Source organism: Lentibacillus sp. Marseille-P4043, from assembly GCF_900258515.1.
In the GTDB taxonomy this organism is placed as follows: Bacteria; Bacillota; Bacilli; order Bacillales; family Amphibacillaceae; genus Lentibacillus_C.
Genome location: NZ_LT984884.1, coordinates 115,344 through 230,686, shown reverse-complemented (window position 1 = coordinate 230,686; position 115,343 = coordinate 115,344). Strand labels below are relative to the sequence as shown.

At 38.7% G+C, this 115,343-nt stretch carries 106 protein-coding genes, 1 pseudogene and 6 riboswitches (2 of these 113 cut by a window edge); of the genes and pseudogenes, 79 read left to right on the top strand and 28 right to left on the bottom strand.

Going from position 1 to position 115,343, the window contains the following annotated elements:
* Positions 1-10 carry the 3' portion of a PepSY domain-containing protein gene (locus C8270_RS01100; RefSeq protein ID WP_106494718.1) on the top strand. It extends 377 nt beyond the left edge of the window, so the window shows 10 of its 387 coding nt (coding positions 378-387); its start codon lies beyond the left edge, outside the window; the stop codon is at positions 8-10.
* Positions 11-156: 146 nt separating this feature from the next.
* Here C8270_RS01100 and C8270_RS01095 read toward each other — a convergent pair whose 3' ends face one another.
* The 6 genes from C8270_RS01095 to C8270_RS01070 form a co-directional block, all read right to left on the bottom strand.
* Positions 157-1,461 carry a nucleobase:cation symporter-2 family protein gene (locus C8270_RS01095; RefSeq protein ID WP_106494717.1) on the bottom strand — a complete coding sequence of 435 codons (1,305 nt, stop codon included), beginning with the start codon at positions 1,459-1,461 and terminating at the stop codon, positions 157-159.
* The gene (locus C8270_RS01090; protein WP_106494716.1) at positions 1,461-2,045 is read right to left on the bottom strand and encodes a xanthine phosphoribosyltransferase; all 585 of its coding nucleotides are present in this window, start codon (positions 2,043-2,045) and stop codon (positions 1,461-1,463) included. The genes C8270_RS01095 and C8270_RS01090 overlap by 1 nt, the downstream gene beginning before the upstream one ends.
* A 154-nt stretch (positions 2,046-2,199) precedes the next feature.
* Positions 2,200-2,301: riboswitch (purine riboswitch) on the bottom strand.
* A 47-nt stretch (positions 2,302-2,348) separates the two neighbouring features.
* On the bottom strand, positions 2,349-2,603 hold the full coding sequence (locus C8270_RS01085) for a GRAM domain-containing protein (protein ID WP_158701553.1): 255 nt from the start codon (positions 2,601-2,603) through the stop codon (positions 2,349-2,351).
* A 191-nt stretch (positions 2,604-2,794) separates the two neighbouring features.
* A complete protein-coding gene (locus C8270_RS01080; protein ID WP_106498423.1) occupies positions 2,795-3,253 on the bottom strand; it encodes a hypothetical protein in 459 nt (152 codons plus the stop codon).
* Positions 3,254-3,301: 48 nt separating this feature from the next.
* A complete protein-coding gene (locus tag C8270_RS01075; protein WP_106494714.1) occupies positions 3,302-4,309 on the bottom strand; it encodes a DUF3231 family protein in 1,008 nt (335 codons plus the stop codon).
* A gap of 13 nt (positions 4,310-4,322) precedes the next feature.
* Positions 4,323-5,324 carry a DUF3231 family protein gene (locus tag C8270_RS01070; protein WP_106494713.1) on the bottom strand — a complete coding sequence of 334 codons (1,002 nt, stop codon included), beginning with the start codon at positions 5,322-5,324 and terminating at the stop codon, positions 4,323-4,325.
* 147 nt (positions 5,325-5,471) lie between these two features.
* Here C8270_RS01070 and C8270_RS01065 point away from each other — a divergent pair, with 147 nt between their 5' ends.
* The 7 genes from C8270_RS01065 to C8270_RS01035 all read left to right on the top strand — a co-directional run bounded on the left by C8270_RS01065 (position 5,472) and on the right by C8270_RS01035 (position 14,091).
* A complete protein-coding gene (locus C8270_RS01065; protein ID WP_106494712.1) occupies positions 5,472-7,037 on the top strand; it encodes a spore germination protein in 1,566 nt (521 codons plus the stop codon).
* Positions 7,034-8,140 (top strand): GerAB/ArcD/ProY family transporter, encoded by a 1,107-nt coding sequence (locus C8270_RS01060; protein WP_106494711.1) that lies wholly within the window; start codon positions 7,034-7,036, stop codon positions 8,138-8,140. The genes C8270_RS01065 and C8270_RS01060 overlap by 4 nt, the downstream gene beginning before the upstream one ends.
* Positions 8,133-9,302 (top strand): Ger(x)C family spore germination protein, encoded by a 1,170-nt coding sequence (locus tag C8270_RS01055; protein WP_106494710.1) that lies wholly within the window; start codon positions 8,133-8,135, stop codon positions 9,300-9,302. Before C8270_RS01060 ends, C8270_RS01055 begins: the two co-directional genes overlap by 8 nt.
* 5 nt (positions 9,303-9,307) lie before the next feature.
* Positions 9,308-9,487 carry a hypothetical protein gene (locus tag C8270_RS01050; protein WP_106494709.1) on the top strand — a complete coding sequence of 60 codons (180 nt, stop codon included), beginning with the start codon at positions 9,308-9,310 and terminating at the stop codon, positions 9,485-9,487.
* A 166-nt stretch (positions 9,488-9,653) separates the two neighbouring features.
* On the top strand, positions 9,654-10,613 hold the full coding sequence (locus C8270_RS01045; RefSeq protein WP_106494708.1) for an AAA family ATPase: 960 nt from the start codon (positions 9,654-9,656) through the stop codon (positions 10,611-10,613).
* Positions 10,613-11,878, top strand: a complete 1,266-nt coding sequence (locus C8270_RS01040; protein ID WP_106494707.1) for a DUF58 domain-containing protein — start codon at positions 10,613-10,615, stop codon at positions 11,876-11,878. Before C8270_RS01045 ends, C8270_RS01040 begins: the two co-directional genes overlap by 1 nt.
* Positions 11,875-14,091 (top strand): DUF4129 domain-containing transglutaminase family protein, encoded by a 2,217-nt coding sequence (locus tag C8270_RS01035; RefSeq protein ID WP_106494706.1) that lies wholly within the window; start codon positions 11,875-11,877, stop codon positions 14,089-14,091. Before C8270_RS01040 ends, C8270_RS01035 begins: the two co-directional genes overlap by 4 nt.
* Before the next feature lie 61 nt (positions 14,092-14,152).
* Positions 14,153-14,254: riboswitch (purine riboswitch) on the top strand.
* Here C8270_RS01035 and C8270_RS19630 read toward each other — a convergent pair.
* The gene (locus tag C8270_RS19630) at positions 14,232-14,672 is read right to left on the bottom strand and encodes a hypothetical protein (protein ID WP_158701552.1); all 441 of its coding nucleotides are present in this window, start codon (positions 14,670-14,672) and stop codon (positions 14,232-14,234) included. (Overlaps the previous riboswitch by 23 nt.)
* A gap of 103 nt (positions 14,673-14,775) precedes the next feature.
* On the opposite strand from C8270_RS19630, the gene guaA reads away from it, so the two are divergent.
* Both guaA and C8270_RS20565 read left to right on the top strand, forming a co-directional pair.
* Complete coding sequence (guaA, locus tag C8270_RS01025; protein ID WP_106494705.1) at positions 14,776-16,311, top strand: glutamine-hydrolyzing GMP synthase; 1,536 nt, start codon at positions 14,776-14,778, stop codon at positions 16,309-16,311.
* A gap of 527 nt (positions 16,312-16,838) precedes the next feature.
* Positions 16,839-16,967: a hypothetical protein gene (locus tag C8270_RS20565; RefSeq protein WP_267894823.1), complete on the top strand. Its 129-nt coding sequence runs from the start codon at positions 16,839-16,841 to the stop codon at positions 16,965-16,967.
* Positions 16,968-17,025: 58 nt separating this feature from the next.
* On the opposite strand, the gene C8270_RS01020 is transcribed toward C8270_RS20565, so the two are convergent.
* The 3 genes from C8270_RS01020 to C8270_RS01010 all read right to left on the bottom strand — a co-directional run bounded on the left by C8270_RS01020 (position 17,026) and on the right by C8270_RS01010 (position 21,501).
* Entirely contained in the window at positions 17,026-17,361 is a 336-nt protein-coding gene (locus C8270_RS01020) for a type II toxin-antitoxin system PemK/MazF family toxin (RefSeq protein WP_106494704.1), read from the bottom strand.
* Positions 17,361-17,636 (bottom strand): AbrB/MazE/SpoVT family DNA-binding domain-containing protein, encoded by a 276-nt coding sequence (locus tag C8270_RS01015; protein WP_234028452.1) that lies wholly within the window; start codon positions 17,634-17,636, stop codon positions 17,361-17,363. The genes C8270_RS01020 and C8270_RS01015 overlap by 1 nt, the downstream gene beginning before the upstream one ends.
* Before the next feature lie 805 nt (positions 17,637-18,441).
* Positions 18,442-21,501 carry a type I restriction endonuclease subunit R gene (locus C8270_RS01010; RefSeq protein ID WP_106494703.1) on the bottom strand — a complete coding sequence of 1,020 codons (3,060 nt, stop codon included), beginning with the start codon at positions 21,499-21,501 and terminating at the stop codon, positions 18,442-18,444.
* A gap of 95 nt (positions 21,502-21,596) precedes the next feature.
* On the opposite strand from C8270_RS01010, the pseudogene C8270_RS20560 reads away from it, so the two are divergent.
* Both C8270_RS20560 and C8270_RS01005 read left to right on the top strand, forming a co-directional pair.
* Positions 21,597-22,088, top strand: a pseudogene (locus C8270_RS20560) (restriction endonuclease subunit S); the annotation flags it as partial.
* Positions 22,089-22,133: 45 nt separating this feature from the next.
* Positions 22,134-23,366, top strand: coding sequence for a restriction endonuclease subunit S (locus C8270_RS01005; protein ID WP_325034795.1), 1,233 nt, complete (start codon positions 22,134-22,136; stop codon positions 23,364-23,366).
* A gap of 35 nt (positions 23,367-23,401) precedes the next feature.
* On the opposite strand, the gene C8270_RS01000 is transcribed toward C8270_RS01005, so the two are convergent.
* The 3 genes from C8270_RS01000 to C8270_RS00990 form a co-directional block, all read right to left on the bottom strand.
* A complete protein-coding gene (locus tag C8270_RS01000; RefSeq protein ID WP_106494701.1) occupies positions 23,402-24,331 on the bottom strand; it encodes a site-specific integrase in 930 nt (309 codons plus the stop codon).
* A gap of 85 nt (positions 24,332-24,416) precedes the next feature.
* The gene (locus tag C8270_RS20350; RefSeq protein ID WP_234028451.1) at positions 24,417-25,646 is read right to left on the bottom strand and encodes a restriction endonuclease subunit S; all 1,230 of its coding nucleotides are present in this window, start codon (positions 25,644-25,646) and stop codon (positions 24,417-24,419) included.
* The gene (locus C8270_RS00990; RefSeq protein WP_106494700.1) at positions 25,646-27,232 is read right to left on the bottom strand and encodes a type I restriction-modification system subunit M; all 1,587 of its coding nucleotides are present in this window, start codon (positions 27,230-27,232) and stop codon (positions 25,646-25,648) included. Before C8270_RS00990 ends, C8270_RS20350 begins: the two co-directional genes overlap by 1 nt.
* Before the next feature lie 232 nt (positions 27,233-27,464).
* Here C8270_RS00990 and C8270_RS00985 point away from each other — a divergent pair, with 232 nt between their 5' ends.
* Positions 27,465-27,689: a hypothetical protein gene (locus C8270_RS00985; RefSeq protein ID WP_158701551.1), complete on the top strand. Its 225-nt coding sequence runs from the start codon at positions 27,465-27,467 to the stop codon at positions 27,687-27,689.
* A gap of 354 nt (positions 27,690-28,043) precedes the next feature.
* Positions 28,044-28,144, top strand: a riboswitch (purine riboswitch).
* Positions 28,145-28,281: 137 nt separating this feature from the next.
* Positions 28,282-29,616: an NCS2 family permease gene (locus C8270_RS00980; RefSeq protein ID WP_106494698.1), complete on the top strand. Its 1,335-nt coding sequence runs from the start codon at positions 28,282-28,284 to the stop codon at positions 29,614-29,616.
* A gap of 62 nt (positions 29,617-29,678) precedes the next feature.
* Here the strand turns inward: C8270_RS00980 and C8270_RS20345 are convergent, their stop codons facing one another.
* Both C8270_RS20345 and C8270_RS00970 read right to left on the bottom strand, forming a co-directional pair.
* Positions 29,679-30,101, bottom strand: a complete 423-nt coding sequence (locus C8270_RS20345) for a hypothetical protein (protein WP_234028450.1) — start codon at positions 30,099-30,101, stop codon at positions 29,679-29,681.
* A 187-nt stretch (positions 30,102-30,288) separates the two neighbouring features.
* Positions 30,289-30,498 (bottom strand): hypothetical protein, encoded by a 210-nt coding sequence (locus C8270_RS00970; RefSeq protein WP_106494697.1) that lies wholly within the window; start codon positions 30,496-30,498, stop codon positions 30,289-30,291.
* Between the two features lie 560 nt (positions 30,499-31,058).
* On the opposite strand from C8270_RS00970, the gene C8270_RS00965 reads away from it, so the two are divergent.
* Both C8270_RS00965 and C8270_RS00960 read left to right on the top strand, forming a co-directional pair.
* On the top strand, positions 31,059-31,424 hold the full coding sequence (locus C8270_RS00965; protein WP_158701550.1) for a nucleotidyltransferase family protein: 366 nt from the start codon (positions 31,059-31,061) through the stop codon (positions 31,422-31,424).
* Between the two features lie 40 nt (positions 31,425-31,464).
* The gene (locus C8270_RS00960; RefSeq protein WP_234028449.1) at positions 31,465-31,800 is read left to right on the top strand and encodes a nucleotidyltransferase substrate binding protein; all 336 of its coding nucleotides are present in this window, start codon (positions 31,465-31,467) and stop codon (positions 31,798-31,800) included.
* 95 nt (positions 31,801-31,895) lie between these two features.
* Here C8270_RS00960 and C8270_RS00955 read toward each other — a convergent pair whose 3' ends face one another.
* The gene (locus C8270_RS00955; protein ID WP_106494694.1) at positions 31,896-33,068 is read right to left on the bottom strand and encodes an MFS transporter; all 1,173 of its coding nucleotides are present in this window, start codon (positions 33,066-33,068) and stop codon (positions 31,896-31,898) included.
* Between the two features lie 358 nt (positions 33,069-33,426).
* Complete coding sequence (gene msrA / locus C8270_RS00950) at positions 33,427-33,957, bottom strand: peptide-methionine (S)-S-oxide reductase MsrA (RefSeq protein WP_106494693.1); 531 nt, start codon at positions 33,955-33,957, stop codon at positions 33,427-33,429.
* Between the two features lie 194 nt (positions 33,958-34,151).
* On the opposite strand from msrA, the gene C8270_RS00945 reads away from it, so the two are divergent.
* From C8270_RS00945 to C8270_RS00925, 5 genes are all read left to right on the top strand, one after another.
* Positions 34,152-34,862, top strand: a complete 711-nt coding sequence (locus C8270_RS00945) for an MOSC domain-containing protein (RefSeq protein WP_106494692.1) — start codon at positions 34,152-34,154, stop codon at positions 34,860-34,862.
* Complete coding sequence (locus C8270_RS00940) at positions 34,859-36,556, top strand: hypothetical protein (RefSeq protein WP_158701549.1); 1,698 nt, start codon at positions 34,859-34,861, stop codon at positions 36,554-36,556. Before C8270_RS00945 ends, C8270_RS00940 begins: the two co-directional genes overlap by 4 nt.
* Positions 36,557-36,655: 99 nt before the next feature.
* Positions 36,656-36,880 (top strand): DUF1659 domain-containing protein, encoded by a 225-nt coding sequence (locus C8270_RS00935; protein ID WP_106494690.1) that lies wholly within the window; start codon positions 36,656-36,658, stop codon positions 36,878-36,880.
* A gap of 34 nt (positions 36,881-36,914) precedes the next feature.
* Positions 36,915-37,130 (top strand): DUF2922 domain-containing protein, encoded by a 216-nt coding sequence (locus C8270_RS00930; RefSeq protein ID WP_106494689.1) that lies wholly within the window; start codon positions 36,915-36,917, stop codon positions 37,128-37,130.
* Positions 37,131-37,282: 152 nt separating this feature from the next.
* Positions 37,283-37,417: a YvrJ family protein gene (locus C8270_RS00925; RefSeq protein ID WP_106494688.1), complete on the top strand. Its 135-nt coding sequence runs from the start codon at positions 37,283-37,285 to the stop codon at positions 37,415-37,417.
* A 66-nt stretch (positions 37,418-37,483) separates the two neighbouring features.
* On the opposite strand, the gene C8270_RS00920 is transcribed toward C8270_RS00925, so the two are convergent.
* A complete protein-coding gene (locus C8270_RS00920) occupies positions 37,484-37,921 on the bottom strand; it encodes an Hsp20/alpha crystallin family protein (RefSeq protein ID WP_234028448.1) in 438 nt (145 codons plus the stop codon).
* A gap of 132 nt (positions 37,922-38,053) precedes the next feature.
* On the opposite strand from C8270_RS00920, the gene C8270_RS00915 reads away from it, so the two are divergent.
* The 43 genes from C8270_RS00915 (at position 38,054) to C8270_RS00705 (ending at position 91,332) form a co-directional block, all read left to right on the top strand.
* Positions 38,054-38,668: a DUF2179 domain-containing protein gene (locus C8270_RS00915; RefSeq protein ID WP_106494687.1), complete on the top strand. Its 615-nt coding sequence runs from the start codon at positions 38,054-38,056 to the stop codon at positions 38,666-38,668.
* A 92-nt stretch (positions 38,669-38,760) separates the two neighbouring features.
* A complete protein-coding gene (locus C8270_RS00910; RefSeq protein ID WP_106494686.1) occupies positions 38,761-39,663 on the top strand; it encodes an SDR family oxidoreductase in 903 nt (300 codons plus the stop codon).
* 129 nt (positions 39,664-39,792) lie between these two features.
* Positions 39,793-39,893: riboswitch (purine riboswitch) on the top strand.
* Positions 39,894-40,568: 675 nt separating this feature from the next.
* Positions 40,569-41,060, top strand: a complete 492-nt coding sequence (gene purE, locus C8270_RS00900; protein WP_199794625.1) for a 5-(carboxyamino)imidazole ribonucleotide mutase — start codon at positions 40,569-40,571, stop codon at positions 41,058-41,060.
* Complete coding sequence (purK, locus tag C8270_RS00895) at positions 41,047-42,177, top strand: 5-(carboxyamino)imidazole ribonucleotide synthase (RefSeq protein ID WP_234028446.1); 1,131 nt, start codon at positions 41,047-41,049, stop codon at positions 42,175-42,177. The genes purE and purK overlap by 14 nt, the downstream gene beginning before the upstream one ends.
* Complete coding sequence (gene purB / locus C8270_RS00890; protein WP_106494683.1) at positions 42,177-43,481, top strand: adenylosuccinate lyase; 1,305 nt, start codon at positions 42,177-42,179, stop codon at positions 43,479-43,481. Before purK ends, purB begins: the two co-directional genes overlap by 1 nt.
* Position 43,482: 1 nt before the next feature.
* Positions 43,483-44,196 (top strand): phosphoribosylaminoimidazolesuccinocarboxamide synthase, encoded by a 714-nt coding sequence (purC, locus tag C8270_RS00885; protein ID WP_106494682.1) that lies wholly within the window; start codon positions 43,483-43,485, stop codon positions 44,194-44,196.
* On the top strand, positions 44,193-44,444 hold the full coding sequence (gene purS, locus C8270_RS00880; RefSeq protein ID WP_106494681.1) for a phosphoribosylformylglycinamidine synthase subunit PurS: 252 nt from the start codon (positions 44,193-44,195) through the stop codon (positions 44,442-44,444). The genes purC and purS overlap by 4 nt, the downstream gene beginning before the upstream one ends.
* Complete coding sequence (gene purQ, locus C8270_RS00875) at positions 44,441-45,124, top strand: phosphoribosylformylglycinamidine synthase subunit PurQ (protein ID WP_106494680.1); 684 nt, start codon at positions 44,441-44,443, stop codon at positions 45,122-45,124. The genes purS and purQ overlap by 4 nt, the downstream gene beginning before the upstream one ends.
* Positions 45,108-47,351 (top strand): phosphoribosylformylglycinamidine synthase subunit PurL, encoded by a 2,244-nt coding sequence (gene purL, locus C8270_RS00870; RefSeq protein WP_106494679.1) that lies wholly within the window; start codon positions 45,108-45,110, stop codon positions 47,349-47,351. Before purQ ends, purL begins: the two co-directional genes overlap by 17 nt.
* Positions 47,327-48,739, top strand: a complete 1,413-nt coding sequence (gene purF / locus C8270_RS00865; RefSeq protein WP_106494678.1) for an amidophosphoribosyltransferase — start codon at positions 47,327-47,329, stop codon at positions 48,737-48,739. Before purL ends, purF begins: the two co-directional genes overlap by 25 nt.
* Positions 48,740-48,771: 32 nt before the next feature.
* Positions 48,772-49,791: a phosphoribosylformylglycinamidine cyclo-ligase gene (gene purM / locus C8270_RS00860; protein WP_106494677.1), complete on the top strand. Its 1,020-nt coding sequence runs from the start codon at positions 48,772-48,774 to the stop codon at positions 49,789-49,791.
* On the top strand, positions 49,788-50,369 hold the full coding sequence (gene purN / locus C8270_RS00855; RefSeq protein ID WP_106494676.1) for a phosphoribosylglycinamide formyltransferase: 582 nt from the start codon (positions 49,788-49,790) through the stop codon (positions 50,367-50,369). The genes purM and purN overlap by 4 nt, the downstream gene beginning before the upstream one ends.
* Positions 50,370-51,078: 709 nt before the next feature.
* Positions 51,079-52,602, top strand: a complete 1,524-nt coding sequence (purH, locus tag C8270_RS00850; protein ID WP_106494675.1) for a bifunctional phosphoribosylaminoimidazolecarboxamide formyltransferase/IMP cyclohydrolase — start codon at positions 51,079-51,081, stop codon at positions 52,600-52,602.
* Positions 52,603-52,623: 21 nt separating this feature from the next.
* Complete coding sequence (gene purD, locus C8270_RS00845; RefSeq protein ID WP_106494674.1) at positions 52,624-53,886, top strand: phosphoribosylamine--glycine ligase; 1,263 nt, start codon at positions 52,624-52,626, stop codon at positions 53,884-53,886.
* A 235-nt stretch (positions 53,887-54,121) separates the two neighbouring features.
* Positions 54,122-54,289, top strand: a complete 168-nt coding sequence (locus tag C8270_RS19625; RefSeq protein WP_158701548.1) for a hypothetical protein — start codon at positions 54,122-54,124, stop codon at positions 54,287-54,289.
* Between the two features lie 920 nt (positions 54,290-55,209).
* The gene (locus tag C8270_RS00840) at positions 55,210-56,952 is read left to right on the top strand and encodes an adenine deaminase C-terminal domain-containing protein (protein ID WP_106494673.1); all 1,743 of its coding nucleotides are present in this window, start codon (positions 55,210-55,212) and stop codon (positions 56,950-56,952) included.
* Positions 56,953-57,010: 58 nt separating this feature from the next.
* Entirely contained in the window at positions 57,011-58,063 is a 1,053-nt protein-coding gene (locus C8270_RS00835; protein ID WP_106494672.1) for a DUF3048 domain-containing protein, read from the top strand.
* 20 nt (positions 58,064-58,083) lie between these two features.
* The gene (locus C8270_RS00830; protein ID WP_106494671.1) at positions 58,084-58,398 is read left to right on the top strand and encodes a YerC/YecD family TrpR-related protein; all 315 of its coding nucleotides are present in this window, start codon (positions 58,084-58,086) and stop codon (positions 58,396-58,398) included.
* A 525-nt stretch (positions 58,399-58,923) separates the two neighbouring features.
* Positions 58,924-59,598, top strand: a complete 675-nt coding sequence (locus C8270_RS00825) for a heptaprenylglyceryl phosphate synthase (RefSeq protein WP_106498417.1) — start codon at positions 58,924-58,926, stop codon at positions 59,596-59,598.
* Between the two features lie 14 nt (positions 59,599-59,612).
* Complete coding sequence (gene pcrA / locus C8270_RS00820) at positions 59,613-61,841, top strand: DNA helicase PcrA (protein WP_106494670.1); 2,229 nt, start codon at positions 59,613-59,615, stop codon at positions 61,839-61,841.
* A gap of 15 nt (positions 61,842-61,856) precedes the next feature.
* Complete coding sequence (ligA, locus tag C8270_RS00815; RefSeq protein ID WP_106494669.1) at positions 61,857-63,860, top strand: NAD-dependent DNA ligase LigA; 2,004 nt, start codon at positions 61,857-61,859, stop codon at positions 63,858-63,860.
* An 11-nt stretch (positions 63,861-63,871) separates the two neighbouring features.
* Positions 63,872-65,101, top strand: coding sequence for a CamS family sex pheromone protein (locus C8270_RS00810; protein ID WP_234028444.1), 1,230 nt, complete (start codon positions 63,872-63,874; stop codon positions 65,099-65,101).
* Positions 65,102-65,225: 124 nt separating this feature from the next.
* On the top strand, positions 65,226-66,779 hold the full coding sequence (pruA, locus tag C8270_RS00805) for an L-glutamate gamma-semialdehyde dehydrogenase (RefSeq protein WP_106494668.1): 1,554 nt from the start codon (positions 65,226-65,228) through the stop codon (positions 66,777-66,779).
* A gap of 235 nt (positions 66,780-67,014) precedes the next feature.
* A complete protein-coding gene (locus tag C8270_RS00800) occupies positions 67,015-68,280 on the top strand; it encodes a helix-turn-helix domain-containing protein (RefSeq protein WP_106494667.1) in 1,266 nt (421 codons plus the stop codon).
* Positions 68,281-68,296: 16 nt separating this feature from the next.
* Positions 68,297-68,440, top strand: coding sequence for a hypothetical protein (locus tag C8270_RS19620; RefSeq protein ID WP_158701547.1), 144 nt, complete (start codon positions 68,297-68,299; stop codon positions 68,438-68,440).
* A gap of 571 nt (positions 68,441-69,011) precedes the next feature.
* Positions 69,012-70,532 (top strand): sodium/proline symporter PutP, encoded by a 1,521-nt coding sequence (gene putP / locus C8270_RS00795; protein WP_106494666.1) that lies wholly within the window; start codon positions 69,012-69,014, stop codon positions 70,530-70,532.
* A 295-nt stretch (positions 70,533-70,827) separates the two neighbouring features.
* Positions 70,828-71,118 (top strand): Asp-tRNA(Asn)/Glu-tRNA(Gln) amidotransferase subunit GatC, encoded by a 291-nt coding sequence (gene gatC / locus C8270_RS00790; RefSeq protein WP_106494665.1) that lies wholly within the window; start codon positions 70,828-70,830, stop codon positions 71,116-71,118.
* Positions 71,119-71,130: 12 nt separating this feature from the next.
* Positions 71,131-72,603, top strand: a complete 1,473-nt coding sequence (gene gatA, locus C8270_RS00785) for an Asp-tRNA(Asn)/Glu-tRNA(Gln) amidotransferase subunit GatA (protein ID WP_106494664.1) — start codon at positions 71,131-71,133, stop codon at positions 72,601-72,603.
* Positions 72,603-74,033: an Asp-tRNA(Asn)/Glu-tRNA(Gln) amidotransferase subunit GatB gene (gatB, locus tag C8270_RS00780; protein ID WP_106494663.1), complete on the top strand. Its 1,431-nt coding sequence runs from the start codon at positions 72,603-72,605 to the stop codon at positions 74,031-74,033. Before gatA ends, gatB begins: the two co-directional genes overlap by 1 nt.
* A 255-nt stretch (positions 74,034-74,288) precedes the next feature.
* Positions 74,289-75,197 carry a diacylglycerol kinase gene (locus C8270_RS00775; RefSeq protein ID WP_106494662.1) on the top strand — a complete coding sequence of 303 codons (909 nt, stop codon included), beginning with the start codon at positions 74,289-74,291 and terminating at the stop codon, positions 75,195-75,197.
* A gap of 92 nt (positions 75,198-75,289) precedes the next feature.
* Entirely contained in the window at positions 75,290-75,862 is a 573-nt protein-coding gene (locus C8270_RS00770; RefSeq protein ID WP_234028443.1) for a Uma2 family endonuclease, read from the top strand.
* A 167-nt stretch (positions 75,863-76,029) separates the two neighbouring features.
* Complete coding sequence (gene rlmD, locus C8270_RS00765; RefSeq protein WP_106494660.1) at positions 76,030-77,406, top strand: 23S rRNA (uracil(1939)-C(5))-methyltransferase RlmD; 1,377 nt, start codon at positions 76,030-76,032, stop codon at positions 77,404-77,406.
* 745 nt (positions 77,407-78,151) lie between these two features.
* A complete protein-coding gene (pepV, locus tag C8270_RS00760) occupies positions 78,152-79,564 on the top strand; it encodes a dipeptidase PepV (protein WP_106494659.1) in 1,413 nt (470 codons plus the stop codon).
* Positions 79,565-79,637: 73 nt separating this feature from the next.
* Positions 79,638-81,449, top strand: a complete 1,812-nt coding sequence (locus C8270_RS00755) for a M3 family oligoendopeptidase (protein WP_106494658.1) — start codon at positions 79,638-79,640, stop codon at positions 81,447-81,449.
* A gap of 411 nt (positions 81,450-81,860) precedes the next feature.
* A riboswitch (cyclic di-GMP riboswitch) is annotated at positions 81,861-81,947 on the top strand.
* A 129-nt stretch (positions 81,948-82,076) separates the two neighbouring features.
* The gene (locus C8270_RS00750) at positions 82,077-82,445 is read left to right on the top strand and encodes a hypothetical protein (RefSeq protein WP_106494657.1); all 369 of its coding nucleotides are present in this window, start codon (positions 82,077-82,079) and stop codon (positions 82,443-82,445) included.
* A gap of 48 nt (positions 82,446-82,493) precedes the next feature.
* Positions 82,494-83,204: a hypothetical protein gene (locus tag C8270_RS00745; RefSeq protein WP_106494656.1), complete on the top strand. Its 711-nt coding sequence runs from the start codon at positions 82,494-82,496 to the stop codon at positions 83,202-83,204.
* Between the two features lie 53 nt (positions 83,205-83,257).
* The gene (locus tag C8270_RS00740; protein ID WP_106494655.1) at positions 83,258-84,409 is read left to right on the top strand and encodes a methyl-accepting chemotaxis protein; all 1,152 of its coding nucleotides are present in this window, start codon (positions 83,258-83,260) and stop codon (positions 84,407-84,409) included.
* A gap of 203 nt (positions 84,410-84,612) precedes the next feature.
* Positions 84,613-85,977, top strand: coding sequence for a sodium-dependent transporter (locus C8270_RS00735; protein WP_106494654.1), 1,365 nt, complete (start codon positions 84,613-84,615; stop codon positions 85,975-85,977).
* Positions 85,978-86,013: 36 nt separating this feature from the next.
* Positions 86,014-86,322 (top strand): hypothetical protein, encoded by a 309-nt coding sequence (locus tag C8270_RS00730; protein ID WP_234028442.1) that lies wholly within the window; start codon positions 86,014-86,016, stop codon positions 86,320-86,322.
* Between the two features lie 441 nt (positions 86,323-86,763).
* On the top strand, positions 86,764-87,720 hold the full coding sequence (locus tag C8270_RS00725) for a tRNA dihydrouridine synthase (protein WP_106494653.1): 957 nt from the start codon (positions 86,764-86,766) through the stop codon (positions 87,718-87,720).
* Positions 87,721-88,290: 570 nt separating this feature from the next.
* Entirely contained in the window at positions 88,291-89,091 is an 801-nt protein-coding gene (locus C8270_RS00715; RefSeq protein WP_106494651.1) for an MBL fold metallo-hydrolase, read from the top strand.
* A 206-nt stretch (positions 89,092-89,297) separates the two neighbouring features.
* Positions 89,298-90,563: an Rpn family recombination-promoting nuclease/putative transposase gene (locus C8270_RS00710; protein ID WP_106494650.1), complete on the top strand. Its 1,266-nt coding sequence runs from the start codon at positions 89,298-89,300 to the stop codon at positions 90,561-90,563.
* Between the two features lie 214 nt (positions 90,564-90,777).
* Positions 90,778-91,332 (top strand): DUF3231 family protein, encoded by a 555-nt coding sequence (locus C8270_RS00705; RefSeq protein ID WP_158701546.1) that lies wholly within the window; start codon positions 90,778-90,780, stop codon positions 91,330-91,332.
* Between the two features lie 111 nt (positions 91,333-91,443).
* On the opposite strand, the gene C8270_RS00700 is transcribed toward C8270_RS00705, so the two are convergent.
* Positions 91,444-92,343: a 3-hydroxyacyl-CoA dehydrogenase gene (locus C8270_RS00700; RefSeq protein ID WP_106494648.1), complete on the bottom strand. Its 900-nt coding sequence runs from the start codon at positions 92,341-92,343 to the stop codon at positions 91,444-91,446.
* A gap of 363 nt (positions 92,344-92,706) precedes the next feature.
* Here C8270_RS00700 and C8270_RS00695 point away from each other — a divergent pair, with 363 nt between their 5' ends.
* Both C8270_RS00695 and C8270_RS00690 read left to right on the top strand, forming a co-directional pair.
* The gene (locus tag C8270_RS00695; protein WP_106494647.1) at positions 92,707-93,213 is read left to right on the top strand and encodes a DnaA N-terminal domain-containing protein; all 507 of its coding nucleotides are present in this window, start codon (positions 92,707-92,709) and stop codon (positions 93,211-93,213) included.
* Positions 93,214-93,498: 285 nt separating this feature from the next.
* Positions 93,499-94,599, top strand: a complete 1,101-nt coding sequence (locus C8270_RS00690; RefSeq protein ID WP_106494646.1) for an AbrB family transcriptional regulator — start codon at positions 93,499-93,501, stop codon at positions 94,597-94,599.
* Between the two features lie 349 nt (positions 94,600-94,948).
* Here C8270_RS00690 and C8270_RS00685 read toward each other — a convergent pair whose 3' ends face one another.
* A complete protein-coding gene (locus C8270_RS00685) occupies positions 94,949-96,121 on the bottom strand; it encodes an N-acetylmuramoyl-L-alanine amidase (protein ID WP_106494645.1) in 1,173 nt (390 codons plus the stop codon).
* A 354-nt stretch (positions 96,122-96,475) separates the two neighbouring features.
* On the opposite strand from C8270_RS00685, the gene C8270_RS00680 reads away from it, so the two are divergent.
* Positions 96,476-98,170: a methyl-accepting chemotaxis protein gene (locus C8270_RS00680; RefSeq protein WP_106494644.1), complete on the top strand. Its 1,695-nt coding sequence runs from the start codon at positions 96,476-96,478 to the stop codon at positions 98,168-98,170.
* Positions 98,171-98,289: 119 nt separating this feature from the next.
* Here the strand turns inward: C8270_RS00680 and C8270_RS00675 are convergent, their stop codons facing one another.
* Complete coding sequence (locus C8270_RS00675; protein ID WP_106494643.1) at positions 98,290-98,772, bottom strand: hypothetical protein; 483 nt, start codon at positions 98,770-98,772, stop codon at positions 98,290-98,292.
* A 163-nt stretch (positions 98,773-98,935) separates the two neighbouring features.
* Here C8270_RS00675 and C8270_RS00670 point away from each other — a divergent pair, with 163 nt between their 5' ends.
* Complete coding sequence (locus C8270_RS00670) at positions 98,936-99,133, top strand: DUF4177 domain-containing protein (RefSeq protein WP_106494642.1); 198 nt, start codon at positions 98,936-98,938, stop codon at positions 99,131-99,133.
* Between the two features lie 171 nt (positions 99,134-99,304).
* Entirely contained in the window at positions 99,305-100,234 is a 930-nt protein-coding gene (cyoE, locus tag C8270_RS00665; protein WP_106494641.1) for a heme o synthase, read from the top strand.
* A 54-nt stretch (positions 100,235-100,288) separates the two neighbouring features.
* On the opposite strand, the gene C8270_RS00660 is transcribed toward cyoE, so the two are convergent.
* Positions 100,289-100,489, bottom strand: a complete 201-nt coding sequence (locus C8270_RS00660; protein ID WP_106494640.1) for a hypothetical protein — start codon at positions 100,487-100,489, stop codon at positions 100,289-100,291.
* A gap of 117 nt (positions 100,490-100,606) precedes the next feature.
* On the opposite strand from C8270_RS00660, the gene C8270_RS00655 reads away from it, so the two are divergent.
* The 5 genes from C8270_RS00655 (at position 100,607) to C8270_RS00635 (ending at position 103,737) form a co-directional block, all read left to right on the top strand.
* On the top strand, positions 100,607-100,888 hold the full coding sequence (locus tag C8270_RS00655) for a GNAT family N-acetyltransferase (protein ID WP_106494639.1): 282 nt from the start codon (positions 100,607-100,609) through the stop codon (positions 100,886-100,888).
* Positions 100,889-101,314: 426 nt separating this feature from the next.
* On the top strand, positions 101,315-101,938 hold the full coding sequence (locus C8270_RS00650; RefSeq protein WP_106494638.1) for a transporter: 624 nt from the start codon (positions 101,315-101,317) through the stop codon (positions 101,936-101,938).
* An 86-nt stretch (positions 101,939-102,024) separates the two neighbouring features.
* Positions 102,025-102,255, top strand: coding sequence for an excisionase family DNA-binding protein (locus C8270_RS00645; RefSeq protein ID WP_106494637.1), 231 nt, complete (start codon positions 102,025-102,027; stop codon positions 102,253-102,255).
* 24 nt (positions 102,256-102,279) lie between these two features.
* Entirely contained in the window at positions 102,280-103,188 is a 909-nt protein-coding gene (locus C8270_RS00640; protein ID WP_106494636.1) for an RluA family pseudouridine synthase, read from the top strand.
* A gap of 21 nt (positions 103,189-103,209) precedes the next feature.
* The gene (locus C8270_RS00635; RefSeq protein ID WP_106494635.1) at positions 103,210-103,737 is read left to right on the top strand and encodes a DUF6933 domain-containing protein; all 528 of its coding nucleotides are present in this window, start codon (positions 103,210-103,212) and stop codon (positions 103,735-103,737) included.
* A gap of 181 nt (positions 103,738-103,918) precedes the next feature.
* Here C8270_RS00635 and C8270_RS00630 read toward each other — a convergent pair whose 3' ends face one another.
* From C8270_RS00630 to C8270_RS00605, 6 genes are all read right to left on the bottom strand, one after another.
* Entirely contained in the window at positions 103,919-105,772 is a 1,854-nt protein-coding gene (locus C8270_RS00630) for an FtsX-like permease family protein (protein ID WP_106494634.1), read from the bottom strand.
* Positions 105,772-106,542, bottom strand: a complete 771-nt coding sequence (locus tag C8270_RS00625) for an ABC transporter ATP-binding protein (RefSeq protein WP_106498415.1) — start codon at positions 106,540-106,542, stop codon at positions 105,772-105,774. Before C8270_RS00625 ends, C8270_RS00630 begins: the two co-directional genes overlap by 1 nt.
* A gap of 28 nt (positions 106,543-106,570) precedes the next feature.
* Entirely contained in the window at positions 106,571-106,939 is a 369-nt protein-coding gene (locus tag C8270_RS00620) for a YxeA family protein (protein ID WP_106498414.1), read from the bottom strand.
* A 505-nt stretch (positions 106,940-107,444) separates the two neighbouring features.
* Positions 107,445-108,953 carry a sensor histidine kinase gene (locus C8270_RS00615; RefSeq protein ID WP_158701544.1) on the bottom strand — a complete coding sequence of 503 codons (1,509 nt, stop codon included), beginning with the start codon at positions 108,951-108,953 and terminating at the stop codon, positions 107,445-107,447.
* Entirely contained in the window at positions 108,937-109,638 is a 702-nt protein-coding gene (locus C8270_RS00610) for a response regulator transcription factor (RefSeq protein WP_106494633.1), read from the bottom strand. The genes C8270_RS00615 and C8270_RS00610 overlap by 17 nt, the downstream gene beginning before the upstream one ends.
* Positions 109,639-109,851: 213 nt before the next feature.
* Positions 109,852-110,850, bottom strand: a complete 999-nt coding sequence (locus C8270_RS00605; protein WP_106494632.1) for a DmpA family aminopeptidase — start codon at positions 110,848-110,850, stop codon at positions 109,852-109,854.
* A gap of 160 nt (positions 110,851-111,010) precedes the next feature.
* A riboswitch (FMN riboswitch) is annotated at positions 111,011-111,157 on the top strand.
* Between the two features lie 211 nt (positions 111,158-111,368).
* Between C8270_RS00605 and ribD the strand changes: the two genes are divergently transcribed.
* The 5 genes from ribD to C8270_RS00580 all read left to right on the top strand — a co-directional run.
* Entirely contained in the window at positions 111,369-112,460 is a 1,092-nt protein-coding gene (ribD, locus tag C8270_RS00600) for a bifunctional diaminohydroxyphosphoribosylaminopyrimidine deaminase/5-amino-6-(5-phosphoribosylamino)uracil reductase RibD (protein WP_442785786.1), read from the top strand.
* Entirely contained in the window at positions 112,461-113,075 is a 615-nt protein-coding gene (gene ribE / locus C8270_RS00595) for a riboflavin synthase (RefSeq protein ID WP_106494630.1), read from the top strand. It abuts the gene before it with no gap.
* A 45-nt stretch (positions 113,076-113,120) separates the two neighbouring features.
* Positions 113,121-114,317: a bifunctional 3,4-dihydroxy-2-butanone-4-phosphate synthase/GTP cyclohydrolase II gene (locus tag C8270_RS00590; RefSeq protein ID WP_106494629.1), complete on the top strand. Its 1,197-nt coding sequence runs from the start codon at positions 113,121-113,123 to the stop codon at positions 114,315-114,317.
* A gap of 303 nt (positions 114,318-114,620) precedes the next feature.
* Positions 114,621-115,088, top strand: coding sequence for a 6,7-dimethyl-8-ribityllumazine synthase (gene ribH / locus C8270_RS00585; protein ID WP_106494628.1), 468 nt, complete (start codon positions 114,621-114,623; stop codon positions 115,086-115,088).
* 121 nt (positions 115,089-115,209) lie between these two features.
* On the top strand, positions 115,210-115,343 hold the 5' portion of the coding sequence (locus C8270_RS00580) for a hypothetical protein (protein ID WP_234028441.1). The gene runs 61 nt beyond the window's last position; 134 of the gene's 195 nt are visible here — the first part of the coding sequence; the start codon lies at positions 115,210-115,212; its stop codon lies off the right edge, out of view.

The window sequence follows — 115,343 nt, the reverse complement described above, 5'->3', positions numbered from 1 at the left end:
CCTTGATTAACGTAGACGATAGTTTATACCGAAAAAAGTATGAGTAGCGAGACCAGAAGATGGAACGCTTACCTATTGCTCAGCGATCTAAATTAAATTAAAAGACCGCCGTATGGAACTACCTATATCCATACGACGGTCTTTTATTAGTTAACGCTATGCCCCTTGCTCATACAATACTTCTGCTCGCTTTCTCTTTCGTAAAGGCAACATGTTGAAGATGATATTTAGTGTAATGGCTGTTATGCTTCCAGCCACAATTCCATTACTTGTCAAAATTTGAATGCTTGCTGGTAGGCTGCTAAATAAATCTGGAGCAACTGTCACACCAAGTCCAATCCCTACTGAACAAGCAATAATCATAGAATTTTCCTGTGAATCGCTAATGATTTTGCCGAGCATTTTAATTCCTTGCGATACAACCATGCCGAACATAGCGATCATGGCCCCGCCTAATACGGAAGATGGAATAATTGTTGCCAGCGCCGCGACTTTAGGTAAAAAGCCAAGTGCCACTAACATTAGACCAGTAAGTAAAATGATTTTCCGGGAACGTACACCTGACATTTGCACTAACCCGACGTTCTGGGAAAACGTCGTATATGGGAACGCGTTGAATATGCCGCCTAACACAGCTGCCAGGCCCTCCGCTCGATAACCTTTCGCCAGATCGTCTTCCGTTAAATCTCTTTCACAAATATCACTTAATGCAAAATATACCCCCGTTGACTCCACTAATGAAACCATTGCCACAAGTGTCATCGTTAAAATCGCCGGCCATTCGAACGTTGGTAATCCGAAATGGAATGGCTCTACCATATGGAAGAAGGTTGCCTCACGAACAGGTGTAAAATCAACTTTTCCGATAAAAAATGCAACGACCGTGCCAGCCACAAGGCCAAGCAAGATTGAAATAGATCGGATGAAGCCAGTAGAGAAACGGTAAATAAGAATAATCAACAATAATGTTCCAAATCCGAGCAAAACATTTGCAAGTGATCCAAAGTCGCTTGCATCTGCACCACCACCTAGATTATCTACAGCAACAGGAATGAGTGTAATCCCGATGACTGTAACAACTGAACCTGTAACAACAGGTGGAAAGAACTTGACAAGTTTTCCAAAGAAGCCACTGATCAAACATATGATTAATCCAGATACAATAACCGATCCATATACTCCTGATATACCATACTCTCCACCAATTGCAATAATCGGACCAACAGCCGTAAACGTACAGCCAAGCACGACCGGAAGGCCAATCCCGACAAATCGATTGGTCGTAATTTGCAGGATCGTGGCAATTCCGCACAGTAATATATCGATCGAAACAAGATAGGTTAACTCGTTTGCGTTAAAGCCTAGTGCGCCGCCGATTATTAATGGTACGATCACCGCTCCTGCGTACATTGCCAATAGATGTTGAATGCCCAAGGTTACTTGTTTAGATGCATTTTTCATTACGCATGAACCTCCTTGAAAAATTCGACCTGCCCATTTTCTAATGACGCAATGTTTGCTAGGGATTCAACACGTATACCACGATCGCGAATTTGCTTGCCACCTGGCTGGAACCCCTTCTCAATAACGATTCCAACCCCTGCAAGTGATGCCCCTGCCTGCTTTATAATTTCAATCAATCCAAGTGCTGCTTGTCCATTTGCTAAAAAATCATCTATAACTAGTACAATGTCACTAGGTTGAATAAAATCCTTTGATACAGAAATATCATTTGTTTCATCTTTTGTGTAAGAATAAACACTCGCCGTATAAAGATTATCTGATAATGTTAATGATTTTCGTTTGCGGGCAAATAGGACAGGTACTCCTAACACAAGACCGGTCATTGTTGCGGGTGCAATGCCAGACGATTCAATGGTTAAAATTTTCGTAATACCGGCATCCTGAAAACGTTCAGCAAATTCTTCTCCGATTTCTTTCATCAATTGTGGGTCAATCTGATGATTTAGGAATGAGTCAACCTTTAGAACGTTGTCTGAAAGTACGTTACCCTCTTGGTGAATTTTGTTCTTTAATGTTTGCACAATCTATTTCCCCTCTCGTTATGTTACGGTCTTCGATTCATTAAAAAAGCCCAAAGACCGTGCATCCATTCATGTTATGAGTGGAGCAACGTCCTTCGAGCTGTAATATCGAAAGAAATAGAAAAGCAACCATGTAAGTGTGAACCATGATTTTTTCCCGTCCATTGCCACCCATAGTCAGTTTGTTTACGGCAAACCGGTAGAAACTTGCAGGCCATATTCCCGCGATTATATGAGTGAATGCGATTTTAGAATGATTTAATTATAACATTACATGCATGAATTTCAATGGACAATTTTCATTCATTCTAGTACTTCATTTAATTTTTTAGCCCATTCTTGTCTTTTGTTTACCCTGAATTTAATTTGTTCGTCATTTTTAGTAATAATGATGAGCTTATTCCGTAAAATTAAAAAATCGTTTTTTGTCTCAAAGCGTTTTATTGTTTCAAGTGGGATGTACGTTTCACCTGATTGGATGTTTAATTTATGTGGTATATGGTGTAAAGTTTTGTTGGTTAAGTAAAGCATGCCACCAACACCTTCGAGTTTTTTCATGGCATTTGCCCCACTTTTAAACAAGATTTACCCTTCTATCAAAATAATGCCCTCCCAAAAAAGTTTGTATAACAAACGAAAACACACCCTAAAATTGTGGTGTGCTATTTTGCATTATGTATAACATTGTATCGAACCTAGTGAATTATTCAAACAGGATGGAGAGGGTATTTTGATTTATGACCTATGTTTCACATACCCTCACCAGACTCACCAGCATTGATCTTTCGCAGAATCCATTGAATAATGAAGCCGATGACAATTCCAATTGGTAAAAATAGTATTGGTAGCCACATGGGTCCGATAAGTACGCCGAATATTGTTACAGTTGGGGAGAGAATTAAGCCGACTGTAACAAAATAAGCAGAAAACACAAACGGCATAAAAGAGTAAGGCTTTTTCCCACCGCCTACATCTTTATATGCGTCCCATATTGCAAAAAAATACAAACAAGGATAAAACATCAGCCATTGGTAATTCGTTTGTTCGATCGCTTCTTGAATTCTTCCATGAAAACTTAATACAATAATGGTGTTAAAATTACCCATAACGTTAACTAAAAATTCCAATCCAATTAATACGAGACCTTTTACATATTTTGAATTTAACAGTTGTCCAAACCCCGGAAAGGCAATACTCCATAGCAGCATTTCTAATCGGTAACTTTTATTCTTCTTTCTATTTTGCACGCGGCAGACCTATTTCGCTAAATCTTTTCGATCCGCTGCTATTGGAGGTTGTTCCATCCAGCCATTATCGATCATAAGTTTAGCCCCTTCGTTGGAATACTTGGCTATTTCAGCTATCAATCGAGTATACTGGACGCCTAAATCGTGTCTGGGACTTACGGACATAGAGGAACCATATTGCCCCATACCAGAAGCAATAAGTGTTGTGATCATAACCATCATCAGCTTATCCGAAAATGGAGCAACGGTTGACTTCGTTACTTCAGAAGTCATGACGCGGGAACCATCAGCAATTAAATCTTCTCGTAATATCGATGTAAATACTTCCAGTTGTTTACTGGCTATTTCTTGTCCCTTTTTAAAAAATTTCTTTACTTCCTTTGATTTAGCAACTTGGGCAAAACCGGTAATGATTGCTTCTCCCAGTGCATTACGTTTTGCGTTTAAAACGAGTGCGGTGATTTCCACACCAAGCAGTGGTCTGCGGTCGCCAAACCATCCGGTTAAAAAACTATTTTTCGTGACAAAATCAATTTGTTGTGCCTTGGGGATTTCTGGATAGCTAATTAAAAGCCCTTTATCTTTTGCGATTTCTTTAACCTTTTTATTAACTTCTTGTGATTCCGTTAAAGCCCCGGTGAAATAACTGATTAAATCATCCCGTTCAACCTGTGACAGGGCCAATCCATAAATTGCTAAATGGAAATTGACCATATTGACAATCAATTCAAGGTAAATTCGGTCAGAAAAAAGCCGTGGAGCATCCAAATTAATGTCCTTTTCGGTAAGACCCTGTGGAATTGGATAGTTTTCCTGTGTAAATATGGTTGTTAGTTTCTTTTTGTGTTCTTGGGATATACGCAGGACGTGTTCGAGTACGCTACGAATTTGCTCATCTTCCACATTTGTTAAAAAATGACGCAAACCACATATAGCCATCGTGTCATTTTGATATGATGTCCAAAGACTGGAAATCTCTGCTGCTGTTAGTTCTACATGTTTCTCATTGTTTTCCATTTTATTTCTCCTTTCATTTGTTTGCTAATTCATTGCGATCAACCATACGTGGCGGTTCTTCCAACCAGCCATTGTCGATCATAATGTTGGCACCATCCTCGGAATATAGGGCAATTTCGCCGCTAAGACGTGTATAATGGGTAACTAAGTCCCGTCTAATGTTTGTTGAGATACTCATCCCGTAAAAACTAATCCCGATCGTAATCATGGCGGTAACATGGGTCATCATTAATTTATCTGAGAATGGTGAAACCTGGGAAGTGTCCGTTACCATTGCATCAGATCCTCCTGGTACGGGTACATTACCTTCATTTAAAACGGAACTAAATACGTTGATATGTTTCTTGGCAATTTCTATTCCCCGGGTTATATATTTTGTTACTTCTTTCGACTTGGCAACTTGTTGGAAGCCTGTTAATGTCGCGACCCCTAAGCTGTTCCGTTGGATATTGGAAAATAAGTTGGCAATTTCCATCGCAGTTAATGGTCTCCGTTCCCCAAACCAGCCTGTTAGGAAGCTTTGTTTTTTAACAAAATCCACTTCTGTAGGGGTCGGAATGGTAGGGGGGCGATTGTATAGTCCCTTCGTTAATGAAACCAAGGAAGCTTTTTGATGCAGTGCATTGTATTCTCGAAAACCATCTGAGAAAAATAGATAAATATCTTCTCGTGTTGACATACTTATCGCCTGTGAAAATGCTCCCATGCCAAGCATCCCCATTTGAAAAACATATTGTAAAAAGAAATTGTCCGAATATAGTCTTGGTGCATCTGTATTGACATCTTCGTCTGTGAAACCAACCGGAAGCGGATAATTTTCCTTTTCGAATAGTTGTTTTAGTTTTTCTAAATGGGACTCAACCATAGAAAGGGCATCCTGAATCACGGGTTTTATTTCTTCGTCTTCTACTTTTTCATTGAAGTATTTCATCACACAAGTCATTAGACTAGCATTTTGATAAGCCCCCCATATTTGAGCATGTTCCGCAGATGTTAGGTTTATTTTCTGATCCATTAATTCGTTATCCTCCTTAAATTACCTTAAGTAACTGTTAGTTTCTCGATTATTGGATTACTTATACACGAAACATTGCCTTTGTATAAAGTTACGTAAAGAGGGGAAACAAAAGAGAAACAGCTTATTGTGATGGTGGGGGATTATATGTCATTCGGTTCATTCTTTAAACAAAATAAAAAGAACCAAAAGAAAGAGGAACAGAACAAGCAAGAGAATTTCTCTTCTGAAATCGTAAATCAGTTAGACACCAATATGGATAACATTGAGAAAATGTTAGAGAAGCCAAATGATCTGATAATCCGGAAATTTACGATACGAAACTCTAATCATAAGGGTGCAATTGTTTGTATCGATGGACTAGTGGACTCTAATGAAGTACATAACGATATTCTTCTTCGGATTCAAGGTGTGACGGAACGAAAGGAATTACCTGACAATACGGAGCAACTGCTAGAGATCATCTATCAGGAAATGATTTCGGTAAGCGATATTAAAAAGGGGAACACCCTTGATGATGTAACAAATGCCATTCTTTATGGAAGTACAGTTTTTTATTTAAATGGTATTGATGAAGTACTAATTATGGATACAAAGGGTTGGGAAAGCCGCTCGATAGAAGAACCGGTGACAGAACCGGTTATTCGTGGGCCAAGAGAAGGATTTGTTGAAAATATACGAACAAATATGGTGCTCATTAGGCGTTATATTCGTGATCCTAATTTACGATTTAAAACACATAAAATCGGCCGTCGCTCTAAGAAAAACTTGGTTGTCACGTATATGGATGGAATTACACATCCCGATATATTGAAGGAAGTTGAACGAAGACTGAAGACCATTGATGTGGATGATGCGCCAGAATCAGGGTATATTGAGCAATGGATTGAAGATAGTTTTTTATCCCCTTTTCCGCAAATAATGAATACGGAGAGACCGGATAAAGTGTCACTCGCATTATTAGAAGGGAAAGTGGCAATTTTATTAGATGGAACGCCGCTTGTTTTAATCGTACCCTTTAATATCGGCGATGCATTGCAGACACCTGAGGATTATTATGAACGCTGGTCAGTTGGTACACTACTAAGGTCATTGCGATATCTAGCAGCATTTATTGCAATGTTTGTGCCGGCCTTATATATTGCGCTCACTTCCTTTCACCAAGGAATGATTCCGTCAAAATTAGCTTTCTCAATCGCTGCTACACGAGAGGGGGTACCGTTTCCAGCGTTTGTGGAGGCGATAATAATGGGAGTGACAATGGAGCTGTTACGTGAAGCGGGAGCTAGATTGCCAAAAACGATTGGCCAAACAATCGGGATTGTCGGTGGTCTGGTTATTGGGGATGCGGCGGTACAAGCGGGCGTTGTCAGCCCGATTATGGTTATCGTAGTTGCTTTAACAGCTATCTCTTCTTTTTCTTTGCCGGCGTACAGTGTAGCTATTTCATTTCGGTTTATTCGCTTTGGTTTTATGATAGCTGCTGCAGCGTTTGGGCTCTACGGGATTATTCTTGCGTACATTATGATCAATATCCATATCGTCAATTTAAAAAGTGTTGGTGTACCTTTCTCTGCCCCCTTTGCACCAAGCTTTTTCAAAGATTGGAAGGACCTTGTTTTACGCGCGCCAATCCAAGTGTTAACAAAACGCCCGCAATACCTTGATACAGTGGATCCTGAATCTGCAAATAAAGGGGGAGAAGGATCATGAAATGGTTCGAATATGGCGACGAAAAAATTAGTCATCGGGAAATTTTAATCGCGATTCCTTCCATGGTAATTGGGGTTGGAATTCTTTCGCTGCCGAAGGAGATTGCTACAGCAACAATGGGGGTGGATGGTTGGATTCCACTAGTAGCAGGTGGGATCTTTATTACTTTTATCACCTGGATGATGGCTAAATTGGCAGCAGGGTTCCCTAACCAATCATTTCTTTCTTATACATCGAAAATTGTCACAAAACCGATAGCAATCGTATTCACATTTATTTTTGCAATGATTGGTCTTATGTTGGCAGCTTATGAAGTTAGGGAAATATCGGATATTGCTAAACAATATTTATTTAATCGAACACCAGTTGAAGTCGTTGCTCTTACCTTCTTGCTCGTCGTGGTCTATGCAGTATCGGGTTCAAGGGCAGGTATATTCCGCTTAAACATGATGTTTTTACCAATTATCATATTGATCGGGATTGCCGTACCGATGTTTAATTTGGGGTGGTTTTCATTTGATAATCTGCTACCTGTTTTTCAAACAACGATGGGTGGTTATAAAACTGGTATCACAACTGGCCTAACCTCTTACATGGGGTTTGGTATTATTTTGTTTTATATATCGTTAGTAAGAAAACCTGAGCGAACACCGAAAATGGCGGTCATTGGGATGTGTATTCCAATCGTACTTTATATCTTGCTTTTTATTACGTGTATCGGTGTGTTTGGTAATGCGGTTACATCAAATCTGCTTTTTCCAACCATTGAATTGGCAAAAGAGGTCGACATACCTGGTGGATTCTTTGAACGATTTGAATCCGTATTTTTTGTTATTTGGATCATGGCTATTTTTAATACAACAGTAATGTCCTTTGATATTGCTGTATTTGCATTAGGTTCTATTTTTAAACATACACCAAAACTGAAGGTGATTTTTATTTTGTCACCTATTGTATATGTCATGGCGATGTTGCCGAAAGATTTAGTGGCCGTTTCCACATCTGGAACGGTTTTAAGTTATTTTGCAGTCGGTTTTACGGTTGTAGTTACTGTTTTATTGAGCTTGATCGCCAAACTAAGGGGGTTAAAACAAGTTGATTAAACCAAAAATAATGTTTCTCCTATCGAGTTCATTGGTTTTGTTGCTAACTGGCTGTTGGGATCAGGTCGATATTGAGGAGCGGGGGTTCATTGTTGGTTCAGCTATTGATATGACTGAAGAGAAAGAGAGTGGCGGATACGTTTTATCGTTAACCAATCAATTTGTTGTGCCTGCGGGTTTGGGAGCACCAATGCAAGGTGGTGGTGGACAGAAGGCATTTAACAACATATCAGCATCTGGGGAAAGCATGTTTGAGATTTCGCGGGAAATGGCTGAATTAACAAGTCGGGCGCCATTTTATGAACATGAAAAAATTATTGTTATTTCGAATAAGGTTGCTCGTACACCAGACTTGTTCGGCAGCATTATGGACTTTTTCCTTCGTAACCCGGAAATGCGCCGGAGTATCAAAATCATGATTTCAGATGGAAATGCTAAAAAAATACTGGATACGAAACCGGAAAATGAAAAGCTCCCTGCTATGTATCTTGATTTAGTAATGGAGAACAGCTTTAAAACAGCAGCTGAGGTTGAACCAGTAAGGATTGGCCGAGTGCATGAATATTTATTAGATGAAACAAGTTACGTCATTCCTCGGGTGACTCCGGTTGAAAAGAGCATTAAGTACGATGGAGTTGCGGTTTTTCAAGGTTATGGTAACCGGATGGTTGGCACACTTAGCGGGGAAGAAACAAAGGGACTAAATCTTATCAATGGAGAAGTACAGGAGGGAGCAATAAAAATTCAGTTAGATGAAGAAACGATTACATATGAGATAGAAGACCTGAAAAGTAAGATGGAGCTAGATGCCAAAGATATTAATAATGTGACTGTTTCTGTCTCCATAAATGTAGAAGGCGCTATTTCTGAGACTTTTGGGTCGGAAAATCTTTTGGAAAGAAAAACCTTAGCCGAAATTGAAAAGCAAGTTGCCAAGGAGATTGAAAAGAAAGCCAATCGCACGATTAAGAAGACACAGGAAGATTTAAAGACGGATGTTTTTAGAATTGATGATATGTTAAAACAAAGACATTATGATCAATGGCTAAAGATTAAAGAAGATTGGGACCGTGGAGAAAATTATTTTTCCAATTGTACGTTTCATGTGTCTGCAACAGCTAAAGCTAGAACAATGGGATCCGTCAATGAAACAAAAGATTAGATGAAATGGGTGAAAAAGGGATGTGGAAGGATATTCTAGGGCTTTTAGATGAAACGACGTTAATTGTTTGTGCAGTGTTAGCATTTCTTGTTCCGTTTATAACGTATAAACTTAATCGCAAGCTTCACAATTTTGGTGACCCGCCATGGAAGAAGGAGGAAAAAGGGACGGATGAGAAATCCTAGAGGCCAAAGTATAAAACCTTTCTGAACAGCAAACAATGGATATAGCAATTATTTTAATAATCAAAAACTACCTATAATTGTGCTTTTACTTCATCGTGTATTTTTAGTATAGTTAATGTAGGCAAAATGATAGGAATTTGCTGTTTAGGAAGGGGTTAATAACGAGATGCAAGAGACGATTATGTATAATGAAAAAATAGAAAACGTATTATCGAATATTAATAGAGTGATGATTGGAAAGGATGAAGTAGCTACCCTAAGTTTGGTGGCACTCCTCGCTCAGGGCCATGTGCTACTTGAAGATGTCCCGGGTGTAGGGAAAACGATGCTTGTTCGCACATTGGCAAAATCATTGGATTGTGAGTTTAGCAGGATTCAATTTACCCCTGATTTATTACCATCAGATGTTACCGGAATATCAATCTATAACCCGAAGGAACTAGAATTCGAGTTTCGGGCCGGGCCGATTTTAGGAAATATTGTACTGGCCGATGAAATAAACCGGACATCACCAAAAACGCAATCATCTCTTCTTGAAGGGATGGAGGAAAAGAATATTACGGTTGATGGCAACACGATCCCACTTAAGCAACCCTTCTTTGTTATGGCAACTCAAAACCCAATCGAATATGAAGGAACATATCCACTGCCAGAAGCACAGCTTGATCGCTTTTTATTAAAGCTAAAAATGGGATATCCGACATTGGAAGAAGAAATGGAAATTTTAGAACGAACAGCAACGCGTCATCCGATTGAGACGATTAATGCTGTTATGACAAAAGACCAATTGATTGAAGCGCAGACAGAAGTCCAACATGTTTATATCGACCAAAATGTCCAGCGTTACATTGTAAATCTAGCAACGGCAACAAGGGAACATTCGGCGATTTATCTTGGCGCGAGCCCGAGAGCGTCTATTGCCTTGATGAAGGCGGCAAAGGCATATGCATACATTTACGCACGGGACTATGTTGTACCTGATGATGTGAAATATTTAGCTCCTTATGTTTTAGCACACCGGATTATTTTAACATCAGAGGCAAAATACGACGGGCTGTCCAGTGAACAAGTCATTCAATCCATCATAAGGAATGCACATATCCCGATTCGGAAGGAATTTCGTTAATGAACAGCATGATGCGTTTTATTGGGAAGCTCCTTTTTAACGTTCTTTTGTTACTATTGCTATATGCTTTTGCGATGTTTCAAGGTGGATTTGTTAGCTGGTTTTTATTTTTTGGTTATCTACCAATCTTCCTTTATCATATTGGATTGCTCTTTTATCCGCTCCAGAAGTGGCAGGTTACGCGAACAGTATCCCATCATATTGTTCGGTCTGGTGACACGGTTACAGTAAAGGTTAGGATGGAGCGCTCCATTCCATATCCTTTGTATTATTGTGTTTGTGAAGAAATTTTCCCTGAATCATTAAAAAAGGTAGATAACCGTATGGAGAAATACCATCATTTAGATCAACCGGAACAATTAGATTATAATCGGATTATCAAGAAAGTTTTATTTCCTGGATTCCGCCGTGTCATCGAGTGGAATTATCGAATTGAACAAGTACCACGGGGTGAACATCAATTTCGGGCAATACGGATTAAGACAGGCGATTTGTTTGGTTTTATTAACAAGGAACACGTATTTAAAGCTGAAAATCAATTCATCGCATATCCGAATGAACGACCGGTCAGAATGGCGGAACGGATCAGCAGCTTTGAACAGGGAGCAATCGCTTCGAATACCTTGAATTTAAAAAATACGAACGTTGCAACAGGAATTCGCGAGTACCTTCCTGGTGATAAATTTTCATGGATAGATTGGAAACAAACGGCAAAGAAAAATACAATGATGACAAAGGAATTTGAACAGGAAAAAAGTACGGATACACTGTTGGTTTTGGATAGTTGCTCGTACGATGGAATCAATATTTTGGCATATGAAGCGGCAATTGAAATAGGTCTGTCACTGATGGAAGCAATCAAACAGCAATCGCAAGCAGAGTTTGTAACGATTGGTAGGGAAGCCAAACATTTCCCGTTTCACCAGGATCCAACCCAAAAGGAGTTGTTGATGCGACATTTAACAAAGGTTCAACCTGATGGGATTCATCCATTTGCGGTAAAACTGAAGGAAGAGTCAATGAAAATGGCAAATGGTGTTGTCATGATGGTAATGACGACACATTTAGATGATGCTTTGAAGGAAACGCTGCAACAAATTAGGCAACGTTCTAAGTCTGTCATCGTTATCTACGTGCAGGCAGCAGCACGCATAACCAAGCATGAACATCGTCTGATCCAACAGCTTCAATTTAAAGGGGTTGTAGTCAATGTGGTGACGGAAGAACAATTAGTGCAACGTACAGTGGAGGTGAGTGTGTTATGAGTTTGCTTACAACCAGGAAAGTACCATTTATTTACACCTCCATTCTGTATTGCTGTGGATTTTTCATGTTTTTAGAATGGTTATACCCAGTGGAGCAAATTACGGATACGCGTAATTTGTCTATTTTTATTGTGTATGCGGCTTTTTGCTTTGTTATTTCGATGTTTGAGATGAAATGGTGGCTTTCCTTTTTGATGAAAGGTGCTGCTATGTTACTCATTTTGAATCACCTATTTATGACGTACGCGTTTCTGAGTGGACAGTGGTTTCAAAGCTTTTATATGGAACTTGCTTTTAATCTCCAAGCACTAGTCAACCAAAGTTGGTATAATCTAACTCCGCTGTTTCGTAGTCTATTATTTTTACTGTTGATTTGGCTGATGAGTTACTTGTTATACTATTGGTTTGTTTATATGAAGCGGATTTTCTTGTTCGTGCTGTTGACGATTATTTATATAAGCCTGTTAGATACGTTTACGGCGTATGAGGCAGGCGATTCTATCATACGAACATTTATTATTTCTTTCATTGCGCTTGGATTGGCTAACTTGTTTAAAGTGATGGACCAAGAGTCAATTCGCTTTGCCTGGATTAAGAAAACATCGGTATGGGCACTGCCAATCGTTGCTGTTGTTCTGTTTTCAACATTGATTGGGTATGCTGCACCGAAGTTCGATCCACAATGGCCGGATCCAGTTCCATTTATAAAAAGTGCAGCAGAGGGTGCAGGCGATTCTGGCGAAGGATCCGGTATTCATAAAGTTGGCTATGGGGAGGATGATTCCCGCCTAGGTGGTTCTTTCGTTCAAGATTACACGCCTGTATTTCAAGCAGCAGCAAAAGAAAAACATTATTGGCGAATTGAAACAAAAGACGTTTATACAGGAAAAGGATGGGAGAGGTCTTCAGAGTCAAACTATCAAATGCAACAAAATGGCGCCATACCATTGGAAACATTTGATAAAAGTGTTGAAACTAACAGACGTGAAACGATTATAGAATTTCAGGGCAACACGGATATCGATAAGTTGGTATATCCATATGGCGTACGTCAGGTCGATGACAATATGAATGCCGATTTTTTACTAGATGCAAACACTGGTGAAATTCGTACCCAGGTAGCAGGAAATGATGTAAGTCTGGAAAATTACACCATTACGTATGATTATCCATCATTTGCTATTGATAAATTGCGCAAAGCAAGCATGGATGATCCGAACAGTATAAGTGAACAATATACCCAGTTGCCTGAAGAATTACCGGCACGAGTTGGTGAGCTCGCTCAGGAAATTACATCATCTCAAACTAACCGGTATGATAAAGCCCGTGCTGTTGAGGAATACTTTGGCCGAAATGGTTTTACGTATCAAACGAAAGATGTACCGGTTCCTAAGGGTAATCAGGACTATGTGGATCAATTTTTATTTGATTCGCAAGTAGGCTATTGTGATAATTACTCAACATCAATGGTTGTCCTCTTACGTACGCTTGATATCCCAGCGCGTTGGGCAAAAGGTTTTGCAAGTGGCGAAAAGGTAGCGGAAGATGTAGGGAAAGCGGATGACCCTTATGATGTGTATGAAGTGACAAGCGCGAATGCCCATTCATGGGTAGAAGTATATTTTCCCGGAACAGGCTGGGTCCCATTCGAACCGACACAAGGATTTTCTAATCTAACCGACTTTTATGTAGATGTAGACAATATGGAAGAACAAGAAGAAGCAGTTGATACACCACCAGAACAACAAGATAAAGAAGAGCCAGAGCAGGAAATGAAACAGGAGAAAGAGAAGGAAGAAGATACCACAGCCAGTACGGCATCCGAAAAAGAGGGTACTGGCATAAACGGCTGGTATGTTGCCGGGGCCGTAATTTTCTTAGTAATTCTTGTGGCCATTGTCTACTTCTTGCGTTTCCGGATCAAAACGTTCTTTTTATCAAGAAAAATTAATCAGCAACATAGTGGAGCAAAAACGTATCAAGAGGCTTATCATCATATTTTGAAGGTATTAAAACACAATGGATTAGCAATGGAACCAGGTCAAACGCTGCGTGAATATGCTGCGCGAATTGACGAGCGCTATGGTACCAATGAGATGGGACAACTTACAGCGTACTATGAGCGGATGTTATATAATAATGAAATGAGTCAAGTAGAAATGAAGCAACTGAACGAATTATGGAAAAATTTAATTAAACGGATAATGGCTTGACCATGTTGTCCGATGTTAGTAGAATAAGAGAATATTAAGCAGAAAAATCTAGCTTGAACAAATTGAATATTTTTACGCCGTTCGTATATCCTCGATAATAAGGTTCGAAAGTTTCTACCGGGGCACCGTAAATGTCCTGACTATGAAGGCGGAATATCTATATGGTTTGGATTACTTAACCTGGATTTCTGCCTTTTTGTAGCCTTGGAGGATGCTCTGAGATACAATTTAGGTGGAAATTCAGGTTTTTTTAATAGGCGGACGATAAAGATGGGAAAGTCGCGCGCCCCGGGCCGAAACTCGCGCAACTCGGGCCGAAAGTCGCGCACCTCGGGCCGAAACTCGCGCACCACGGTCGAAAAGTCGCGCACCACGGTCGAAAAGCCGCGCATCCCGGGCGGAAAGTCGCGCACCTCGGTCGGAAAGTCGCGCAACCCGGTCGGAAAGTCGCGCACCATGGTCGAAAAGTCGCGCAACCCGGGCCGAAACTCGCGCACCACGGTCGAAAAGTCGCGCACCCCGGTCGGAAAGTCGCGCACCCCGGGCCGAAACTCGCGCACCACGGTCGAAAAGTCGCGCACCCCGGGCCATAAGTCGCGCACCCCGGGCCGAAAGTCGCGCAACCCGGGCCATAACCCGCGCAACAAGTAGCACGAAGTAGACAGTAATAGTAGGAGTGAAGACATGGATAATAATGAAATGATTTTGGTATTAGACTTTGGTAGTCAATATAATCAGCTGATCACTAGACGCATTCGGGAGTTTGGTGTGTATAGTGAGCTCCATTCACATAAATTAACGGCTAATGAAATTAAACAAATGAATCCTAAAGGTATTATCCTATCAGGTGGTCCACATAGTGTATATGATGAAAATAGCTTCCGCTGTGATGAGAAGATTTTTGATTTAGGTATACCTGTTTTGGGTATATGCTACGGTATGCAATTAATGACATTGCATTATGGTGGCCGAGTGGAGAAAGCAAAAAATCGTGAATATGGCAAAGCACTTATCGAACTTAGCCATGATGCACTACTTTTTAACGATACACCAAAGGAACAAACGGTGTGGATGAGCCATGGCGATAAAGTTATGGAAGCTCCGGCATCATTTAAAATTGATGCAACAAGTCCTTCCACACCTATCGCAGCAATGAGTAATGCCGAACAGAAATTATACGGTGTACAATTTCATCCAGAAGTTCGGCACTCGGAATATGGAAACCACCTATTAAAGCAATTTGTCTTTGATGCATGTGGGTGTGCTGGTGATTGGACAATTGAAAACTTCATCGATATGGAAGTTGCCAAGATTCAAGAAAAGGTTGGCAACCGTAACGTATTGTGTGCCATGAGTGGAGGCGTTGATTCGTCGGTTGTTGCTGCGCTTATTCATAAAGCAATCGGTGACCAGCTAACATGTATATTTGTTGATCATGGATTACTTCGGAAAAATGAAGGCGATGAAGTGATGGAGACATTCGCGGATGGGTTTCACATGAATATTATTAAAATCGATGCCAAGGAACGCTTTTTATCGAAGTTAGCAAACGTGGACGATCCCGAGAAGAAACGTAAAATAATCGGGAATGAATTTATTTATGTTTTTGATGATGAAGCAGCAAAATTAAAAGACATTGATTTTCTTGCCCAAGGGACGTTGTATACAGATGTGATTGAAAGCGGGACAGAGACAGCACAAACAATTAAATCCCATCATAATGTTGGCGGACTTCCGGAAGACATGCAGTTTGAATTAATTGAACCGTTAAATACATTGTTCAAGGATGAGGTACGTGAGCTTGGGATTCAGCTGGGCATTCCTGAACATATTGTTTGGCGCCAACCATTTCCAGGTCCTGGCTTAGCTATCCGAGTTCTTGGTGCAGTGGACGAGGAAAAGCTTGAAATTGTACGTGAGTCTGATGCTATTTTACGAGAAGAAATAGCAGAAGCAGGATTAGATCGAGATATCTGGCAATATTTCACCGTACTTCCGAACATAAGAAGTGTTGGTGTGATGGGCGATGCACGGACATATGATTACACAATCGGGATCCGGGCCGTGACATCGATTGATGGCATGACATCTGATTGGGCGCGAATTCCGTGGGATATACTGGAAAAAATTTCGACACGAATGGTTAATGAAGTAGAGCACATTAATCGAGTCGTGTATGATGTAACGAGCAAGCCACCTGCAACGATTGAGTGGGAATAAGGAAAAGAAGTATAAGCAAGGGATTTTAAGGAATGCGAAAATGGTTTAGTGGTGTTTGATTTAGTTGTTTTTAATCTTACAAATAGGGTATACTGTTTGTAAGACGACATATAATGAAAAGACCGAAGATGCTGCCAGCATCTTCGGTCACAATAAACTGAACCCCATCAAGAGGGGCTAGGTAGCATTAAGGAAAGTAATCCCTCACATACCTGCTAAAGTTCCATGAGGGATTACTTTTTATGGTTTTTATCCGACATGATATACGCTATTAACATCCCGAAGGATATCATTAACGCTAGTACGTTTTCAAAATCCATTGGCAACACCTCCCCACTTGGGAAGTCTCCCGCCATAAACAACCGACAAGACGACAAGTGCCACCTTAACCCCTCATGTGAAACCAGTCTATTGATAAATTGATTATAACATAGGTATATTGAACACCGTGGGAAAAGTCTTAAAGTTTTAGAATCTATCCTACTAAAACTCGAAGTATACAGAAGCACCATCAGTGGGAACTGGGCTTGGTATGGCAATTGTCCATCAAATCATTACTGCTCATTACTGCTTATGATGGAAACATTGAGGTGAAAAGCAAACGAGGACAAGGAACGTCTATCATGCTTCGATTGCCTCATATGCAAAACAATTAAGACAACGGCAGCTATTATTTTATTCCTTTGATATCCTCAAGTTTTAGGGTAGCTCTAATCATTCTAAAGATAAAAAGGTATAAATTCGTTTGATACATTTATGAACAGTGCTTTCCGGTGCTTGCCCGACTACCCTGACATTTCGGGAATGACAATCCATACTCTTTGGTTTGTCGGTTAAAATAACTCCTTCAACTTCTAACCCTTCTGGTAATTCAACCTCAAATGGATAACCCTTCTTTTGTTTGGTGATCGGACAAACAACAGCGAAATGAGTGCGGCTATTAAATATTTCCTTTGATAATACGATTGCAGGGCGATATCCTGCTTGTTCATGACCTGATTGCGGGTCAAATTGCATAAACACAATATCACCCTTTTTCAATGATTCCATTACAGTGATTCCCTTCCCATTGGTCGTTTGAAATATTCTTCGTGCCTGTTTTCTTCGGTGATTCCCTCTAACAATTCCTCAAGTGTCGGGTCTTTCTCCACGATTGGCTTTAAAATAATTCCATTTTTTCCGTCAGCTTCTATTTGAATTTCCGTTCCATCATGTACACCATATTTTTGGGCTATTCTATGAGGAATACGAACACCTACACTATTTCCCCATTTTGCTGCTTTTGTGGTCATTGTCAAATCCCCCTTATTATGATTTGTTTCCATGATATCACTCCTTTTTAATTTTGTATATATGTCAGTATATACGTGATTAACCTTTTTGATACATGATTTTTAAAGTAATGATAGAGAATTATGTGATCTACTTCAAAAAAATTTAGACGTAGTGAACATAGATGACAAGGCATAAGAGTAAGTGAAATATATCAATTGAATGTTGTATTTCGCAACTAATTTTGAGCCACTTGAAATTAGAGGAATTCATAAACTTAGATAATATATTTTATTACTGCGTAGGATTGACATGGAGCCTCTACGGGCATGATTACTTTGCGAAGTCGTGCGGTGGAAAAGGTTTCGCACCCCCAATCAGGGTATCATGCCCGCCTCTCCATATAAATCCTATTAAGTTTTGTGGTAAATAAAATTCACAAACTTATGGTGGCTCAATATTAGTTGTCATGTGGCTCATTTTTCGATTATCATATACAAATGTGCAAGCATTTTTCCCAGGTTTATATATTGGCTGCTCCTATAATGTTTAATTTGTGTATCATCGCTTGTCCATAGATTAATAAAGCTGCTTAATCTATAGATAGAAAAAGATGACCTTTCTTTTAGGTCATCTTTTGCCAATTGAATTTAATATAGTAGTCATCCACTAATCCTTTGCTTGTACTTAACTTATTATCTCTGCCAAGGCATTTCATAAATAAGATAATTAATTAAATGATCAGGGTTTCCTATATAGTCAAAATCAACCAATGCCAAGTTTAGCTTTTCATATTCAGTCGTAAAGCTATCTGAATCTAATTCAATGAAATTAATTTCTTCACCCTCATTTTACATATTATCTTTTTCTCAGTGGCAATATTTCATTTGTTATAAGTTCATCCAAATCATGACGCACAGCTTTCCAATACTTCAATTTACTAACTGGATCATGATTTGCTTGTTTATACTTACCATAATCACTGGTATCCTTCAGCGCTGATTCACCATTTTGGCGTTTGCGACTAGGATTGTAATTGGATACTACGAAATCAAGATTATCTTCGTTCACACACCACTTTTGGGCGAAGTTTCCAATCAGTTCATAGCTTGTTGCTTGAATCATATTTTCTAGCAATACGGAAACATTTTGATCACGATAATATTCTGGATTTTCTTGGATATTATTCCATAATTGCTTCATTAAATCCGCTAATTTTGGATTGTTTTTTCCTAAATCATCAATATACTTATTCACTTCTGCTACGGTTTTCTCGTCCTTATCAGGAATTAACTCATATTCGTCATTCCCAGATGGCACGAAGGATTGAATAAGCATTAAGATATACTCGTAATTGATTTCTTCTGTTTTAATAGATTCTAATTCGTATTCAATATCAATTTCCACGGGTTTAGATGGATCATTATTTTTCTCACTTTTGATTACTTCTAATGCATTATGATATTTTCCTTGGTAGGTTTCTATTTCTTTAAATTGAATGGGAAAAACACTTCCTAAATCGCTCTCATCAAATTCGCTGTATACTTGTACGGCAGAAAATGCCCTATCTAAAGATTGGTAAGCTTTCGCAAACTTTTTCAAAAAAGGAATATGATGAAACTCTACTTCTTCTGGAGAAGCTGCCACTTCACGCAATTCTTGTATAGCTTTTAGGAATACTTGTTTGGTTTCCTCCCATTCCGGTGCTAAAACATCATTTTCTCCGCCATTTGAATACAAAACCAAGGACTTTTTGACCTTTTCCTCAAATGTCTTCGGTGTTTGGAATGTCACGATTTGTCCATATTTCTTTGGTTTATCGAATAAACGATTTGTTCGAGAGAATGCCTGAATCAAATTATGTGGTTTCATTGGTGGTCGGTCAATAAACAATGTAGATAGACATGGTGCATCAAATCCTGTTAATAATCGGTCAACGACAATAACTAAGTCCAATTGCTCAGAACGAGAAAAGTACTTTTCTTTTTTTCGTGCCAAGCGATCATTGACATTACTGTTATATGCTCGAATTGTCTCCAGTGTAAAACTTGTACCAAAATCCGAATTGTAATCATGCAAGGAATCTTTCATCTTGTCTTGATTGAACGATGAAGCTTCTTCATTTTCTGATATGGAATATGTAATTGCTACTTTTGGAAAATCAGGTAGAACGCGTTTTGTTTCCTCGCTAATTTGAATAGTAGTTTCACCTGCTTTTATCCTTTTGATTATATCATAATAGCGTTGCGCCTGTGCGATAGAAGAAGTTGTTAACATGGCTTCATACGTTTGCCCTGAACCTTTTTTGAATCCTAGTTTTTGTCGTGATTTATTTATAATCGAATGCATCACTTGCAGCATATGTTTTTCATCTTCATAAATGTCTATAGGCAAAAAAGCCTCTTTGGCGGACATTTCCATCGTATCGAGATCGATGTTGGTTTCTCCTTGTAATTGAAGGAGTGCCTGATCCAATTCTTCTTCAGAAAAAGTACTCTTATATTCGATTTGAAATCCTAATACAGCTTGATCATGAATCGCTTCTTTAACTGTATATTCGTGCAATCTCTTGCCATACTGTTGTTCCGTTGTTCTTGGTAGATTACCAATTGCTTGTTTGGCATTTTCGGCAAAAATGGGTGTTCCGGTAAAACCGTACCACAATGAACGTACAAAAAATTGTTCAATTTCTTGTTTCTTTTGAGGTGAGATAGCACGATGACATTCATCTACAACAAAAGCAACTTTTAATTGTGTAAGTGTGTGATAACGTTTTGAATGTTCCTTCCCATTAAATCGTTTCATCACATGATTTAGTTTTTGAATGGTCGTTACAATAACATTACGATCATTCGATAATAGTTTTTTAATCAAATCATTCACATTATCCGTTTCATCAATCTCAATCACATCATTTTCTGCATATGAAGTAAACGAAGAAGTGGTTTGTTGATCCAAGTCCACTCGGTCGACAATAAAGATGGTCTTTTGGATCGATGGAATTTGTAAAAGGTTGCGAGCTACCTTATATGAGGTTAGTGTTTTACCTGAGCCGGTAGTGTGCCAAACATAGCCCGATTCTTGTCGTTTAGACGCTTCTTTGACCGCTTCAATTGCATGAATCTGATATGGACGCAGTAGAATTAATGCTTTTTTCTCACTGTCTATAACCGTATATTGTGTCACCATCTTGTGTGCCTGGGGAATCGATAAGACATCACGTGCGAATTCTAAATAATCGCCGACAGGTTTATTATCTTTATCCACCCATTTTGTTATAAATTGTTCATTTAATTTAGTATCTATCGCTGTTGCGATATAGCGAGTATCTGTTCCATTTGTTATCACAAACATTTGTAGACAAGAATAAATACCTTTAAACTTTCCTTCTTTTAAGTACTTCTTAATTTGCCGGAAAGCATCCATATATGGGTGAGTTCGATTCTTCAATTCAATATGTATCATTGGTAATCCGTTAATTAATAGCGTTATATCAAAGCGGCGATTTTGATCTTCCAACGTCCTTTTTGAGCTTTCAAATTGATTAATTACTTCGTAGGATGACGTCCCCCCAGCAATATCTGCACGATTTAGAACACGCAATCGAATAGTGCCTAGAGTTGCGTCTTCCCGTTGTACTTGGACTTTTGCAATCCCATTTTCACCTGACAACCAACGTGCTGCTTCATAGAAGTTCACAAAGTTTAATTGGTTTTGAACTTGGCGAAATTCCTGTTCTGTTAAGGGCACTTCATTCAGAACATCTTTATTATTGTTTTCCAGTTTTTCTCTAAAGTTGTTCCACAAATCTGCTTGCGAACGCAAATCTTTACGATAAGTCCACTGGGATTCGCCACTAACCAACTGTTTAATTAAATTATTTTCTATGACTGCTTCTGGAGTAGTTTCGTATCTCATGCTTACACCTCAATTTTCGTACTGAAATAGGCCTATAGATACTATTAGTGTATCATATGGAACCAGGAATTTAAGGGGAAAATACTTGGGAACAGCGTAAGTTAGGGGATTTATCTAAGATACGTCGTGGGGCTAGTCCAAGACCGATACAAGATCAAAGATGGTTTGACGAAAAAAGTGAAATAGGATGGTTAAGAATTTCAGATGTGACAGAACAAGATGGTCGTATTTATTATGTTGAACAACATATTTCTGAAGAAGGCCAAAAAAAAACCTTGGTGTTGAATGAACCACACCTAATACTAAGCATAGCAGCTACTGTGGGAAAACCTGTGATTAACTATATTAAGACAGGTATTCACGATGGATTTGTTGTGTTTATGAATCCCTATTTCAATAAAGAATTCATGTTTCAGTGGTTAGAAATGTATCGACCAAAATGGCAAAAATACGGTCAGCCAGGATCACAAGTAAATATCAATTCTGAGTTGGTAAAAGATCAAGATATTTTAATTCCTTCTTTAGATGAGCAGGCTAAAATAGCCAAATTTTTCAAACGACTCAACGACACTATCACTCTTCATCAGCGAAGAGTAAGTAGATTAAGACAGTTAAAGAAAGGCTTTTTGCAGATGATGTTTCCTCAAAAGAAGGAAGATGTGCCGAGGATAAGGTTTGCTAATTTTGATTATAGATGGGAACAGCGTAAGTTAGGGGATTTATCTGAGATACGTCGTGGGGCTAGTCCAAGGCCGATACAAGATCAAAGATGGTTTGATGAAAAAAGTGAAATAGGATGGTTAAGAATTTCAGATGTTACAGAACAAGATGGTCGTATTTATTATGTTGAACAACATATTTCTGAAGAGGGCGAAAAAAGAACCTTGGTGTTGAATGAACCACACCTAATACTAAGCATAGCAGCTACTGTGGGAAAACCTGTGATTAACTATATTAAGACAGGTATTCATGATGGATTTGTTGTGTTTATGAATCCCTATTTCAATAAAGAATTCATGTTTCAGTGGTTAGAAATGTATCGACCAAAATGGCAAAAATACGGTCAGCCAGGATCACAAGTAAATATCAATTCTGAGTTGGTAAAAGATCAAGATATTTTAATTCCTTCTTTAGATGAGCAGGCTAAAATAGCCAAATTTTTCAAACGACTCAACGACACTATCACTCTTCATCAGCGAAGAGTAAGTAGATTAAGACAGTTAAAGAAAGGCTTTTTGCAGATGATGTTTCCTCAAAAGAAGGAAGATGTGCCGAGGATAAGGTTTGCTAATTTTGATTATAGATGGGAACAGCGTAAGTTAGGGGATTTATCTGAGATACGTCGTGGGGCTAGTCCAAGGCCGATACAAGATCAAAGATGGTTTGATGAAAAAAGTGAAATAGGATGGTTAAGAATTTCAGATGTTACAGAACAAGATGGTCGTATTTATTATGTTGAACAACATATTTCTGAAGAGGGCGAAAAAAGAACCTTGGTGTTGAATGAACCACACCTAATACTAAGCATAGCAGCTACTGTGGGAAAACCTGTGATTAACTATATTAAGACAGGTATTCATGATGGATTTGTTGTGTTTATGAATCCCTATTTCAATAAAGAATTCATGTTTCAGTGGTTAGAAATGTATCGACCAAAATGGCAAAAATACGGTCAGCCAGGATCACAAGTAAATATCAATTCTGAGTTGGTAAAAGATCAAGATATTTTAATTCCTTCTTTAGATGAGCAGGCTAAAATAGCCAAATTTTTCAAACGACTTAACGACACTATCACTCTTCATCACACTAAGCTTGAAAAACTTCAATCGTTAAAAAAAGCGTATTTACAAAAAATGTTTATTTAAAAAGGCACCAAGTGTGCCTTTTTATAGATAGCAACTTACATCAAAGTGGATAAATATCTCATTATCTTATCATTATCTTGATTCTCCAATTCCTGAATAATGTGTAAATATGTCTCTTGTGTTGTGATCATACTTGAGTGTCCAAGCCTTCTTGCAACACTTGCAATAGATACACCTGCAAAAAGAAGAAATGAAGCGTGAGTATGGCGCAATCCATGTATAGTAATAACTGGAATATTTGCCTTTAAGCATAATACTTTCAATCGATTATTTACTGTAGAATTAAACACTCTTCCCTTTACAAAGATAGGTTTATTAATGTCCATATTTTTGATTAGTTGAGAAAATTGCATAGCTGTTTGCCAGTCTAACTGAATTTTTCTTTTAGAAGATTCATTTTTTGTCGGTTGGAACTCTCCTTTTGTTACCTTATAATTCCACGTTTTTTCAACAATTAACTTTTGTTTTGAAAAATCAAAATCACTTGGTGTAAGTGCTAGGGCCTCTGAAAATCTCAACCCTGTTTTTGCAACTAGAAGTATGAACCAATCCCAATTAATCTCATGCTGAAGATTCAATTGCTTTAACAACGCTTGCACTTCATACTGATTAAGAAATTTAATTTTTTTCTCTTTTGGCGTTTTCCCCTTAATAATGATTTTACGAGTTGGATTTTGTTCAATTAGTCCTTCATCGACTGCATCTAGAATTGCTCCTTTTAGCTGATGATGAAAGTCCATCGTTGTTTGCTTTTCATGAGTATGAGCATAATCATTGAGCAATTTTTGATAACTTTTTCGGTTCAACTCGCTCATTTTTAATTTGGGGACTAACTCTACAATTCGTTGTAGACTCATATAATACTTTTGTAGCGTAACTTCTCGAATCGCCCCCACTTTGTACAATTCAATCCACTCCTCAAAGTATTCATGAAACAATTGCGCTGATTTTTTCTTTCTTGGCATAATAAAAACCTCCTAATTATAGTTAGTGAAACAATCACCAATTCTATTATTAGGAGATTAATTATTTTTGAAAAGATAAATCAGATCAGATGAACATCTTTTGTAAGAAAGCTTTTTTTAATGCTTGTACTTTACCAAACTTTGTTTGATGAAGAGCGATAGTTTTATCTAGTTGTTTTAGGATGCTACCGATTTTCTCTTGCTCTTCTTTTGTTGGAAATTGGCTATAAAATTTTAAAAGATTCGTAGTGCTAATTCCAAATACTTTTATTCCAGTTCCTGTCTTATAACCATACTTTTTAAAAGTAGGGGAATTGAATAAATAGTAGAGAAACATGGAATCATCATTCTTAGGCCTCAAAGCTATTGTATGAAGACCAGAAACTAGCTTATATGTCGTATCAATAGTAACTACAGCAGGAGTAGCTATCCCTTGATAATCCTCTGAAGCATCAGCTAATACTAAATCCCCTTTTTTCACAAATTCATAGTTTCCAATTTTTATATTTGGCAAATCACTGGATTCGTCTATTATATCAGCAACTTTAGTATGGATATCACCATAATGTATATATTTATATCCTGTATAATTGCTCGTTTCAAAATTACGAGATAGGGCATATGATTTAACTCTTTCCACGATTTCCCCTAAATTACGCTGTTCCCATTTAGAATCAAAATTAGCAAATCTCAACTTCGGCACAATCTTCCCTTTTTGAGGAAACATCATCTGCAAAAAGCCTTTCTTTAACTGTCTTAATCTACTTACTCTTCGCTGATGAAGAGCGATAGTATTGTCAAGATGTTTGAGGAATTCCCCTATGCGACTCTGTTCTTCTTTTATTGGAGAAATTCCAACTTCAATTTCAGACAAATCATTTGAATTAATTGCGGGATAACTTGTTCCTGTACATCTATTAAGAACTTTTGATACAAATTTTTCTTCTTGAAGTCTACTGAATAAAAAATAACTAACTATATTGGGTCTTATTTGAGCATATCCTGTAGAAAAAACATAGTTATCATATGGCAAATCAAAAAGGTAATTATTTTTTTGATATGGTCTAACCATCTGATAAAAAATATCACCTCTTTGAGCTAATCTTTGAGCACGAGAGGGGGCTGATTCCTTTCTTTTTGTTTGGTGTGAAGTTAATTCAGTTCCAATAACTGATTCCAAATCAACATATTCAAACTCGGTTGGAAGAATTGACTTGGGGTTAATATCGGCAATGTCTTCCAACTTACGCTGTTCCCAATCTTCCACAAACCCTTTAAACCGGACTTCAGGAGCTCTTTTTTTATTTCTATTCATCATCGAAACACCTCTTTTGTTGCTTCGATGATGTCTTTACTTTCATCAGTTACCTCAAGCTCATCGAGCATCGTTAAAAAAGATTGCTCTGCTTCCTCAATTTCATTATTGAGGGATAATATTTCTTTTCCGAGCCCAACAATATCAATAGGTTCTTCCTCTTCAAAAGTATCGACATAACGCGGGATGTTTAAGTTATAGTCGTTTTCTTTCACTTCAACAAAACTGGCAAGATGTGAATATTTATTTACATCATCCCGTTCGATATATGTTTTGAGTATCTTTTCTATGTGTTCTGCCTTTAATAAGTTTTGATTCTTACCTTTTTCAAATTCCTTGGATGCATTAATAAATAATACATCTTTAGTTGACCGATTCTTTTTTAATACAATAATTGTTGTTGGAATTGATGTATTAAAGAAAATATTGGCTGGCAATCCAATTACGGTGTCAATGGCGCCATTGTCTAATAATATTTTTCGGATTTTTCCTTCTGCATTACCTCTAAAAAGTACGCCATGAGGTAAAACGATTGCCATAACTCCATTATCTTTCAAATGATAGTATCCATGAAGCAAGAATGCGAAATCAGCTTTTGATTTTGGTGCTAATACACCGTACATCGAAAATCTTGGATCATCTAAAAAACCTTTATCAGCAGACCATTTCGCCGAATAGGGCGGGTTCATTAATACCGCATCGAAGTTTGTTGGTTCATCTGTTGGCCAATCCTGATCTAATGTATCAGCATTATGTAAATGTTGGTTTGCCATATCCACACCATGCAATATCATGTTCATACGTGCTAGATTATAAGTGGAAGTGTTTAGTTCTTGTCCAAAATAGGAAATTGTTCCAGTTTCATTTGAATACTTCTTGACGTTTAAGAGTAACGAGCCGGACCCCATTGCAGCATCATAAGCCGTAAAACCTTTTTGATTCTCTTTTCCATTTAATACAATTCGTGTCATTAATTCTGATACGGGCTGAGGGGTATAGAATTCACCAGCCTTTTTTCCAGAAGTCGAGGCAAATTGACCGATGAGATATTCGTAAGCATCCCCGAGCATATCTCCTTCATGAGCAATATCTAGTTGGGCTAACTCTTTCATAACATCAGAAATACTTTGATTTTGTTTTTGTGGGGTTGCTCCTAATTTTTTTGAATACAAATCAACGTCTTCAAATAGGTTCTCGAAAATATCACTAGATTGTTCGATATCACGGAATCCTTGCGCTAAATCTTCTAATTGGAAAACCCCTTTGTGTATCTTTGCTACCAATGCAGTAAATGTTAGCTTTGGTTCAATAATATAGGCTACATCGTCTTTTACAGCTTCTACTAAATCTTCATGCAACTCATCATCTTTGTAGGCTGCTTCATAATTTTCTTGTGCTTGATTGACGTCATCCGTTTCCAATTCTAATAGGTTAGATGCTTTAAGTAACATCTTGTCTGATAAATATTTATAAAATACTAATCCCAATAAGTAACTTTTATATTCATTGGCATCCATCTTTGATCGTAAAATATCTGCGGAATTCCATAATGATTGGTACAATGTTCTTGAAATATTCTCTGACATCACATTTTCTCCTAACAATTCGTTTTAATCATTAAAAAAAAGACTTACGCTTATTATAAGCGAAAATAAAGTAGATTGATATTGCTGATTTACAAGAATCTAACGATATTAAATATTAAATGGGGTAAATTGGGTTAACTAACAGCAGGAATCACTTTTTTCAGCGGATAGTGAATTCGGCGCTTTTATCCAGAGTAAGTTTTTGTCTTAAAGTCTCTGGAAGTTGGGGATATTGTTAACCTTGGTAGCAGCGATAAATCATCCGAATGGTTTTGGCGATGTTCATCTAACAGAAGTGGTTATCTATTTATCCTTAGTACTCAAATCAAGTGCTGTACAAAGCAATTCAGAGAGCAAGGAAGGATGTGAAGGAATCAATAATGAACCGGTTCCTTTGCAAATCAGAAATACATCTACTAAATTAATAAAAGACCTTGATTCTGGAAACTACTGCTAGTGTTCACATGATGAAAAAGATAAATTAACGACGATGAAAACAATGCCGCCTTCTTAGAGGGGCAGGAATAATACTATTTATCAACAGATCAAGGAAATGAGAAAAAGTTTAAAGAGAGATTGAATTATATTAAAGCGTGGCACAGTCATGGCACACTTTTTCATGTTTAGTTTTTGGTATTTCCTAAAAGCCTATCATATCAACGAGTTTGCACTATATTGGCGTAATATTATGGCGTAATAAAAACGAACAATCACCATAAAAAAACGATTAATATTCGGTTTCTATTGACATTAGCTTCCGTAAATAGTAAACTATCATTTGGTAGGGTGTTATTACCCTTTAAAGCGAGACAAAAAATTAAATAAAGCAATGCGTATAATTTGGAGGATAAGGCCCAAAGTTTCTACCAGACCACCGTAAATGGTCTGACTACGCAGGTTTCAGTAATGTTAGCAGTATGTTGAACACACAGGCAAAATTGTTTGTGCTCACATTCTCTTTCTCATTACTCTTGCTTGCTAGTCTAAGTGTGGCACTTTTGGTCAATGATCAAAAGTGCCTTATTTTTTTGATCTGAGGAGGAGTAGTCATGAAAAAGTATTTCCGATTTGAGGAATTAGGCACAAATTATAAAACCGAATTTATGGCAGGATTAACAACTTTTTTGGCAATGGCCTATATCTTATTTGTAAATCCGGCAACGTTAGCGTTAGTGGGGGTTGAGGATCTCCCGGAAGGCGTAACCCGTATTGATCAAGGTGCCGTTTTCACCGCGACAGCCATTTCTGGTGCTATTGGTTCACTATTCATGGGAGTTATTGCGAAGTATCCGATTGCTTTAGCACCTGGGATAGGATTAAGCGCATTTTTTGCTTACACGGTAGTACTTGGCTATGGGATTCCGTGGCAAACAGCATTATCCGGTGTATTGGTTTCAGGACTTATTTTTATTGTATTAACATTAACTGGTTTACGGGAAAAAATTATTAATGCGATACCAGCTAATTTGAAGTTAGCAGTTGGTGTTGGAATCGGCTTTTTTATTGCTTTTATTGGATTTCAGAATGCAGGCATTATTGTTGGCAGTGATTCAACGTTAGTTGCGATCGGTGATTTGACATCACCAACTGTCTTGCTCGCGATATTCGGTATTGTTATTTCGGTTATTTTACTTAGCTTAGATATCAAGGGTGGAATCTTTTATGGGATGATCCTGACAGCTATCGTAGGTATTTTAACTGGATTGATTGATCCGCCATCAGGCCTTGGTGGCATTGTTGGGGAAGTACCAAGTGTAGCGCCTACTTTTGGTGAGGCATTTGCCCATTTTGGTGATATTTTTTCCACGGATATGCTTGTGGTTATTTTGACATTTCTCTTTGTTGATTTCTTTGATACAGCTGGAACACTTGTAGCAGTTGCGACTCAAGCCGGTTTGATGAAAGATAACAAACTCCCACGCGCCGGAAAGGCACTATTCGCTGACTCGACCGCAACAGCAGTTGGTGCTGTTATCGGTACATCAACAACGACATCGTATATTGAATCTTCAGCAGGTGTTGGTGCAGGAGGAAGGTCCGGCTTTACTGCGGTGGTTGTAGCTGGACTGTTTGTTTTATCATTATTTTTCTCGCCATTATTAAGTGTTATTACCTCTGAAGTGACTGCACCTGCTTTAATTATTGTTGGGGTTTTGATGTCATCAGCATTGAAAGATATCGATTGGGATAAATTTGAAATTGCTGTACCAGCGTTTTTAACTATTGCAGCAATGCCGTTAACGTATAGCATTGCAACTGGGATTGCGATTGGGTTCATTTTCTATCCGATTACAATGACCATGAAAGGGCGCATCAAGGAAATTAATCCGATTATGTATTTGTTGTTTGTGATATTTGTGTTGTATTTTATATTTTTGAGTTAGATAAACAAGGCTGGTGCATATTTTTTGCGCCAGCCATGAACGAGTTTCACTTATTTTATTATTTAATCAAAATATTGAACATACAATGCTTGATCTAAAACTGTGTAGTTAGATGTGTGAGTGGTGTAAAATTCTGCTCTTTTATTCGCACCATCAACATAACTACCAATATTACGAAATGCAATATAATAATTAGGATGATTCATTACACCGTTAACAAAATAAGAGGCGACATAATCGTCATCTACAGGATCATCTTCCCATAATTCTATGTTTATTCCTGGTCGAGAACCCATTTTAAGCTCATCCATCTCGTGGGGTGGAATCACTAAAGCATAATCTCCGCCCGTAGAGTAATAGACTCCATCTTTTTGCACATCGTTAATATCTCCATTCATCACCCATATTTCCCCATCTAATACATCCCAATTGCCATTACCCGCAAATGGGACAAGATCTGATATAGGTTCCTTTGCGCTATACACGTCAATTGTTACTCCAGTTTTTTCATCTGTTATCGTTTCTAATAATTCTGCATTTTCAAAGGAAATCTCATGCTGCTCTTTTTAATTAGTTATAGAAAGAGGTTTAGTTTCAGCATATGTTGTTGTTCCAAAAAAAGATAAAGCTATAAATACTGTTAACAATATTCCTACTATACTTTTCATATAATCACTTTTCCCAACCTTCCAGAGTATATACATCAACTTTTACTCCGGTTTTGCCATCGATTTTACTATCAATTAATTTCGCATTCTCAAAAGGAACTTTATCCTGTTTTTGTTGAATAGTTGTAGAGGTGGGTTCTGTTCCAGTATATACATATCTCACCAAGAACAGTAATGCAAAACATGTTAATCCAACAGTAAATAATTTTTTCATAAAATCACATCCCTTCGTATAGATTTCTATTTTAATTTTAACGTAAAATAGAAATCTATACAATGTTGAATAGTTATCGGAATTCAATAGATTAATAATTTTCTAATGGTAGTATGGGTCGGGAAAATGTGAATTTATAAATCTTGTTTATGTTGTTTCATTTTTTATTCACATTTGAACTATTAGCGCCTCTTTAGTTAACGATCCAACTATTCCTGAGATTCCAAAGAAAACTGCAAAAAAACAAGTGGCCTGTTGCTTGATGTAATATAGGAAATAACCCCGAAATAGAATTGGAAAGCTGACAAATAACATATGTCAAATGTTAAACCGTGTAGAAACTGTAATGGAATAATGTAAATAGGGTCATTAATTACCGCGTAAAGAAAAAGTGAATACAATACAAAACTCCAGCTGTGATAATGAATACCAGCATATGAAACTTCCGAAATTGTATTTCAAGTTAGAACATACAGGGCTGATGCATATTTTTGCGTCAGCCTTATTTCGTTGTTGTTTCGTTTTCCTTCATCATTTTTGGTATACTTAAAAACAAAAGATTGATTGGAGGCGATGTCGTTATCATACCCGGGAATTTGGCGGAACTAACTGGAATTTCTCAGCGTTTTATCGATGAATTACTGGCGCATTGTTCATCTAATTCTTTAATTAAAAAAGTAGTCCTATTTGGATCAAGAGCACGAGGGGATTTTCATTTGCGTTCGGACATTGATTTAGCAATTTATACAAATAACGTTACTCATACACAGCAAAACTTAATTGAATTTACCATCCAAGAAATGCTGACACACTTGAAAATTGATATTATTTTCACGGATCGTTTAACAAAAAATGCATTGATAGACAATATTAAACGAGATGGGGTGATTGTATACGAGCAAGGAAAGGCTATACGAGAAGCTTGACGATTTCAAACGTGTTTCCTCCAGACTAAATGAGGCAACAATGTTAGAGGTTGAAAGTGATATCATCTATGATGGAGTGATTCAGCGATTTGAATTCACATTTGAACTAAGTTGGAAATTAATGAAAATGTTTTTAGAATATACCGGTACAACGGAGATTAGAAATCCAAGAGCGACGATACGTGAAGCATTCGCTAACGGTTTGATTGACGATGGAGAAAAATGGATCGACATGATGGTTGATCGAAACAAAACTTCACATCTATATGATGAAGATGAAGCAAGATATATTTATGAAAAGATAAGAAACCGCTACAATACACTTTTCCTAAAATTGAGGGATAGAATGGAGAGGGAGATTAAGCAGATTCACTAACCTACCACTATATTTCGCAGCCAGGCTAGCCAGAAAGGAAAGTAGCCGATAAAAAGAGATCAGTCCATTACAGTTGATGAACTGACCTTGTATGATTAATCTACATTTCGTACAGTAGTTTCCTTTCCATACGGCAAAATATGATAGACTACCAGTAATATAGTTCCAAACAATGCACAGCAACCCATTACAAAATAGAGTGTTCCTCCACCATAGGAGTCGATCAGCGCTCCGCCAGTTAGCGATCCAACTATTCCTGAGATTCCAAAGAAAACTGCATAAAAGACCAAATGGCCAGTTGATTGAAGTAATTTAGGAATTAATCTCGAAATAAATTGGAAAGCTGACAAATAAAATATGCCAAATGTTAAACCGTGCAAAACCTGTAATGGAATAATGTAAATAGGGTCGTCAATTACGGCGTAAAGAAACCAGCGAATACTATACAAAACTCCAGCTATGATAATGAATATCAACGTATGGAACTTCCGAAACCAGAAGAAGGCCAACGCGAATACAGCAGCTTCACTCGCTACACCAACAAACCATGCTAACCCAACCATCCCCTCACTACCGCCAAGCTGGGCAATATAAAGTCCGATATAACTATCATTCGCCCGGTGGGAAATCGATAGAAACATGATCATAAATAAAAAGAGAAAGAACGGTTTATTCCGGATGATTTTCGATATATCTTTTAACCGGATAGGATCTGATTCTACCTTTACATCGGTAAGGCGTAAAGCCACTATAAGTGCACAGGTTCCAAAGAACAGGTATGGCCAGATCATATATTGAACACCGATGGAAGAGAGAACTTTGCCGACGATAAGGGAAGAAATGGCAAACCCAATTGATCCCCACATTCGAATACCACCGAAATTCACATTCAAGTCGTCAGCCCGTCGTTGTGCAAGGCTGTCACCTAACGCTCCGATCGGGGAGGTGAAAAAATAGAAGACCGCACCCATCAGGATAAGCGCAACTAACCCGTTCATTTGGAAGAATAGGATACTGCTAATTAAAAGACCGATGATACAGATTACTAGCATCCATTTCACTGTTTTATATTTATCACTCAAGTATCCCCAAAATGGCTGGGAGAAAATAGCTGCTAAAGGACCAACGGCTAGAACCCAACCAATTTCCGTTCCGTCCAAACCCTTATACCGTAAATATAACGGCAAAAAACTTAAGATAATTGTATTTGTCGCATGAAAACAGAATAATAACATTTTAAGCGGTGTTAATGATTCTTCTTTTGGCAAAACGCACTCTCCTAATCTATGACAAGCTATGTAAAAAACCATTATACTATTATATGATGTAAAACTAAACAAAATTAATGAAACTTTCGTACAGATTGATTCCATTATATAGTACTTGGGGAAATTGTGCTTTCCGATGACAGGAATGGGTATAGTTGTTATAGCCTAACGATTGAATTGACTATAGGGAAGAAGATAATTGATACATTTTCGTTTGATGACGAATGCATGTGGAGAAACGTGATAAGGATGGAAAATCGATTGGATCGAGATTAGGCAGCTAAACAATTTCTAGAGATGAGGACTAGGGATTAAATGAAAAAGAACTTCCAAATAGCTACGGAAGTTCTTATTTTTACTACTTTTCCCATGTTTTGGCAATGAATTCATCCCTGCCTGATTTGGCGCGGTCTTCTTTGTATTCCTGTTCATTTCGTTTATAGAAATCTTGATGATAATCTTCGGCAGGATAAAATGTTGTTGCTGGCAGTATTTTCGTTACGATTGGTTTCTTGAATTTTCCACTATCTTCAAGCGCTGCCTTTGATGCTTCAGCAATGTTTTTTTGTTCTGTGTCATGATAAAAAATAGCCGTCCGATAAGAATCACCGCGATCTTGAAATTGCCCACCATCATCGGTTGGGTCAATCTGCCGCCAATAGATATGGAGAATGTCACGGTAGGAAAAGATGGCAGGGTCATAAGTTATTTCAACAGATTCATAATGACCGGTCTTACCAGTTTTTACATCCTCGTAAGTTGGGTTTTCCACATGACCGCCAGTATAGCCTGAGACAATGCTGTCAATCCCGTCCCATTGATCAAATGGCTTTACCATGCACCAGAAGCAGCCCCCGGCAAATGTTGCTTTTTTTAATGTATTTTCCATGTTGATTCCCCCATGATGGTTCGTATTTTATAAGGTAAGAAAGTTTGGCACTACTTTGTTTTCGAGCAGGACAAGTAACGTCTAGCTCCATCGTTCAACGGTTAGTGTGCTTTTTTTCCAATAAAACTGTTTTTCAAGTAATATAGAGATAGAATTTTCATTAACTATACCATATGAAGTGAGGGTGAAGCACGATGAACGCACCATATGTACATAAATTACTAATCGGAAAGGTAAAGAAAATGGGTCACAGTGATGCAACGGACCGGATGGACAGGCCGTGGGAAAGTGGTATTTTCAAAAATAGTGTTACATCGGGCGTATGGTTAGGAAAAACAGGATTAATGGGAGATCAAGTGGGAGATACAAAAAATCATGGCGGACCGGAAAAGGCACTATTTGCTTATCCAACGATGCATTATGATTATTGGATACAGGAACTTGATTTGGAAACCATAGGCATTGGTGCAATGGGAGAAAATCTAGCGGTTGATTATGCGGAAGAGAATTCTGTTTGTATTGGCGATACGTATGAGCTTGGGGATGCTGTTATTCAAGTTTCCCAGCCGCGTCAGCCTTGTTGGAAACCCGCCCGTCGTTTTCGGATAATGGACTTTGCTTTGCGCATCCAAAAAAGCGGACGAACAGGCTGGTATTTTCGTGTTTTAAAGGAAGGTTACGTGCAGGAAAAGTCGGAACTGCGTTTAGTGGAACGGCCATATCCGCAGTGGACGATTAAAAAGTGTAACGAAGTCATGCATGTGCACAAAAAGGATTTAAAGCTTGCCGAAGAACTTGCGGCATGTACGCATTTAGGTGAAAATTGGAAACGAACATTACATAAACGATTGTCGGGGCACGTTTCCTCGGTTGAAAAACGTGTGTATGGCCCTAATAAAGAATGAGAAAGAGAGTTTTCTGCAATTGCGGAGGACTCTTTTTTAATTTTATATGTAGGGCGTGTGGGCGTGAGAATACGGGATATCGGCAAGAGAGCAGGAACATCGGCGCGAGAGCAGAAACATCGGCGCGAGAGCAGGAACATCGGCGCGAAAGCAGAAATATCGGCGCGAAAGCAGGAACATCGGCGCAAGAGCAGGAACATCTGCGCGAAAGCAGAAACATCGGCGCGAGAGCAGGAACATCGGCGCGAGAGCAGGAACATCGGCACGAAAGCAGAAATATCGGCGCGAAAGCAGAAACATCGGCGCGAGAGCAGAAACATCGGCGCGAGAGCAGGAATATCGGCGCAAGAGCAGGAACATCGGCACGAAAGCAGAAATATCGGCGCGAAAGCAGAAACATGGCACGAGAGCAGAAACATCGGCGCGAGAGCAGGAACATCGGCGCGAAAGCAGAAACATCGGCGCGAGAGCAGAAACATCGGCGCGAGAGCAGAAACATCGACCCGAGAGCAGGAACATCGGCACGAAAGCAGAAATATCGGCGCGAGAGCAGGAACATCGGCGCGAGAGCAGAAACATCGACCCGAGAGCAGGAATATCGGCGCGAGAGCAGGAACATCGGCACGAGAGCAGGAATATCGGCGCGAGAGCAGAAACATCGGCGCGAGAGCAGGAACATCGGCGCGAGAGCAGAAACATCGGCGCGAAAGCAGGAACATCGGCGCGAAAGCAGGAACATCGGCGCAAGAGCAGCAACATCGGCACGAAAGCAGCAACATCGGCGCAAGAGCAGGAACATCGGCGCGAGAGCAGAAACATCGACCCGAGAGCAGGAATATCGGCGCGAGAGCAGGAACATCGGCACGAGAGCAGGAATATCGGCGCGAAAGCAGCAACATCGGCGCGAAAGCAGAAACATCGGCGCGAAAGCAGGAACATCGGCGCGAAAGCAGGAACATCGGCGCGAGAGCAGGAACATCGGCGCGAGAGCAGAAACATCGGCGCGAAAGCAGGAACATCGGCGCGAGAGCAGGAACATCGGCGCGAAAGCAGAAACATCGGCCCGAAAGCAGGAACATCGGCGCGAAAGCAGAAACATCGGCGCGAGAGCAGGAACATCGGCGCGAAAGCAGAAACATCGGCGCGAAAGCAGAAACATCGGCGCGAAAGCAGGAACATCGGCGCGAAAGCAGAAATATCGGCGCGAAAGCAGAAACATCGGCGCGAGAGCAGGAACATCGGCGCGAGAGCAGAAACATCGGCGCGAAAGCAGGAACATCGGCGCGAGAGCAGGAACATCGGCGCGAAAGCAGAAACATCGGCGCGAAAGCAGAAACATCGGCGCGAAAGCAGAAACATCGGCGCGAAAGCAGAAATATCGGCGCGAGAGCAGGAACATCGGCGCGAGAGCAGGAACATCGGCACGAGAGCAGGAATATCGGCGCGAAAGCAGCAACATCGGCGCGAAAGCAGGAACATCGGCACGAAAGCAGGAACATCGGCGCAAGAGCAGGAACATCGGCGCGAGAGCAGAAACATCGGCACGAAAGCAGGAAAATCGGCGCGAAAGCAGAAACATCGGCGCGAGAGCAGAAACATCGGCGCGAGAGCAGGAATATCGGCGCGAGAGCAGAAACATCGGCACGAAAGCAGGAACATCGGCACGAGAGCAGGAATATCGCCCTGAAATCTAAAACTATCAACTAAATTTCCCGAATTCAAAATAAATTCACTATCAGATGCCACTTTTCTCCCTTATGATTCGATAGTAGTGGTGAAAGGAGGGGAAAAACATGGCAGTAGCAGAAACGTATCAATCAACACTGCGATTAGTGCTCGATGATGGGGCGGATGTGTTAACTGGAAAGCCAATCTATAAAACGAAAAGCTTTAACAATGTGAAGACAAGTGCAACAGCTGATCAGTTGTTTGCTATCGCAGAGGCAGTTGCTGGATTGCAGGAACGTCCGCTTTACAACATTGAACGCAGAGATAGCTCGGAAATTAGGCAAGCCTAAATTTTACAAGATAATGGAAAGGAGGAGTTGAACGATGAAAAAGATAGAGCTTAAATTTTTGAACAAGGAAGGTAAAACTGTCACATACTCACTAGAAAAACCGATTGATCCAATTGATCCAGCTGCTGTAAAAAGTGCGATGGATGAAATTATGATACAAAATGCGTTCACATCCACTGGTGGCGATCTTGTTTCTATTAAAGGTGCGCGTGTTGTGGAACAAAATGTAACCGAAATTGAATTAAATTAATTGGTTGAATAAGCCGCGATAATGTAAAGGTGCCGCGTAGATATTTAGCCAGTGTGAAAACTAGATTTTAATTAACGGAATGACCAGTGGCTTGGCAAATGTGCAGCCCTGGTCAGTTTTTTTAGCCAGTAAAATAGAAGGAGGTCACGCTTATGGAAGCATGGATATCATTTATAACAGAGGTAGGCTTTCCGATTGTGGTAACATTTTATTTGTTGCACCGCATCGAGGGTAAACTCAATTTATTAATTGAATCCATTCATGCATTGCCTCAAAAAATGAAATAATTAGTTAGGGTGAGGCTGTCAAGTCACCGATTCGTGATTTATCAGAAGGCAGCCTCGTTTAATCAGTCAATTTTCTTCCAGTAATTTTACAGCAACTCTATGTTTACTGCTGGCATCCGAAAATAACCGATGTAACTGCAGGAATACAAGTCCATCTTTATAACGTGCTTCCATTTTATCTGAACGTACTGGAAATGGTAAGTTAATTGTTCTGTCAAATACGCCTTGTAAAATTTCTTCTTTTATTACAGTCCCCCCGCTTTGGCTGATATCAATAACCCCATTAATATCTAATTTTGTATAATCGACATAGATATCAACTTTGTTTAAATCGGTTAGTCCGGGAATACTGATAATGCACATAATTTCATTTTCCGTTTGATACATGTTAATTTGTGGAATAATAGGTTTTATAATGCCTTCGAATTCGTTCCAAAAGTTCTCACCAAAAAAACTATCCATGTTCTTTTTCCAATCGGTCATTTGACTGAACGGGTCCATCATCATAACACCTCTTTTTAACTGTTTAAAATTTATGTAATATGGTATGCATGTTAGTTTGACTGGGTGAATATCATCATAGTATTTCGTTTTGGGGAAATTTCACAACGTTAATAATCGGGGAGGGTTCTTGTTTTGCTTAGTAATGCTTATGTAATGGTTGCCATTATTCTTGTAATTAATATTGTTTATGTTACGTTTTCAACAATGCGGATGATCTTGACGCTGAAAGGTCGTAGGTATTTAGCCGCGTTTGTCAGTATGTTTGAAATTGTTGTTTACGTGTTAGGTTTAGGTCTAGTGCTCGATAATTTAAATGAAGTCCAAAATATTATTGCTTATGCGGTTGGTTTTGGACTTGGTGTTATTGTTGGAACAAAAATTGAAGAGAAGCTTGCACTGGGATACATAACCGTAAATGTTATTTCATCCAATCCGGATATTGACTTCACCCGTAAATTGCGGGATAAAGGATACGGTGTGACGAGTTGGTTCGCTTATGGTATGGATGGAGATCGTCTGGCAATGCAAATTCTCACACCTCGAAAATACGAGCTAAGGCTGTATGAGTCGATTAAAACGATTGATCCAAAAGCATTTATTATTTCATATGAGCCGAAACAAATTCATGGCGGCTTTTGGGTGAAACAAGTACGGAGGGGACGTCTGGGCAAGAACCGGAATACTGTTGGTAGCATGCCAGGTGCTCCGCAAACACCAAAAGATACACCTGGGGAGACAACAGAATAATTCACTTTTCTAAGAATAGGTTCCAAATCATGCCTATTCTTTTTTTGTTCACGATGAACGCCTACTTACTAAAAGGAATATAGTACGTAAGAATGGATTTTCGTACAGGAGGAATTTATGTGAATAAAAATATATACCAGACACCATTCCCACCACAGCATCAGTCACAACAACCAGGCATAGAGTCCCTTATGGTACCGGAGCCGATTGTGGAAGATCCAAATTACCATGGATCTGGAAAATTGCAGGATAAAGTTGCTGTTATAACAGGAGGTGACAGTGGGATTGGGGCATCAGCTGCAATCGCCTTCGCTAAAGAGGGAGCGGATGTGGTAATAGCTTATTATTATACGTATGAAAATGGGGATGCTTACCGCACGAAGCAACGGATTGAGGAGCTTGGGCGCAATTGCCTATTGATTGTTGGTGATTTGCGTGAGCAGCAACAATGTCAACATGTTATTAAACAAACGATTGATCAATTTGGAAAACTTGATATTTTGGTGAATAATCATGCTGTTCAATTTACACAGGATAGTTTGCTGGATATTTCAGCTGAACAATGGGATGCAACATTCCAAACAAATATTTACGGTCATTTTTATATGACAAAGGCTGCCCTTCCATATCTTAAGCGGGGGAGTTCGATCATTAACACCACTTCAATTGTCGCGTATGAAGGAAATGAAAAATTAATTGATTACAGTGCAACAAAGGGAGCTATAGTCGGTTTTACACGTGCATTATCACAGAATTTGGCAAATCAAGGTATTCGGGTTAATGGTGTAGCACCGGGACCAATCTGGTCACCGCTAATACCATCGAGTTTTTCGGCGGAGTATATTGGAACCAAGTGGGGTACGGATGTCCCGATGAAACGCGCCGGACAGCCATTTGAATTAGCGCCGGCATATGTCTATCTCGCTTCCAGTGATTCTTCGTATGTTACGGGTCAGGTTATCCATGTGAATGGTGGAGAAATGGTTAGTTCTTAACATTTATGATCATGAATAAGGTTAATAGTGACAAAGAAATGTTTGGTAAAAACCGAACATTAATAACAAATTTTATATTATCGTTCGATTATTTATTGACAGATGCGTGTATCATTGCTATGCTTAAGACAACAAACGAATACGGTTCCTCATATATTTCCTGAGAATATGGCTTGGAAGTTTCTACCCAGCACCGTAAATGCTGGACTATGAGGGAGGATGAATTGTTGCTGTTTTATGGATATAATTCATGTTTATTTGCTATGTCTATTCATCTTCTCTCATTACGCGGGAGGAGACGAATAGACTTTTTTAATGAAAGGCCGTTTTATAAAAGATTGTTGTTCCTTACACAATATCTATAAAGTGCGACACAGTGAAAATTCCCTTTTGTAACATTAATGATGGAATGCCTGAATTCCGCTCCGGCAGAATACTTCGCTTTCCGCGGGCACGGCTTCAGCCTCCTCGGAAGGAAACCACTTCCTTGAAAAAGAAAACCACTTTTTCTGCGTGCGATGTAATGCTGCCGAAGCTTTCCTTGTCCTGCGGGGTCTTCAGACTCGTGCTGGGGCTGCGCTAACTCGCCCCATCGAAAACCATTGTTCCCGCAGGAGTCTACGTATTCTGCCTCCGCTGGTAGTGGTGCTCTGATTATCGACGGGAGAGAAGCCATGGATTCTAACGTTACATGGACTTTTTCTCCCTTGAACAGATATTCACTCAAGCAATAGCTGATGGTAATGAGTTTTAAAACACAACACCAGTGTATTTCCAGAACGGCGGGAGAGGAATTTCCTAGTTACATCGCATTTTCTATCAAATACGAAATTAAGTACGAAAAAGCCTAATGAAAAAATAACATGGTTGATGCAATAAAATTCTAAATAGAAAGAGGGATTCAAGTGGCACAAGTTGGCGTAATTATGGGTAGCATATCAGACTGGGAAACGATGAAACATACTTGTGAAGTGTTAGAAGAACTAAATATTTCCTATCAAAAAGAGGTTATTTCCGCCCATCGCACCCCGGATGAAATGTTTACGTATGCGAAATCAGCCAGAAGACGTGGTTTGAAGGTAATAATTGCTGGAGCAGGTGGTGCAGCGCATTTGCCTGGAATGGTAGCAGCACAAACAACTTTGCCGGTTATTGGGGTCCCAGTTCAGAGTAAAGCGTTGAACGGCCTTGATTCGCTTTTATCCATTGTGCAAATGCCCGGCGGTGTACCGACTGCTACGGTTTCGATCGGGAAATCCGGTGCAACAAATGCGGGAATTCTCGCTGCACAAATAATTGGTGCCTCCGATGAAAATATAGCAGCACAACTTGAAACATATCGTGAAAAAATGCAAGCTAAAGTAGCGGAAATGAGGGATGATCTTGCCGGAAAATAATCAAACAATACTGCCAGCACAAACGATTGGGATCATTGGTGGTGGACAGCTTGGCCGGATGATGGCAATTGCCGCACGCTATATGGGATATAAAATTGCTGTTCTTGATCCAACGCCAAATTGTCCGACAGCTCAAGTTGCCGATCATCAAATAACCGCAGCTTATGATGATATGTACGCAATTGAAAAGCTAACAGATATTAGTGATGTTGTTACATATGAGTTTGAAAATGTGGATCTAACCGCGGCTAGATATATTGAAGAGAAGGGAAAACTGCCACAAGGATCTTTTGCATTGGAAGTGACGCAAAATCGCGAAAAGGAAAAATCCCTGATGAGGGAAGCAGGTTTGCCGATTCCGGAATTCACGATTGTGACAAATGGTGAGGAATGCAAGACAGCTTTGCAAAATATGGCCTACCCAGCAGTGATAAAGACATGTAGTGGTGGATATGATGGCAAGGGGCAAATCAAGTTGACGTCAAAAAATGATGAATCTACGGCAATAGAATTTGCTGAGAAGAATAAGCACTGTATTATTGAACAGTGGGTGCCATTTGAAAAGGAGATATCGGTAGTTTTTACACGTACACAAACTGGGGGATTAGAAATTTTCCCGATTGCAGAGAATACACACAAAGACCACATCCTTTATCAGACTGTGGCTCCAGCTATAATAAGTGAACAAGTAAAGATAAAGGCTATCCAGGCTGCTACTGTACTTGCGGAAAAAATGCAAATTGTAGGGACGTTTGCGATTGAAATGTTTGTAAAAGGTGACGAAATTTATCTAAATGAAATGGCTCCTAGACCACACAATTCTGGTCATTATACGATTGAGGCGTGCAACATTTCGCAATTTGGACAGCATATTAGAGCAATTTGTGGATTGCCGCTAATGAAAGTTGAACTACTAAGACCTGTGACAATGGTCAATATACTTGGGGAAGATATGGAGCATGTTTTAAGAATGATGCCAACACTAGAAAATGGCTCGGTTCACTTGTATGGAAAAGACGGTCGAAAGCCGAAACGGAAAATGGGCCATGTAACATTCACTGCAGCAACGTCTGATGAAGTTAGCAAACTCGTTATGAATTATGAGGAGGAAAAGTAATGATTGATCGTTATACCCGAGAAGAAATGGGAACTATCTGGACGGATGAAAATAAATTTAAAGCATGGTTGGAAGTAGAGATTTTGGCATGTGAGGCATGGAGCGAACTTGGTATTATTCCAAAAGAAGATGCTGAAAAAATTCGCGAAAATGCTTCGTTTGATATCAACCGTATTTATGAAATTGAACAAGAGACACGTCATGATGTCGTTGCTTTCACACGGGCGGTTTCAGAAACTTTGGGGGAAGAACGGAAATGGGTGCACTACGGTTTGACGTCAACAGATGTAGTGGATACTGCCTTATCTTATCTTCTAAAGCAGGCAAATGACATTATTCGGAAAGATATCACGAATTTTATTGAAATTATCAAGAACAAAGCGATCGAACATCAGCATACAGTCATGATGGGGAGAACCCACGGTGTCCATGCAGAGCCGACAACATTCGGTTTAAAGCTTGCCTTATGGTATGAGGAAATGAAGCGTAACTTGGAGCGGTTTGAGTTAGCAGCCAACAACATTGAATTTGGCAAGTTATCAGGTGCGGTAGGTACATATGCCAATATCGACCCATTTGTGGAAGAATATGTATGCGGGAAATTAGGTTTAACACCTGCGCCAGTTTCAACACAGACACTACAGCGTGACCGTCATGCTGCATATATTTCAGCATTAGCATTACTCGCTACATCGATTGAAAAGTTTGCAACTGAAATCCGTGGTCTGCAAAAAACAGAAACACGTGAGGTTGAAGAGTTTTTTGCAAAAGGACAAAAAGGTTCATCAGCAATGCCGCATAAACGTAATCCAATTGGTTCGGAAAATATGACAGGGATGGCACGGGTAGTTCGCGGTCATGTAGTAACAGCATATGAAAATGTTTCGCTATGGCATGAACGCGATATTTCACATTCTTCCGCTGAACGAATAATTTTGCCAGATACAACGATTGCCCTGAATTATATGCTGAACCGATTTGGGAATATCGTGAAAAAACTAACTGTATTTCCGGAAAATATGAAGCGAAATATTGATAAAACACACGGCGTTATTTTTTCACAACGCGTATTGCTTGCGTTAATTGACAAGGGTATGACACGTGAAGAAGCATATGATCTTGTGCAGCCAAAAGCGATGCAAGCATGGGAAACAGAAACCCATTTCAAACAATTACTTGAAGAAAATGAACTAGTAACAAGTAAATTATCCCAAGACGAAATTGATGATTGTTTTGATTACACGTACCATTTGAAAAATGTTGATCGAATTTTTGACCGAATCGGCTTAAAACGAGGTGAATGAAGTGAAGGCAGAACTTTTATATGAAGGAAAGGCAAAGCAAGTTTATCAAATGGAAGGAACAATGGATCAGCTCATTTTGTCTTATAAAAATGCTGCGACTGCCTTTAACGGTAAAAAGAAAGCGACCTTCGCAGGGAAGGGCAGATTGAATAATGAAATTTCATCACTCATTTTTTCATATCTCAAAACGAAAGAAATTGAAACGCATTTTATTGAGAAATTGAATGAAACAGAGCAGCTTGTTCAAAAAACAGAGATTATCCCCTTGGAGGTAGTGGTTCGTAATCTGGCAACTGGCAGTATTACGAACCGCCTAGGGATTGAGGAAAAGACATCATTCAACCCGTCAGTTGTGGAGTTGTTTTATAAGAATGATCAATTAGACGACCCATTGATAAATGATGAGCATGCGTTATTTTTGAGCAATGTAACCGAATCGGAATTACAAGAAATCAAAATAAAGGCACGAAAAATTAATGATGCATTAATTGAACTTTTCAAATCTATCAATCTAACATTAGTTGATTTCAAACTCGAATTCGGCCGGCTAGCATGTGGCTCGATTGTGTTAGCTGACGAAATATCGCCGGACACATGCAGGCTGTGGGATCTGGACACACAGGAAAAGATGGATAAAGATGTATTTCGTCAAGGTACAGGTGATTTGCTTACGGTTTACAACGTTATTTTACAACGACTGGAGGGCATACGATGAAAAAAGTTACTGTGTTTATTACGCTAAAGCAAGGTGTGCTAGACCCACAAGGAAAGGCAATTCAAGATTCATTAAACTCACTAGGGTACCAAGAGGTAGAGCAAGCACGGGTTGGGAAATACCTGGAATTGCATGTGGAAGATAATGAAGACACGGAAGAACGTGTGAACGACATGTGTGAAAAGCTGCTCGCCAATCCAGTAATTGAAGATTATCGTTTTGAAGTGGAGGAGGCTGTTCGCTTGTGAAATTCGCGGTGATTGTTTTCCCAGGATCAAATTGTGACCGTGACATGTATCATGCGGTGAAGGATGTTTTGAATGAAGAAGCGGACCTTGTCTGGTATGAAAATAGCAATCTGGAAAACTATGATGCGATTCTATTACCTGGCGGGTTCTCATATGGGGATTACCTTCGCTCAGGTTCTGTTGCGGCAACATCAGAAGTAATGCAGCAAGTGAAAGCACATGCAGCAAAAGGAAAACCTGTGTTAGGTGTTTGTAACGGATTTCAGATCTTGCTTGAAGCAGGTCTCTTACCAGGAGCAATGTTACGAAACAAAAATCTTACATTTATGTGTCACCAAGAAGCATTACGTGTAGAAAACAATGCGACGATATTCACCAGTGCGTATTCAGAAAATGAAATTGTACATTTTCCAATTGCACATGGAGAAGGGAATTATTTCTGTGATGAAACAACACTTCAGCAATTACAGCAAAATAAGCAGATTGTCTTTACCTATGAAAACAATCCGAATGGCTCTGCTGCTAATATTGCTGGGATTACCAATCAAAAAGGTAACGTATTAGGGCTTATGCCACACCCTGAACGTGCAGCGGAAGCGTTACTTGGCAGTGATGACGGGTTAAAAGTTTTTCAGTCAATGGTTAAAAATTGGAGGGAATCCCATGTTGCAAACGTTTGATATAAGTCCAGAGCAAATCGAAATAGAAAAACTCTATCAAGAAATGGGGCTTAGTGAAAAGGAATATAACATGGTGAAAGCCATTTTAAAATGCCGGCCAAATTTCACGGAAACAGGAATATTTTCAGTCATGTGGTCAGAACATTGCAGTTATAAGACATCGAAGCCATTATTGAAAAAGTTCCCTACCAAAGCAATAAATGTTTTGCAGGGACCTGGTGAAGGTGCTGGCGTTATCGATATTGGTGATAACCAAGCCGTTGTATTCAAAATTGAAAGTCACAATCACCCTTCGGCAGTTGAACCGTATCAAGGTGCTGCGACAGGTGTAGGCGGCATTATCCGTGACGTATTTTCGATGGGGGCTCGTCCGATTGCCTTAATGAACTCACTAAGATTCGGTAATTTAACGTCAGAGCGTGTGAAATATTTGTTTCAAGAGGTTGTTCATGGGATTGCCGGATATGGAAATTGCGTTGGTGTGCCAACAGTTGGTGGTGAGGTGCAATTCGATGAAAGCTATGAAGGGAATCCACTTGTCAATGCGATGTGTGTTGGGCTGATCAATCATGATGAAATTCAAAAAGGGATTGCAGCGGGGGTTGGCAATACTGTGCTTTATGCAGGTGCGCCAACAGGCCGGGATGGCATTCACGGTGCAACATTTGCATCAGATGACTTAGCGGAGGATGCTAATAAAGATCGCCCAGCTGTTCAGGTTGGTGATCCGTTCATGGAAAAACTATTAATCGAAGCATGTTTGGAAATCATTCATTCTGATGCGCTTGTTGGCATGCAGGATATGGGGGCAGCTGGTCTTACATCATCAGCAAGTGAGATGGCAAGTAAGGCGGGAACGGGTATGGAAATGAATCTTGACCTAGTACCACAGCGTGAATTGAATATGAGTCCATATGAATTAATGTTGTCTGAATCACAGGAGCGAATGCTGCTTGTGGTAAAGAAAGGACGCGAACAGGAAATTATCGATGTTTTTGAAAAATATGGGTTGCAAGCTGTTGCCGTTGGTGAAGTGATCGAAGAAAAGACATTCCGCCTGCTGCATCATACAGAAGTTGTTGCTGATATCCCTGTTGATGCACTAGCAGAAGAGGCACCGGTCTATCAAATGCCATCGGAAGAGGCAGCGTATTTCCAAGAATATCAGAATATTAAGCCTATTGTGCCGGAAGTAACGGATCATAGCGGAATGCTAAAAAAATTACTTTCACAACCAACCATTGCTAGCAAGGAATGGGTTTACGATCAATACGATTCCATGGTGCAAACCAATACCGTTGTAACACCTGGATCAGATGCAGCGATTGTAAGAGTCAAAGGAACTAATAAAGCGCTAGCCATTACAACAGATTGCAATTCTCGTTATATTTATTTGGATCCGGAAACTGGTGGGAAAATTGCTGTTGCTGAAGCAGCTCGAAATATTGTTTGCTCAGGTGCCAAACCATTAGGACTTACAGACGGCCTGAATTTCGGTAATCCAACGAAGCCTGATATCTTTTGGCAAATGGAAAAAAGTATTGATGGTATGAGTGACGCCTGTCGTGTTTTGAAAACACCGGTCGTCAGTGGAAATGTCTCCTTATATAACGAATCAAAAGGAAAAGCAATTTTTCCAACCCCCGTTGTTGGGATGGTCGGCTTGCTTGAATCGTTGGAACACCTTACACCAAGCTATTTTCAACAAGCGGGTGATGCGATTTTCGTAATTGGTGAAACGAAAGCTGAATTTGGTGGAAGCGAACTACAAAATGTGCTGGCGGATGATACGACAGATGAAATTTATACTGGCCAAGCACCAGCGATTGATTTGCAAGTAGAGGCAAAACGACAATCACAGCTGTTGGAGGCTATTCACCAAGGTGTTGTTCAATCTGCACATGATGTAGCTGAAGGTGGTCTTGCTGTAGCGTTAGCGGAAAGCGTGTTTCATAAAACAGGATTAGGAGTAATTGCTTATTTATCTGGGGACATGACGGTAGAGCTATTTAGTGAAACCCAATCACGTTTCCTTGTCTCAGTGAAACCAGAAGATGAGGAGCAATTTAAAGAACTGGTTGCTGATGCTCGTCAAATCGGTGTTGTAACGGATGATCATACGTATACCGTCGTCGGAAATGGTGAAAAGGTCATTGAGGAAAATGTCGATACACTTTGCAAACGTTGGAAAGGAGCTATTTCATGCTTGCTGAAATCAAAGGCTTAAACGAAGAATGTGGCGTTTTTGGAATTTGGGGTCATGAGAAAGCAGCAGAAATGACGTATTATGGTTTACACGCTCTTCAGCATCGCGGGCAAGACGGGGCTGGAGTTGTAACAAGCGACGGGAGCAACCTTAAAATTCATAAAGACTTGGGACTTGTCAATGATGTGTTTAAACATGCTAACTTCAATGAGTTACAAGGTCATGCTGCGATTGGGCATGTTCGGTATGCGACGCAAGGTGATGGTGGCATTGCGAACATTCAACCGTTATTATTTCGCTCGCAGACAGGGAGTATCGCTTTAGCCCATAACGGAAATATCATGAATGCGTATAAGCTTCGTGGTGAATTGGAGCATGAGGGAAGTATTTTGCAAACAACGTCAGATACAGAGGTTCTAGCCCATTTGATTCGACGTAATGGTTCAGCTAATTTTGAAACTGCCTTAATGGAGGCGCTGCGAAGTTTAGTTGGGGCATATGCATTCTTAATCATGAAGGAAAACAAGTTATATATCGCAACGGATCCAAGAGGTTTACGTCCACTTTCGATTGGCAGGCTTGGGGATGCATATGTTGTGGCATCGGAAACGTGTGCATTTGATTTAATTGGCGCAACGTTTGAACGCGAGGTGATCCCAGGTGAGTTAGTTATGGTTGATCATAATGGCATGTCAGCTAGAAAATTTGCTGAACCAGAGCCGCGGACCATGTGTGCAATGGAGTATGTTTATTTTTCAAGACCGGATAGTGATGTGAATCAGGTGAACGTCCATGCTTCACGCAAAAAAATGGGAATCGAATTAGCGAAGGAAGCACCAGTGCAAGCAGATGTTGTGACGGGTGTACCCGATTCAAGTATTTCCGCAGCAATTGGTTATGCGGAACAGCTCGGCTTACCATATGAAATTGGTTTAATTAAAAATCGTTATGTTGGCCGGACGTTTATTCAACCATCACAAGAACTTCGTGAACAAGGGGTGAAATTGAAACTGTCGCCTGTTCGGGGGATTGTGGAAGGCAAACGCGTCATTATGATCGATGATTCAATTGTTAGAGGGACAACAAGTAAACGAATTGTCCGAATGTTGAAAGAAGCAGGTGCTGCAGAGGTGCATGTGCGCATTGCCTCGCCACCAATTACGAATCCGTGCTATTACGGGATTGATATGTCAACTCGTGATGAGCTGATTGCTGCAAACTATTCATTAGAAGGGATTGCCAAATTGATCAGCGCTGATAGTCTAGCTTATTTGTCAGAAAGTGGATTAGAACGAGCAATTGTACATGAAGAACTACCTAACCAAGGCATTTGCAAAGCCTGTTTTACCGGAAACTATCCAGTCGTTGAAAATCAGGGTCAATCCCCCGTTACACTAACGATAAAGTAGTAGGGTGGATCCCGAAAAAAGGAGGGTGCCAATTGGCCAATCGTTATAAAGATGCTGGTGTTGATGTGGAAAAAGGCTATCAAGCTGTCGAACGAATGAAAAAGCACATTGCGAAGACCAATCGGAAAGAGGTGCTTGGCGGTGTTGGGGCATTTGCAGGGTTGTTTGATTTAAGTGGATTTCACTATAAAGAACCTGTACTTGTTTCTGGAACAGATGGTGTTGGTACGAAACTAAAGCTGGCACATCAACTTAATAAGCATGATTCCATAGGGATTGATCTCGTCGCTATGTGTGTGAATGATATCGTTGCGCAAGGTGCACAACCGTTATTTTTCCTTGATTACATTGCTTGTGGCAAAAATGATCCAGCTATGATGGAACGTATCGTAGAGGGTGTTGCGGAAGGCTGTACACAGGCAGGGGCTGCTTTAATCGGTGGTGAAACCGCTGAAATGCCCGGGATGTACCAAAAAAATGAATATGATTTAGCAGGTTTTGCTGTTGGAATTGCTGAAAAATCAAAGCTTATTACCGGAGAATCCATTAAGGCAGGTGATCGTGTCATCGGTTTGCCTTCAAGTGGGGTTCATTCCAATGGGTATTCTCTTGTTAGAAAACTTGTTGAAGGGCTTGATCTTACTAAACAGTATAGAGGCTTAACTAAATCTCTAGGTGATGTGCTATTGGAACCTACGAAAATATATGCCAACGCGATTCATTCGTTAATGAAAAATGCTGAAATAAAAGGAATTTCCCACATAACGGGTGGGGGATTTTACGAAAACCTACCACGGATGCTACCGAATGGAGTGGGAATTTCCATCCATCAATCAAATTGGGAAAAGCCAGCAATCTTTTCCTTTTTACAAGAGCTTGACAACATATCGGATGATGAAATGTATGGTGTATTTAACATGGGAATTGGCATGGCGCTTGTTGTTGACAAAGAAGATACGGATCGTGCGCTTTCCGTGTTACATGCTACCGGAGAAAAAGCAAGCATTATTGGGATTGTGACGGATAATGAAGGGGTGCATTTTGATTCATGAATAATGTGAAGGCAGCAGTATTTGCCTCTGGAACGGGAAGTAATTTTCAAGCCATCATGGAAGCTGCGATAGAAGGGAAACTAGCATGCGATGTCGTGCTGCTCGTTTGTGATAAGCCGGACGCTGGTGTTATTGAAAAGGCAAAGAGATTCGGAGTTTCAACATTTGTGTTTGATCCAAAACAGTATCCGTCTAAAGAGGCACATGAGCAAGAAGTGGTGGATAAATTGAAATTCATGGATGTGGAATGGATTTTTCTAGCGGGATATATGCGAATCATTGGTCCCACATTGCGTAACCAGTTTGTGAAAAGGATTGTGAATATCCACCCATCCTTGTTGCCGGAGTTTCCCGGGAAAGATGCGATTGGGCAGGCATTTGCTGCTCGTTCAAAGAAAACGGGGGTAACGGTCCATTATGTTGATGCTGGAATGGATACGGGTCCAATCATTGCCCAACAGGAAGTTGAAATTTTGTCAGATGATACAAAAGAAGCACTACAAGAAAGAATCCAGCGGGTTGAACATCGATTGTACCCTGAAATAATCAATCAAATTTTAGACAAGGATTTTTTCTGATAGATTGGGACTGCGATTACTCGCCCCACCGAAGCCATTTGTTGTTTTTTGCACAATAGATATATAATGCGCAGTAATGAAGTTCTCTTTGGTGACACTTTCTTCCCGTTCCAATGGAATATGAGTGTTTGGTTCGCTCCGTCAGAATACTCCGCTTTCCATGGGCACGGCCTCAGCCTCCTCGGAAGCAAAGAGCGCTTCCTTGAAAAAGAAAACCACTTTTTCTGCGTGCGATGTAATACCACTGAAGTTTTCCTTGTCCTGCGGGGTCTTCGGACTCGTGCTGTTCCCATAGGGCAAGGGATGCTTCGGCAGCGTTACATCGCACGCAGAAAATCGAACTGTATTTTCAAGGAGTCTACGTATTCTGACTCCGCTAGTAGAAGTTCCCTAATTTTTGTGTAGATATAGCATGTATATCAAGTAATAGCACCTACTAGCGAAGGGAAAACACGGAGACTCCTGCGGGAACAATGGTTTTCGGTGGGGCGAGTTAGCGCAGCCCCAGCACGTGTCCGAAGACTTCGAAGCGGCGGTTTTCCGCTTCGGAGGCTGAAGCCGTGCCCGCGGAAAGCGTAGTGTTTTCCCGTAGCGGTTGTCAAAGCTCCGAACTTGATTTCTAGTTATTGCACATAATATATCAACTACAAACTTAAAAAATAATAATCCATATGAAAACAACTTTAGACAAAAAATAGGGAGTGATTTGATGAAGAAGCGAGCTTTAATCAGTGTATCTAATAAACAAAACATCGAAACTTTTGCAAAAGGTCTTATTGAGCATGGTTATGAAATCATTTCGACTGGTGGAACGTTAAAGGCGATTCAAAACGCTGGTATTGACGCTAAAGCAGTCGAAGAAATAACTGGATTCCCGGAAGTTTTGGATGGCAGGGTTAAGACATTGCATCCATTTATACATGGGGGATTACTAGCAAACAGAGAAGACGTTCATCATATGGAGCAGCTTAATGAGCATGCTATCACTCCGATAGATATGGTTGTAGTCAATTTATATCCATTCAAACAAACGCTTGAAAAAGAAGGTGTTACGGAAGCAGAAATTGTGGAAAACATCGACATTGGTGGACCGACAATGCTAAGAGCTGCTGCGAAGAACTTTGCACATGTTACGGTTGTTGTTGACCCGAATGACTATGATTCTATATTGGATAATTTACAAAATGCTAGTTTAGATGAGGCAAAACGCAAACAGTTAGCAGCAAAAGTATTTCGCCATACAGCGAACTATGACGCGATGATTGCGAATTATTTTTCGGAAGAGTCTTTCCCTGAAGTACTGACAACTACATATGAAAAAGTTCAAACGTTACGTTATGGAGAAAATCCGCATCAAAGCGCAGCATTTTATCGGGATGCTCGTTCCATTGCAGGTGGTCTGGCAACAGCTAAACAGCTCCATGGCAAGGAACTATCTTATAACAATATTCAAGATGCGAATGCTGCACTGGAAATTATTGCTGATTATGATGAACCGACAGCCGTTGCGGTTAAACATATGAATCCATGTGGAATTGGTGTTGGCAATACGATCGAAACAGCTTTTTCCCGGGCTTACGATGCCGATCCGATTTCGATTTTTGGTGGAATTGTTGTTTGTAACCGGGAGATTAATCTAGCAACAGCAGAACAACTAAGCAACATATTTCTAGAAATTGTGATTGCACCGCAATTTACGGAGGATGCGCTTAAACAACTAACGAAAAAGAAAAATATTCGGCTATTAGAACTAGATATGGCAAACGATCGTACTAGTAAGCAAAAAATAACAAGTGTTGTGGGCGGAATTCTCGTTCAAGATTATGATACTGGAAAGGTTGGAGAGGCGGATTTGCAATTTGCAACAAACCGCAAACCGACAGCAAAGGAATTAGAAAATCTATTATTTGCCTGGAAAGCAGTCAAACATGTGAAGTCAAATGCCATAGTTTTAGCAAAAGATAATCAAACGATCGGTGTTGGTGCGGGGCAGATGAATCGTGTTGGTGCAGCAAAAATAGCAATGGAGCAAGCGGGTGAAAAAACGAAAGGTGCTGTGATGGCTTCTGATGCATTTTTCCCAATGCCGGATACGGTGGAAGCTGCAGCTAAATTTGGTATTACAGCCATTATCCAGCCTGGTGGGTCAAAACGGGATCAGGATTCGATTGATGTGTGTAATGAGTATGGAATCGCAATGGTTTTTACTGGCATGCGCCATTTTAAACATTAATACCACACAGGGGGCGTTTAGATGAATATATTGGTTGTTGGACGTGGTGGTCGTGAGCATAGTATTGTAATGCAACTGGCCAAAGATGAGAAGGTCACAAAACTTTATGCAGCACCCGGAAATGGTGGGATGGCAGGGCAAGCGACATGTATTAAGATTGATGAAATGGATATTGCCGGTTTAATCAAGTTTGCCAAGGAAAAAGCTATTGATTTGACGGTGGTTGGTCCGGAAAACCCATTGAATGCTGGGATTGCGAATCGCTTTCAAGAGGAAGGGTTGGCAATATTTGCGCCAACGAAAGAAGCAGCCCTTCTGGAAGGGAGTAAACAATTTGCAAAGGAATTTATGAAAAAATACGATATTCCAACAGCTGATTATGCAACGTTCACAGATGCTAATGATGCTAAAAATTATATCATCAAAAAAGGCGCACCAATCGTTATTAAAGCTGATGGACTTGCGGCAGGTAAGGGCGTTGTTGTCGCAGAAACGGAAGTACAGGCATTGCAAGCGGTTGATGAAATGCTTGTTGAACAGACATTTGCCAAAGCTGGCGCGACGATCGTCATTGAGGAATGTTTAACTGGTCCGGAATTTTCGTTGATGGCGTTTGTCCATGAAGGAAACGTCTATCCGATGATTCCCGCACGAGACTATAAACGTGCATTTGATAATGATAAAGGGCCGAACACCGGTGGAATGGGGGCCTTTGCACCAGTTTCTGATATTTCAGGTGAAACATTAGTATATACTTATCGTGAAATTTTACAAAAAACAGCTGCAGGATTAATCAATGAAGGTCGCCCATTCACAGGGATTTTATATGCCGGATTAATGATGACTGCAGAAGGTCCAAAAGTAATTGAGTTTAACACGCGCTTTGGTGATCCGGAAACACAGGTGGTACTACCATTGTTGGTGAATAACCTTCTTGACGTTATTGTAGATGTCATGAATGGACGAAATCCGCGGCTAGAGTGGGAAGAGAATTTCTGTGCGGGTGTAGTTGTGGCTTCAAAAGGTTATCCTGCATCTTATAAGAAAGGAATATCGCTACCGCAATTCCAAACATGGGGGAATTGTTTCGTGGCACATGCAGGTACAAAACGGGTGGGAAAAAGGTTTGTATCTGATGGTGGGAGGGTACTGTTAGTTGGCTCCAAAAGCACCTCTCTTGAACGTACAATTGAAGCGGTATACCAAACGCTAGCACCAATTGAACAAATAGATGAATTCTTTTATCGAACAGATATAGGAAAACAAAGCATAGGTACTTTTTAAAAAGTTTTCGTAACATACTTTCTTGATAAATAATGTAAGATAGTAGTATAGTGAGTAAACTAAACAATAGCTGATTACAATTAATCAGCTATTGTTTAGTTTTTATGGAATGTTTTTTAAAAGTATTAAGAGATTAAAAACACCGGCAAAGATGTATGATCACATATTTACCATGTTGTTGTTTTCTAAGTAAACAGCTAAATTAGATCCCCAAAATAGTAAATAAATGCGCAAAATGCATTCTAATTTATCTGATTTGCGAATCGTTTATACAACGGCATTAGGTGAAATACCGAACAATAAGAAAGTATTAGAGTTTGTGTGGCCTGTTATCTTTTCTGTTGAGCAATTGGGATATTTGCTTGAATCTTCTTCGACGTACAGATCGGCCTGTCCTATCTGATACTAATCTTGCTCAGTTATTACTAGTTTTTTGAAATAATGGCCAAGGCCAGTGAACAAGGGTATTCATTGAATATAAGGGATATACCAGAAATAAAAAGGATACCTACAGATACAAAAGGAAATTAACGATCTACAAGACGCATTGCAAATTAGCGAAAGAGCACCGGTTTCGCAATGTTTGTTGCTTTTTATATTTCGTAGTAGATATAAAATGCGCAGTAACTTTTATGTGACTTCCTCTCATTCTTTACAAGATGAGTGGAAATCGCGGCTTGGGGGAAATACTCGCTTTCCGTGGGGAACGCTTCAGCCTCCTCGCGAGCAAATACCGCTCACTGCGGGGTCTTCAGACAGTTCCTTTCCCACAGGAGTCTCGCATTTCCCCCAAGCCTAAGTCTGATTTTCTGTCCGTGGGAGAAGAAAACCACTTAATATTAAAATCATTAACAACTACTCACAATCCAGAAAATTCTTATCAGCGAAGTATTCTGGTGGAGCGTATTCAAGCACCTCTGTTAATTAGAACAATTGAAGTCCTTGTAATATTCACTATTACGCATTATATATCTGTTGTGTAATAAAATAACAATCTTCAAGAAAACGGCCTGATGGAAAAGGTAATAAAAGTGGGGTAAATCTTTGCTTCTATAGAGGAAAACTGGGATGTTAAGTGAGCGATCAATGTTCCATAATAGCTAAGGCTCTGCTCTGTTCAAAAGGGGTAAAAGAGTATAATATTTGGCCCTGGTTAGTTCACAGACAGGGTGATTCCAGAGTTAAAGTCGTAGCGTGACTATCTTATCGGTTCTGCTCCCAAGCAATTGTCACAAAAATTTCACTGCATTTCACAAAAACGTTACAGTATGAAAGCGTTTTATATGATAAAATAGAAGAAATTAAAAATTGGAGAGTTGCTTTATGTTAGAGAACGGTTATTATTGGCGAAATCGCGAACTGCGCGAACATGTTGCTGTAATTGATGGCAAGGTTGCACCAACACTTGTTTTGAAAAACAGCACATATTTAAATACATTTACGAAACAATGGTTGCAAGCAAATATTTGGATTTTAAATGATCGAATTGTGTATGTGGGTGATAAAATGCCAGAGAACCAATCCACAACAGAAATCATAGACTGTAAGAATTATTATCTTGTACCAGGTTATATTGAACCACATGCACATCCATTTCAATTATATAATCCTGAAGAATTGGCCCTTCATGCAGCTAAATTCGGGACGACAACATTAATTAACGATAATTTAATGTGGCAATTTTTACTTAATAAAAAGAAAGCGTTTTCTTTACTAGAAGAATTTAATCAAATGCCTGTTTCTATGTATTGGTGGGCACGTTTTGATTCGCAAACAGCATTACAAGATGAAGAAGCTTATTTCAATAGTGAGGATGTACTGGATTGGTTATCTCATCCTGCTGTTATTCAGGGAGGAGAGTTAACATCATGGCCTAGTTTACTTGCCGGTGATGATAGATTGCTATATTGGATGCAAGAGTCAAAGCTTAAGGGGAAACCGATCGAGGGACATCTTCCAGGTGCATCGGAAGGAACATTAACGAAGATGAAGCTACTTGGTGTAACAGCTGATCACGAATCGATGACAGGTGCTGAAGCAATTAAACGCCTGCAGCTTGGATATCAGGTAGGGCTAAGGCATTCCTCAATCAGGCCGGACTTGCCGAAGCTGTTTGATGAATTACTCGCAGAAGGTATTTCTACATTTGAAAATGTTACTATGACAACAGACGGTGCAACACCTGCATTTTATGAACATGGTGTGATGAATGTTTGCCTTGAAATTGCAATTAACAAGGGTGTTCCACTTGAAGAAGCCTATGGTATGGCTACTTATAACGTAGCAAAACATTACGGGATTGCGGAGCAGTTAGGAAGTATTGCACCTGGTCGCATGGCCCATATTAATATTTTACAAGAAAAAAATAACCCGCATCCTGTAAGTGTGTTGGCAAAAGGAAAATGGATAAAAAAGGATAATGTAGCACAAACGGTACCATCACAAATCCATTGGAATAACTATAACATAGGTTCCTTACAACTTGATTGGGATTTACAAATGAGTGACCTGCAATTCTCTGTTCCGATTGGACTTGATATGGTAAATGATGTCATTATTAAACCATATGCAATTGAAACAGATGTGACGCTTGATGTATTGCCTGATCAATATGGTGATGCGTTCCTGTTATTAATTGACCGTAACGGGGAATGGCGCGTGAATACGACATTGCGTGGTTTTACAGAGCGTCTTGGTGCCATTGTCAGCTCTTATACAGCGACAGGTGATATCGTTTGTATCGGAAAAAGTAAACAGGATATGTTAATTGCCTGGCAGCGCCTAAAAGAAATTGGTGGAGGTATTGTTCTCGTTCATCAAGGTGAAATTATCTTTGAATTGCCACTACAACTTGGCGGGACCATGTATGATGGTAAAATGGAACAATTAATAGAGAAAGAAAAGCAATTAAAAACGTTGCTACAAGAATTTGGCTATCGTTTTGGTGACCCGGTTTATTCCATCTTATTTCTTTCCTCGACCCATTTGCCATATATTCGGATCACACAAAAAGGGATAATTGATGTAAAAAAACGGGAGGTACTCTTTCCCGCGATAATGCGTTAACGTATAATAGAAAGGAAGTTGATCAAAAAGAACTTTTTAATAAAGGTGTGTTTGAGTAATGAAAAAAGTGCTTTTATGTACGATTCTAGTAATCTTTGCTTTGCTTGTAGGCTGTTCCGATGATAAGGAGAAGGCAGAGAACAATGAGTCAAAGGAAAGTGCTGTGGAAGATAAATCAGATCAGCCAGAAAAAATGGAGCACGTTTATCCTTTGACAGGTATTGGGACAAATGAAGCCGCGAATAACCGGATTGTTGGTGTGATGATTAATAATCACACGAATGCACGACCACAAACGGGTCTCTCCAAAGCGGATATTGTTTTTGAAATTCTGGCGGAAGGAAGAATCACACGTTTTTTGGCATTGTTTCAAAGTGAAAAACCGGATGTAGTCGGGCCGGTCCGTAGTGCACGGGAGTATTATTTTGAATTAGCCGATGACTACAATGCCTTGTATGTTTATCATGGTGCAGCTGCTTTTGTTAATGATATGATTGATAACCGTGGAATCGAATATTTAGACGGTTTCCACCATGATAATGACGGCAAGTTGTTCAAGCGGGAATCTTTCCGTGAGGCGCCACACAATTCCTATTTGCTTTTCGATGCAGTTTATGATGCAGCTGAGGAAAAGGGTTACGATATAACTGCAACATATGAGCCATTACCATTTTTAACAAAAGATGAAGTTGCGGGACTTGCCGGTGAATCTGCACAGCATGTTGAAATTGATTATTCGAAAAACAAGATAATGGAAATTGTTGAATTTGATTATGATGCAGACAGTGAGAAATACACACGATTCAATGATCGGGAAAAAACAGTCGAATTAAATACAGATGAACCCATCCAGGTTGATAATGTATTTGTCGTTGAAACCCATCATGAGGTTATCGATGATGCTGGTCGCCGTGCTGTTGATATGGAATCTGGTGGAGATGCTCTATTACTACAAAAAGGAAAAGTTCAACAGGTTCAATGGGAAAACAAAGACGGTAGAATTATTCCTGTGAAAAATGGTAAACCGGTTGGCTTCGTACCAGGAAAAACGTGGATAAATGTTGTTCCAAATAATCCGGGAATTGATAGTTCCGTTACTGTGTCAAATTAGAAGAAGGCAGGTGGTATACCGTGCAAATTGATAAACTACGTGGGGAGCAATTAGATCAATTATTTGATGCGATCCTTTCACTAAACTCTAGGGAAGAATGCTATCGTTTTTTTGACGATATCGCAACAATGTCTGAAATCCATTCCATTGCTCAACGCTTGCAAGTGGCGAAAATGCTCATTGAAGGCCATACTTATAATGTGATTGAAAAAGAAACAAATGCTTCAACCGCAACGATTTCACGTGTGCGAAGGTGTATTAATTTTGGTAATGATGGGTATCAAATGGTACTCGAGCGAATTTTAGATGACGAAGCTGATAAAGAAGATAAATAGAAATGTCGCTGCTGTAAAAGTAGCGGCATTCTTTCTAATTGGCTTTTTCGTATAGATAGTTATAAGAGGTTGTTGCTTTTAGGGAATTCAACTTTCGCATCGTGAAATGGACAAATAAGTCTTGATAGAATGAAGAAGGATGGAGATTCATTGCTCAAGTTGACTGTGGATTAATCGCATTTGATATATACTGCGACATAACTAAGAAATTGCTGTCCCACCGTTCCAAGTTTGTCCCAGCTAACTGTATGATCTTATTTTATTGGTGCGAAGTTGTGTGAGGAATAGAAAAACGTTAGATGATGTGTCCCAGTATTCATAATAAGCTAAATTAATAGTTGGGGTTCGTGATTGATGTTCAAATCCACTGTCACATCCACATATTTTACCTTCCATGTATTGTCTGCCAACCGATTTCACCAAGAAGCAAAAAACATTTCCCTTTATCCTAAATTTCATGCTTGATTTTTGCTATAATAAACTAATGGATTATGATAATGGAGGATTAGACCTTTGTATAATGAAATGAACGAATGGAAGCATTTATTTAAGTTGGATCCAGCTAAAGATATATCTGATGAACAGTTGGATAAGTTATGTGAATCCGGAACAGATGCGATCATTGTCGGAGGTACGGATCATGTCACATTGGATGGTGTGTTAGATCTGTTGTCTCGAATACGTCGGCACACTGTTCCATGTATATTGGAAATATCGACAATGGATGCATTAACACCTGGGTTTGATTATTATTATATTCCCATGGTGATGAATTCAACCGAGAAAAAATGGATGATGGATATACAACATCAAGCCATTAAACAGTATAAAGAGATTATGAATTGGGACGAAATTTTTGTTGAAGGGTATTGTATTTTAAATGAACAAGCAAAAGCCTTCACCAAAACAAAGTGCGAACTGCCTAATATGGATGATGTGATTGCGTATGCTTATATGGCAGAGCATGTATTTCATTTACCGATTTTTTATTTGGAATATAGTGGGACATACGGTGATCCCGAGCTTGTTAAACAAGTGAAGAGTCAATTGAACGACACATTGCTTTTCTATGGTGGCGGAATTGAAAATAGTTTGCAGGCAGCTGAAATGAAAGAACATGCGGATGCCATTATTGTTGGAAACAGTATTTATACGAATTTTAAACAGGCATTAAAGACAGTTAAAGCTGTAAACGATTAAAGGTGGTGTTAGATGTGAGTCAAACAATAGATGACTTACTCAAAGGATTGAATAAAGAACAGCAAACGGCTGTTAAGCATACAGATGGACCGTTATTAATTATGGCAGGTGCAGGTAGTGGAAAAACCCGGGTGCTGACCCATCGCATCGCCTATTTACTAAGTGAAAAAGACGTTGCACCAAGAAATGTTTTGGCGATTACGTTTACCAATAAAGCAGCACGAGAAATGAAAGACCGTGTAAAACGATTAGTTGGAATGGATAGTGAGCAAATTTGGGTATCAACTTTTCACTCGATGTGTGTACGAATTTTGCGTCGTGATATTGATCGAATTGGCTACAATCGTAACTTTACGATTTTGGATAGTAGCGATCAGCTATCCGTCATTAAACAAATCATAAAGAATCTTAATATCGACCCAAAAAAATTTGATCCGCGGGCAATGCTGGGACAAATTAGTTCGGCAAAAAATGAACTGATCACACCGGAAGCATTTAATGCAGAGGTTGGTAACTTTTATGAACGACAAGTAGGGGAGATATATGCAGCTTATCAAAAAATGCTGCAAAAAAACCAATCGCTTGATTTTGATGACTTGATCATGCAAACCATTCATTTGTTTAAACGTATTCCGGAAGTATTGGAATATTACCAGCGCCGGTTTCAATATATTCATGTGGATGAGTATCAGGATACGAACCACGCACAATACTATTTAGTAAAACAACTAGCGAATCGTTTTCAGAATCTCTGTGTTGTCGGTGATTCCGATCAATCAATTTACCGTTGGCGCGGGGCAGATATCCAAAATATTTTATCCTTTGAGAAGGACTACCCAACAGCACGAACCGTTTTCTTAGAACAAAACTATCGTTCAACGAAGGCCATTTTGGAAGCAGCAAATAAAGTCATTCAAAATAACCCTGGACGTAAACCGAAAACCCTTTGGACGGAGAATGACGACGGGAAACATATTAATTATTTCCAAGGAGCAACCGAACAAGAAGAGGCATTATTTGTTACGGATAAAATCCAGGAATTAACAAGAGAGAGCGGCATTTCCCCTAATGACGTTGCAATTTTGTATCGGACAAATGCCCAATCTCGTGCTATTGAAGCAACCTTGATGAAATCAAATATTTCCTATCAAATGGTTGGTGGACAAAAGTTCTATGAGCGTAAAGAAATTAAAGATTTAACATCGTATTTACGCTTAATTACTAACCCAGATGATGACATCAGTTTTGAGCGGGTAGTGAATGTACCGAAGCGAGGAGTTGGAAAAACGTCGATCGATCGCTTGCGGGAATATGCAACAAAACACGATTTGTCATTTTTTGAAGCGGTGAAGGAAGTTGATTTTACCGGCGTTTCTAAAAAAGCTGCGAATGCATTGGATGAATTTGCTACACTCATTCGTACGTTAACACAGCAACAAGAATTTTTAACGGCTACAGATATGGTTGAAGCAGTGCTTGAGCGAACAGGCTATGAAAAAATGCTTAAAACTGAGAACACACTTGAATCACAAAGCCGTCTGGAAAACTTAGAAGAGTTTATGACGGTTACTCAAGATTTTGAAAAGGTGAATGAGGATAAGACACTTGTTGCTTTCTTAACCGATTTGGCGTTAATCGCTGATATTGACAAGGTTGATGAGGAAGATCCAAATAACGAAGAAAAAATTACGCTGATGACGTTACATGCGGCAAAAGGACTGGAGTTTCCGGTTGTCTTTCTAATCGGATTGGAGGAAAATGTCTTTCCGCATAGCCGTTCGATGTTTGATAATGATGAAATGGAAGAAGAGCGTCGTCTTGCGTACGTAGGGATAACCCGGGCAGAGAAGGAACTTTATTTGACCCATGCTAAAATGCGTACACTATATGGTCGCACGAATATGAACCCGATCAGCCGGTTTATTAATGAAATTCCAGAAGATCTAATTGATGGAATTGAACAAGCGCGCCAATCAATGTTCGGTGGATCAATTGCCCAGAAGAATACTAGTAATACTCCTACACCTCCTTTGAAACGAAAAGCAGAGCGACAACAGAATACCACAGGAGCGGAAAGTAAAACATGGATGCCTGGTGACAAAGCAAACCATAAAAAATGGGGTGTTGGCACCGTTGTTAAAGTTCAAGGAGAAGGGGAAGCGATGGAACTTGATATAGCTTTTCCGGCACCAACCGGGATCAAACGACTGTTAGCAAAATTTGCACCAATAACGAAACAATAGGGAGTTGCTTGATGAATGGATAAACAACAAGCACAGGAAAAAATAGATGCCATAAAAGAACTGTTACATCAATACGGCCACGAATATTATGTATTGGATAAACCGAGTGTGCCTGACTCGGAATATGATCAAAAGTTACGTGAGCTGCAGGAACTAGAAGACGCTTATCCTGAACTTGTTACGGCTGATTCACCGACCCAGCGTGTTGGCGCCGAACCACTGGAAGCCTTTCAGAAAGTACAACACAATATTCCAATGTTAAGCTTGGGAAATGCATTCAATGCGGATGAGTTACGTGATTTTGCGAGACGAGCAACAGAAGGTACAGATAAACCTGTTTCATATGTTTGCGAATTGAAAATTGACGGGCTAGCCATTTCGCTATTGTACGAAGATGGTAAATTTGTCCGTGGAGCAACACGCGGGGATGGAACAACTGGTGAAGATATTACGAGTAATCTAAGGACAATTCGAAGTATCCCTTTAACAATTAAAGATAAAGATACAATCGAGGTCCGCGGGGAAGCGTTTATGCCACATAAATCCTTCCTTGCTTTAAATCAAAAGCGTGATGAAAATGGAGACGAGCCATTTGCTAATCCACGGAATGCGGCGGCAGGGTCATTACGACAGCTTGATCCCAAAATTGCTGCAAAACGCAATTTGGATACATTTTTATATGGTGTTGGCGAATGGGAGACGGGAACGATTCAATCCCATAGTGAACGGCTTTCATACTTAAAAGAGTTAGGGTTCAAAACAAATCCAGAATGGCGTAAATGCCAAACAATTGAAGAAGTAATTGACTATGTCGAGTACTGGACAACGGAACGTCCTAATTTGAATTACGAAATTGATGGGATTGTCGTCAAGGTGGATGATTTGGATCAGCAGGAAGAGTTAGGATATACAGCAAAAAGCCCGCGCTGGGCCATTGCGTATAAGTTTCCTGCTGAAGAAGTAATCACAACGCTAACTGATATTGAATTAAGTGTTGGGCGAACAGGAGTCGTTACACCAACAGCGATACTTGATGCTGTTAAAGTTGCCGGTACTACAGTAAAACGTGCATCCTTGCATAATGAGGATTTAATTCGTGCCAAGGATATTCGCATTGGCGACACGGTTGTGATTAAGAAAGCTGGAGATATTATTCCGGAAGTTGTTCGGGTTGTTGAGGAAAAACGTACAGACAAAGAAGAAGAATTTCATATGCCAACAACATGTCCAGCATGCGGAAGTGACCTGGTCCGATTGGAAGAAGAAGTGGCATTGCGTTGTATCAACCCTAATTGCCCTGCTCAGCTAAAAGAAGGGCTTATCCATTTTGTATCACGCAATGCGATGAATATTGATGGACTGGGCGAAAAAGTTATCATTCAACTTTTCCAAGAAAAATTAATCCAAACAATTGCCGACATTTATCGATTGAATCGGGAAGACTTACTGAAGTTGGAACGGATGGGCGAAAAGTCAGTTGATAATTTATTACAAGCAATTGAGGTATCTAAGGGGAACTCGATTGAGCGGTTATTATTTGGTCTTGGAATTCGCTTTGTCGGTGCAAAGGCTGCGAAAACGTTGGCACAACAATTTGAAACAATCGATAACTTACAACAGGCATCCTATGATGAACTGATTGCAGTTGATGAGATTGGAGAAAAAATGGCGGATTCGATTGCCCATTATTTTTCTGAACAAGAAGTAACGGATCTGCTGCAAGAATTAAGAGAACTTGGTGTAAACATGGAATATACCGGTGTAAAACGGTCAAGTCAATCGGAGGAGACCATTTTTTCTGAAAAAACCGTTGTGTTGACAGGGAAGATGGAACATTATACAAGGCAAGAAGCAAAAGAAAAAATAGAGAATATGGGCGGTTCTGTAACTGGAAGTGTCAGTAAAAAGACAGATATCGTCATTGCTGGTGAAGATGCTGGATCTAAATTTGAAAAGGCACAGAAACTTGGTGTGACGATATGGGATGAACAACAGCTAAGAGAAGCCTTAAATGATTAGGAGTGGGAGTCGTGAAGAAATTATGTGCAATTCTCCTATGCACGCTCCTTTTACTTGCGAGCTGTGCACCAAAAATGAACGAAGATGAAGTGGTCCAGAAGAAGGATGATACTACCAACAAGGAGCCGTCGATTGTACCGAGTTATCAACTTTCTGAAGAGACGTATAAGATGGTCCTACCATATAAAGTTAGTAAGGCTAGAGGGGTTATTGTCAAACAGATGGGAAATCGCTTAGACATTGATGAAATGGAAGAAGGATTACGACGCCATTCAAAGGCAGTTTACGACCCCAAAAAGTATTATTTTCAAGAAGGACAATACTTGGACGAGGATACGGTATTTAGTTGGCTAGAAAGGTTATATACTAAGGATCAGTTGGCGGAAGAAGTTAAAGATAAAGTAAACGATCTTAAAGCTAGAGGCAGAAACATTGATAAAAAAGAAATAGAAAAAGAATTGCAGCAAGGTTTGAATCCTAAACTGGCAGATGAAGATGAATACGATGAAAAAGCAAATCGGGCGAATCCAACTTATTTATCTCATATTTTAGAACAAAATTATCTCAAGAAGAATAAAGATAATAATGCAGAATTAGTAGGAATCTCAATCGGCCTTGCTTTAAAATCAGTCTACCGTTTCCAAAAAGAGGAGTATGGACCATATTTTCATGAAGAAATCTCTAAAGAAGAGATGCTTAAACAAGGGAAAAAGATGGCGCAAACTATTTTAAAACGGATACGGAAAATGGATAAATTAAAAAATGTCCCCGTTATGATTGCACTGTACCGGGAAGAAGATCAAGGTTCTCCTGTACCAGGCAATTATGTAGCCAAAACGTCTATAAATGGTGATGAATCAACGATTGACGAATGGGAAACCATCAAAGAGGATAATGTTTTGTTTCCGAATGAGGATTCAGAAGAAAAGTACTTTGATGATAACAAGCTAGTTGCAGATTTTGGTAAAGAAATTCAGAAGTTTTTTCCTAACTATGTAGGTGTCATTGGTGAGGGATTTTATATAAATGAGGAGCTAAAAAACTTAACCCTTGAGATCCCGATTGAATTTTATGGAAAAGGAGAAGTAATTGGCTTCACCCAGTATACGTACGGATTGATCAAAGAAATGTTTCCCGATTATTATGACATAGAAGTCAAAATTATGACCAACAATAAGGTCGAAAGTATCATTTATCGCAATGCTGGGGAAAGTGATCCAACTGTACGGGTTTTTAATTAATTCGTTTAAAATTATTGAACTGTTTTTTCAATTCGGTTAGAATATGGATGGATACACTCCATCCATCTTTTTATGAAAACGCAATCATTGGAGTAATATTGGATATTTATGGGGAGGTTTTTTTATGGCAGTAGTACCGTACAAGCATGAACCTTTTACAGATTTCACCGTAGAAGAGAACAAGAAATTAATGCAGGAAGCGATTAAACAAGTCGAAGCTGATCTTGGTGGGGAATATCCGCTTATCATTGGTGGTGAACGTATTACAACAGAGGACAAAATCACCTCTGTAAATCCAGCGAATAAACAAGAAGTTATTGGATATGTATCAAAGGCAAATAAAGAATTAGCTGAAAAAGCAATGAAAGTTGCCGACGAAACATTTGAAACATGGAGAAAATCGACACCAGAATTTCGTGCAGATATTTTGTTCCGTGCCGCAGCAATTGTTCGTCGTCGTAAATTGGAGTTCACTGCGCACTTAGTTAAAGAAGGCGGGAAACCATGGAAAGAAGCCGATGCGGACGTTGCAGAAGGTATTGACTTCTTGGAATACTATGGTCGCCAAATGCTGAAAATTAAAGATGGCGCTGAAGTAAATAGTCGTCCAATCGAGCATAATCAATTTAATTATATTCCATTAGGTGTTGGTGTTGTTATTTCACCATGGAACTTCCTGTTTGCAATTATGACAGGTACAACGGTTGCAGCAATGGTTACTGGTAATACAGTATTGTTGAAACCAGCAAGTACAACACCTGTTATCGCATATAAATTGATGGAAGTGTTAGAAGAAGCAGGCATGCCAGCAGGAGTTATCAACTATATCCCAGGACCTGGAAGTGAGGTCGGCGATTATCTAGTTGATCACCCACGCACACGCTTTGTAAGTTTCACTGGCTCGCGTGATGTTGGTACACGTATTTTCGAACGTGCTGCAGTAGTACACGATGGACAAAAATGGTTGAAACGCACGATCATTGAAATGGGCGGAAAAGATACCATTGTAGTTGACAAAGAAGCAGACTTAGAACTAGCAGCAGAATCAATTGTTCAATCTGCATTCGGTTTCTCCGGTCAAAAATGTTCGGCATGTTCACGTGCGGTTATTCATGAAGATGTTTACGATCAAGTGAAAGACCGTGTTGCAGCATTAACAAAAGAATTAACAATCGGAGATACTTCTGATCCATCAAATATCTTTATGGGTCCTGTAATTGATCAAGGCGCATATGATAAAATTATGAGCTACGTTGAAATCGGTAAGAAAGAAGGAGAACTTCTAGTAGGCGGAACTGGTGATGAAAGTAAAGGTTGGTTCGTTAATCCGACTGTATTTGCTGATCTTGATCCAGAAGCACGCATCATGCAGGAAGAAATCTTTGGACCTGTTGTTGGACTAACAAAAGCAAAAGACTTCGATCATGCGATTGAAATTGCTAACAACACAGATTATGGTCTAACAGGTGCAGTTATTACGAATAATCGCTCACATATAGAACAGGCACGTCAGGACTTCCACGTTGGTAACCTTTACTTTAACCGTGGCTGTACAGCAGCAATTGTCGGCTACCAACCATTTGGTGGCTTCAACATGTCTGGAACAGATTCCAAAGCAGGTGGACCAGATTACCTAATTCAACACATGCAAGGAAAAACAACTTCTGAAATGTTATAAGTAATTAGACACAATCTAGCAAAAAAGGCCTTTTTCTAGTAGATTTATGTAGAAAAAGGTCTTTTTTTACATAACTTTCCTAATCTGAGGAAAGTAAGCAAGTTTTTAGGTGGATAATCCACTATTTTACCCCTCAACTTTCCCAATATGAATTTTTGGAATTTATGTTATTATAGAAATATAGAAATTTTAGCTAACTCATTTTTCAAATTCAGCTAGGGAGGTGGGTAAATAGATGGAAATAGGGCCTTATATTAAATTACATCGCGTTAAACAGGAAATGACCCAAGCGGACCTGGCTGAAGGAATTGTATCGTTTGCCTATTTATCAAAGATTGAGAATGGCAAAACTGAGGCAAGCCCAGAAGTAATCAGCCTATTATGCACCCGCCTTGGCATCCAGCTGGACAATGAAAAGGACATTACCATTAAGAATAAATGCCAAGAGTGGTACAGTCAGTTATTTGAGGTCAATGACAAAGAGGAAATTGTAAGGGGATACAAAGAGCTTGAGGAACTGATGGAAACAACCCATTCGGAAAGTATGGTATTGTACGAGATACATAAAATTAGATACTTCCTGGTATTGGGTAAATATGAAGACGCATTAGAGCAAATTAATAATCTTGCTGAAATTTCTAGCACCTTTGATAGTCTACATCAATTTTATTGGTATAAGTTTAAGGGGAATTACTATTCACTTACAGGTGAGTTTAATCAAGCGATTCGGATGTATGGGCTTGCTGAGGATAAGTTAAATCAGCTCGAACTCGCTGAAGAGGAAGTAGCAGATCTGCAATATACTGTTTCAGTAACACACAGTAAACTGCGTAATACCTTAGAATCGATTGAATATGCGAATAAAGCATTGGATGTTTTTCAAAGACAATATCACTTTTTAAGGTGTGCACAATGCCACATAATGTTAGGTATTTCCTACCGCCGAATCAAAATGTATGACAAGGCCATTAAGAACCATAATTTGGCTAAACATTTAGGGAAATTGAATCATAGTAAGCAGATTATGCAACTTGTAAACCAAAATCTAGGCTATCTTCATTCTGCAAAGGGTGATACCGAGGAAGCAATTCACTTTTATGAGCAAGTAGCAGATGACAATGATGTTAGTTTAATAGAACGAATTGCTGCTACAACATCATTGATTAAAGAGTACTATAATATTGATAACCTTGATCAAACGAGAAACATGATAGAAAAGAGTTTACAGTTATTAGGTTCAAGTTATAAAAATGATGAGTATAAACTTTTTTATTATATAATTCACACCTATGATTACGCTCTAAAGCAAGAAAATGATAAGTTTGAAGCCTTAGTGACTAATGAATTTATCCCATATTTAAAGAAGAATAAAGACTTTGCCAATTTAGTGACTTATTCTACTATGATTGCAAGCTACTATGAGGAGAATTACCGCTATAAAGACGCGGTGAAATATTACAAGTTAGCTAATATCACTTATGATGAATTAGTAAATATTTAAAAGGGGGTGTAATATAGTGAAAAAATTAATCGCTACATTCGCATTAGGGATTCTATTAGTTACTGGATTTTTAGTATCTTCTTCTGATTCACAACATGATTCAACAATGGAAAGAGAACCTAGCATTCTTTCAATCAGCAATACTGGCTCTTTCTTTTAATCTTTACTTTAGGAATTAGTCAGTCAACTTTTTTTACCCTATTACTATATGATTTGCCTGAAATAGTGTGGAAAGCTGTTTCAGGCCTTTTTTTTGTTTACTTTTAAATAAGTAGGAATAAAGTTTCATAAAAAATAAATAAATGTTGTAAAAAGTAACATGATGTGCAATTGTCTGATATATGCTATTATTAAAGTACTATTATGTTTATTTTGAAGGATAAGAAAGTACAAAAATTTGGCTCTGGTTTATTCGTGGGCATGATGAGCCACGGCCAGCTCCAGCGCCCAGCGACTAGCGAGACTTCCCTCACCTTCGTACGATAAGTCAACATCGGTTCGCATCCGCTCACCGTGTTTCCTTTATCTCCTACGGCTCAGTCCAGTCCGTACGTCGCTAAACGGGCACTTGCGCTTTTGTTTTAAAGGATTATTCAGAAAGGGGTGATAACGAATGCAGGAAGCCGAATATGCAATTGCCGGCATCACATGGTTTTGGATATTTGTTCCGATGCCAATTTTAATTTTACTGTCGATTATAACTTTATTCACCGAGAGGAAGTGATTCGTTCATGGAAATGGAAACGCTTATTACGTTTATTGTTTATTTAATTGGAATGCTTGTTATTGGTATTATCATGTATCGTATGACGAATGATTTATCTGATTATGTGTTAGGGGGACGTAAGCTTGGCCCGGGTGTTGCTGCATTAAGTGCTGGCGCTTCGGATATGAGTGGATGGCTATTGCTCGGTCTGCCTGGGGCAATTTATGCTTCAGGTTTGTCGGAAGCATGGATGGCAATTGGTCTGGCAACTGGGGCATATTTGAACTGGCAATTTGTAGCAAAACGGTTACGGGTTTATACAGAGGTATCAAATGATTCGATTACTGTTCCGGACTTTTTAGAAAATCGTTTTCGAGATAAGTCGCATGTCCTTCGCGTGATTTCTGCATTGGTTATTCTGTTATTTTTTACCTTTTACACGTCTTCCGGCATGGTAGCTGGTGCAAAGCTGTTTGAAGCATCATTTGGATTATCCTATCATTCTGCACTATGGATAGGGACGATTGTTGTTGTATCGTACACACTTTTAGGCGGATTCTTGGCTGTTGCTTGGACAGACTTTTTCCAAGGTATTCTTATGTTCTTGGCGCTGATTGTTGTACCAATCGTTGCACTTAACCAAATGGGTGGATGGAATGCGGCAGTTCAAGCAGTTGGTGAAATTGACCCAACCCACCTTAATATGGTGGAAGGTGTTGGACTGTTAGCAATTATTTCATCTGTTGCCTGGGGATTAGGCTATTTTGGGCAACCACACATTATTGTTCGTTTTATGGCACTTCGATCACCTAAAGATGTAAAGAAAGCTCGCTTTATTGGTACAACTTGGATGATTTTAGGTCTATATGGAGCAATCTTTACTGGATTTGTTGGTCTGGCATTTATTAGTACACAGGATGTATCGGTATTAAGCAAATTCGGAATTGATGTTGTAACGGAAAATGGTTTGCAGATGCTTGCCGATCCGGAAAAAATTTTTATAGCTTTTTCGCAAATTTTATTTAATCCAATTGTAGCTGGAGTTCTCCTTGCTGCTATTTTATCAGCGATTATGAGTACCATTGACTCACAATTATTGGTATCATCATCAGCAGTAGCGGAAGATTTTTATAAGGCAATTTTTCGCAGAGAAGCAACTGATAAAGAACTGGTATGGGTTGGCCGTATTGCAACATTGGTGATTGCGGTAATTGCTGCGTTACTCGCCTTAAATCCGGAAAGTTCTGTATTGGAATTAGTAAGTTATGCTTGGGCTGGATTTGGTGCTGCGTTTGGGCCGATTATTTTACTATCGTTATTTTGGAAAAAGACAACGCGTAATGGTGCATTGGCAGGAATCATTGTCGGTGCTGTAACCGTTATCATCTGGGGTGGATTTTTATCAGGCGGAATCTTTGACTTATATGAGATTCTTCCAGGATTCTTATTTAACTTAATCGTTACGGTTGTCGTTAGTTTGTTGGAAAAACCATCAGCTGAAATTGAAGCTGAATTTGATCAGACCGTTGCAAAAATGAAGGAATAACACAGTCCTAATAAAAACACTTCACACATCAAAAGGCTAATCACTTGTCTGTTTGGCAAGAATTAGTTATGTGTGAAGTGTTTTTTTGTATGACAGCAAGCCACATCACTACATCACACAGATCGTGCTAGTACAGGTGGTGTGACAAATATTTCGATCGGTCGAAAAATCACAAACCTAGGATGTCGCGTTTTTAGCTTGTAAGGGCACTTACACTTTTGTAATTCAGTTGCCTATATACGCCAAATTCTGCTATTATCAATAGTATTGTGATAGTTTTAATGGAGGTGTAATAATGGCGGATATTTCAACGGAACAAGTAAAGCATGTTGCTAATTTGGCAAGGCTTGCAATGACGGATGAAGAAGCAGAGCTGTTTACGAAGCAATTGGGTTCGATTCTTGAATATGCAGAACAATTAAATGAACTGGATACAACGGGTGTAGAGCCGACAACACACGTTTTAGATTTAAAAAATGTCTTGCGTAAAGATGAACCTAAAGAATGGATAACACAAGAAGATGCACTGAAAAACGCACCTGACAAAAAAGGTGATTACTTCCGTGTGCCTTCGATTTTGGAGTAGGGAGGGAAATACATGTCATTGTTTGATTACAGTATCAAAGAATTAGAACAAAAGCTACATAATAAAGAAATTACAGTAAGTGATTTAGTTGATACATCGTACAAGCGAATACAGGAAGTGGATGATCAGGTAAAAGCATTTTTAACGCTAGACGAAGAAAATGCACGCAATCATGCGGAAACGTTAGATCAAGAAACAACTAATTTCGACAACCATCCTTTATTTGGTTTGCCAAGCGGTATCAAAGATAATATTGTGACCAAAGCATTGCGGACAACGTGTGGAAGTCAATTCCTTAAAAACTTCGATGATCCATTATACAATGCAACAGTAATCGACAAGTTAAATGAAGCGAAGGCAATTACAATTGGTAAGCTAAATATGGATGAGTTCGCAATGGGTTCATCAAATGAAAATTCAAGCTTTACTCCAACGCGAAATCCTTGGAATACAGATTATGTTCCAGGTGGTTCAAGTGGTGGCTCAGCTGCTTCTGTTGCGGCTGGAGAGGTTCTATTTTCATTAGGATCTGACACTGGCGGATCGATCCGTCAACCTGCAGCGTTTTGTGGTGTTGTTGGCTTAAAACCAACATATGGTCGGGTATCGCGCTTTGGTCTCGTTGCATTTGCTTCATCACTCGATCAAATTGGACCAATTACAAGAAATGTGGAAGACAATGCGCGTGTCCTTGAAGTAATTTCTGGTCAAGATAAAATGGATTCAACAAGTGCCAACGTTGATGTACCAGCATTTACAGAATCTTTAACTGGAGATGTAAAAGGATTAAAAATTGCCGTTCCAAAAGAATACCTTGGCGAAGGCGTTTCCCCTGAAGTGAAGCAATCCGTAATGGATGCACTTCAAGTTTACGAATCACTTGGAGCTGAGTGGGAAGAGGTTTCCTTACCGCATTCCAGATACGCAGTTGCTGCTTATTATATAATTGCGTCATCAGAAGCATCTGCCAACTTAGCGCGATTTGACGGTGTGCGCTATGGTGTGCGTTCGGAAAATGCAAAAGATATGCTAGACATGTTTAAAATGTCTCGTAGCGAAGGTTTTGGTGAAGAAGTTAAACGCCGGATTATGCTTGGAACATATGCATTATCATCAGGTTATTATGATGCTTTTTACAAAAAGGCACAAAAAGTACGTACCTTAATTAAAAATGACTTTGACAAAATATTTGAGGATTATGATGTTGTTATTGGACCAACTACACCAACACCAGCATTTAAAATTGGGGAGAAAGTGGAAGATCCGTTAACAATGTATGCCAATGATATTTTAACAATCCCGGTTAACTTAGCAGGTGTGCCGGCCATTTCGGTGCCATGTGGACTTTCAGAAAATGGCTTGCCATATGGTCTGCAAATCATCGGAAAGAATTTTGACGAGGGTACTGTTTACCGGACGGCACATGCTTTTGAACAAGCAACAGATCACCACACGAAACGACCTCAATTAGGGGGTGCAAAATAATGAACTTTGAAACAATTATTGGACTTGAAGTACACGTGGAATTAAAAACAGATTCGAAAATTTTCAGTCCCAGCCCGAACGCTTTTGGTGCGGAACCAAACTCAAATGTGAACCCGATTGATTTAGGGTATCCAGGTGTATTGCCAGTTTTAAACGAAGAAGCAGTTAACTTTGCAATGAAAGCAGCAATGGCTCTAAATTGTGAAATCGCAACAGATACTAAATTTGACCGTAAGAACTATTTTTATCCGGACAATCCAAAGGCATATCAAATCTCCCAGTTTGATAAACCAATTGGTGAGCATGGCTGGATTGAAATTGAAGTAGGTGGGAAAAAGAAACGGATCGGGATTACTCGCCTGCATATAGAAGAAGACGCAGGTAAATTGACCCATGGTGATGATGGGTACTCGCTAGTCGACTTTAACCGACAAGGCACACCATTAATCGAGATCGTCTCTGAGCCGGATATGCGCTCACCAGAAGAAGCTTATGCATACCTGGAAAAATTAAAAAACATCATCCAGTATACGGGTGTTTCTGATTGTAAAATGGAAGAAGGTTCTCTGCGCTGTGATGCTAACCTATCCATCCGTCCGATTGGTCAAGATGAATTTGGCGTTAAAACAGAGCTGAAAAACTTGAACTCGTTTACTTATGTACAAAAAGGGCTTGAATTCGAGGAAAAACGTCAGGAAAAAGAATTGCTTTCAGGTGGAGAAATTTTACAAGAAACACGTCGTTATGATGAAAAGACGAAAGAAACCATCTTAATGCGTGTTAAAGAAGGTTCGGATGATTATCGTTATTTCCCTGAGCCTGATCTTGTCCCATTGTATATTGACAATGCCTGGAAAGAGCGAATTCGTAGTCAAATTCCGGAACTTCCAGATGCGCGCAAGAAACGTTTTATCGAAAAACTTGGCTTATCCGAGTATGATGCATCCAATTTAACAGGATCAAAGGAAATGGCCGACTTTTTTGAAGCGACTGTGGAACATGGCGCTGATGTAAAGCAAGCATCCAACTGGTTGATGGGTGAAATATCAGGGTATATGAACAAACATTTGAAAGAACTGCATGATCTTGCACTTACTCCAGAGTCACTAGGCAAAATGATTACGCTGATTGAGGATGGAACCATTTCATCTAAAATTGCTAAAAAAGTATTTGCCGAATTAGTTGATAAAGGCGGAGACCCAGAGAATATTGTTAAAGAAAAGGGTCTTGTACAAATTTCCGATGAAGGTCAATTAAAGGAAATCATTACTGGAATTCTTGATGTGAATGAACAATCGATTATTGATTACAAAAATGGTAAGGATCGTGCGCTTGGCTTTTTAGTTGGACAAGTGATGAAACAAACAAAAGGGCAAGCAAATCCGCCAATGGTTAATAAGATTCTTAAGGAAGAAATGGACAAAAGATAAATTGTGATAAGGCCATTCCAGAGGCAAATGCTTTTGGAATGGTTCATTTTTTACTAGTAAATAATGGTATGGGGATCTTCTGTTATATCTTCCTGGACATTCATTCCAAGCAACGAGATCCGACTAATTATGTCAACTAATTTCTAAATAGACTTTTCAAAAATGGGAAAAAGGTCTATGATAGTCTTTGGACAAAAAATAATTGAATGAAATGGACATATATAAATTTGTTGATGTGAATAGGAGGGGGATATAATGAAACGAGCAAGAATCATTTATAATCCTACATCTGGACGCGAGGCATTTAAAAAAGAATTAGCAAATGTACTAGAGCGGTTTGAAATCGCTGGGTATGAAACTTCTGCACATGCAACAACTTGTGAAGGGGATGCGACTGAAGCAGCAAAGATAGCTGTTGAGAGACGCTATGATGTGGTTGTTGCAGCAGGTGGAGACGGAACGATTAATGAAGTCGTTAATGGATTAGCAGAACAGGATTTTCGTCCTAAACTAGGTATCATACCTGTCGGGACAACAAATGATTTCGCACGTGCATTATCTATTCCCCGCAACATCATGAAAGCTGTCGACATTATTTTAGATGATCATTCGATGCCATTGGATATCGGTAAAGTTAATGAGCATTATTTTATCAATATCGCTGGTGGAGGAAAGCTTACTGAGTTAACGTATGAGGTACCAAGCAAGTTAAAAACCATGCTTGGACAGCTTGCGTACTATATGAAGGGTATTGAAATGCTTCCCTCATTGAAACCGACAAGTGTACGAATCGAATATGATGGTGAAGTATTGGAAGACGACATTATGCTGTTTTTAATCTCCAATACGAATTCAATTGGTGGCTTTGAAAAACTAGCCCCAACCGCCAAACTTGATGATGGTTATTTTGACGTGATTATTTTGAAAAAGACGAACTTGGCAGAGTTTATTCACATTGCAACATTGGCTTTAAGAGGTGTACACCTTGATCATAAAAATGTTATTTACACGAAAGCAAAGCATATTAAAGTGGAAACAGCCGAAAAAATGCAATTGAATATTGACGGTGAATTTGGCGGATTGCTGCCAGGCGAATTTGCCAATTTAAAACAACATGTGGAATTGTTCGTTCCAGATGAATTTGTAGAGAAGAATGATTGCTGATTACAGGCAGTCATTTTTTAATTCTTGTTAGCTGTAGTTTCCATGGTATAATGAAAATAATAAATATTTGGTTCTGGGGTGATTAAATACCGTTGCCAAAAGATGATCGTAAGTATACGTATGCTGACTATTTATCATGGCCTGAGGATGTAAGAGCGGAGATTATTGATGGGATTCCATATCTACAAGCTGCAGCTTCCAGAATTCATCAAAAGGTTCTATCAGAATTACATCGTCAAATTGCAAACTTTTTAGTTGGAAAAGAATGTGAGATTTATCCAGCGCCTTTTCATGTTGTATTAGACCTTGAAGACGAAAGCAGTAGGGAAGAAAATAAAGAAGACGTTTTTGAACCAGATATAACAGTTGTTTGTGATGAATCAAAACTAGATGATAGTGGTTGTAAAGGAAATCCGGATATGATCGTGGAAATTATTTCACCTTCTACTGCCAGAATAGATAAAATTAAGAAATTCAATAAATATGAGCAAGCAGGTGTTAAAGAATATTGGATAGTCGAGCCCCTGGAAAAGATTGTTAGTGTTTTTATTCTCCAGGAAAATCAGCATTATGGACGACCGGATCTGTACACGGATGAAGATCAAGTACAGGTATCCATTTTTGATGAGTTGGCTATTGATTTGCGACTGGTTTTTGAAAAATAAATCTGAAATAATGGCTACATGACTTTTAGATGTTATGTGGCTTTTTTGATGGGTGAAAGTTAGTAACACAATTAGACGATCAAGATACCAGTTATGTTTTTATGAAATGTACAAACCGGATATGATAAGATAGTAATCAGAATAAACGAACGCAAAGGAAGATAACAATGCCCAAACAGACGGCACCAGTGAAAAAGAATGAAATCATAACACTTAAATTTGAGGATTTGACGCATGAAGGAAATGGCGTTGGCAAAATCAATGGCTATCCATTGTTTGTCCCGAATGCATTACCTGATGAAGAAGCAAAGGTGAAAGTAGTAAAAGTAAATAAAAATTTCGGTTTTGGCAAAGTGCTGGAATTGATAAGTGAAAGTCCGGAACGAGTGGATCCCTTATGCCACGTTGATTGTAACGGATGCGGTCTTCAGCATATGAGTTATCAGCTGCAACTAGAAATGAAACAAAATCAAGTGAAAAACGCGATGAAAAAAGTCGCCCATTTGGAAGAGGTACCAATCCATCCGATTATTGGGATGGACGATCCATTGCATTACCGGAATAAGGTTCAAATTCCTGTTGGAGAAAAAGACGGAGAACTGATAACCGGATTTTACCAAAAGCGCAGCCATCGTATTATGGAGAATACCGAAACGTGTGTCACCCATAATGAAGTGATTAACGAGGTTGTTAAGGCGGTTAGAAGTATTGCGAATCGGCTTGGCATCAAGGCCTATCAAGAGGAAAAGCATACGGGCGTATTAAGACATATTATGGTGCGGACAGGCCATGCCACGGATGAAATCATGGTTGTTTTAGTGACAAGAACAGAAAAACTGCCGAATCAGGATGTTTTGATCGCTGAACTGACGGAAGCCTTTCCGAACATCAAATCAATTATGCAAAATGTAAATGAAAAGCGGACAAATGTTATTTTAGGTAAAAAAACTAAGCTGTTGTGGGGCGAGGAATATATTTATGACCGAATTGGTGATCTGACATTTGCTATTTCAGCGAAGTCATTTTATCAAGTGAATCCAGTGCAAACAAAGACACTGTATGATAAGGCACTAGAATACGCACAAATCGACAGCAATGATAATGTGATTGATGCTTATTGCGGGATTGGAACAATTTCATTATTCCTGGCACAGCAGGCAAAGAAAGTTTATGGAGTGGAAATTGTTCCAGAAGCGATCAGTGATGCGAAGAAGAATGCCAAATTAAATGGTATGACAAATGCGGAGTTTTTCGTTGGTGAAGCGGAAAAGATTATGCCATGGTGGAAAGCACAAGGGCTTGATCCTGATGTGATTGTAGTCGATCCGCCGCGTAAAGGCTGTGATGAGGAGCTATTAAAAGCAATGCTGGACATGCAGCCGAAGCGGATTGTGTATGTGTCGTGTAACCCAAGTACATTGGCAAGGGATTTACGGATATTGGAAGATGGAGGGTTTAAGACACAGGAAGTGCAACCGGTGGATATGTTTCCGATGACGGGGCATGTGGAGTGTGTGACGCAGTTGATTTTGAAAAAAGATTGAGGGAATAATTCCTCAATCTTTTTTGCCTTCCATTAAATGTTGTTTTATCCAATTAAATAACAATTCAATTTGCCAAAGCGGTAAAGGTTGCTTATTTCTTGTGCACTTACTTAGGCATCGTTACACGCGATCATTATTATGTTTTCTTTGCTATCCGATGTTTCTACCAAGTGTAAGGGATACTTCATCGCGCCGATCTTTACAATCGCATCCCGAGTGAGTGGATATTAGAAGAAGGATCAACTGGAGTCAAAATAGCCATGATCAAACACATGAAGGGCATTTTTGTCGATAATCAATGTATATAATATGTGACATCCACGGCCTTTGCGGGAGTAGTGATTGCTTCGTTCGGATACAAAATGCCATCACAAAAGGTATTCGATGGTCGGGTAAACGCAAATAACATCCTGCTTGGAGATTTTATCTGTGGTTAATCTCTCAATTGGTGGCTGTCGTAGGCATTGGAGCAATTTTCCTTATTGTCCCAACTTAAAAGGATAATAGTTGAACAACGTTAGATGCATTCGGACTTTGACTAGCTGCGATGATGATTATTTTCATCATTGGATTGGTTGTTATAGCAATGAGAACCTACTATCGAGTAACCATAAGTAAAATGATAATTCATGAAGTTTAAAATAAGTGATAAAACATAAAGTCTATTATGAGGACTAAGTAATAATGCCATATATAACAATCATTGTGGCATAATAGACCTAAACAAAAAGGAGTGATTTGCAATATGAGTATCAATTGGATGAATGAAGTGTTAAAAAGAAAGGAAGATTTTTTAAAGGATCTAAAAGGACTTTTGCAAATTAGAAGTGTATTGGACGAAGGGGCTGCTAAACCAGACGCTCCACTTGGACAAGGGGTTAAAGATGCCTTAGATTATATGTTGGATTTGGGAAAGAAAGATGGGTTTATCACCAAAAATGTTGGAGACTTAGCAGGTCATCTCGAAATGGGAGAAGGAGACGAGCTTTTTGGTATTTTAGGGCATGTTGATGTTGTGCCGGAGGGCGATGGCTGGAGCGTTGATCCGTATAGTGCAGTAATAAAGGATGGAAAAATTTATGCCCGTGGTTCAAGTGATGATAAAGGGCCAACGATTGCTGCATATTATGGTATGAAAATTGTTAAAGAGCTGGGACTTCCCCTGGAAAAAAGAGTTAGGCTGATTATTGGAACAGATGAAGAAAGTGATTGGAGAGGTGTCGATCATTATTTTGAAAAAGAAGAAATGCCAAGTGTAGGGTTTGTCCCAGATGCGGACTTTCCAATCATTTATGCGGAAAAAGGGATATCAGATTACGATATTGTTCAACCTGTCCATACTGAATCCGATGCAAAACTTCAATTGCGGTCGTTCCAATCCGGACGAAGGTATAATATGGTACCAGATTTTGCTGAAGTTCGCCTGAAATTACATAGTGGAGCCGAGGATATTATACAAAAGTATCAGGTATTTCTTAAAGAATCAGGATTAGATGGAGATGCCTCAGAAAATGAAGATGAACTCATTTTGACACTGGTTGGGGTTAGTGCCCATGGTGCAGAACCACGAAACGGGAAAAATGCTGGTATTTTTATGGCGCAATTTTTACAAGCGTTGGAGTTGGATGTTCAGGGGAAGAAATTCGTTGATACAGTTGCTTCATTTTTTAACCAATCCCGTGGAGAGATATTTGACATTGTTTATCAAGATGAGGTATCTGGAGATTTGACTATTAATGCCGGAATAATGAACTACAATAAGGAAACTGGCGGTCGGATTGGATTAAATATGCGCTATCCTGTTACATTTGATATTGATGAAGGAAAGGAAAAAATTCAAGCAGTGGTACAGGAAAATGAACTGCAACTGGAAAACTTCACCGATTCCAAGCCTGCTTATGTCAAAAAAGATGACCCGCTTATCCAAACATTACAAAGAGTATATGAAGAACAAACTGGGGAAAACGCAGAACTACTTGCTATCGGTGGCGGAACCTATGCACGTGCATTAGAACATGGGGTTGCCTTTGGTGCACTATTCCCGGGACGTGAAGATGTGATGCACCAAAAAGATGAATATGCTATTGTGGAGGATTTATTAAAAGCAACGGCGATTTACGCACAAGCTATTTATGAATTGGCAAAAGCGGATCTTTAAAGTGATGTCATTTTCATTTTAGTTTCTAAATTCACTCAAAAGGTTTAAAATAGTGAAAAAAAGGGGGAGCAATATGAAATATGTAGATACTTGGGATTTAGAAAGCATTTTTCCTGGAGGTACAAAATCAGCGGAATTACAGGCTAAACTGAAAGCGATTCAAGAGGAAATCCAGGCATATCAACATTTGTTGAACGAATGGGATTTTAGCACAGATCAATCTGCAATAACCTTTAAAACTATTTTGCAAAAACAAGAAGCAATTGGTAAAGGGTTAGGTCAATCCGCCACATTTGTGCAAATGTGTCATGATGCATACATGAATGATGAACATGCCAATGTAGTGATGGGACAAGTGATGGATTTATATAGCGAAGTGCAAAAGCTTTCGAATACTTTTACCAAAAAACTTGTGGCGATTTCGGATAACGATTGGCAAAATCTTTTGGAAGATGAAGCGTTAAAGGAAACTTCTTTTGTTTTAAATGAAATGCGTGATCAAGGAAAACGGCTTTTATCTGAAGAGGAAGAAAAGCTCATCGCTGAATTAAATAAAGATGGTTTATCTGCATGGAGCAGTTTATATGATTCCGTTGTCTCGATTATGACGATTCCATTCACAGATAAAGATGGAAAAGAAACAGAATTGTCAGTTGGTCAAGCTATGAACCGGATGTATACGGATCCAGACCCGGAAGTACGCAAAACACTGTTTGGAAATTGGGAAGCAGCATGGACGAAATATGCACCAATTTTTGCCGATACCATCAATCATTTGGATGGTTATCGGATTACGTTGCAAGAGGCACATGACCGCAAGAATTATTTGGACGAACCATTGGAATATAATCGTATGTCTAAAGAAACGCTTGATGCGATGTGGTCAGCAGTTGCCGCTAATAAACAGCCTTTCATTGACTTTTTGAATCAAAAGGCTGACCTATTCGGTATGGAAAAACTGGGCTGGCAAGACGTGGATGCTCCGGTAGCATTAGGTGATGAGAAACCGACCCGATTTACATATGATGAAGCATGTGACTTTGTGATTGACCATTTCGCTTCCTTTGGTTCAAAGCTTTCAGGTTTTGCCAAACATGCGCTTGAAAATCGTTGGGTAGAGGCAGAGGATCGTCCAAACAAACGACCAGGTGGGTATTGTACAGGACTTCCAGAATTTGAGGAATCACGAATTTTTATGACATTCACTGGTACGCCAAACGATACTAGCACACTAGCCCATGAACTTGGTCATGCGTTTCATAGTCATGTTATGAAGGATTTACCTTATATAAATCAAGGGTATGCCATGAATGTAGCGGAAACGGCAAGTACATTTGCAGAAACAATTATCGGGAATGCAACGGTAGAAAATGCAAAAAACGCTGGGGAAAAAATTGCCTTATTAAATTCCAAATTGGAAAATGCTACGGCAATGTTTTTAAACATTCATGCACGATTTTTATTTGAAAATGCCTTCTATAAGGAACGAACAGAAGGGATTGTTTCGGAAAAAAGGCTGAATGAATTAATGGTTCAAGCACAAAAGGATGCATACAACGATAGTTTATCCAGCTATCATCCGCATTTCTGGTGCAGCAAATTACACTTCTTTATTGATGAAGTGCCGTTCTACAACTTCCCTTATACGTTTGGTTATTTGTTTAGCTTAGGAATTTATGCCGAATACTTAAAACACCCAGAAGGCTTTGAAGAAAAGTACATTGCTCTATTAAAAGATACAGGTTCTATGAAAGTAGAAAATTTAGCAGAAAAACATTTAGGTGTTGATGTAACCAAACAAGATTTCTGGGCAGCAGGAATTCAATTAATGGCAAAAGATGTGGATGAATTTATTCGTTTGACAAATGAAGTAGGTAAAAACTAAAGAATAGGAATGGTGCTTGTCGGCATTAGGGACAAGCACTATTTTTTATGGCTTTTTACCAAGTATTTGCGATGGATTTGCCTTATTAGTGTGGCATGGATAATATATGTGTTGTTTAATAGATCAATGATTATTTTTCAATAGAAGGTTTGAAGCTCACATCTACTGAAATAGGGACATTGTGGGGAGAATATATAAATGGAACAGCCGTTGATAAGCGGGACGTGGGGACAGGTTAGGTGTCCCGCGCGGCAAGCTTGCCACTATGCCAATTCAGCCTGGGACAAGAAACCTGTCCCCGCGTCCCATATATCCAATTTTGGAAAAAAACTCTATAATCGACAAAAATCGACAAAATGTTTATAATGATATAGTAATATATGAGCATGAGTTTAGTCCTATGTTTATAAAAATTGAAAAAGGTAAACTTATCGAAAGGTAAGGACACAAAGCTACGAGTCTAAAATCCCTATGGATAATGATAGTCGGGTTGCCAGTATTATGTGAAGGATTATTTGGTTATCCCTGTCTACATATGGGATAGTCTTTTTTTATGCTCTTACGAAAAAACCATACAAACTGCAACAACGAAATGTAGCGGATTATAGGAAAAAAGGAGGATTAGAGATGATAGTTGTAGATAAAAAGAAATATAAAATGGCGGTAAATGAACCCGTCAAGGAAGTACATGTACAGGTGCATGGATTGATGAGAGAGGAAGATGTAGAAGGTTATATGACAGATTTACAGGATACAATTAATAAAGTATCAAGACAAAATTATACATTTGTTGTCGATGCAACTTACCAAACGCCGGTTCCATCAAAAGTGGTACCACAGTTGGAAGAAACGATGCAATTTTATTCCACCTTGGGTTTTAAGGATGTCCTTGTAGTAAATCCTTCATCTAAGATTGCTCAAGTGCAAATTAGGAATGTACTTGAAAGAATAGATTTCTCAGGTACAATTGTCGATGATGTACCTCGTTCTGTGTAATGTTAGGTTTCTAATTAGGAATTTTTAAATGTGAAAGGAAGTTAATAAGTGCAAACAACATTAGAGTTATATACATACGAAATTATAACGAAGGAACAAACAGATTTAATTCAGAGAGCAGCTGAGTGTCTAGCACGTTCATTTGTTGGAGTGGATGTTTCAGGCAAATGGGTACAGGAACCGATGGTAGGTCAGTTAAATATAAATTATGAAGATTTCTTCGAGTTTACCAAGGATTATTTAAACACTATAGTTGATCAGGGATACTGCGCAGTCGCTCAAGATAGTAATAATGAGGTTGTCGGTGTCTTTGCCGGTGATACAAATGCGCCAGAGATTATCGGGGAAGATGTATTTGAAGGTTCTTTTTATGATATGAATGTTATTGTGCATGCTTTGGAAGATGTGGATAAACGCTTCTTGGAGGATTATAAAGAACGAAACGGAAAAGAACTTAATGACGGAGAGATATTCCACCTATTCATGATAGGGGTAACAGCTGAACATAACCGTCACGAAATTATTCAGCAATTAGGAAATAGACTGATAACAAAGGCATCTTCGCAAGGGTTGAAGGCTGTTTTGGTTGAAGCGACAAATCCGAAATCGATACGTGTTTTGGAAAAGTATCATAATATGAAGAAATACACAGATGTTGAAGGAAATTATATTGTTCATAAATATCAAGATAATAGTAGGTTGAATGATATTCCTTTAAATACAGCCGATGGAACTTATGTATTGATTAGGGAACTTTAAGATTTTCATTATAGATCGAATCAAATAATAAAAAAGCAGGGGATTTATTAATCATGGAAGCCATAATGTTAGTTATTATTGTTATCTTATTGGGGACAACAGTGTATTTTGCTTATCAATATTTTTCACTGAAGCATCAACCCCATATAAATAAAGAAATCTTAAATGGAATGAGAGAAATATCGGCAGGTAATATCGGTAGTAAAGTTGATGAAAAAAGCGCCGATCATACTGTATTTAATCAACTAATCGAATTCTTTGGCCATGTAAGGGAGAAGTTTCATTCATTTTCAACAAGTGTTCATAAAAAAGGAGAAAATCTTGCTGAAGTCGGTGAATACGCAACCGAGAAAGCCGATATTGTAAGAGCAGCAATCGATGAGGTAGGTAGAGGATTAAAGAAACAATTAGTAGCTACAGAAGAAAGTACAATGTCTATGGAAGAAATGACACAGTCTATCGAAGATCTTTCGGTGAGGTCAAATCAAATTTCGGAACAATCGAATACTACCTTAGAATTGACGCAAGAAGGAAATGTAAAGCTAAAAGATTCTTTGGAGAAAATGGGGCAGTTTAATCAAACGGTAAATACAACATTTGGTGCAATAAATAAACTTGGAGAAAGTTCTCACGAAATCGATACGATTGTAAAAGTGATTACAGGGATTTCAGAACAAATCAATCTATTGGCATTGAATGCGACAATAGAAGCAGCACGTGCAGGTGAGCACGGTAAAGGCTTTGCGGTTGTTGCCGACGAGGTACGAAAATTGGCTGAACAATCTCGTCAGTCTTCTTCTGAAGTATCAGATATTGTAAAGAATATACAAGGAGAAACGGAAATAGTAGTTAATTCGATGCAACAGGGAATAGAAGAATTTAAAGATGCAAATACGACCGTTGAAGAGATTGGAACTATGTTTGAAAAGATTCTATCTGCTACAAAGATTATTGCTGAAAACAATGCAAATTCTTCTGCAAGTACAGAAGAATTATCTTCTGCTTCTCAGCAGATAATGGCATCAATGGTAGAGATAACTTCTATCTCTCAGGAATCTGTTGAAATGTTCGAGGAACTTGTAGAAATTAGTGATGATGAGCTAGATACAATACAAAAATTAGTTCAGGAAGCAAAGAGCCTTTCAGAATTAAGAAATGACGTCAACAATATACTATTAGATGGTGCTGGAACAGAGGAAGCTTAAGATGGATCAAGCGGTGGAAGATAAGATCAGTCGAACAGCATAAAGATCGTTGATATAGATAAGAATGCTTCTCATAAGTTGATCAAACTTGTGAGAAGCTTTCATTTGTAACTTTATAGGTGTGAAAATCATTTTTTATAAAAATCTTTCAAAAACAGCAGTTGTTGTAGAAGGAATGGTATTCAATCGGAAAGGGAGTAGTAATGTCACAACAAGAGCAATGGAGATCAAAAATAGGATTTATTTTAGCAGCAGCTGGTTCGGCGATAGGGCTTGGGGCTATTTGGAAATTCCCTTATGTTGCCGGAACTGGTGGTGGGGGAGCTTTCTTATTCATATTTTTAGCTTTCACACTAGTTTTGGGAATGCCCTTATTATTAGGAGAATTTATGATAGGAAGAATGGGCCAAAGTGATCCTGTACAAACATATGGCAAACTAGCATCAAAGAAGTGGAATATTATAGGGAAACTCGGTGTCTTTACAAGCTTTGTACTTCTATCGTTTTACAGTGTTGTAGGTGGATGGATCATTTTATACATTGTTAAAACTTTGAGCGGCGAATTAAATGGATTGACGCAGGATCAGTATGGGGAGCTATTTGGCAAAATTATTTCTAACCCGTTTTCCGTGATTGCGGCCCAGCTTGTTTTTATGCTCATCACAATTCTTGTCGTTTCTCAAGGTATTCAAAAAGGTATTGAATCAGCAAGTAAAGTCATGATGCCAGCCTTAGTTTTTTTATTTTTGATATTAGTGATTCGTTCCTTGAGCCTAGATGGTGCGATTGAAGGTGTGAAATTTCTGCTAGTACCAGATTTTTCAAAGTTGACTTCTGAGAGTATCTTATTTGCACTTGGACAAGCATTCTTTACGCTGTCATTAGGTGTTTCGGTAATGCTTACATATGCTTCTTATTTACCTAAGACGCAAAATCTACCTCGGTCAGCAATTTCTATCATTATCTTAAATATTGTCATTGCTTTATTGGCAGGATTAGCCATTTTCCCAGGGGTTTTTTCATTTGGGATTGAACCGGATGCTGGACCTGTTTTAATATTCGCTGTTTTACCGGCCGTGTTTGAACAAATGCCTTATGGAATGCTATTCTTTTTGGCGTTTTTAATATTATTTTTATTTGCTGCTTTCACTTCAGCATTTTCTATGATTCAAATTATTGTGGCGGCAGTTACTAAAAATGATCCGAGTAAACGCAAGAAAAGTACTTGGGTGATTGGTATTCTTATATTTATTGTTGGGGTCCCAGCCTGTCTTTCGTACGGTGTATTAGCAAATGTCCAGTTCTTTAATAAGACGATTTTTGATTTGATGGATTATGCAGTCAGTAATATTTTAATGCCTTTAGGTGCCTTATTAATTTCAATTTTTGTATCCTGGAAAATTTCAAAAGAAGATTTGTTTAACGAATTAAAACAAGGATCGAATATAGGATACGTATTCTTTTACATCTGTTATTTTCTTTTAAAATACATCGTTCCAATCGCTATCATCATTGTTTTCTTAGATGCAGCAGGGCTATCTGACTGGATTCTAAGTTTCTTTAAATAAAACTACTTTTAGTACAGACATCAAGGAGGTCAAATAATGAAGGAAATACAAAAATTGTTTCCTAGTATGGATGGGAATGACTTTCAAAGAGAGGAATTATTGTCCTACTTTAAGACGATTTTAACGAAAATAGATGAATTAAAGGATCCTAACAAACTAACGTTAGGGGACATGCCTGAGTATACGGAGGATTACTATAATCGCATTATTCAAAAGGCAGACGTTCCGAAAACGGGTATTTCTATGGAAAAAGTGATTCAAAAGCTTCTAAAATTGGTAGAAGGGCAAAGGTATGTCAATAGAAACTATGTAGCCAATGCAGCCCCCCTCATAACTGATATCTAGTTAAGAAGTTGCAATTGGATATTAATTGAAACAAAGGCAGTGGTCTTATCAATAAAAAAATCCTTCAATAAGTTTCTTCCATAAAAGGTGCTTTCGTGGAAGACCAAACGCCTAATTCCTCATAAAATTAGAGGGTTTAGGCTTTTTAGGTTATGGCGGAACAAAAGGTTTATATTAAGATGGGCCTCAAACTTTCCTTTATATACGAATTGGAAATTAACAGCAATGTATCTGCTCCTCTGTCTCCAATCATTTCCTCTTACTTAAAATTTCTTTGCACTTTTTATTTAATAATATTAAAATGTATAATGGTCAAGATTTACTTTAGTTTGATAAAAAGTACTTAAGCTTGGGATAAGTAAAAATGAAGCAGGGACATCTTTGCTTTTTATTTTGGGGACAAGGGTTTGACCTGGAGTCCCATAATGAGAGGTTTTGAATATGATAGATAATTTTTGGCGTGATTTACCACGACCGTTTTTTGTACTGGCACCAATGGAAGATGTGACAAATGTTATTTTTCGCCATGTAGTAAGTGAAGCAGCCAGACCTGATGTGTTTTTTACAGAATTTACAAACACAGAAAGTTATTGTCACCCAGAGGGAATCTATAGTGTACGTGGGCGATTGACTTTTACAGAAGATGAACAACCAATGGTGGCCCATATCTGGGGGGATAAGCCAGAATACTTTCGGGAAATGAGTACTGGTTTGGCGAAACTAGGGTTCAAGGGTGTGGATATCAATATGGGTTGCCCTGCACCTAACGTGGCACCCAAAGGGAAGGGATGCGGCCTTATCCGTCGTCCAGAAGTTGCAGCAGATATTATCCAAGCAGCAAAAGCAGGAGGATTGCCTGTAAGTGTGAAGACAAGGCTAGGTTACACGGATGTTGACGAATGGCGTGACTGGCTAACACATTTATTGCAACAAGACATTGTTAATCTTTCCATTCATCTTCGTACAAAAAAGGAAATGAGCAAAGTAGATGCACATTGGGAGCTGATTCCGGAGATTAAGAAACTTCGTGACCATGTGGCACCAGATACACTTTTGACGATCAATGGAGATATTCCTGACCGTCAAACTGGCTTAGAACTCGCTCATCAATATGGTGTTGATGGGGTTATGATTGGGCGTGGTGTTTTTAAAAATCCATTTGCCTTTGAAAAACAACCGAAAGACCATAACAGTAAGGAATTGCTTGATCTCTTAAGATTGCAACTTGATCTTCATGATAAATATTCAAAAGAATTCGAGCCACGTCCATTCAGGCCTCTACGTCGCTTTTTTAAGATATATGTCCGTGACTTTCGAGGGGCAAGTGAATTAAGAAATCGATTGATGAGCACAGAGTCAACAGATGAAGTGCGTGCATTGCTTGATAACTTTGAGTGAAGAAATGTTGATGGATAAGGGGACGGGGAAGTGTCCCAATTCAAGGTAAAAGCGAAGTGGCACGTTAAACCTGTTCTCCTTCTCCGCCTTTTTCGTGTCCGGTTCTTGAGGGATATGTGACCAGGAGCTGGAACTAGAGTTTCTATGGAATAAGGTATAAATTTCATGAACAAAATGTATAAAGGTTTATTGATAAAAAATCTGTTTCCCAAATCCCAAAACAGATGGGATTTGGGAAACCTATATCATTCCGTATCCGAAAACCCTTTAAAAGTATTCATCTCTTTTGAAAGGGTATTTTTCATTTTATCACCACATTGTCTGCTGCAGGTCGTAAATAAACCGTCTTGTCCGTTTTTCTTGGCTTCGGAATCGGCTGTGGTAACGATCATTGGCAGTGGTGGGACGTGGGGACAGGTTAGGTGTCCCACCCGCTAACCTTGCCACTACGCCTATACAGCCTGGGACAAGAAACCTGTCCCCGTGTCCCATTCTCCCGTGTCCCATTCAAAAGGAGGGATTTCAATACTTTTCTAGAATCTAATTATTATAGAAGGGGTGAAAGTATCGATGATGCACGTATCGAAAGAAGAAGATGTTACTTGTGTGAAAATGGATATTATGCTGGGCGGTAAGAAGGCAAATACCGTATATGCTTTTTTGGTAGATGGGATGTTAGTGGATACAGGGCCCCAAAGCCTTGAAGCTGAATTAACTCCTTTTTATGATAAGCACTCATTTGATTTCGTAGCTCTTACGCATAGCCATGAGGATCATACTGGAACAGCCCCATGGATTCAAGAAAATCGGGAAGTTCCTATTTATGTTCATCAAAAAGGAATTGAAATTTGTGCGGAAAAATATAACTATCCCAAATACCGGCAAATATTTTGGGGAAAAAGAGAAGGATTTGAAGCTTCGCCGCTTGGGGATACGATTCAATCTGCAAACAATGAGTGGAAGGTAATATATACACCAGGTCATGCAGATGATCATGTTTCCTTTTTTAATGAAGAAACAGGTACATTATTTTCCGGGGACCTATTTGTTGCACCGAAAACAAAAGTAATTATGAACAGTGAATCCATTCCAACGATTATGGAATCCATTCGAGCGGTACTGAATTATGATGTTGGATCGATGTTTTGCTGTCATGCTGGATACATAAAGAACGGGAAAAGTATGCTGAAACAAAAATTGGATTACCTTGAGAATCTTAGCGGAGAAGTGAAATATTTGTATAATAGCAGGCTATCTATAACTGAAATCAGAGAGAAGATTTTCCCTAAAAAGTATTCAATTATTTCAAGATCTGGCGGGGAATGGGACTCATTGCATATTATTACCTCTATTCTTTCGGATGAAATTTAGAAGCTACGATTTGAAATGGTGATGATAAAGTAGAGGCCAATATCCAACTCTATTAGGATATTAGCCTTTGCTGAAGGTTCTATCTCAAATGAGGTAGGAGATTAAAATAAGATAACGGGAACACTTGTTTGTGATATCGGGATCTGCTATAATTAGATTAGAAATACTCCTCAGTAAGTCCTCATAAACATAAAGGGCGTGTTCATATGGCGTTAACTGAACTACACTATGAAAATTCCACTGTATACACTGCAAGTAACGTACGAGAAGATTTTCCAAATTATAATAAACACAAACAAGAAGCAAAAGAGAATACAAGAACAAAGCTACTAAAACGAGTACCACTTGAACGGTTGATGGATTTGAAAATTGACTATGCTTTCAAACAGCTTTTTGGAAATGAAAGAAATAAGGATATAACTGTTGTGTTACTGAATGCCATTCTTCAGAAAACGGATAGAGGCCGAATTAAGGATGTTGCATTTATGAATACAGAATCTGGCAGGGAATATGTTGATGATAAACTTTCTAGATTGGATTTGCTTGTTATTACAGATGCTGAAGAAAGGATTAATGTAGAGATTCAATTTACGGATAAATATGATATGGTTAAGCGCTCAATATATTATTGGTCCAGGATTTATGACAATATTTTGAAGAAGAATATGGACTACAAAGAGTTGCGACCGGTTATTTCAATAAACATTCTTAATTTTGATGTGTTTAGTCAAACAGAACGATTGCATACCACATATCATTTGTACGAAGATGAGGATAAATACAAATTGACAGATATAATGGAATTTCATTTTATTGAAATGACTAAGTTAATAAGGGATTGGAAAGATGATAAACTTGATCCATGGAACGATGCGCTGGCAAGGTGGCTCTTGATGCTTGGCATGGTTGACCACAGGAATAGGAAGGTTTATGACGATATATTTAATGAGCTGGAGGAGATTTCCATGAAGGATAAATCACTACGTTCAGCATTTCAAAACTGGGAAGAGTTAAGTATGGAAGAAGAACAACGTCTTGCTTATGAATCAAGGTTGAAGCAAGTGTTGGACGAAGAGGCGTATCAACGTAATAAGGAATTATTCGCACAGGAGAAAGAGATGTTTGCTGCGGAAAAGAACGATTTTATAGAGAAGAAAAAGAAATTTACAGAGAAGGAGGAAGAACTTACGGAGGAGAAAAAAGTGTTTACGCAGGAGAAGGAAATATTCATACAGAAAAAGAAGATATTTGCGCAAGAGAAAGAATTAATAACACTAGAGAAGGAGCTATTGAATCAAGAGAGGGAACTATTGAGGCAGGAAAGGGAACAACCAGATAGGGAACTTGATCAGGAGAAAAAGGATTTTGAACAAAGAAAAGAAGGAATAGAGCATAAAAAAAGAGATTTAGAGCAACAGAAAAAAAGCCTTACGCGGCTAGAAAATATTAAAAATCAGCAGCTTGATAGGTAAATAAAATTGGCAAAAAAATGAACAGCTTTTATCACTTTTGTGAAAAAGCTGTTCATTTTTTTAAACTAAGCTTGGGATTTGATTCGCATTTTTGGCCAGTTTTGCTGATTGTTGCGGGATAAGGGACCTGTCTCCATGTCCCCATGTAGTTGAATAATTTCGAAGCGGATGTAAATGATATCAGTGAAGAAAAAGATTTTTTTGGAGGGTCATGATGGCAAACAAATTCACAAATATGTTTCAGTCCGCAACAAAGATCATAGAGTCATTAACGGATAATAGTCAGATGCCACTTCATGTAGGTGAGACAATGGCATGCTGGACATACCTTGCCTTTGTGGGTGGAATTGTTACATATGAACAGGTTGGTCTTAACACCGTAACAGATCCTAAACTACAAGAAATGATCCAGGAGGCATTAAAAATTGCTAAATCTCATAAAAAGCAACTGTCCGATTTCATGAGGAATGAAGGGGTTACGTTACCGACTTTGCCTGAAGATAAGCCTATGTCTGAGTCAAGCTCCATACCATTAGGTGCGAAGTTAACAGAAGATGAAATAATTAATACTTTACTTATAAATTTTGTTACCGCTGCAGATATGTGTGCAGCATCAGCAAGCCAAAGCCTTCGAACGGATGTTGGTTTAATGTTTGTCAAATTCCAAATGGATAAATTGTCCCTTGGGTATCAAGCAAGAGATTTAATGCAAAAGAAAGGATGGCTTAAAATCCCGCCCTACTATCACCCGCCCGGAGCACCAAACTAAATAAGTTAGAGAAAGGGGAATTAAGTGGAGATAGCAGGGACAAGGAAAGATGTCTCATTTTATGGTTTAAAAGGACAAAGGCACGGGGACAGTTATTCTGCCCCGTCCTCGTTAGCCTTCTAAGAAGTCTGATTTCATAAAGGTTGGGTTTGGATAGGTGTAGAATCCTTCTCCTGTTGCCCTACCTAGTTTTCCTTTATCGATGTATTCTGTTTTCAATAACTCAGCTAATTTTTTATAGTCTTGATCACCTGTTGCTTCGGCTTTTGCGAGTGTAATGTTATACGCCGTGGTGATTCCTACAACGTCTAAAATAGCAAATGGGCCTTGGGGTGCTCCTGTTGCGACCATCCATGTTTTATCGATTGTTTCGACATCAGAAACCTCTTTTAATAAAAGCATCTGAGCAGCATCTAAGAGAGGAACTAATAAAGAATTTAAAATATAGCCCGGTTGTTCTTTATATAATGGTAAAGCGACCATTCCAATGGCTTTGGCAAATTCGATTACTTCATCAAATACGTTCATGTCCGTACCCGGGTGTTTCATAATTTCTGCTGTATTGTTTTTCCAAATTTCGTTAGCGAAGTGTAGGGCTAAGAATTTTTTTGGCCGGCCTGTCGCTTCGGCAAATTGGCTTGGTAATAATGTAGAAGAATTTGATGCAAAAATTGTTTTTTCAGGAGATACCTTCCCTAATTCCTTGTAAAAGTCCGTTTTGATTTGGACAACTTCAGGAATTGCTTCAATCACAAGGTCTGCATCTTGAACTGCTTTTGATAAATTAGAGTTGAATGAAATACGATTGTACGCAGTGTCGACATCTTCCTTAGTAGCGCCTAAATCTTCTTGATAATTTTGTTTCAGTTTCATAATTCTTTCTTTTGCACTAGCTAATGCTTCATCATTAATGTCGTATACAAAGACATGGAATCCTTTAAAAGCAATTTGATACGCAATTTGACTACCTAATACACCACTACCAGCAACAGTGATATTTTTAAAATTCATAGCAATTCTCCTTTTTTAACCCTTTACTATAAAGTATCTACCATTTTTATTATTTCACTCGGTCTCACTAGTGTCAATTTCGGAGTGCTGATGGGATGGCGGTAGAGGAGAAGGGAGCATTTTTCGGTTAGTTTTGACAGCTTTTGCGGGACAAGGAACCTGTCCTCATGTCCCATTATGATATGGTATAATGACATCAATAATATGTATGCGACGGTGTGGTTTAGGGAGTGTTAATCGGGAGAAATTTAACGCCTGATTGACCCCGGTCATGTGCAGAAGAGATTGGGCAGAGATAGTTGTATAAATATCTCCACAGTAAAGTCGGAAAAACAAAAAATCGCTAAACGAGGAGGATTTAGCATGGAAAATGACGTATGGAAAGAAGTATTGGATGTAATAAGTGACCGCATTAGTAAGCCAACTTTTGAGACTTGGTTTAAGCCAAGCAAATTAAAAATAGAACAAACAAGCTGGTTAATTATTACCTCAAATGAATTTGCAAAAGATTGGCTGGAAATGAGATATATTTCTTTAGTGAAGGATGCAATTTATGAGGTTACGAAAAAAATGCCAGAAGTGGTGTTTACTGCAGAAGAAGAGGATATGGCTCTTTCATATTCAGATCGTAAAATAGATCATATTTTAGCTCAGATTAATAATTTAAGTCTGATAGAGAAAGAAAATTTGTTTGATGTATTAAAGAAATATTTCCTCTTATCACACGACGAAGCGGAATTTCACCTGGGTCGCGAATCTCAATTTGAACGTAATAACCAACTAAATATAGGATACGAGCTTGATCGGATAGATCGTTTAGAATCCGAAGTGGAACAAATAAAAAATCAACTTCTTAGATTAAACAATTAAGACTATAACTCTTTATGAAGCATTATTTTTGAATAATTCACATTGATATTTCCCACATTTGGTCCCTTTGGATTGAATGTTTTTTCTTTTTTAGAGGATGTTTAAAATGTTACCAAACGAGAGGCTGCAAATTCCTTCATTGGTTTTCTTTCTCCTGGGACAAGGGACCTGTCCCCACGTCTCACTTGTGTTGCTGATGGGTGAGCATTAGAATGGAGTCATTGGAATTTTTGATCGAGACCACGGTATACCTACAACATTTTAACCAAAGAGGGATTACATAATATGGAACAACATGCATCGAATACAACCAAACAAATCATGCCAACGCTTCTTACTGCTGTCATTGGTGGTGTGATTTTTACGTTACTCCATATTCCGGTTCCCTGGCTTCTAGGACCAATGATTGCTGTTTTAATTGGAACAAATGCGATGAAACGAGATTATGTTTGGCCTAGTTCTATTCGTAATGCAGGCATGATCATTGTTGGATATACGATCGGATTGTCCATGACGTCTACTGCTTTGCATAAAATGGCACTTCAATTACCATCTATGCTATTTATGACTGTATTGCTGTTGCTGCTTTGTTCGGGGATTGCTTATATTGTTTCTAGGCTTTCTGATAGTGATTATGGTACATCATTGTTAGGTAGTATTCCTGGTGGGCTTACACAGGTGATTATGCTGGCTGAAGAAACGAAAGGGATTAACCTAGCTGTCGTTACGGTTACACAAGTTTGTCGTTTAATGATTATTATCATAGTTATGCCATTGCTAGTCTCCATCCCCATGTTTGGGCAAGGCGGGGCAACTACAGATGCCTCAATTCCTGCGTCAACATCAGCAAATTGGGCGGGCTTATACCCTAATATTTTTATATTTGCATTGGTAAGTATTGTGTTCGCACTTGTCGGTACCAAAATAAAATTTCCAACAGCCTACTTACTTGGACCAATTATTGGCACAAGTATCCTTCAATTATCTGGCATGGAAGGGCCGCATTTGCCACCGATGCTGATCGATGCCGCTCAGCTGATGATCGGGACCCATGTAGGGTTGATGCTCAAAACGGATCAACTGCAGAGAAAGTTGAGGACAATTAGTCTTGCGCTTGGAAGTGGCATTATGCTTGTGATTGGTTCCGTCGCATTAAGCATAATCCTTACAGAGCTTCACCCTATATCAAAAGCGACGTCGCTATTAAGTATGGCCCCTGGAGGGATGGATCAGATGGGGATTATCGCCCATGAGATCCATGCGGACTTATCTATTGTATCGGGCTATCAGCTATTTAGAACCTTCTTTATTTATTTCGCAGTACCGCCTTTATTTAAATTGATGTACAAAATGATGAATAGAAAGAAAGTGCGACAGAAAAGTTGAAATACATGATAAATCAGCCTACGCAACAGCAATATTATGTTTCTGAACAAAAGGTTTCTCCTACACGGAAACCTTTTGTTCATTTTTAGTTGTGTTTCAAGAAATCATTTAAAGCTGAACGATTCTTCTCTAAATCCAACTTAAGTACTGCACTATTGTATCCGCTTATCATGACACTGGCATCCATATATCCATCATCGACAGGTATTCTAAATGATTCAACACTAATGTCAGCTGAAATAAAGCTTGTAGCTGCGGATAATATAAGTTTCTTTTCTACGTTGTGTCAATATACGGCTGAATTGTCCCAGCCTCGGTGTATGGATTCCCCATTAATCTTTACTGTTTCTTAAGACGTTCTATTAAAATAATTCTCCAGTCCCTCTTTTATTGCTAGGGCCACATGATTTTGATAGTCTTCTGATTGTATCATTTTCAAATTATCGGGATTTGTCATGAAACCTAGCTCTATCAAAGTAGCCGGATTGTCATTTTCTCGCAGAACAAGATAATCCGATTTCCTAATTCCGCGATCATGCATATCTATTTGCTTCATAATCGAAGAATGAAGATTATTTGCCAGACCCTTACTCACTTCATCATCATAATAGTGCGTACTGATGCCATTAACAGCGGAATCTTTAAATGCATTAAAATGGATACTAATAAATGCATCAACCTCATCTGAATTACTAATACCGACACGCTTATCAAGGGAAATAAAATTATCTTGCAATCTAGTTAGAGTAACAGTTGCTCCTGCATTCTGTAATTGGTTTGCGACAGTGTTTGCGGTTTTCAACGTTATGTTCTTTTCGTAAACATCACCATTTACAACAGCCCCTGAATCTTTTCCGCCATGGCCAGCATCAACTACAATGTTGTATCCATCTAATGGTTGATCAGTAGATTGTGTAATAGTGATAGAGTTTTTTGATAGTTTATATTTCTTTTGTTCCGCTATCTTTTTCTTTTTAACCTCTTCCTCAACTTGAATATCAGCTTCCTTAGGGAAAGAATGCCAATATTTTACTGATCCTTCTTTTCGTTTACCCTGGTCCTTTTCTTCTTTTGTTTCCTTTTTTGTTTCTTGTTCTGTGAGTGACTCTTTCGCTTCTGTTTTTGTTTCGTCTGTAGCTTCATTTTCAGAAGCCGCCGTCTTTTCCTTATCTAAATTTGTATTTGCACCTGTTTCTGTATCTTTATTCTTGTGTTCGGTTGCTTGTTCAGTTTGTGGTTCATCATTGATTAATGTTAAAAAGTGCGAGGCTACCCAAACAGGCTCTCCTGTATAGAAGGTTTTAACCCATCCATCCTGTTCCTCAAAAACCATGACTTTATCTCCTTCAACAAGATTGCCAACGATCTTCGCCTCATCTGAAGGATCGGTTCGCATATTTAATTGCGATGTATCCACCTTATATAATTGTTCACTATCAGCTTGGACGATTGAAGCTGAACCAAAAATGAATAAACCAACCATAATCAATGTTGCCGTAATAACTTTGCCATTCCTTATCATCCGTCGTCACCTTCTATTCCTACTAAATTAGTAAACTAGTAAAATAGCATGTCCAAGAGAAGTAAGGTTTAAACATAGTTAGGCAATATATTTTTGTAGAATTGGAAATTGGTAGGGTTGGTCTGGGGGTGATAAATTATTTTTAAGGAGTTTACGTGTATTCTAGATGCTTAGTGCTTCTAAAATGTTGTTTTATCTCATTTGAATAATAAACTTTTAGAAAATAGACTTCTATAAAAATTATTGATAACTACTTATGGTATGCCACTATAATTCCGATATATAATGTAGAAGTATTTTTTTTCAAAAGCAAAAGAGATTTTAAATAACAACAAGAAAATGAGGTGTATAAAAATGAAAAATCTATTTCAATTTAATAGCTTGAAGAAGAAAATATTGTTTGGATTTTCTTTCGTTCTTCTATTAATTATCCTTTTGGGAGTTTATAATTTTCTTGCAATCAAAGAATTGAATAGTAATACAAATGAGATCGTCGAGGAACAACAGCCACTATTAATTTTGGACGAAAAAATAACATTAAACATCGCACAACGAACATCGTTAATACGTGGTTATTTGTTATATGGTGATCAGGAGCTGAAAAAAGAATTTCAAGCTCGTACGGATGATGGAATCGAACTACAGGAGAAAGTAATTAAACTTAGCAATTCAGAAAAAGTTAAGGAGCTAGTTCAGAAAAAGATACAATGGGGAGAAACAATCAACAAAGTTATCAAAGAATATGATAATGGTAATGAAGAATCGGCAATGGAAATGATGGCTACAAATGTAAAACCATTAGCAGATGAATTAACGGATGGTTTTGCTGAAATGGCTACAATGAGGGAAGATAAAATCACAAATACCGGGGAGGATCTCCAATCATATGGAAAAGCCTCGCTAATTGTGGATATCATTGTGTCAGTTGTTGTTTTAGCAATAGCAATCATTGTGTCACTTGTTATTGCTCGGGTGATATCAACCCCGATTGTGGCGATTATGCAGCGTATGAAATCTGTTGCTAGTGGTGATTTTAGTCACGAACCATTAGAGAAAAAATCAAACGATGAGATTGGCCAATTAGTAGAAGCCGTAAATGAAATGAATCATAACTCAAGAGAGCTGCTTATGGAGATACACACTGTTTCCGGAACATTATCTAGTCATAGTGAAGAATTAACACAAGCAGCTGATGAAGTGAAATCCGGGACACAACAAGTTGCTGCAACGATGGAAGAATTAGCAACAGGTTCTGAAACGCAGTCTAATCATGCAAGTGAATTGGCATCTATTATGGGATCATTTACTACTAAGGTTGAAGAAGCAAATGCAAACGGGGAACGTGTGCAAAAACATTCAACGGATATGTTAGGAATGGCAGATCAAGGTACACAACTAATGGATTCATCTACCACGCAAATGACTAAAATTGATCAAATTGTTCGTACAGCTGTTGAGAAAATGAATGTCTTAGACAATCAGGCGCAAGAAATATCTAAATTAGTCCAGGTGATAAAAGATATCGCGGATCAGACAAATCTGCTTGCACTAAACGCAGCGATTGAAGCAGCCAGAGCCGGCGAGCATGGAAAAGGGTTTGCCGTTGTTGCCGATGAGGTAAGAAAGCTTGCTGAACAAGTATCAACTTCGGTAAATGATATTACAGGAATTGTCTCTACTATACAAAATGAGTCAGGAGTTGTTGCTGAATCGTTAAAAGAAGGATATTCAGAAGTAGAGCAAGGGACATTGCAAATTAAAACTACTAGTGATACTTTTTATAAAATCAGTACATCAATAAAGGAAATGGTCCAAAATATTAGAACAGTATCGGCTAACTTATCTGACATTGCAGCAAATAGTCAGGAAATGAATGGATCAATTGAAGAGATTGCCTCCGTCTCGGAAGAATCAGCAGCAGGTGTTGAACAAACGGCTGCATCGAGCCAACAAGCAAGTGGATCGATGGAAGAAGTTGCAGGAAGTTCACAACATCTTGCAAAATTGGCAGAAGAACTGAATAAATTGGTCGGAAAGTTTAAGCTTTAAGTTTTTATCGGAAAGAGTTAAAAAGGTGAGAGACTAAAGGTGGCCCATTCACTTTAGTCTCTCGCCTTATATAAAAAGTTAAGTTGCTGAATAAACTGAGTGTGGCTGGGAGGGATAAATTACTCTTTTTCCCATTCTACATCATGTTCATCAGCCAATTTGTTCAGTTTACTTCGGTAGTTACGCAGATGCCGTTTTGCCTCATCAAGCATTCCATTGGCTTCCTCTATTATGCTTGCATCTTGTTCCTCCAATGCCATCGTAATCTTAACAAATGCGTTGTATTGAATGTCGGCACCTTCAATGTATATTTCATGTATTTCACTTAACTCGTCTGTTTCTACACTTACGTAATTTAGTTCCTTGATAAATTCATTGTAATTAGGGATAACATCATCAACTAATGCGGCATACATCGTTTCATCATCCGAATAATTGACTCCGGAAACATTATTATAAGCAGATATAGCAGTATCCTCCAGTTCAAAGGCAGTGTTCATTTCATGGTTAACATAGCGAAGCAAATCATCTTTTACAGGGTCACTGAAACATCCGACGAGTAGGAATATAATGGGGAGTATGCCGATTAACGCTTTTTTCAAATAATTTCACCTCCATACATCACCATATGATGCAGTGGAAGTCCAACATTACGGGAAAGTTTCTATAAAATCGGTAATTTGTAAATGGTGCGCAATTCTGGTGAAACCATTCTAGTTGGTTATCCGTAGCTATAAAAGAGCAAAATAGGAAGGAGACGGTATAATGGAAAGATGGGAATATATTGTAGAGCCATGGAAATATGCAATTACCGGCGTTGACAGTCCTGAGCTAGAAGAAAAACTAAATTCCCTTGGCCAGGAAGGATGGGAGTTGATTAATATCATTCCTCAAGTAGGTGGTATGGGAAATACAGTTTCGGTAGATTTTAATCATCTGGTGTTTAAAAGAAAAATCGAGTAATGTCTACAAAATATTAGCACCTTTGAACGTAAACAAGGGAACTTGACTTTCAAATATATTGCGACTATTTTTTCTAGTTCAACTTACTTAAATTATAACGTTAAAACCATTATAATAGGTGTATCACTTATATTATTTAAGGTGAATTCCACTGTTAAAGGGAGATATTGAATGAACAAAGCGGATACACCTTCTTCACAGAAGACGAATGAATTACCGAATGAACACAATTCCTTTGTTTCTGATCTTAAGGAACTTTTTAAGGCAATTGTTTTAATTTCTAATGTATTACCTGTTTTTACAGGTTTTTGGCTGGCCCTTTATTTTACCGATTCTGCCTTTGCGGATTATTGGGGAGTATTTTTATTGACGATTGTGGGGAGCACGTTCGTTATGGCTGGTGCACTTATCCTGAATAATTGGTATGATGTTGATATTGATACGGTTATGGCTAGAACGAAAAAACGGCCGACGGTAACTGGGAACTTTTCATTACGTATTGTGTTGGTAATGGGAATTGCCCTTTCTGTCATTGGTTTGATTCTCTTACTATTTACAACAATTGAAGCAGCCATTTACGCATTTGTGGGCTGGTTTGTGTATGTGATTCTGTATACAATGTGGTCAAAACGAAAATATACGTTGAACACTGTAATTGGAAGTGTTTCTGGAGCGGTTACACCTTTAATTGGGTGGGCAGCGATTGAACCAGCTTATCATGTCGTTCCAATTGTCTTATTTTTTATTTTGTTTATCTGGCAAATTCCACATACATTCTCAATAGCAATCAAAAAATATGATGAATATAAAGCGGCTGAAGTAGCGATGCTTCCGGTCGTATATGGATTTGCATTTACCAAGCGACAAATGATTGTCTATATTGCTTGTTTATTGCCACTGCCATTTTTATTAGCATCACTCGGTACAACCTTTATGGTGATTGCTACCATACTAAATATTGGCTGGCTCGTTTTAGGATTCCAAGGCTTTTCAGCGAAAGATGATTGGGAATGGGCCCATAAAAACTTTATTTATTCATTAAGTTATTTAACCATACTATTTGTGATGATGGTCGTTGTAACATTGCCGGTATTTAATTGAATAGCTACTAGAGGATGTTAACTTTCTCCTCTAGTAGCTTGGTACTAACGACAATCAATATTTGTCGTTTGAATTGTTATCGGGCGTTTCCTTTTCATCGTTTTTTAGTTTGTTAACGTGGTAAGGGTTTTTCTGACTATTAACATCTGCTCGCACACCCATTTGTACACCTGTTGGGTCATTTGTAACGGTATCACGCTTGCCGTCAAAATGAGGAGAAGCTTCTCCTCCGATATTTCTCGTTTGTCTTGGCATAGATATCATCGTCCTTTCACTTATAGAATGACGATAATGTTAGAAAATATGTACCATGTCTACAAATGATTGCACAATGCGTTTTGGGTTAATGATACAAATGAAAGGAGAGATAGGATGGTTACCATTAAAAAAGGTGAGGGAAAATTTTTTGTAGGTGAAAATGAGGATGATCCGTTGGCAATTATCACCTTTAAGCAGACTGGTGATAATCAATTAACGGTTGATCATACGTATGTATCAGACGAGCTACGTGGTGAAGGTGTTGCTGGGGAACTTGTAGAAAAAGTCGTTACATATGCGAGAGAAGAAGGGAAGAAGATTATTCCTGAATGCTCGTATGCTAAGAGTAAGATTGAAAAAACACCGGAATATCATGATGTATTAAGCGAAGAGTAGTGAAACAAATGATAAATCAACACTCAAAGCTTAAGCATGTTATTTATTCGTATTGAATGCAAAATCCACGTTTACCGACGTGGATTTTTTTCTTGTGTTGCATGATAAGTTAAATGATCTGTTCTAACGATAGAAACGTATTAACCCGTTTTATACATGTTTCACTACTTTCTGTGGAGCTTGTCCATTAATTTTGATTTTCAGCGCAGTCCAATCTAAATTCCTGATTTGATCAGTCAGTATAAACCCCTCAAAAATTAAATCATCGGGTAATGGAACTTCATAGCCCATCCCCTAACAGTATTCGTTACAGGTGACATATGGAAATACGCTGATGACGGGTACAGCAGGCAAGACATGCGGGTAGTCACATTGCATGCTTTTCTAATATAATAGAAAGAGAGGTTGTAAAGAGAGGTACGTTTTATGCAAAACATAATGAAAATCGCATATGAGGGAATAATGATCCTGCTCGTTATGCTGACAATCATTACACTTTGGACAGATAGTGCATATAATTCAACGATAAATTGGATCATTTGGATTGTGTTTTTTGTCGACTTTTTTGTTCGTTTGGTAACTTCCAAGAAAAAGTGGACGTTTATAAAACAAAATCCATTTCTTGTTATTGCTATTATTCCGTTTGATCAATTTTTTCAGGTAGCTAGAATTGTCCGCGTGATCCATTTGTTTCGAATTAAGACGATAACCAAGTACTATGTTTTCCCCTATTTAGAAAAAATCACCTATCAATCTATGATATGGATCGTCTCGCTAATTGTTGCTTTTTTAGTTGCTGAATCTGTGCTTATTTGGCAATTTGAAAGTTCAATTCCAACTTACGCTGATGCATGGGGCGTTCTTTTGAGTCATTTAATGTTTGTAGGTCATCAACTATTTGTGATTGAAAACCCAGTTGTCATATGGGCCTTGACAGGGACATCGATTCTGGGGATTATAATCCAAGGATTGGCACTGCAATGGGTGTTCACTAAAATAGAATCAATTGTAAAAAATATCAGCAAGAAAAGAGCCATAAGTCGAGAATGACAAGAAAGGCTCTTTTTCCAATTCCTATCTTATTACGAATTTTTCCCTTATAATAAACTAAACAAAGGAAGAAAGGATCAAGCACCGTGTACCTTACAATAAAAGAAACAGCAGAATATTTGTCCATCGATGAATCAAAAATAAGAGCATTGGTACTGCAAAATCGCATACGCACATTGTATGATGGGGAACAATATCTTATAAATAAAGAACAATTCACTACATATTTTGACCAGGTGGAGAAATACAAGAAGATGATCGAGGAGTATCTCAGTGAACCGATCCCTGAAGATATTGATGTGAAGGACGAGGATTAGACAAATGAAGGAGTATTTAAATCGATGAAACGAAAACATAATCATCCTAACAAGGGTCAGAAAAAGTCAGTTGACTATAAAGTTGAGGAACCATCTGAATTACTGCCTTTTTTATTAAAGGTAATGGCAAATCGAAGTCGCAATTCCGTTAAATCAATTCTTACACGTGGCCAGGTAACAGTTGATGATCACATGGAGACCAAACACAATTATTCTCTACAGCCCGGACAAACGGTTACTGTTTTGAAAAATAAAGCAGCTGTGAAAGAGAGTCAGTTAATTGGAATGTCTATTTTGTACGAGGATGACGACATTATTGTCATTAATAAAGATGCTGGGTTGCTCTCAATCGCAACGCAAAAGGAAAAGCATCGAACAGCACATCATCAGCTAATGGAACATGTACGCCTGGAAAATCCGCAAAATCGTGTTTTTGTCGTCCACCGTTTGGACAAGGATACATCTGGTGTCATGCTGTTTGCCAAAAGTGAAAAGATGAAGCGAACACTGCAAGATGCTTGGAAAGAAAAAGTAAAGGAGCGGACCTATGTTGCCCTTGTTGAAGGCGAAGTCAAACAGCAAAATGGTTACGTATCTTCATGGTTACGGGAAAGCAGCACTCATTTGATGTATTCAAATCAAACTAAAAACGACGGGAAATACGCGAAAACACATTATAAAGTTATTCAAGCGAATAAAAACTTTTCATTATTGGAAATTCAACTTGAAACAGGCCGAAAAAACCAAATTCGTGTCCATATGCAGGATCTAGGAAATCCCGTTGTTGGTGATAAAAAATATGGTTCAACAGGTAATCCAATTGGCAGATTGGGTCTCCATGCTAAAGTGTTGATGTTTACCCATCCTAAGACAGGAAAATTATTACGGTTTGAAGCAGCAGTGCCGAAATCGTTTTTAACGAAATCAAAATAGGTGGTTTATCCTAAAGGGTAGGTGTTATTTTTGCTTCTTTTGCAATGCACGAAAAAACTCGCAGATGAATTGAAGATAAAGACGTCTAAGGATGATTTAGTTGATAATGATCCATTATACTCATGGCATGCACATATTTTTTTATACAAACGTAAAAAGTTCAGTCTAGTAATGAATAATAAAACAAGGTATAACTTTATTATCGGCAGTTTAAGGAAAAAGGAATTCAGCCAATTTGGATCGGTTGTAAAAACTGGGATACAGGAGAACTTATTGGCGGATGGGTTCGACAAACATGTGGTAGAGTCCTATCTGAACAAATGTGATTCGATCAAATATGCTCCAACGAGTAAACGGAACATTATTTCACAAATAAATGAGATGATTATGGTCGCAAAGCAATATGTGGAATATAAAGGATTAAATGGTATGGAAGAGCATGTCAATCAAATTAATCGTTCGAATAATGATTTTGTGATGTTGACGTTACCAGATACCTACCCACTTGTTGCTATGACGAAGGCTCTAGCGGGATTAAAAAGCGAGTAACGTTTGGTCTGAAGTTACTCGCTTTTGTTATATTATTCTATGTTTGGTAATGGTGCACTTTCCACTATATTTACCACTATCGTCAGTGCACCTTCACGTGTCCACAAAATGGCTCTATAAGCGAGACGAGCACAGCTCCTATTCGACAACTGTGCCCGTTTGTGGAATTCGTTTATATGAATTATACTTTTTTCGGAAAAACAATTCTTTTATATAAATGAACTGTAATAAAATAATAGGCCGTATAAACGAATAGAAAAATAACAATTGGCAGCCAGATGCGGTAATATGGATCGATTAAGACAAATCCGAAAATGTTCATTCCAATTAGTACATGCGCCATACCTATAATAGCCGGTGCTAAAAATACAATGAACAACTCTTTATAGATGGACTTGGTTAATAGTTCACGACTAACGCCAATTTTTCTAAGCATTTCATACCGATTAATATCTGTTGTTGCGCCAGATAGAATTTTAAACATTAAACAACTTGCCATCATTGCCAAGAAAGCAATTCCCAGGAAGAAACCCATAAATACCGTTCCACTGGCATTAGTATAGAAGACATTGTATATTTCGTATTTACTTAGAATATCATCAGCTTTAACATCTTTATATTTCTCTGACTCTAATTCATCAAGCTTCTTCCATTCTGTTGTATGTGCAATAAAATCATCTGTTTTTCCAATAAAAATGATACCTGTTTTTCCCTTTAACTCATGATACATTTTTAGATTAATAATTTTCATTGGCTTGTTTAAATAATCTAAATAGATAGGGTGCATATTTATTAAAGCAGTTTCCCATTCTTCTGGGATTGACTTAGCATTTTGATTGATTTCTTGACCACCACCTGAAATAGCATTTACCGGAAGATCTCCCATAACACGTCTTTGTTTATCAGTATTTTCTTCACCATTCCCAACATGGATTAGTGGCGGGTTATTTTCCAAATCTTCCTTGACATAATAAACAAATGTATCATCAACCTTATAACGATATTCGCTTTTCTCTTTAAATGGAATACCATCCAAGATTCCCATTTCTTCGGTGTTCGGATTGTTTATAATGGTATCATATATTTCAAAACTGTCTGTGGATTTCATCACATTATTTTTAAAGGCTAAGCCACCTGAAATGGCTCCTGATCCAAGTGCGATTAACATCGCTACTGTAGCTAATTCTTTTGTTAAACCGTTAATTCGGAAATTTAATTGGGAAAATGTAAAAGCATTAAGACCTTTTTCATTAAGTGTTTTATTCGCTTTTAGTCTCTTAACAAATAGTGGGAAAAATGCCTCAAAAAACAAATACGTTCCTGCGGTTGTTGTAAGCATGGCTATCATGATTCCAGATTCCTTTAACTTATCTAAATAGAACATGGATGCATAGCCAATTCCTAACAAGATGAGTGAAAGAATCGCAACTATACCAGTCATTTTTCCTTTGATAACGATAGAATCAGCGTGAGTATCCCCATGAACAAGCTTCAGAATGGAAGTCCGTAATAATGTAAGACTATTCATCATGGCGGACAATACAAATAACAAACAGAAGAAAATACACGTAACCGAAATCGATGGAACATACAATGCCTGATAACCATTAGCAGTAAAATCAAGCTGCTCCATAAGCAACTTGCCAATTACTTGTGCAAGCCCTGTTCCAACTAAAATCCCAATTAATAGAGATGTTGCTCCGATAATGATTGTTTCTAAAAACATAAGGCGTATAACCTTATGTTTCTTTGCTCCTAACGTCATATACATTCCAAATTCTTTTCGCCTAAGAGAAAGTAAGAAAGAATTCGCATAAAAAATATAGAAGAATGTAATAATGGCAAGCAAGACAGATCCTGTTTGGAAAATGGATCCGATTGAATTAATCGTTGCATTTGCTTCAAGAAATGCTTTATTTAAGGCTAATGTTTGAAACATATAAAAAATAGCAATAGACATAACCAGACCAATCAGTAAAACAATGTAATCTTTTAGCTTACTTTTTAGTCCTGATATGGAAAGTTTAAATAACATCATAAACCTCCTTGTGTTTCTTTGCCTAGGTCTGCAAGCACATCTAGAATCTCTTTATGAAACACCTCGCGAGTACTGTTACGGTGAATTTCTCTGTATATTTCTCCGTCACGTATAAATAAAATACGTCGGCAATAACTTGCACTAATCGAATCATGGGTAACCATTAAAATGGATACATCTTGTTCTTCGTTTAAACCCTTCATTGAATTTAAAAGGCTTGTGGAGTTTTTTGAATCAAGGGCTCCAGTTGGCTCGTCTGCTAAAATTATGGCTGGCTCATGAACAATAGCGCGTCCTGCAGCTGTACGTTGTTTTTGCCCACCAGAAACCTCTGATGGATATTTTGCAAGAATGTTTCCAATACCCAACATACCCGCTACTTTTTCAACCCTTGGGCCAATCTTTTTAGAAGGAATGTCTTGAAGGGAGAGTGGCAATGCAATATTTTCATAAATGGTTAAAGTCTCAAGTAAGTTAAAGTCTTGGAAAATAAAACCTAACTTTTGAGAGCGGAAGTTAGCTAGTTCACTTTGTCTCATCTGCGTAATATCTATGCCAGCAATTTCAACAGTACCATTTGTCGGTTTATCCAATGTTGAAATGACATTTAATAATGTTGTTTTTCCAGAACCAGATGGTCCCATAATTCCAACAAATTCACCATCTTGAATGGAGAAGGATAACCCTTTTAATGCATGTGATTGGTTTTCGCCTTTTTTGCCATATACTTTTTGTACATTTTTAACATTAACAACGGAATTCTTCATCATATTTCTACCTCCACCTAGTGTTTCTCTAAGCTAAATGTTTAAGCTTTAGCTCTTTTATTGCCTTTTCAGGAACGTCCTCTTCGGTTACTTTCTCATACTCATAAACATATTTTCCTTTAACGTGTACCTTCAAGTAGCTATTTTCGGGAAAATCCTTAACGGATGACGTTACTTTAATTTCCTCTACTTCCCCCGATTCATCAACCCCATCTAGCCTAAACATATATCTGTGTTTGAAGTCGGGATCAGTTTCTCCTTCTTTATTTATAAGTACATATACATCTTTTTCTTGAATAAACGGATTAAATCTATCCCGGACATCCTCACCAATTAGGGATAATGCACCCATTCCAACAGCAACCACTACAAATATTCCAATCAGTATTCTTTTCAGCTTCTTTTTCATCTTTATTTCCACCTTTCCTTTTTCCTATTTAATTTTTTGGGTTTTCTAATGAATCAATCTGGAGGAATTCAAGTATAAGATGCAATTCTTAATAAAAAACGGAATAACTTCTTAACTTTTCCTTAATAAGCGAAAAAAATAAAGGCTGTTCTCTAAAAGATTGTTGCCTATGACAGATTATCTATAAACTGCGAAGTAACTAGGAAATTGCTCTCCCATCGTTCCGGAAATACACTTCGCTTTCCGCGGGCGGCTGCTGAGCCTCCTCGAGCTATCGCTCTGCGGGGTCTCACCTAGGCCTTTCCTCCCGCTGGAGTCTACGCGTATTACCACTCATTTTGTAAAGGATGGACGGAAGTCACGTAAAAGTTGTTTCGCAGTTTACTTCAACTGCGAAGTAAAAAACAACAATCTATACGAAAACTGCCAAAATAAAAAAAAGACCCTTATGCTTTTAGGGTCCTTAAAAAAGTGATTTCACTATTGCAAACAATTATTCCTCAGGTGACATTGGCAATGTAATAATGAAATTAACAACTCCATTATCATATTCCGCTTTAATTGCTCCTCCCTGCAGTTCCACGATGCTCTTTGCGATTGCAAGACCAAGCCCGGAACCCTCTGTTACCTTGCTTCTCGAATAATCTTTTTTATAAAAACGCTCAAATAAGTTTTCTAACTCCTCTTTCGTAAATTCGTCACTTTGATTTGCGATGGATATTTCAAGCTGATGTTGATATTTGCTGAGGGAAACCTGAATATCCCCATTATCTTTGCTATAGTTAATCGCATTCATTAGTAAATTGTCAAACAGTCGTACTGTTTGTTCTGAATCGACAAAAGCATATAAGGCTTCATCGGGAAAGTTTTTCACAATTGATAAGCTTTGATTTTCCGCTTGTGGTGTGATTTCTTCAATCAATTGGTCAAGGAGTTTATTTATGCATATATACTCCCGATTTAGGATGAGATTCCCGTCTGTAAGCTTTGTGTATGCAAACAAATCTTCAATTAAGTTTTCCAATTGCTCTGATTTTGAAAAAACAATCTTAACATATTCATTACGTTGTTCTTTATTTTCAAATCTCCCATCGAGTAACAAGCGCAAGTAACCCATAATGGATGTCAACGGCGTTCTTAAATCATGTGATACATTTGTGATCAATTCACTTTTTTGCTTCTCCACTTGCCGTTCCTTTTCCATTTGAATCATAAGGTCTTCTGCCATACGATTGATATTTTCCGTTAATAGGGCAATTTCATCTCGCCCTTGTTGCTCAATACGATAGGCTAAATTACCTTTTGCAATCTCTTTTACACCTTGTGCCATCGCTTCAATCTGTTTCATCTTTCGCTTCGTTATATAAAAGAAAGAAAAAATAAAAACAAAAATCCCAATAAAAAATGGAAACAGACCTTCTCTCGTTTGATAAGTTACATCGCCCTCTGGAATTCCGCTTACAAACATATATAAATTCTTGTCTTCAATCTTGAGTGGATAAAACGTAATAAATTCCTTACGAGTACCAATTAATTGTTCTTCCCCACTTGTATAGGATGGATGATTTATAGCAAAAGACATCACATTACCAATGGTATCATGCAGATTTATTTGAACTTCCTGTGCTTGGTCTGTTTTGTACAGAACTTTTCCAGTCTCATCCGTAACCAGCACTTTTAAAGCATCGAGGCCTCGCCCGGAAACTTCATTTTGTTCATTTATAAATTTCTTAATGGCTTCTATTGTATTTTCTTTTTCTATTGTTTCTGCTGCCAACTGTGCCTGCCAATTAATGCTTTCCATACCCCAGCTATAATCAATGGTAGCCACCTTATTTATATTCTCAAAAATTGGTGCTACCATTCTCGATACTGAAAATCCTAATAACGCGCATACAATAAACGTTGTAATTAACTGAATACGAATACTTCGCCTTATACTTGTTACTATTTTTTCAGTAAGCCATTTTATAAAATTCATGGGATTAATTTTCCTTTTCAATTTTATATCCCACTCCCCAAACCGTTTTAATAAACACAGGTTTTCTTGGGTTGTCTTCTATTTTTTCACGGATTTTCCGAATATGCACCATTACTGTATTATCCGATTGAAAAGACTGTTCCTTCCAAACTTTTTCATAAATTTTTTCCGCACTAAATACAATACCACGATTCCGGGAAAGAAGTTCCAGAATAGAAAACTCTCGTGGTGTTAACTTTATTTCCCGACCTCCTACGGTCACTTCATGTGTCGATACATTTATTAGCATTTCACCAATTTCAATTTCATTTTCATTTTGAACCATGCCGCCGCTCATTCTTATGTACCTGCGAAGCTGTGATTTAATTCTGGCTACGAGTTCTAATGGATTAAAAGGTTTCGTCATATAATCATCTGCCCCTGTTGTTAATCCCAGTATTTTATCCATATCTTGTGTCTTCGCGGATAACATAATTATCGGCATTTCAGCTATTTCTCTTACTTTTATACACATCTCAATACCATTTATTTTAGGCATCATAATATCAAGTACAATCAAATGTACTTGATTAACCCTTAATATATCTAAACCTTCTTCACCATTGCTAGCCTGTATCACGTTATATCCTTCATTCTCTAAATAGATGGTAATGAGATCCCTTATTTCCTTTTCGTCATCTATTATAAGAATTGTTTCTTTACCCATAAGAAATCCTCCAATTATTAAAAAGTTATTTCCTTAATTGTAATAGTATAAATGGGATTTCTTAAAAAATAGATGCAGGAGTTCTTAACTATTTCTTAAGATAATTAATAATGACATGCATAAAAATATATTTATATTTTATGCTTCCTCCACAATCTGCCCGTTTGTAGAAGACTGAACTCATTGAGTATCAATCACATATGGATAACAACTCTATCCTTTTGGCAGAGGTGCCCTTTCCACAATCCGTCCTTTTCTTCCTGCTGTTGTTTCTGCTTTCTTTAATGAGCGGATAACGGCTTCTTCCGTCACTTCAATCACTGCCTGAAAAAGGCTATTCATAACGGGATGATCATCACGAATGAATGTTATGGATTCCTTGTGTGATTTTGCGTGATGACTATATGTATTAGCAGTTGAAAATGCGATTGCGATATCACCACTTCCATGATCAATATGACTGCCTGTTCTTCCTAAACCAGCAGCACATCGTTTGGCTAACCGCTTTAATTGCCGATCATACAGTGGAGCATCAGTGGCAATGATCATCATGATGGACCCATCTGGAGTGTCCATGTTTTTTGATTCCCAATCGGCAAAGAGTGCATGATCACGTTTTCCAAAATTACTTAATACAAGGCAACCTACTGTATAGTGTTCGTCATCGACATTAACAATACGTGAAGCAGTTCCGATTCCGCCTTTATAACCAAAACAGACCATGCCTTTCCCCGCACCGACAGCACCTTCTGTAACAGGTGCATTTTTGGCATGCTTAATTGCCTGTATGGCGTGTTCGGGTTTAACGGATTGTAGTCTCATGGAATTCAGATAACTGTCATTGCATTCGCCGACAACAATATTGATGGAGCTTGCGGTATCGCCAATCTCTTTGTTTTCCTCTAGCATGTATTGCAGTGTTCCTTGTATGACGGGTCCAACACTAAATGTATTTGTTAACATGATAGGGGACTCCAGTAATCCGAGTTCATCGACTTGTACAAGCCCAGCTGTTTTTCCGTAGCCATTAATGACAGCACTTGCAGCACGGGTCTTTTGTGTGAACAGATTTCCACTATGTGGGAGTATGGCCGTAACTCCGGTACAAATGGTATTCTGGTCATTGATTTTTTCGTATAGTGTTACATTGCCAACCTTAACGTCCGAAACATCGGTAATGCAGTTGGAACGTCCCTTTGGTAGTGATGGCATTTTATACACCTCTTTTTAAAAATAATTTGAATGTCATTATATCCCCTTTTCTTATTTATTGCATGGATTAAATTCTCCTGGTAAACATAGATATACTTAATTCTAAATACTTGCGCTTTATGAAAATTTAAGTTTTAATAATAACACAAGTTCATATTGCAATTTCCTTCGGGGTCGGGTGAAATTCCCAATCGGCGGTGATGAAGCGAGGGCTTCTCAGTCCGTGACCCGTGCGGTTTAATGCCAAACGGTGGATCTGGTGAAACTCCAGAGCCGACAGTTATAGTCTGGATGGGAGAAGGAATTTTTTCAGGTAGCAAGTATGTTTCTGTGTGAGAATGATTAAAACAGATAGTTATTTGTGTATGCTTCTTTGTGTATATATGAAATCTATTTGTATACCATTTTTAGATGAAGTGTTTTACATACGTGTTTTACTTATTGAAAATTCTGCCCTAACACACCTCCGAAGATCTTCGGGGGTTTTTTTAATACGAAAAAAAGGGTGATGTATGTTGATGGATGAAGATTATATGCGATTTGCTTTGAGATTAGCCAAGGAAGTGTCGGGTCAAACAAGTCCAAATCCACCAGTTGGCGCTGTAGTTGTTAAAGAAGGTGAAATACTTGGATTTGGTGCGCACCTAAAAGCGGGAGAGGCACATGCTGAGGTGAATGCTTTGCAAATGGCAGGCGATAAAGCGAGTGGTGCGACAATTTACGTAACGCTTGAACCATGTAGCCATTATGGGAAAACACCGCCATGTGTCGAGCTTATTATTGAAACAGGTATAAAGCGTGTAGTCATTGCGGTAACAGATCCAAACGAAAAAGTGGCTGGTAAAGGAATTGAAAAACTGCGAAATGCTGGAATTGGTGTGGAGGTTGGCATTTTACAAGAAGAAGCTGAACAAATTAATGCTGCATTTTTTCACTTTATAAAAACAAGGACACCATATGTAACAGTGAAATCAGCAGTCAGCCTTGATGGGAAAACGGCTACTGTTCATGGCGATAGTAAGTGGATTACAGGTGAACAGGCCCGGATGGATGTGCATCATTACCGACATACACATGATGCGATTCTAGTTGGGGTTAACACCGTTGTCATGGATAATCCTAGCCTTACTGCAAGACTTCCAAACGGCGGGAAGAATCCAGTGCGTATTATTTTAGATACCAATCTTAGAACGCCATTAGATGCGAACATTGTGACAGATAATCAAGCAGACACATGGATTTTTGTTGGCAAAAATACTGATGATCAAACAATGGCACCATATCAAAGTAGGGAACGGGTCAAGGTCATTCAAATGGATGAAGAAGTAATTACCGTTGGAAAGGTGCTCGAAGTTTTAGGAAGCAAGGGGATCATGTCGGTGTTCGTGGAAGGTGGAGCTGAAATACATGGAGCATTTTTAGAAGAAAGGCGTCTAAACCAAATGATCCTTTATCTTGCCCCCAAATTGATTGGCGGTAAAACAGCGCCAACAGCCTTTGCTGGGCGTGGTTTCCAGTCCATTGCTGAAACATTATCGCTTGCTATCAGTGATGTCGAGATGATTGGTGAAGATATCAAAATAGCAGCAACACCAAGAAAGGATGAGTAGATGTTTACAGGGATTATTGAAGAAAGAGGCACTATACAAAATATGAATAAAGTTTCGGATCAATCCATCGAATTAACGGTCGGATCGAAAAAAGTGATAGAAGATGTGAACGTTGGTGACAGTATTGCCGTAAATGGAATTTGCCTTACGGTAACGGATTATTCGGAAACAGCCTTTCAAGTAGATGTTATGCCGGAAACGATCAAATCTACTTCACTGAAATTATTAGAAGTCGGATCACATGTGAATCTGGAACGATCGATGCCTGCTAATGGTAGATTCGGTGGTCATTTTGTTTCCGGGCATGTAGATGGGACAGGAGAAATCATCAGAAAGGAAAAACATGAAAATGCCCTTTATTATGACATCCGCATTCCAGAAGCGTTAACAGCATTAATTGTCCTAAAATGCTCGATTGCAATAGATGGGATTAGCCTTACTGTTTTTGATGTAAAAGCAAGTTCGCTAACCCTTTCACTTATTCCGCATACCGTTTCAAAAACGAATTTGGGTGAAAAAAACCAAGGCGATCTAGTTAATATCGAGTGTGACTTGCTTGCGAAATATGTGCAAAATTTGTTAACCAAACAATCACAAAAAGAAGGTATCAATTAGGCATTCCTAAACAGTAATAGACTTATATGAAAGGGAAGTGGGAAAATGTTTCATTCAATAGACGCTGCAATTGCGGATTTAAAGCAAGGAAAACCAATTATCGTTGTTGATGATGAAAACAGAGAAAATGAAGGGGATCTTGTTGCATTATCGGAAAAAGCTACACCAGATGTAATTAATTTTATGATAACGCATGGAAGAGGGCTTGTCTGTACATCAATTGAGATTGATTTAGCCAGTCGACTTGAACTTCCAAAGATGACAAATCATAGCACTGACCCATTCGGCACAGCCTTTACGGTGACAATTGACCATAACAACACGAAGACAGGGATTAGTGCTGTGGAACGGTCTCAGACGATTCGTGCACTGGTTGATGCCAATGCTAGTGAAAATGATTTTAAGCGTCCAGGTCATGTTTTCCCATTGATTGCAAAAGATGGAGGTGTACTCGTTCGGCAGGGTCATACCGAGGCATCTGTTGATCTAGCAAAATTGAGTGGGGCTTTTCCGTCAGGGGTGATTTGCGAGATTATCAAGGAAGATGGAACGATGGCCCGCGTGCCTGAATTAATCAAAATGGCGGACGAGTTCGAGCTTAAGTTGATAACGATTGCTGACTTGATTGATTACAGGAAGAAGCATGAAAAGCATGTAAAACGTGAAGTTGAGACGGTTTTGCCGACTGATTTTGGCGACTTTAAGGTTGTTGGCTATACAAATGATCTTGATAGAAAAGAACATATTGCCCTCGTAAAAGGGGAAATCAACTCAGATGAACCGATTTTAACTCGTGTACACTCAGAATGTTTGACCGGGGATGTGTTTGGATCGCACCGTTGTGATTGCGGGCCACAATTACAGGAAGCTCTAGCAGATATTGAAGCGGCTGGTAAAGGTGTTTTGCTTTATATGCGACAAGAAGGGCGGGGGATTGGACTGCTTAACAAATTGCGAGCATATAAGTTGCAAGAAGCAGGTGCAGATACTGTAGAAGCGAATGAACAGCTTGGATTTGCCCCGGATTTACGTGAATATGATGTAAGTGCGCAAATTTTATTAGATTTGGGCGTTACGAATGCTCAACTTTTAACGAACAATCCTGAAAAAGTAACGGCGTTAGAGAAACACGGAATATGTGTCGAAGAGCGTATCCCGATCCAAACAACTATTGGTAAAGATAATGAAAGATACATGCATACGAAATCTGATAAGTTAGGACATATTTTGGAGTTTCATTGATTGCTTTTTTCGTAATGCTTGTTGCTATTAAAAACCATGTAGTTGATATAAACTGCGATGCTATTTTGCGGAGCTTTCTCCCGGTCTAATAAGCTGAGTGCTTGTATTCCGGCAGAATACTTCGCTATCCGCGGGCACGGCTTCAGCCTCCTCGCGGAAAGCGAAGTGTATTTCCGTAGCGGTAGTTACTTCGCAGTTTATATCTATTGTATCGGAAACAACAATCTTTTAGAAAACGGCCTCGTTATTAAACGATTAACGAATTTGCCAACTTTTGAATGATAAATAAAAGGAGATGGAGAAATGGGAAAAACGTTGGAAGGGAATTTAGTTGGAACGGAATTAAAGATTGGAATTGTGGTTGCGCGGTTTAATGAATTTATTACTGGCAAACTATTAGAAGGTGCAATTGGTACATTAACAAGGCATGGAGTCAGTCCAGATAATGTGGATGTAGCATGGGTGCCAGGAGCATTTGAGATTCCTCTGGCAGCAAGGAAGATGGCAGACAATCAGGAGTATGATGCTGTTATTACATTAGGTGCGGTTATTCGCGGTGCAACACCACACTTTGATTATGTATGTAATGAAGCAGCTAAAGGGGTTTCGAATGCATCGCTAATGGCAGGGAAACCAGTAATATTCGGCGTTTTAACAACAGAAACAATTGAACAAGCAATTGAACGTGCAGGTACAAAGGCGGGTAACAAAGGTGCTGAAGCCGCAACCGCAGCAGTCGAAATGGCTAATCTAGTAAAACAAATGGACTAATCAGGTTGAGGAGAACAGCTATAAAGGTTGTTCTTCAGCCCTTATTGAACCCTTTAAACCTTTTTCTTTTAATGGAAAAATCGAGTTAAATAAGCTAAACTAAAGATAGATAATATAAAGGTTGGAGGAGTTTGCAATTAAACTTTTAGGCTATCAACTAACCGCAATTGCCATTATCTGGATTGGAATGGCATTCTTTTTGTCAAAAATGGACGATGTTAGTAAAATAATATTTTATGCCGTATCATCATGGCT

Coding starts and splice junctions, on each gene's coding strand:
- C8270_RS01095 (WP_106494717.1), bottom strand. CDS start 1,461: ATGAAAAATGCATCTAAACAAGTAACCTTGGGCATTCAACATCTATTG.
- C8270_RS01085 (WP_158701553.1), bottom strand. CDS start 2,603: ATGAAAAAACTCGAAGGTGTTGGTGGCATGCTTTACTTAACCAACAAA.
- C8270_RS01080 (WP_106498423.1), bottom strand. CDS start 3,253: ATGCTGCTATGGAGTATTGCCTTTCCGGGGTTTGGACAACTGTTAAAT.
- C8270_RS01075 (WP_106494714.1), bottom strand. CDS start 4,309: ATGGAAAACAATGAGAAACATGTAGAACTAACAGCAGCAGAGATTTCC.
- C8270_RS01070 (WP_106494713.1), bottom strand. CDS start 5,324: ATGGATCAGAAAATAAACCTAACATCTGCGGAACATGCTCAAATATGG.
- C8270_RS01065 (WP_106494712.1), top strand. CDS start 5,472: ATGTCATTCGGTTCATTCTTTAAACAAAATAAAAAGAACCAAAAGAAA.
- C8270_RS01060 (WP_106494711.1), top strand. CDS start 7,034: ATGAAATGGTTCGAATATGGCGACGAAAAAATTAGTCATCGGGAAATT.
- C8270_RS01050 (WP_106494709.1), top strand. CDS start 9,308: ATGGGTGAAAAAGGGATGTGGAAGGATATTCTAGGGCTTTTAGATGAA.
- C8270_RS01045 (WP_106494708.1), top strand. CDS start 9,654: ATGCAAGAGACGATTATGTATAATGAAAAAATAGAAAACGTATTATCG.
- C8270_RS01040 (WP_106494707.1), top strand. CDS start 10,613: ATGAACAGCATGATGCGTTTTATTGGGAAGCTCCTTTTTAACGTTCTT.
- C8270_RS01035 (WP_106494706.1), top strand. CDS start 11,875: ATGAGTTTGCTTACAACCAGGAAAGTACCATTTATTTACACCTCCATT.
- guaA (WP_106494705.1), top strand. CDS start 14,776: ATGGATAATAATGAAATGATTTTGGTATTAGACTTTGGTAGTCAATAT.
- C8270_RS01020 (WP_106494704.1), bottom strand. CDS start 17,361: ATGGAATCATTGAAAAAGGGTGATATTGTGTTTATGCAATTTGACCCG.
- C8270_RS01015 (WP_234028452.1), bottom strand. CDS start 17,636: ATGGAAACAAATCATAATAAGGGGGATTTGACAATGACCACAAAAGCA.
- C8270_RS01010 (WP_106494703.1), bottom strand. CDS start 21,501: ATGAGATACGAAACTACTCCAGAAGCAGTCATAGAAAATAATTTAATT.
- C8270_RS01005 (WP_325034795.1), top strand. CDS start 22,134: ATGATGTTTCCTCAAAAGAAGGAAGATGTGCCGAGGATAAGGTTTGCT.
- C8270_RS01000 (WP_106494701.1), bottom strand. CDS start 24,331: ATGCCAAGAAAGAAAAAATCAGCGCAATTGTTTCATGAATACTTTGAG.
- C8270_RS20350 (WP_234028451.1), bottom strand. CDS start 25,646: ATGAATAGAAATAAAAAAAGAGCTCCTGAAGTCCGGTTTAAAGGGTTT.
- C8270_RS00990 (WP_106494700.1), bottom strand. CDS start 27,232: ATGTCAGAGAATATTTCAAGAACATTGTACCAATCATTATGGAATTCC.
- C8270_RS00980 (WP_106494698.1), top strand. CDS start 28,282: ATGAAAAAGTATTTCCGATTTGAGGAATTAGGCACAAATTATAAAACC.
- C8270_RS00970 (WP_106494697.1), bottom strand. CDS start 30,498: ATGAAAAAATTATTTACTGTTGGATTAACATGTTTTGCATTACTGTTC.
- C8270_RS00960 (WP_234028449.1), top strand. CDS start 31,465: ATGTTAGAGGTTGAAAGTGATATCATCTATGATGGAGTGATTCAGCGA.
- msrA (WP_106494693.1), bottom strand. CDS start 33,957: ATGGAAAATACATTAAAAAAAGCAACATTTGCCGGGGGCTGCTTCTGG.
- C8270_RS00945 (WP_106494692.1), top strand. CDS start 34,152: ATGAACGCACCATATGTACATAAATTACTAATCGGAAAGGTAAAGAAA.
- C8270_RS00940 (WP_158701549.1), top strand. CDS start 34,859: ATGAGAAAGAGAGTTTTCTGCAATTGCGGAGGACTCTTTTTTAATTTT.
- C8270_RS00935 (WP_106494690.1), top strand. CDS start 36,656: ATGGCAGTAGCAGAAACGTATCAATCAACACTGCGATTAGTGCTCGAT.
- C8270_RS00930 (WP_106494689.1), top strand. CDS start 36,915: ATGAAAAAGATAGAGCTTAAATTTTTGAACAAGGAAGGTAAAACTGTC.
- C8270_RS00925 (WP_106494688.1), top strand. CDS start 37,283: ATGGAAGCATGGATATCATTTATAACAGAGGTAGGCTTTCCGATTGTG.
- C8270_RS00920 (WP_234028448.1), bottom strand. CDS start 37,921: ATGATGGACCCGTTCAGTCAAATGACCGATTGGAAAAAGAACATGGAT.
- C8270_RS00910 (WP_106494686.1), top strand. CDS start 38,761: ATGGATTTTCGTACAGGAGGAATTTATGTGAATAAAAATATATACCAG.
- purB (WP_106494683.1), top strand. CDS start 42,177: ATGATTGATCGTTATACCCGAGAAGAAATGGGAACTATCTGGACGGAT.
- purS (WP_106494681.1), top strand. CDS start 44,193: ATGAAAAAAGTTACTGTGTTTATTACGCTAAAGCAAGGTGTGCTAGAC.
- purL (WP_106494679.1), top strand. CDS start 45,108: ATGTTGCAAACGTTTGATATAAGTCCAGAGCAAATCGAAATAGAAAAA.
- purF (WP_106494678.1), top strand. CDS start 47,327: ATGCTTGCTGAAATCAAAGGCTTAAACGAAGAATGTGGCGTTTTTGGA.
- purN (WP_106494676.1), top strand. CDS start 49,788: ATGAATAATGTGAAGGCAGCAGTATTTGCCTCTGGAACGGGAAGTAAT.
- purH (WP_106494675.1), top strand. CDS start 51,079: ATGAAGAAGCGAGCTTTAATCAGTGTATCTAATAAACAAAACATCGAA.
- purD (WP_106494674.1), top strand. CDS start 52,624: ATGAATATATTGGTTGTTGGACGTGGTGGTCGTGAGCATAGTATTGTA.
- C8270_RS19625 (WP_158701548.1), top strand. CDS start 54,122: ATGCATTCTAATTTATCTGATTTGCGAATCGTTTATACAACGGCATTA.
- C8270_RS00840 (WP_106494673.1), top strand. CDS start 55,210: ATGTTAGAGAACGGTTATTATTGGCGAAATCGCGAACTGCGCGAACAT.
- C8270_RS00835 (WP_106494672.1), top strand. CDS start 57,011: ATGAAAAAAGTGCTTTTATGTACGATTCTAGTAATCTTTGCTTTGCTT.
- C8270_RS00825 (WP_106498417.1), top strand. CDS start 58,924: ATGAACGAATGGAAGCATTTATTTAAGTTGGATCCAGCTAAAGATATA.
- ligA (WP_106494669.1), top strand. CDS start 61,857: ATGGATAAACAACAAGCACAGGAAAAAATAGATGCCATAAAAGAACTG.
- pruA (WP_106494668.1), top strand. CDS start 65,226: ATGGCAGTAGTACCGTACAAGCATGAACCTTTTACAGATTTCACCGTA.
- C8270_RS00800 (WP_106494667.1), top strand. CDS start 67,015: ATGGAAATAGGGCCTTATATTAAATTACATCGCGTTAAACAGGAAATG.
- putP (WP_106494666.1), top strand. CDS start 69,012: ATGGAAATGGAAACGCTTATTACGTTTATTGTTTATTTAATTGGAATG.
- gatC (WP_106494665.1), top strand. CDS start 70,828: ATGGCGGATATTTCAACGGAACAAGTAAAGCATGTTGCTAATTTGGCA.
- gatA (WP_106494664.1), top strand. CDS start 71,131: ATGTCATTGTTTGATTACAGTATCAAAGAATTAGAACAAAAGCTACAT.
- gatB (WP_106494663.1), top strand. CDS start 72,603: ATGAACTTTGAAACAATTATTGGACTTGAAGTACACGTGGAATTAAAA.
- C8270_RS00775 (WP_106494662.1), top strand. CDS start 74,289: ATGAAACGAGCAAGAATCATTTATAATCCTACATCTGGACGCGAGGCA.
- rlmD (WP_106494660.1), top strand. CDS start 76,030: ATGCCCAAACAGACGGCACCAGTGAAAAAGAATGAAATCATAACACTT.
- pepV (WP_106494659.1), top strand. CDS start 78,152: ATGAGTATCAATTGGATGAATGAAGTGTTAAAAAGAAAGGAAGATTTT.
- C8270_RS00755 (WP_106494658.1), top strand. CDS start 79,638: ATGAAATATGTAGATACTTGGGATTTAGAAAGCATTTTTCCTGGAGGT.
- C8270_RS00750 (WP_106494657.1), top strand. CDS start 82,077: ATGATAGTTGTAGATAAAAAGAAATATAAAATGGCGGTAAATGAACCC.
- C8270_RS00740 (WP_106494655.1), top strand. CDS start 83,258: ATGGAAGCCATAATGTTAGTTATTATTGTTATCTTATTGGGGACAACA.
- C8270_RS00735 (WP_106494654.1), top strand. CDS start 84,613: ATGTCACAACAAGAGCAATGGAGATCAAAAATAGGATTTATTTTAGCA.
- C8270_RS00730 (WP_234028442.1), top strand. CDS start 86,014: ATGAAGGAAATACAAAAATTGTTTCCTAGTATGGATGGGAATGACTTT.
- C8270_RS00725 (WP_106494653.1), top strand. CDS start 86,764: ATGATAGATAATTTTTGGCGTGATTTACCACGACCGTTTTTTGTACTG.
- C8270_RS00715 (WP_106494651.1), top strand. CDS start 88,291: ATGATGCACGTATCGAAAGAAGAAGATGTTACTTGTGTGAAAATGGAT.
- C8270_RS00710 (WP_106494650.1), top strand. CDS start 89,298: ATGGCGTTAACTGAACTACACTATGAAAATTCCACTGTATACACTGCA.
- C8270_RS00705 (WP_158701546.1), top strand. CDS start 90,778: ATGGCAAACAAATTCACAAATATGTTTCAGTCCGCAACAAAGATCATA.
- C8270_RS00700 (WP_106494648.1), bottom strand. CDS start 92,343: ATGAATTTTAAAAATATCACTGTTGCTGGTAGTGGTGTATTAGGTAGT.
- C8270_RS00695 (WP_106494647.1), top strand. CDS start 92,707: ATGGAAAATGACGTATGGAAAGAAGTATTGGATGTAATAAGTGACCGC.
- C8270_RS00690 (WP_106494646.1), top strand. CDS start 93,499: ATGGAACAACATGCATCGAATACAACCAAACAAATCATGCCAACGCTT.
- C8270_RS00685 (WP_106494645.1), bottom strand. CDS start 96,121: ATGATAAGGAATGGCAAAGTTATTACGGCAACATTGATTATGGTTGGT.
- C8270_RS00680 (WP_106494644.1), top strand. CDS start 96,476: ATGAAAAATCTATTTCAATTTAATAGCTTGAAGAAGAAAATATTGTTT.
- C8270_RS00670 (WP_106494642.1), top strand. CDS start 98,936: ATGGAAAGATGGGAATATATTGTAGAGCCATGGAAATATGCAATTACC.
- cyoE (WP_106494641.1), top strand. CDS start 99,305: ATGAACAAAGCGGATACACCTTCTTCACAGAAGACGAATGAATTACCG.
- C8270_RS00660 (WP_106494640.1), bottom strand. CDS start 100,489: ATGCCAAGACAAACGAGAAATATCGGAGGAGAAGCTTCTCCTCATTTT.
- C8270_RS00655 (WP_106494639.1), top strand. CDS start 100,607: ATGGTTACCATTAAAAAAGGTGAGGGAAAATTTTTTGTAGGTGAAAAT.
- C8270_RS00650 (WP_106494638.1), top strand. CDS start 101,315: ATGCAAAACATAATGAAAATCGCATATGAGGGAATAATGATCCTGCTC.
- C8270_RS00640 (WP_106494636.1), top strand. CDS start 102,280: ATGAAACGAAAACATAATCATCCTAACAAGGGTCAGAAAAAGTCAGTT.
- C8270_RS00630 (WP_106494634.1), bottom strand. CDS start 105,772: ATGTTATTTAAACTTTCCATATCAGGACTAAAAAGTAAGCTAAAAGAT.
- C8270_RS00625 (WP_106498415.1), bottom strand. CDS start 106,542: ATGAAGAATTCCGTTGTTAATGTTAAAAATGTACAAAAAGTATATGGC.
- C8270_RS00610 (WP_106494633.1), bottom strand. CDS start 109,638: ATGGGTAAAGAAACAATTCTTATAATAGATGACGAAAAGGAAATAAGG.
- C8270_RS00605 (WP_106494632.1), bottom strand. CDS start 110,850: ATGCCATCACTACCAAAGGGACGTTCCAACTGCATTACCGATGTTTCG.
- ribD (WP_442785786.1), top strand. CDS start 111,369: ATGGATGAAGATTATATGCGATTTGCTTTGAGATTAGCCAAGGAAGTG.
- ribE (WP_106494630.1), top strand. CDS start 112,461: ATGTTTACAGGGATTATTGAAGAAAGAGGCACTATACAAAATATGAAT.
- C8270_RS00590 (WP_106494629.1), top strand. CDS start 113,121: ATGTTTCATTCAATAGACGCTGCAATTGCGGATTTAAAGCAAGGAAAA.
- ribH (WP_106494628.1), top strand. CDS start 114,621: ATGGGAAAAACGTTGGAAGGGAATTTAGTTGGAACGGAATTAAAGATT.